Source organism: Jannaschia pagri (assembly GCF_019655435.1).
GTDB classification, from domain to species: domain Bacteria; phylum Pseudomonadota; class Alphaproteobacteria; order Rhodobacterales; family Rhodobacteraceae; genus Jannaschia; species Jannaschia pagri.
Window position 1 is genome coordinate 903,486 of sequence record NZ_BPFH01000001.1, and the last position, 100,823, is coordinate 1,004,308.

Here is a 100,823-nt window from a genome sequence, read left to right on the forward strand (position 1 = left end):
ACAATGGACCAAGGCGTATTCGCCCAGGTTTTCGATGAGGTCCGGCACCGCTTCGACCAGGGCGCTGCCCGCCTCCATGGGCCGAAGATGCTCCGGTCGGAGCCCCAGAACATGGCCGTCGTCAGGCAACAGAGCCGCCCCACCGGGCGTCAGATCCCCTTGGCCGAAGAAGTTCATCTTAGGGCTGCCGATGAAGCCCGCGACGAACATGTTTCGCGGATTGTGGTATAGGTCCATGGGTGTCCCGACCTGCTCGATATTGCCACCGCGCAGAACGACGATTTTGTCGGCCAGGGTCATGGCCTCCACCTGATCGTGGGTGACATAGATCATGGTCGTGCCGAGACGTTCATGCAGACGCGCGATCTCAATCCGGGTTTGCACGCGCAGGGCCGCATCAAGGTTGGACAGCGGCTCATCGAACAAGAACACGTCCGGTTCGCGCACGATGGCCCGCCCAATGGCCACGCGCTGGCGCTGACCGCCGGACAAAGCCCGCGGGGTCCGCTCCAAAAGCGGCGTGATGTCCAGGATCTCGGCGGCGGCGCGGACCTTTGCGTCGATCTCATCCGGGGGGGTTTTGGCCTGTTTCAAGCCAAACCCCATGTTCTTGTAGACCGTCATATGGGGGTAGAGCGCGTAGGTCTGGAACACCATGGCCACGCCGCGCTTGGCGGGCGCGACCTCATTGACCACCCGATCACCGATGGACAGCTCCCCGCCCGAAATCTCCTCAAGGCCAGCGATCATCCGCAAAAGCGTAGACTTCCCGCAGCCCGACGGGCCGACAAAGACCACGAACTCCCCGTCTTCAACGTCGAGATCGATGCTCTCGATCACTTGGGTCGCGCCATAGGATTTGGCGATATTGCGAAGCGTCAGTCCTGCCATTGGTCTTCCATTCTGTGAATTGCGGACAGGAGTGCGGGTGCAAAGGACGCATAGCGCTTGGGCAAAGCGCCCCAGAGCGTCGGCTCCGACACCAAATCCCCTTCTCGGTCTTTGTTGAGCAGCGGTTGGAGCCTATCCCAGAGCGGCTCCTGATAGGGGACCTTGGCGGTCCCGGCCTGCGCTTTGCGCGCGAACACCACCCAGGAGGCGATGCAATCATAGCCCGCGTTGGGTGTCCTGCCCTGGGCCAGACAGGCCTCGATGGTTGGGCAAATGTAGATCCCCATCTTGGCGTAGCCGTCCATGCAGATCCGCTCCAACTGATCGGCGATCCCTGGATTCTCGAACCGGCGCGCGATCTCGGCCAGATAGGCCGTGGTGTCAAAGGGGACATGACCGGCCAAACCGGGCAGCACATCCTGCTCCTCCCAAGCATCGAAATGCGCGCGCAAGGCGGGGTCGCCCATGGCCTGGTCAAAGGTTGAGTACCCCGCCAAAGCGCCCAAATACGCGAGACCGGTGTGGCCACCATTGAGGATACGGATCTTCGCCTCCTCGAAGGGGTCGACGGTATCGACAACCTGGACGCCGACCCGTGTCAAATCGGGCATCTCGCCGGCAAAATGATCCTGCAGCACCCATTGGGTGAAAGACTCCGAATGCACGGGGCTGTCGGCGTGGCGCGGGGCCACTTGGGCAACCTCCTGCGACAGGGCCGCCGTGGCGCGGGGCGTGATCCGATCCACCATGGAACAGGGAAACCTCACATTGGCACGGACCCATCCCGCCAAATCATCCTGTCCCGCGGCTTCCAGAAAGCTCAGGAGGGCTGCCTCCAGCACAGTCCCATTGCGGCGGATGTTGTCGCAACACAGCACGGTCAACGGAGCGTCCAAGACAGCGGCACGATGGGCCAAGGCCCGGGCCAGGAAACCGTAGATCGTCTGAGCGGTGCCCTGCGACAGGTCCCCGGCAACAGCGGGCGCGCCCAGGTCCAGGGTCCAATCATCGCGATAGGAATAGCCGCTCTCGGTGACCGTGACCGTGGCCGCCGTGACCTTCGGGTCCGCGAACAAATCCAGTGCCGCGCCGAGGTCCTGGGCGGCGTCCACAAAGGCGAGATGGGACCGGACGACCCGAAACTCCTGCGTGCCGTCCGGCGCGATGGTCTTGAGCGCATAGCCATCCTTCGACTGCGCCGCCTGACGGAAGGCCGCCGACTCCGAGGCGCGCAGGTTCACCGCCGCAATCCCCCAACGCAAATCTCCCGTCGCCTGCATGTAGTCGTCGAGGTAAACCGCCTGGTGCGCCCGGTGGAACGCGCCATAGCCGATGTGGACCAGACCAATGGAACAAGCCGCCCGGTCGTAGCCCGTCTTGAAGATCTTGGCGTCAGTCATTGGCATTGGGTCTCTGTGGAAGAAGTTCGGCCCGCGTCACATCGCGAAAGGCCGAAGGGGTCATGCCCTTCACCTTGAGGAAATGGCGGTTGAAGTTGGCCAAGTTGCGAAACCCGACCTCGTGACAGATCGTGGCGATCTTCTCGTCGGTTGCCTGGAGCATCGAACAGGCCTGTCCAATGCGCACCTTGGTCAGGAATTCGGTAAATCGCGTGCCTGTGCGCTTTTGAAAGTTCCGCGAAAAGGCCGCCGTGCTCATGTGGGCCATCGTCGCCGCCTGCTCCAGGCTCAGGTCCTCGGCGAAATGAGTGGTGATGTGATCCACAACATCGGCAATCCGCGTCCGGTTGGCCTGGAAGTTCGGGAAGGCCACATTGTGGTCGGACAGGCGTTTTTGCTGCGGGTGGGCATTCACCGTGAGCAAAAGGTTCAGGAACTTCAGGATGCGATCCGCCCCCTTGGCATCGCGCACCGCAGCGAAAAGCGTGTGGGCCGTGGACAAGTCGAAATCCACGAATTCCACCCCGCCAGCGGAGCGCGCCAGCATGTGGTCCAGCGCGCGAAACTCCGGGAAGGCCGCTTTCAGATGCTCAAGGCTGGCCCGGTCGAATTGCACCAACATATCGCGCAAAGGCACCGCCTGGGCTTTGCCGATTTCATCGGTCACCCAGTTATGGGGCAAGTTCGGCCCTGTCAGGAAGAGCGCGCCAGGCCGAAACGGACCGATGTAGTCGCCAACAAAGGCCTTGCCCTGCGTGGCGACGATCAGGTGGAGCTCGTATTCCTCATGGCTGTGCCATCGGCACAGGTCCGTCGGCCACCCATGCTCCAGGTAGCGGATCGACTCGGTCGCGCGGTCGACAAATTCGACCTCTGGGGTGAGCAAAGACATGGCCGCTACCTCAAGACGTTGCCGCCATCGACGCTCAGCGTCTGGGCGGTGACGTAGTCGGACTGCGCGCAGGCCAGGAACACGGCGACCCGGGCCACGTCCCGGGGGTGGCCCATGTACCCAAGGGGCACCGCCTCACCGACTTCGCGCTTTTTCTGGCCGGGGGCCTTGCCTTCGAACTTGGCGAACAGACCATCGACCGTGGCCCACATCGGCGTGTCGATGACACCTGGAGAAATCGCATTCACGCGGATCTTGTGGGGCGCCAGCGCCAGTGCGGCGGATTGGGTGTAGCTAATGACAGCCGCCTTAGTGGCGCAGTAATGGGCGACCAGCGCCTCGCCGCGATGAGCCGCCTGACTGGCCATGTTGATGATAGAGCCGGACTTGCCTGCCGCAACCATCGACGCCGCCGCCGCTTGCATCAGCGCATACATCGCGCGCACGTTCAGGCCGAACAGCCGGTCATATTGCGACAGATCTGCCTGCAACACATTTCCCATGTCGAAAAGCGCGGCGTTGTTGACGAAGACGTCCGGCTGAGCCGCATCAATCCAGTCGCGACAGTCTTGCAGCCCCTCGGACGATAGCAGGTCGAAGGCCCGATGCTCGGCTGGACACGCACCGGCGAAGGACTCGCCCACATCAGTAGTGAGGACGCGCGCGCCCAGTTGGGCGTAGTGTTCGGCAATCGCGATCCCAATGCCGCCATTGGCCCCTGTGACGATACAGGTCTTACCGGTCAAATCGGTGGGGGCTGCGCTCATTTTACGGCTCCGAAGGTGAGGCCCTGGACAAGCTGCTTTTGGCAGAACCACCCCAGGACAATGATCGGACCGACGGCTGCGGTGGACACGGCGGACAGGCGGCCGAAGAACAATCCTTCGGGCGCGCGGTTGCCCTCGATCAGCTTGGACAGGGTCGCAGCATCGGTGGTCGTCAGGCGCACGGTCCAATAGGCTTCGTTCCAGCAGAAGATGAAGCACAGCAGCGCGGTGGACGCGACGCCGCCCCAGGCCAGCGGGATCAGGATGTCCTTGATCTCGCCCCAGGTGGAGACGCCGTCCATCTGACCCGCCTCGATGATCTCCTTCGGGATCTCCTTGAAGTAGGTGAACAACATCCAGATCACGATGGGCAGGTTGATGAGGCTGAGCACCAGGATGATCAGGAAATGGGTGTCGAAGATCCCTAGGAAGTTCTTCGTAAGGAATGTCATCGGATAGAGAACCGCAGCCGCCGGCAGCATTTTGGTCGACAGCATCCACATCAGCACATCCTTGGTGTGACGGCTGGGGTTGAAGGCCATGGCGTAGGCGGCAGGCACGCCGACAACCAGCGTGAAAATCGTGGCGAAGACCGAGGTGATGACCGAGTTGATGGCAAAGCGCCAATAGTCGTAGTTCTCGGTCATGTTCAGATAGTTTTCCAACGTCGGCTGGAAGACGATCAGGTTCTCGGGCTTCACCGCATCGGCGTCGGTCTTGAAGCTGGTCAGGACCATCCAGAAGATCGGGAAGAAGAAGATCAGCGCCACGACCCAGGCCAAGACCGGCCACGCGATTTTGCTGAATTTGGAATGCTGTGCAACGGCGGCCATGGTCTCAGTCCATCAGGGTCTTGCCGATCATCCGCAGCAGGAAGATGGCAACGATGTTTGCAAGGATGACGGCGAAGATGCCCGTGGCGCTGGCGGCGCCGATGTTGTTGGTGGCGAATTCGCCGATCAGATAGGGCAGGTTCTTATTGCCATTGCCGCGACTGACGATCTCGATCTCGGCATAGAGCGACAGGTGGAAAATCGCTTGGATCATCACGACGATGGCGATGGGCCGCCCCAGGTGCGGCAGGGTCAGGTTGCGGAACTGGGACCAGGCGTTGGCGCCGTCGAGAATGGCGGCTTCTTTCTGCTGTTGGTCCTCGGATTGCAGCGAGGTCATGAAGATCAGGATCGCGAACGGCGTCCACTGCCAGGTCACCATGAGGATGACTGCATAGGCCGAGGTCTGCGTCGCGCGGAACGAGATCGGCGCGAGGTCGGGCCAGAGGGAAAAGAACGCCCCCAAGAACGGCAAATCCCGGAGCCCGGCAAGGATTTCGTTGATCCCCGCCACAGCCAAACCCTGGAGACCCAACACTGGGTCGAGGATCATGTTGATCCAAAGCACGGCATTCACCGCAGGCATGACGAAGAACGGCGAGATGAGCAGCACGCGGACGATCCCTCGTCCAGGAAAACTGCGATTGATCAGGACCGCGATGGCCAAACCCAGGGTCACCGTTAGGATGATGATCGAACAGACGATGAAGACCGAGTTGTAGATGGCCAGCCAGAAGCCATCGTTGTTCCACACGAACTGGTAGTTGCCAAAGCCCCGCCAGTTTTCCAGCGATGGCGTCGTCCATTCCGGGCGCCGCAAGCTGTTGAGAACGTAGCGGATGAACGAAAAGAACAGCGTCATCCCCAAGGGCACCAGCATCCAAACCAAAAGCAGCAGGACTGCGGGCGTTTGGAGCAGACGGGGCATCGTGCGGTTGGACATGGAAGGGGATCCTCGGACCGTCAGGATAAACGTCCTGACCCGATGCAGCTGGCACGGGCCTCAGCGAACGGACGGGGTTGCCGAGGGGAGCGTGCCCCCTCGGCGCTCAGCCGTACGGCTTAGTAGTAGCCCGCCTCGGACATGATGGCGTCCGCTGCGGATTGCGCGTCGGCCAGGGCCTCTTCCACGGTCTTGGCACCGGACAGGGCTGCGGCCATTTCCTGCGCGACGGCAGAGCCGACCTGCGGGAATTCCGGGATCGCGGCGAACTGGACACCCACATAGGGCTTCAGGTCGGTCGCTTCTGGCGCGGCGGATTCGATGGCGGCCATCTCGGCGTCAGCAAAGCCAGCGACGGCCTTGAACTCGTCATAGGCGTAGGTCGATGCGCGCGTGCCGGTGGGCACGGAGCCCCAGCCGAACTCAGGGTGGTTGGCGACGGCCTGGATGTAGTCCTTGGAGGTGGCCCATTCGATAAAGTCAGCCGCGGCCTCGGCGTTGGGGGACCCGGCAGGGATCGCCATGGCCCAAGCCCAGAGCCAGTTTGCCCCGACCGGGTTTCCGGCATTGGGCGATTGGGCATAGGCAACACCGTCAACCTCTAGGAAGGAGGCCGCAATGGTGGCGTCGATCCACATCCCGCACTTGCCTTCGTTATAGAGGGCGAGGATCTCGTTGAAGGAGTTCCCTTCCGATCCCGGGGGGCCGTAGGTGCCCAGCAGATCCACGTAGAACTCGATAGCGGCCTTCCATGCGTCACTGTCGAGTTGCGGGCGGAAATCCGCATCGAACCAGGCGCCGCCGAAGCTGTTCACCATGGTGGTGATAAAGGCCATGTTGTCGCCCCAGCCTGGCTTGCCGCGCAAGCACACGCCGTAGACCTCGTCAGGGTTGTGGATCGCAGCGGCGGCGGCCTTGATGTTGTCCCAGCTATCGTTGTCGGAGATGGTGACGCCGGCCGCGTCGGTCAGATCCTTGCGATACATCACCATCGAAGATTCGCCGTAGAAGGGCGCGGCATAGAGCGTGCCTTCGTGGGACAGGCCATTGCGGATCGCGGGCAGCATGTCATCGATGTCGTACTCGGCGCCGAACTCCAGCGCTTCGATCCAACCCGCAGCACCCCAGATCGGGGCTTCCTGCATACCGATGTTGATGATGTCGTACTCGCCGCCACCCGTTGCGGTGTCGGAGGTCACCTGTTCCCGCAGGACACCTTCTTCCAGGGATACCCAGTTCAGAGCGACGCCGGTTTCTGCGGTATAGGCCTCGGCGACGGTCTGCATGTTGATCATGTGGCCGTTGTTCACGATGGCGATGGTCAGCTCGGTCGCATGGCCGTCAGCCATCGCCCCAGAGGTCACACCAACGGCCGCCAGCGCGAGGGCTGACACAGTCATTTTCTTCATAATTTCCTCCCGGTTGGCAGGCGTTTGGCCTGCACATGCCGTCTAGAAAGCGATGAAATATTCATCTTCTCTAGTACGATCTTCGCTGGGAATAATACAAATTCGACGTCTTTTTCAGGCATTTTGCAAATTAGGCCCGGAAAAGTACATCTCTGTTGGATCAGGTTGTGTCCCCGACGACCAAGTCAGCCGCAAGGACGTGGGCCCTCTCAGGCCCTGCAACGGCCCCAGCCACGAACCGCGCAGCCTGGGCACCAATCTCGTACCGTGGGGTTCGGGTGGTGGTTATCTGCCGGGGCAGAGCATCTAGAAACGGCAGCCCGTTGAACCCCGCCAAGGCGACATCTTCGGGAACGGAGACACCGGCAGCCAGGCAGTGCATCAACCCTCCGGCAGCCAAATCATCGTTTGAGAAATAGATCGCATCGCACTCCGGCGCCTGGGTCAAACACGCCTCCGTCAAGGCACGGCCCAGCGGCATGGAGGAGGCCGCGTCCGCGATCCGCTCGTTCACAATGCGCGCCCCGCCCGCCTGGAGCGTTGCCTTCAAGGCGCCGTAGCGCTTGGCCGCCCGCAGATCCCCGCCGCCCTGGCTGCCCAGGTAGGCAATGTTGCGATATCCACGCGACAACAGGTGCTCGGCCATCTCCGTCCCTGCCGCTTGCTGAGAAATCCCGAAGGAGGCCGAGATCGCCGGTCCTTCCACGTCCATGATCTCGGCCACGCGCACCTCGGTCTGGGCCACGGCCCGGCGGACCGCGTCAGAGTGCTCCAAACCGGGTAAGATCAGACCACAGGTCTGCCAAGCCAGCATGTCGCGGACCAGCGTCTCTTCTTCGGCTTCCGAATACTCGGTCACGCCAAAGATGGGCCGCATGTTCAACTGCGCCAGCGCGTCGTTGATCCCGCCAAGGACGTCTGTGAACACGGTATTTTTCAAGGTCGGCAGGATGACCCCAACCATGTTGTTTTTCATACCGCGCTGGACCGACGCCAAGCGGTTGTGGATGTATCCCAGATCCGCGACGGCGTCGGCCACCCGCTTCTTAACGTCTTGGGACACATAGCCTTCGCCCCGCAAAACACGACTCACCGTCATCTGACTGACGCCCGCCGCGCCTGCCACGTCATGCATGGTTGGACGCGCTGGTTTGCCCCCCTGCGACGCGGCTTTGCTGGACGTCGATCTGGCCACCCGAACTCTCCATGTTGACTTCTGTTTACGTAACCACATATCCCCTTTGTACTACCTGTTTACGTAAACACATCTCGGGAAAGATGGACGCAGACAGGCCGGGACGGCGGGCCCCAAGCCCCGTCAGGTCAGGGAGGACCACATGAGAACACTGCTAGCAGGGACCGCGCTGGCGGCCATTACCGCGACCGCTGCCACCGCCGAAGACACCCACCGCGCCGAATGCTTCGCACCGGCCCCGGGGACATCCACCATTTCCTACGACGCCAAGGACGGCCCCTACAAAATCGCATTCGTGAACGGCTTTGCTGGAAACGACTGGCGCATCCAGGCCATCCAATCTGCCAAGGCCTGGGCCGCGCGTGCGGACAATGCCGCCAAGATTGATGAGTTTACCGTCGTGTCCGTCGGCAACGACAGCGCCGCACAGATCGCGGCCATCGATAACTTCATCGCTGCCGGATATGACGCGATCACCTTCATCGCCGTGAACCCCACCGCGTTCGAGCCGGTGATCCGCCGCGCCGACCGGGCCGGGACAATCCTGGTGCCCTTCGACAACGTGCTGGACACCGATAAGGTCGTGCAGATCAACGAAAGCCAGATGGCGCTGGGCGCGCTCAAGGCACAGACGGTGATGGATGAACTGGGGGGCGAGGCCTCGAAGATCCTCATGGTCAACGGCCTGCCTGGCAACGCCACGGATCGCGACCGCCGCCTGGGCATGATGAGCGTTCTGGAAAACGTCGAGGGGCTCGAGATTGTGGAGGTCGTCGGCAACTGGGACACCGGGACCAGCCAAAAGGTCGTGGCCGATGCCTTGGCCACCCACGGTCAGTTCGATGCCGTCGTCTCGCAGCACGGCTCTGCCGGGTCGATCAACGCCATGCAGGCCGCGGGTCATCCAATCGTGCCCATGGGTGTCGATGGGGAAAACGGCGTGCGCATATTGATGGATGAGTTGGACATCCCAGGCGTTTCGGCCAGCCAGGCGCCAGCCATGTCCGCCGTCGCACTGGAGGCAGCCGTCGCCTTGCTGGAAGGACATGCTTTGCCGCAGACCGTCTATCTGCCGATCCCACAGGTCGCGGCGGCCGATTTGGCACCGGGGGTGAACTACTTCCCGGACCTGCCCAAGTCGTTCAACACCGGCACCGGGTTTGAGGATTGCTTCGCCCCCTTCACGCCCGAGGAACTGCTGGGCCAATCGCCCGAAGACAGCTGATCCGCCCCTTCCCAGGTCGCATGCCCCCCTGGGCCTGCGACCGACGCCGCCGAGATTGACATGACAGACTTACCGACGCCGATCGTCTCGATTGAAGCGGTTACCAAGACATTTGGCGCCACCGTGGCGTTGAAGGATGTCGACTTCCAGTGCTTCCCCGGAGAGGTCCACGCAATCTTGGGGGAAAACGGCGCCGGAAAGTCGACGTTGATGAAGACCATATCCGGCGTGATCCGTCCCACGTCCGGCGTGCTGCGCGCCGGGGGCACGCCTGTGACCTTCAAGGGACCTGGCGATGCGCTGCGAGCAGGCTTTGTCTGCATGTACCAGGAACTGTCTTTGGTTCCCGATCTGAGCGTGCAGGAGAACCTCCTTCTGGGCGCACCGGGGTCCCGCCTAGGCCGCCTGGACCGCAGCCCACTGGCAACGGCCCGAGACCTGCTTGACCGAATTGACGGGCAGGACATCCGGCTTGGCGCGAAGGTCTCCGATCTGACCTTAGCCGAATGCCAGCAGGTCGAGATCGTAAAGGCCCTGATCCGAAAACCGAAGCTGTTGATCCTGGACGAAGCCACCTCGGCCCTGAATGCCTCGGTCGTGGAGAAAGTCTTCGACCTGATCCGCGCACAACGGGACGAAGGCGTTGCCGTCCTCTTCATTTCTCACCGGTTCCACGAAATCGAAGCCCTGGCCGACCGGATCTCGGTCTTCCGCAACGGTCAGCGGGTGGAGACTTTCCCCAATGGCGCCCATGACTACGCCGCAATCATCGACATGATGGTGGGCCAACGCATCGACGAACTGTTCCCGGCCAAGCGGTCCCTGCCCCAAGATGCCAAGACGGTTCTGGACGTGGCGGATTTTGCCTGGCAGCCCGAGGTCAAACCCACCTCCTTCACGGTCAAGGCAGGGCAAATCGTGGGCCTGGGCGGATTGGACGGACAGGGCCAGTCGCGCCTGTTGCAAGGTCTGTTTGGGTTGCTGAGAGGCACCGAAGGGACCCTGCGCATCAACGGCGCCCCGATCCCGACCACCGGCCCAAAAGCGGCCAAACAAGCCAACATCGGGCTGGCCTATATCCCCGAGGATCGAAAGGCCGACGGGCTGATCCAAGACCAGAGCATCATGGAAAACTTGGACCTGGCGGCCATGGGTCGGGCCGATCTCGCTGCCGGGGACGTGGCGCTCTATGCCGGGTCGCTGGATCGGTTGGAGTTGAAACATGGGGGGCTGGACCTGCCGGTCTCCTCCCTGTCTGGGGGAAATCAGCAAAAGGTCGTTCTGGCCAAATGGCTCGCGCTGGCGCCCAAGGTCCTCCTGCTCGCCGACCCGACACGCGGGATCGACGTCAAAACCAAAACCCAGATCTATACCCTCCTGCGCGAATTGGCCGATGCGGGCACGGCGATCCTGCTGCTGAGCACCGATTACGAAGAGCTGATCCATCTCTGCGATGAGACCCATATCTTCTACGATGGCGCGGTAACCCGGTCCTTGAGCGGGGACGATCTGTCGGCACAGAACATCATCGCGGCCTCCCTCAATATTCCGTCCGACGGAGGGGTTGCCCATGCGTGATTTCTTCTCCGCTTACCGGCGTGAATTGATCGCAAGCGGCGTCCTCGTGGTGCTGCTCTCGGTCTATCTCGGCACGCACCCGCGCGGCGCCTCGACATATGTGCTCACAATCTGGGCCAACCAATGCGTGATCCTGGGGCTGGTCGCGATTGCGCAGTTCTTTGCCGTGATTGTCCGGGGCATCGACCTGTCGGTGGGCGCGGTCATGGCCCTGACCAACACGCTGGCCTCGCATTTGTTGGATGGCAGCGCCGTAGCCATCGGGCTCGGCATCGTCGCGGTCCTGGTGGCGGGCGTGCTGTGCGGCTTGCTGAACGGCGCCTTGGTGGTTTTTGGCCGGATCCAACCCATCGTCGTGACCTTGGCCACGGCGTCGATCTTCGTCGGCATCGCCCTGATCCTGCGGCCGACACCGGGCGGTGCGGTGAATTACGACCTGGCCGATGCCATCACGCTCGACCTGTTTGGTGTTCCAACAGCGTTGGTGATCGTTGCAGTCCTGGTCTTTGCCTTTTGGTTGCCGTTTCGGCGCACGGGATTGGGATTGGGGCTCTATGCGGTGGGGTCTTCGGCCCAGGGCGCGTTCCAATCGGGTATGCCGGTGACCACCATTCGCCTCGCGGCCTTTAGCCTCGCCGGACTGTTCGGAGCCATCGCGGGCCTCTTCTATACCTTCGTGACAACCACGGGTGATGCGGGCATCGCGCCGAACTTCACCCTCAACTCCATCGCGGCAGTGGTGCTGGGCGGCGTCCTTCTGCGCGGCGGCACCGGCAGTCTGATCGGCGCACTGATCGGAGCCTTCATCCTCAAGACCATCGCAGCGCTGATGTTCTTTTCCGGCATCCCTTCACTGGCCCAGCCCTTGTTCGAGGGCATGATCCTCGCCGTGGCCATCGCCATCGGAGGCGCCGACATCCTGCGCGCCCGCAACCGGTTGGAGGCCTTCGGACGATGATGACCCTGACGCGGCCCCTGCCGTCCTGGATCAACCTGGAGGCCCTCCTGCCATATATCGGCACGCTGCTGCTGATCCTGGGGGCCAGCACAGCTTTTCCCCAGGTGCTGAGCCTCGACTACCTCACCCAGCAACTCCAGATCGCGGCGTTCCTGGGGGTCCTCGCCACCGGCGCGACCATCGTCATCCTGCTCGGTCATATCGACCTGTCCGTGCCTTGGACGTTGAACGGCGCGGCCATTGTGGCCACCGCCATGGCGGGGTCCGGGAACGCCGCCCTCATCGCCCTGGCCATTCCCGCCGCCATTCTGTTCGGCGCCGCCGTAGGCGCAGTCAACGGGCTGGGGGTGACGATCCTGCGCATTCCGTCGATGGTCTGGACCCTCGCCATCAACTCGATCCTGTTGGGGCTGGCTGTCCTCAATACCGGTGGCTTCAACCCCCGGGGCGAGAGCAGCGCCCTAATGTCCTGGTTGGCCACCGGATCTATCGCTGGCCTGCCGGTCTCCTTCCTGTTTTGGATGGCCGTCTCACTTGCCCTGGCCCTGGTGATGACGCGCAGCGGCTTTGGGCGATACCTAAGATCCATCGGCTATAACGAGAAGGCGGTCTACCTGTCCGGCGTTTCGACCCGCTCGGTGGTGGTGGGCGCCTTTGTGATCGCCGGTGTCTGCTCCGCCCTGGGCGGTGTGCTGCTCGCGGGCTATGCGAACCAAGCCTACCAATCCATGGGCGACCCGTTCCTGTTGCCGACCATCGCCGCCGTGGTCATCGGCGGCACCTCGATCCTGGGTGGGTGCGGCGGATTGTTTGGCACCATTGGCGGCGTGCTCTTCATCACGATCCTGAATTCGGTACTGTCCGTGGCGCAGATTTCGGACGCCTGGCGCAGCATTATCTTCGGCGCGATCATCCTGGCGATGCTGCTGTTTCAAACCCTGCGGCGCGGAGGCCGGACATGACCGACACACCAGGCTATGAGATCATCGATCCGCTGTTTGCGACCTTCCTCGACACCGACACCCCGCCCGAGGTCATCGCAGAGGGCTGCACCTGGACCGAAGGGCCCGTCTGGGTGAACGGCGGCCTCTACTTCAATGATATCCCCAACAAACGAATGATGCGCTGGACCGAGGCGGGCGGCGTCACGACGGCCTTGGCCAACAGCGAATTCGCCAACGGCAACACGCTCGACCTGTCGGGACAGATGGTCAGCTGCGAACACGGCGGGCGCCGCGTTGTGCGGCGCGCTACCCCCGAAGACTTGGACACCGCCCTGCCGCTCGCCACCCACCACGGTGGCTCACGCCTGAACTCCCCGAATGACGTAGTGGTGCGCAGCGACGGCTCGATCTGGTTCACCGACCCGCCCTACGGCATCAATTCCGACATCGAAGGCTACCCGGCAGAGCCGGAGCAGCCGGGGTGCCACGTCTACTGCCTGACGACCGACGGCACCCTGACCACAGTGGCAACGGACTTCGACAAACCCAACGGACTGGCCTTCTCGCCTGACGAAGCGAAGCTCTATGTGGCCGACTCCGGTGCGATCCGGGGGGCCAGCTTTCCGGGCATCGACTACAACCTGCCCCACCATATCCGCGTCTTCGACGTCGATGGCACGACCCTGACCGGCGGCGCCGTCTTCGCAGAGATCTACCCCGGCGTCCCCGACGGGTTGCGTGTGGATCACGAAGGCTACGTCTGGACCTCCGCCCTGGACGGCATCCACTGCCTGACGCCCGGGGGGCGCCTGATCGGTAAGATCACCCTGCCCGCCCAAACCTCGAACCTCTGCTTTGGCGGGGACGACGGCCAGACCCTGTTCATCACATCTTCCGACCGCGTCTATCGACTACGGTCCCACCGCCGCGACGCGGCCCACGTTCTGCGGCAGACCCGCAAGGAGCACCGGCAATGACCGACCAACCCCATAGCGCGCTCATCGGCCTCGGCTCCATGGGCTTTGGCATGGCGACCTCCCTCTTGCGGGGTCAGCACCGCACCCACGGCTATGACATCTCTCCAACACAGGTCGCGGCCTTCGCCGAGGCCGGGGGCGCACCTGGAGACTTGGCCGACGTGGCACCCGACGTGGACACCGTGGTGGTCGCCGTATTGAACGCGGCCCAGACCGAGGCGGTCCTGTTTGGCCCAGAGGGCGTCGTGCCCCACATGAAGGCCGGCGCTGTCGTCGTCTCCTGCGCTACGGTCGCACCTGACTTCGCCCGCACGATGGAGGCCCGCTGCGCGGAACATGGTGTACTCTACCTCGATGCGCCGATTTCGGGCGGCTCGGTCAAGGCCGCCAAGGGCCAACTCTCGATCATGGCCTCGGGCACACCGCAGGCGTTCGCCGCCGCCCGCCCCGCGCTCGACGCCATGGCCGAGACTGTCTTTGAACTGGGCGACAGCGCAGGTGCGGGATCGGCCATGAAAGCCGTGAACCAGCTTCTTGCGGGGGTCCATATCGCCGCAATGGCCGAGGCACTGACGTTCGGCATGACCCAGGGCGTTGCGCCCGACGCCTTCGTCGAGGTGATCTCCAAATGCGCGGGCACCAGTTGGATGCTGGAGAACCGCGCGCCCCATATCGTGGCAGGCGACTACACGCCCCATAGCTCGGTCAACATCTGGCCCAAGGACCTCGGGATCGTTCTCGATATCGCCAAATCGGCGCAGTTCAGCGCGCCCATCACGGCAGCCGCCATGCAGCAGTACCTGGCCGCCGCGGGCATGGGCTTGGGTGGTGAGGACGATGCCGCCGTGGCCAAGGTCTATGCCCGCAACGCAGGCCTGACCCTGCCCGGGGAGGGCTGAGCCATGGCCACCGTCCTGGGCTGCATCGCCGACGATTTCACGGGCGCGACCGATCTTGCCGGGCTGCTGGCGCGATCTGGCGTGCGGGTGTCCCTGCGCATCGGCGTGCCAGACACCCCACCCTCCGACACCGCGCCGTTCGAGGTCATAGCCCTCAAATCCCGCACAGCGCCCGTTGCCGAGGCCGTGGCCGAGACGGGCCGCGCGCTCGATTGGCTCCGCGCGGCGGGGGCGCAGCGGTTCTTCTGGAAGTATTGCTCTACCTTCGACAGCACCGCTGAGGGCAACATCGGCCCCGTGGCCGAGGCGCTCATGGCCGCGCTTGGCACGGACCAGACGATCTATTGCCCCGCCTTCCCGGAAAACGGGCGCTCGATCTACATGGGCAACCTCTTCGTCGGGGAGCAACCCCTGGCCGAAAGCCCCATGAAGGACCATCCCCTGACGCCCATGCGGGACAGCAACCTCATGCGTCTGCTGGAGCCGCAGGTGACCCGGCCCGTGGGCCTCGCCAATCACCTCACCGTGGCCCAGGGCGCCGGGGCCTTGGCGGCGCGGCTCGATGCCTTGGCCCGTGATGGTGTGGCCCATGTGGTCGTCGACGCCGTCGCCGATGCCGACCTCCACGTCATCGCCGAAGCCTGCCGCGACCTGCCCCTGATGACCGGCGGCAGCGCCGTGGCCATGCCCCTGCCCGGCCTCTACCTGCGCGACGGGCTGCTGGCCGCTGACGCCCCTGGCGTCACGGTGCCCGCCCTGGCCGACAAGGCGGTGGTCCTCTCTGGCAGCTGCTCCGCCATGACCCGCGCCCAAGTCGCGACCTATATGGCCACCGGCGCGCCCGCCCACCAACTGGACCCGCTACACCTGGCCGATCATGGGCCAGAAGCGGCTCTGGCCTGGCTCGGCGCCCAGGACCTGACCCGCGCGCCCCTGATCTACGCCAGCGCTGAGCCCGCCCAGGTGAAAGCCGCCCAGGACACCCTCGGCACCGCCCGCGCCGGTGAGGTCGTCGAGGCAGCCCTAGCCGCATGCGCCACCGCCGCCCGCGATGCGGGCGCGCGCCGCTTCGTGGTCGCGGGCGGCGAAACCTCTGGCGCCGTCACCCAGGCGCTGGCCGTGGATCGCCTCGACATCGGGGCAGAGATCGCGCCCGGCGTTCCCTGGACCTTTTGCCAATCGGGCGGCCACCCCATTGCGCTCACGCTCAAGTCGGGCAACTTCGGGGCCGAAGACTTCTTCGCCACGGCCCTTGCCAAACTGGACACCCCATGAGCCCCGAGACCGCCCTGCGCGAGCAGATCTGCCTGCTAGCCAAATCCATGTTCGACCGGGGACTGACCGGCGGCTCCACCGGCAATATCTCCGCCCGGACCGAGGATGGCGGCCTGCTGGTGTCACCCACGGGGACCAGCTTTGGGCGGCTCGATCCGGGCCGCCTGTCGCGTTTTGACGCTCAGGGAAGGCTCATCGGCGGCGACAAACCCACCAAGGAAATGCCGCTCCATTCCGCCTTCTACGACACGCGGTCCACGGCCGGGGCGGTGGTGCATCTGCATTCCTGCCATTCCGTCGCCCTGTCGATGATGCCCGATGCGGACGCAGACAACTTCCTGCCACCGCTGACACCCTACGGCATCATGAAGCTCGGGAAGGTCAAACTGCTGCCCTTCTTCCTGCCCGGCGATCCCGCCATGGGAGAGGCCGTGCGGGGACTGGCCGGTAAGCGCTCGGCGGTGATGCTGGCTAACCACGGCCCCGTGGTCGCTGGCAAGGACGTGGAGGCCGCCTGCAACGCCATCGAAGAACTCGAAGACACCGCCCGCCTGGCCATGATGTTGCGCGGGGTGACACCCAACATGCTGTCGCCCGCCGACGTCCAAGCCCTGGTGACCAAATTCAACGTGGAGTGGGACGTATGAGGTTTTCTGCCAACCTGGGCTTCCTGTGGACCGACCTGTCGTTGCCGGATGCGATCCGCGCCGCAAAGGCCGCGGGCTTCGCAGCCGTCGAATGCCACTGGCCCTACGACACCCCCGCTGCGGAGGTCCGCGCCGCCTTGGAGGAAACCGGGCTGCCGATGCTGGGCCTGAATACCTCGCGCGGCAATCCGGGCGAAAACGGCCTGTCGGCCCTGCCCGGTCGCGGCGCCAAGGCGCGGGCCGCCGTGGACCAGGCCCTGGACTATGCCGCCGCCACCGACACGGGCGCCGTGCACGTCATGGCCGGGTTCGCCCAAGGCCCCGAGGCCCATGCCGCCTTTGTCGAAACACTGACCTATGCCACCGCCCGCGCCGCCGAGGCTGGCCGGACCATCCTGATTGAACCGCTCAACCGCTATGACGCGCCGGGCTATTTCCTGACAACCACCGATCAGGCGACCTCGATCATCGCGGAGATCGGCGCGCCGAACCTCAAGCTGATGTTCGACTGCTACCACGTGCAACTGATGGAGGGCGATCTGTCCCACCGGCTAGAGGCGCTGCAGCCCCAGGTGGGTCACATCCAATTCGCGGGTGTCCCGGCGCGGGGGCGGCCTGACGTGGGTGAGGTGAACTATGCCCATGTCTTCGCCCACATCCGAGACCTGGGCTATACCATGCCCCTTGGGGCGGAGTACAAACCCGGCGGCCCGACCGAAGACACGCTCGGTTGGCTGGCGCCCTACCTCCGGTAGGGCAAACCGGGGGTCACCCCCCGGTAGCCACCGCCCAAAGCATCCGCAGCGCTGTGAGGAACAGGAACGCTGCGAAGACGAGCTTTAACCGGGTAGGGTTCAAGCTATGGGCCAGTTTGGACCCCAGTGGCGCGGTCAAAACGCTCATGGAAAAGATCAGCACCGCTGCGGGCAGGCTCACGTATCCCAGCGACAGGGGGGGTCGGTCCTCCACGCCTAGGCCAGCCCATATGAACCCGCAAACCGCCGGGACCGCGATGACGAGACCGAAGGCCGAGGCCGTTCCCACCGCCCGATGGACCGGGAATGAGAAGGCCCCCAAGACCGGCACCGACAGGGTTCCGCCCCCAATTCCCATGAGCGCTGAAAAGCCCCCTATCCCGAAGGGCAACACCCCCGCGCCCACCGGGCCGGACGGCAGCTGATCGGACACGACCAGCGTCTTTGGGATCGCCATGTTGATTGAGACGGCCAAGGCGATCACCCCAAAGATCAGCGTCAACGCGCTAGCGTCCAGGAACTTCGACAGGATGCCCCCGCCCAAGGCCCCGACAAAGATCACCGGCGCCCATCTGCGCAGCAGGTCCACGTCGATGGCGCCCCGTTTGTGATGGGACCGCGCCGACGAGATCGAGGTCGGAATGATCGTACAGAGCGACGTGCCCACGGCCAAATGCATTGCAACGGCAGGGGCGATACCCAGTGCGTCGAACAAGAGGAACAGGACGGGCACGATCACGATCCCGCCGCCCACGCCCAACAAACCTGCCAGGACACCGGCCAAGGCGCCGGTCACCAAAAGCCCAAGGGCGAGGACAATCAAAAGGGAGGGGTCGTAGACCATGTCGATACCTGCGGTCGGTTGTGCCTCACCCTTTGGGCGAGACGAAAGAAATGTCCAAGGAGAAAGCGCGTTGCGGATTAGCCCTGCGATGGGACCAGCGGAAGAACCTGCGGCAGCCACTCTGCCACGACCTGTGGCAAGACGTTCGCGTCACTGAACAGCACACCGTGCCCGGCGGTCCGCTCCCATAGGGTGGCGCGCGACAGGCGGGCCGCCATATTGCGCTGCGCCTCCAACGGGGCCTGGCCATCATGGATACCCGCGATCACCAAGGTCGGCACTTGGATCTCAGGCAGCCTTTCCCAAACGTCGTGGCGGGCGCGGGCCTCCAACAGACGCGCATATCCGCCGTGGGCGATGGACGACCGGGCAAACGCTGTCTCAAAGGTCACACGCGCGGCCAGGCGCGCGGCATAGGTGTCGGGCGCATCCATGGCTAAGTCGGTCACCCGTTTGTCCAAGATCGCCAGGGCATGGGCCGCAGCCTCCGCACGGCTCAGGCGCAGGAACTGCCGGATGTCATAGGACGCGCCGCCCGCACCGCCCGCTGTCGCCGAGGACATGACCAATGCCTGCACCCGGTCGGGCGCCGCCAGAGCCAGGTGCAGCGCCGTCATGCCGCCAAAGCTCTCCCCGACGACCACGGCCTTGTCCCAGCCCATCGCATCCAGAACCGCGATGGCATCTTGTGCGTAGTCTTCCATGGTCCAATCGCCGGGGGGGAGGTCCGACTTGCCGATCCCGCGCGGCTCGTAGGTTACAAACGGCCCAAGCTGTGTCAGGGGCGACGTACGGACCTCTGTCTTCAGGTCCAGATCGAAGTTCGACCCACCCAGAAACAACACATTGGGACCGGGTCCATTGGTTTGCTGCCACGACCGCACGGTCAGGCGCGCGGTCGGCAGAAATTCAGGCCCGCGATCCGTCATTGAGCCGCCCGCGACGCTAGGACAGCCCGCACCAACGGCAACGCCAGTGCCACCAAGGACACGATGGCCAGAACCAGGGCAATGGGGCTTTCGAAGAAGGCGAAGAAGTTTCCGTCCTTGAGGATCAACCCCTGTCGCAGGGTCAACTCCAACGTGGGGCCCAGGACCATCCCGATGACAAGGGGCGCCATGGGGATGCCCTGTCGGCGGAGGAGAAAGCCCACAACGCCCGCCACGCCCATCACGATCAGATCGAACGGGTTTCCGCGGACGAAATAGATGCCGAGCGCGCAGAGGATCACGATTGCGGTCATCATAAAGCCTTCGCGCATGCGCAGGATCGGCGCCGCGACCCGCGACAACAGCAATCCAAGCGGCAACAGCAGCAGGTTGATCAGGAAGAACCCCGCGAAGATGGCCGCAATCAGGGTCGGGTTTTCCTCGACCAGGCGTGGACCGGGGGTGATGCCATGCAGGGTAAGGGTGGCCAGCATGACCGCCGTGATCGCATCGCCGGGGATACCCAGCGCCATGGTCGGGACCAAGGCCCCGCCGGTGACAGCGTTATTTGCAGCCTCTGACGACACGATGCCATCGGGTTCTCCGGTTCCGAAGGCCTCCTTGTTAGGCGACGACCGCCGGCCCTCGGCATAGGAAATGAAGGCCGCCGTGGCCGCCCCTGTTCCGGGGAGCACGCCAATGACGTTCCCGATCACAACCGACTTGCCCAGGTTCCGCAGCCGCCCGCGCCAGGCCGAGAGCTTCGGCAGGATGACCCCGCGAAAATCGACCAGTTCCGACACGCCCGTTGGCTTGGCGCTGGCGCGGACGAAGACCTCGGACAGGGCGAAGACCCCGATAACCACGGCCAGGAGGTTGAACCCCGAATAGAGCTGCCAGATGTCGTAGGTAAAGCGGAACTCCCCGATGATTGGATCGCCTCCGACCGTGGACAGGAAGATCCCGATCATTCCCGCCAGCAGGCCCTTGATGACGGAGCCTGTCGAGACGGAGACGATGCAGGTCATGCCCAACAAGATCAGGGCAAAGGTCTCAATCGGTCCGAAGTTCAGCGCAAAAGCGGCCAGGTAGGGCGCGGCGAAAACCAGGACCACCGCTGATACCAGGCCCCCAATGACCGACGCCACCGTTGCCCAGCCCAGGGCCAGCCCCGCATCCCCCCGTTGTGCCATGGGATAGCCGTCTAGGCAGGTCGCGGCCGATTGGGGCGTGCCCGGTGTGTTGATCAGGATCGCCGAGATCGACCCGCCGTAGACAGACCCCGCATAGACCGCGAGCAGCAGCAAAATCGCCGAGGACTGCCCCATGGTCAGTGTGAAGGGCAGAACGATGGCCACGGCGACGGTGGACCCGATCCCCGGCATGGCGCCCAGGACGATCCCCAGGATGGTCCCGAAAATGAGAACCAGGATGCCCTCCAAACTGAACAGCAGCGCGAGGGCATCGGGCAGATGCGACAGCATGAGTCAGGTCCTCAGAACAGATAGGTGAAGGGCGAGGTCGGCAGCGGCATCCCCAGACCGTGATTGAATAGGGCCACGAGACTGCCGGGCACGGCCAAGGCATAGACACCGACGATCGCCGGATGGCGGATGCCGAAGATCGGCAGCACGACCAGGGCCAGCCCGACCGAGCACAGGAAAAACCCGTAGGTCGTGATCAAATTCGAATAGATCACCACGGCCAGGACCAGGATCGCCAGGCGCAGCAGACTATGGGGCCGTGACTGCCCGTCGGTGGTGCGTAAGGATTGGACCAGCGCGAGCCCCGCAAGACCGATCCACAGGGACAAGACAATCCGGGGGAAGAACATCGGGGAATGGGCGGAACCCACATCCGAGAAGGTCTGTCCCAGCGTCGAGAGATAGAGCGCGCAGCCGATGGCAAGCACACCAAGTTGTACGAGCACCGGCTCGCGGGTGAACGCGCCCATGACGACCCCTCCCCATGTGGTGGAGATGGCCCGACCGGCGGGCCATCCGTAGGCTGCGATCAGAGACCGGCAGCCTCGATCAAGGCGCCATTGGCCTCGTACTGGGCGCGGAAGAAGGCGTCGAACTCCTCCGGGCCGCGATGGTTGATCACGGTGCCGGAGTTGGCCGCGAACTCCTTGAAGCCGTCGGAGCCCACCGCCGTCTCGCAGGCCTCCGCCAGGGCGGCGACGGTTTCTTCGGGCACACCGGCAGGGGCAAACAGACCACCCCAGAGATACAGCTCGTTCAACGGGGGCTCGATCCCCACTTCGCTGGCCGTTGGCGTGTCGGGATAGCCCTCCAGACGCTCATCGTTGAACACCATCAGGGGACGGAAGTCGCCACGGCTCAGCAGGATTTCGGTGTCGCCGAAGAACTGGATGGTCCCTGCCGTAAGTTCCTTGACCGCGGGGCCGGAGCCTTGGAACGGCAGATGCCGGATCTTGTCCAGAACGCCCATACCCGCAAAGGCGGCGACGGTGGTCAGATGGGTCATCGCACCCGGACCGGAGGAGCCGAAGACGTATTCGCCCGGCGCGCCCTCGATGGCGGCGACGGCCTCTTCCATGGTTTGGAAGGGGCTGTCGTTGGGGACAATCAGCATGGTGGGTGAGGCCGCGACGGAACAGATCGGCGTCCAGCTATCCACGCCGTAGGGCACGTTCTTGATCTGCGGCTGGATGGTCGACACCGTGATCGAGAAATACCCAAGCTGGTAGCCATCGGGCCGCTGCCCTTGCAGCGCCGAGGCCGCCACGGTCCCGGATCCGCCCGCCATGTTCGACACGAAGACATCGCCACCGATGGCCTCCTCGAAGTGTGGGGCCAATCCGCGCAGCAGCAGATCGGTGCCCCCGCCGGCGTTAAACGGTGCGATCATATTGATGGGACGCTCGGGGAAGCTATCTGCGATGGCAGCGCCAGCGACACAGGTTGCGGCCACGGCCATGCCGAGGGTTGCTCTGATGTTCATTATTTCCTCCCAGATAGAACTCAGATTTTTTGTTTGGTAACGTTGTCATCTGAAAGACAACGTTGTCAATCCACTTTGGTAACGTTGTCATCCGGGTGGGTTTCGGTATCCTGCGGCGTAGGAGGCGACCCATGACATCACCAAAACGGACCGAGCGTGTGACCCTGAAAGACGTCGCACGTGTGGCTGGGGTTTCGGACATCTCGGTCTCACGCGTGATGCGGCGGGCGCCAAACATCTCGGACGGGCTGCGCGACAAGGTCATACAAGCGGCCAACGATCTGGGCTACACCCCGAACCGGTTGGCCGGGGCGCTCAAGACAGCCAATAGCAATCTTGTTGCCGTCGTAGTCCCATCGATGTCCAACGAGGTCTTTCCCGAAGTTCTGGATGGCATCGACAGCGTGCTCTCCGCCAACGGGCTCTCGGCGGTTTTGGGGATCTCGAAATACGACCCCGACCGCGAGGTAGAGGCCGTGCGCGAGTTGTTGGCCTGGTCCCCAATGGGTCTGATCCTGACGGGGCTGAATGCCAGCGCAGCGGTGACCCGCATGGTCGAGGCCCAGGGCATTCCGGTGGTGCAGATCATGGACACGGACGGAACCGCGATCCAATCGGCCGTCGGAATCTCCCATTCTGCTGCGGGGGCGGCTGCGGCGGACTTTCTGTTGGACAGGGGCTATGGCGCGCCGGGCTATGTCGGCGCTTGGGGCGAACGACCAGCGCGGTCGCGCATCCGACGGGAAGCCTTCGCCGCCCGCCTGGCAGAGCGCGGCGCACCGCTCCAAGGCTATAAGATCCTGCCGGGGCAATCCTCCGCACCTTTGGGCGCCGAGGCCCTGGCGAGCCTCTTGTCGGAGCATCCCGGCCTCGACAGCGTGTTTTTCGCCAATGACGACCTAGCGGTTGGCGCGTTGTTCCACTGCATGGCCAATGGCATTCGCGTGCCCCAGGACCTGGCGCTATTGGGCTTCAACGGTATTGCCATTGGCAGCGCGACGCCCACCAAACTGACCAGCATCTCAACCCAGCGGTTCCGCATGGGGGTCGAGGCGGCGAAACTGCTGATCGACAATGATCCCGACAGCCCAAAGACCGTGGACCTGGGCTTTTCCTTCACCGATGGCGCAAGCGTCTGACGGCGAGAGCCGTCAGCGCCACAACGCGGTCAGGTCGCCGCCCAGCTTGGAATACGACAGCGGGCGCAGCGGGGCGGCCACGGCGTCGGCCCTGGGATCGGCCCCAAGGGACAGCCAAGGTTCGATCCAAGCCAGCTGGAAGGGACGGACGCCCTTCCCTTGGACGGCGGTCTGAGGCTGGCCCGTGCGTTGCTGACTGCCCCGCCCGCCATTTTGAACCTCTGACAAGGTGAAGTCGACGACACGCCCCAGGGCACCGTCACATCGCCCGCGCAGGTCTATGCCGTGGGGCTTCAGGATAGCGGCCGTTGTCACCAGGGGCGCGACGGCGTGTAGTTGGTAGTGCATGGCCCGGTGCGCGCGGGACATCTCCTGCGGTAGGGCGCCTTCGGCGTCGGCGCTACACATCACATAGGCCGTGGACCAAGCGGCCCACCCCCGCGAGATCGGGTCATCCGCAACATCCGCTGTCGCGGCTGCGCCGAGCGCGGCCCAGGCCCGCAGGTTGCCACTGGCGGCGCCGTCGGAGGCGGTTTCCCAAAAGACCATCTGGTCCTCGACGCGGCGTGCCAACCAATCGGCCACCTCTTGCTTGTCCGCGCGGCGGCCCGCGTGGGGCCAGGCCTGCCGCGCAACAAGCGCCAAGCCGGACAGTCGCGACCCGAGGGTCAGAGCAGCCGTCTCGCTGTCGATGGACGCGAGCGCGTCGGCCCGGGCCCATTGCGCCAGTTGAGCCATGGCGCAATCGGCGCGGGCGGTGACCGTTGTGCGGTCCTTGTCGTGATCAACCAGCTTAACGAGCGCGCTGATGAAGTCGTCCACGGGGTCGAGCGCAGCCTCGGCTTCGGCCTCGGCCTCCGGGTTCAACTGCGCGCGCGTGGCGTCGCTGCCCGCATAGCGAGACGGGAAATCGAGACCAAGGACCGGCGGAACCTCGGCCAAGCAGTTCGGCCCCATGGCCTGGGCTTGCGTAGGGGAGCCAAGGGCCGCAGCCGCCATCACAGCCGCGACCGCCGCGTAATGGGTTGCCCGGCTCACAGGCCAGACCCCAAGCGCAGCATCTGAGCCAGCGACGGCGCCCGGGTTTCACCCAGGTCGGCGGCGCGATCCAGCCAGATCAGCGCCTGATCGGGATCCCGCAGCGCGGCAGGTCCCATGCCTTGCAACAGACCCAGTTCCACCATCGCACCCGGATGATCGGCCCGGGCGGCTTGGCTCAGCCAGTCGACCACCAACACCAGATCCGATGCCGTTTCGGCCTGATCGCGCAAGTGCAGCGCGTATTCGAACGCTGCCGAGGCCTCGCCCGTCCGCGCGGCTCGTTCCAGGACAGGCGTCATATCCAACTGCGCCGAGACCAGGGCCCGCACGGCGGGGGGGGACGCGCGCCAGGATTGCAGCACGGAGGTCGCATCGACGGTGCGCGCGTTCACCAACTCATCCAGATGCGCGACAGCGCGTTCGGGATCATAGGTTTCCAGATCCGGGTCAGAGGTCAGACGGAACAGCTCCAATGCCGCGCCGGGGTCGCCTTCGGCCTGGGCACGGGCGGCCACATCAGCGGGGTCCGGCGCCCGGCCAATCGCGTATTGCGCCATCTGACGGTCGCTCAGCCGCAGCTTGGACAGCACATGCCCACCCTCGATCTGCAAGCCGATTTGACGCCAGTGGTAGCTCATGGCCATGTCACCACGGATCGCATAGGCATCACCCAACTCTTCCGCGTCTTTGATCCCGCAATTCATCAGCGACACGGCCCGGTCGATGTAGTCGTCCAGTTTGGCCGCCGGGATGTAGGGGATGGCATACATCAAGGCCAGGAAGTCGCCACGCTTCTCGATGACGTCTGCAAACTGCGCATAGACATCCTCCCCGGGACGACCCGTCAGGCGCCACAGAAGCCGGATCGCGGCCCCTTCTCCCCGGTTTCCGGCCATGGTCAGCAAGGTGACGATCTCATCCGCGATATGGGGATCGCGGCTGTTGTGCTCGGTCAAGGCGATGGCCAGGTCGAGGGCCGTGGTCACCCCGTTGTTGAGGTAGACACGCCGGAACAACTCAACCGACAGGTCGCGCAATTCTGGACTGGTGGCCAGTTCGAACTCCAGTTCAGAAAAGGCCTCCAGCGCCTGATCGGACCCGTTAAGGCGCCCAGCCCAAAACCGCAGTGCGGCATCGGGCAGGTTCGACTCCTGTACCCGCTGCACATGGGCCGCCAGCATCGTCGTGCGCCCTTGCAGGGCTTGGCTCTGGATCTTGGCGATGGCCTCCGGCTCCCGATAGGGGTCGAGCGCCAGAAGATCCGTGGCCGAAATCGTCACCGACGCATAGTCGGAGGCGTGATAGGCTTCGGCCCAATGGCTGGCTTCGGCCATGCGCGGGGCGTCGTTCACCTGGCAGCGGTAATGTCCGTCCAGCAGGTGCATGGACGACGCCATGCCGTGGCGCGACACGGTTTCCATTAACAGGCTGACGGCGCGATCCGTGCGCCGCGGGTCATCACGGTACCGCATCAACATCCGGGCCAGCATGGCCATGCCGTCGCCATCGCCGCGGGCCACGGCCTTTTCCAGCAGTTCCATGGCCTCGGCTTCACCGGCCCAGCGGCCGCGGCGCACTTGAACCTCCTGGGCGAGGCGCGTGAACACGCTGCCGGGGGCCTCGGGCATCTCTGCAATTTCGCGCAAGTAATCCAGGTAGAGACCGTCTTCGTCCGCCTCCATCCCATCGACGTTGATGATGAGGTCGAGATAGGGCGCGACCGAGCGGCGGGGACCAGCCTTATCCTGGCTGTGGTTGAACCCGACGATGGTCAGCAAAACCTCTGGCGTAACCGCACCGCTTTCCAGCAGGGCCTCCGCCTCGCTGTCCGATGGACGGCGTCCAAGGTTCGCGGCCACGGTCAGGTAGTGGCGCAATTCTTCGTTGTCTTTGGCGGCGGCGGGGGCATTCAGGTGGTGTTCCACAATGCGCCAGGCGGCATCGGCATCGCCCATGTCGGCGGCAAACTTGCGCCAGGCAAAGGCCAGTTCCGCATCGGCGGCCACGACTTCGCCGCGCTCGTATTCCTGGGCAATGCGTTCGGCACGGCGGCAAATGCCGTTGTCCAACGCCCCCAAAACGCCGCCCATGGCCATGCTGATCGTCAGATCCAGCGGCGCGTCCCATTGGTCGATCATCTCGCCCCGGATTTCCATCCGGGCGATCTCTAGCAAGGCACCGGGACTACCGGCATAGGCCGTCTCACGGAGCAGCTCTTGTCCATAGGCCGGGTCCGGCGCGACCCCGATCCCGTCCAGGTAGAACTGAGCCAGAGCGATGCGTTGACGGTGGGCCAGGGCTTCGGCGCGCTCACGCAGGGAGGGAACCAGACCCGAGGCGACAAGCTCCTCGGGGCGACCAGCCGCCAAATGCAAGTCGATCAGCGCCAGGATACCGTCCGCATCCGAAAAGCGGCTGTCGACCTCGACCCGCCGCTCGATCAGGGCGGCGATAAAGGCGAACTCACCCACCGGGTCGGTGCGCAGCAGGTTGCGAATATCGCGCCGCAGATATCGCGCACGGTCCTCGTCGGTCAGCTCATCATCCAAACCCTCGACGTCCAGGTCATCCTCCCGCTCGGCGAGGCGCGGGAAACAGGCATCAGGGGCCAACGCGGCAGGTGGGGCAAAGCGCAGGACAGGCGGCGTGGATTGGGCCTGAGCGGTTGGCGCGAGGGTCATGGCGGCCAGAACGGTGCAGGCCAACAGGTTGAACCGGGTCTTCATCTCGCTCACCTCGCGATCGTGCAGGCGACCAGGCGCGGGCGCGCGCCAAAGCCGGCATCTGTTTCAATTTCCACTCCGGTTGCCCCTTCGGGCCAGAGACCGGACATGGGCAGATAGAACCGTCCGTTCAGGATGTGTCCGTCAGACCGGTGGATGGATTTGACACGCTGCGCCCCGTCGGAGGCGGCAAAGCGGAAGGCCACGCGGCTGGCGGGCGTCCCGCCGGTATCCAGCATCAGCACGGCGTTCTGCGGCTGCGACACGCGGGTCAGCCCCGCCTGCACCCGGTTCGGATTGGCGCCCGCCTGGACCGGCAGTTCGACCGAGCAGGCCCCGCCGGCACCCGCGATCAACTCGGCCATGGGCTGATCCCCGAACCGGCCCAAATCGGCCCAAATCGGGAATTCCCAGACCAGGACACCCGGACGGCTGGCTTGGAACGCGGCAGAGGTCACATAGGATGAGATCGCAGCAAAGGCATCTTCGCCCGGCGCATGGAGCGCTTGGGCCGGACGCCCGGTGGCTTGACTGATGAAACCTGCGAAATTGGTCCCCGGTGCGCCGGTCAGCCCGGTGCCCACGACGGCGACGTTATCGGTGGTGCCAACGGCTTGGACCGCCGCACCCAACCCCGCACCGGTGGCGTAGGTGACGGCCTCCACCTGCGGGAGGTCGTAATCGCAATGGCGCTGCAACCGCGTCCGCAAACCTGAGGGCACCAGGTGGCGCCCGGTTTGCTGGGTCTGGAACTCCTGCCGGGCGCGGGGGGCATGACCAGCGGCGGCCAGGACGGCCTCAACGCCGTTGGCCAAGGCTTGCGCACCTTCGGGCGTGGGGCGGGTGTCGAGCGCATGGAAAGGCGCCGTGCCCGCGTTTGCCAGCGACCGCATCGCGGCGCGTCCGTCGACGGCCATGACACCGCGTTCGCGCAACTGAAGGATCGACTCCCCATAGACCGAAGCCGCCAGATCCGGGTCATAGCCCGCATAGGTCGCCAGACGCGGCAGATGCTCCGGCATGGCCAGCGCCTTGGTGGGAACCGGCACCACAACCAGATGGGTCCCCTGGGCCGCGAGAACCTCGGACAGGGCCGCGATGTCATCGGCTGTCTGGTCCGTGATCCAATGGCTGTTCTGAAGGTTGGGGTGGATCCGGTAGAACACGCCGTTCTGCCCCTCGACCACGTCAATTCCAGGCCGCTCTATCCCGCGACAGGCATAGGTCGACGCCTCGGCCGCAGTGGCCAAAGCGCCAAACCCCAGGGTCGCCACCGCGACGCTCGCGGCCAGTCGCGCCATGCGGGAGGATGTGTTCGATATATCCATGCTCTGCCTCTGCGATCTGTTTTTTGATCGTCTGTTTTGGTGGGTGGGGTGGCTGTCTAACCGCCAGCCTCCAGGGTTGTGAGTAGACTGGCGGCCGTTGCAGCGACCCCCGGATGTGGTGACGCCGCCGCTTCTTGCAACAGGGCGCGCACGCGGCCCGCTTGGTCCCAATCGCCGCTGGGGTCCTTGGCGCGGTCCTCCAACAGACCGACGGCCATCCCAAGCTGTCCGCGCCCATCGCCCAGCGCGCGCATCTCGGTAAGCAGCCGGTCGCGCGTGCGCTCTGAGAGGGCTCCGAACAAGCGGCCCTCGCCATTGAACCGGGCCACAGCGTCCAGCGCGACGGCATTTCCCGCCCAGGCCTGGGGGTAGAGCGCCGCGATGTAGCGGTTCACCCGATCCCGTGGTTCGGTCGTCGGATCCAAGGAATCCATCGCGGTGAGCATCTGTTGCAGCAGCTTTCCGCGACCGGTCTGAACCGCCAAAGCGGAATAGAACGCAAGGTCCGACGCCGATGCCGTCGGATCCGCCTGCAAAACGCGGACGTAGCGTTGGGCCGCCAGACCATCGCCCCGTTCGGCCAGTTGGCGCAGCATGTCCGGCTCCACAAAGCCACCTTCATGCATGGCCTGACGTCCGGCCCGTTGGGCGCGGGTCAGACCGCGCATGGACCGGCGAGAGGGCACCGCCTCGACCGAGATGCGCGCGGTTTCGGCTGCGGGTGGAATGGTGAGGGGCACATGGTCTTCGAGCGCGCTGGCGGGCGGCGCCAGAAGTGCCGCGCTGAGAAAGAGGAAGCCGTAACGGGTCATGTGGCGTCGCCTCCGCAGGAAATGGGTGCCGGCGGAACGGCCTCGGCCCCGGTCAAGGTCAGCGGCGTCGCGCCTGTCAGGTCCCGCGCCAGAAGCAGAGCCGCCTCGGTCAGATCGCCATCGGAGAGGCGCGGCAGTTGTGCGGTCATGTCATTCCCGTCCAGGGCGACGGTCGCCGCCGTGGCACCCACAATCCCGGAGCCATTGCCCAGCAGCCGGTTGGACGTGACCTCGGTCAGGGCATCACGGGACTGGGCCGAGATCCAAACGCCCGCGCTCCGGTTGCCCGCAATGACATTGCTTCGAACGGTGGTCGCGGCGCTGGACCGGATCTCGACGCCCTTTTGGCGGCTATCGAGGACTTGGTTCCGCGCCACCAGGCTGCATTCCGTTTCTTGGAGTTTGACGCCCGCGCCATCGCGGCCCCAAACGACGTTCCCGCGAATGTCGGCAGCATTGCTGCGACGCACGACGATGCCGGCACGCTCACCAGCCAGCAAGACATTCCCCGACAGAACAGCCTCGTGGGACCGATCCAGAATGCGGATCGCATTAGTCGAGGCCGCACCGTAGAACAGATTGCCGGTTACATGGCTTTTGGGACTGTTGTATAGGCGGACCGCGCCTCCACGCATGTCGCCAAACCGGTTCCCGGACACCAGCGCCTCCCGCACGCCCGTGATGGCGAGGCTTGTAACGTCTGTGAACGTGTTGTCGGTGATCTCTGTCGGGTCCGACATGGGGCGCAAAACATGGCCCAGGACAGAGATGCCGCCGAACTTCGCTGTATCCCCGAAACCGAGCCCCTCGATGGTGGCCTGGCGCATCCGCAACGCGCCACTGCCCGCAACGGCCAAGAAGGGTGCGAAGCTTGTGATGATTTCGTTCTCTGGGCCGACGGAGCGGATCGTGGCGCCCTCGATCTCCACGCGCCCAAAGCTGAGCACGAAAGCACCATCTGGGCGCGACATTTCAAGCATGTCGCCCGGGTTGAGCGTCAGAACCGTATCTTCAGCCAGGATCACCGGGACACGCAGTGGCCCTTGGGGATCTTGCTGGAGACCCATGTTGGCCAATGCCTGCTGGATGACAGCCAGGGTGACCTGCCCGCCCGAGAGGGACAGCACTTGGTCACCTTTGTCGCCCTGGGCCAGGCGAATGCGTTCGTCATCTTGGCGGGGGCGTCCCTGGGACAGCATGGCCAACGCCAAGCGGAGGTTGAACATGGAGGGCCGCGCCAAAGGCAGCGGTTGGGACGGTGAAAACCCGGCGACCTTGGCCACAGGCTCCGGCAGACCAGCGGCTTGCCAGACTTCGGCGGTGGACGGGATCATATCCGCGCTGCCGCTGCCGAGGCGCGCGGCCATCTTTGCCAGCCGAGACGCCAGGGCGCGATCGTACTGAGGCACGGCCAAGGGATCTTCCACTGGCTGAGGATCGTCGGCTTCGGCCGCGACGGGCTCAGACGGCGTATCGAATGCCGGGGCGGTGACCGTTGCGCGGGTCGGACCACTCAGCAAGGGCGTCGCGGCGGGCGCAGGGGCCAGGGGCACCAGAGGCGCCGTTGCAGGCGCCTGAGTCAAAGGCGTCGGAATATCGAGCAGACTGCCCGTCATCCCGCCTTGGGGGGCCAGCGCCGCGGGGGCGTTGGCAGGATTGGCCGCGTTGGGCGCAGGGGCCGGTTGAGGAGGTGCCTGGAACACAGGACGATCGTCGAACGCAGGGGCCGACAGGAAGGAGAGCCCTCCATCAGCGCCAGCGCCGTTGCCGGAGGCGGCGACCAACATGGCCGCCACCATCGCCGTGACAATCGGCTGTCGTTCCAGAGCACGGTTAACCATAAGCCACCTTTTTGGGGGTGTCGCCGCCTCGGGCGGTCGCAGGGATATGCCGGGACTTTGGCGCGGGCGCCTCGGTCTCCAGCGTCACAAACAGAAGCTGAACCGGGTCGTCGCCCAGGTTGCGCAGCTCGATCTCGCCCAGCTCATCGCCATAGACGCGGCCACCGGCGGAGACATCCTTGATCCAGCCCATGCCCGTGGCGCGGACATCACCACCCACAACGATGGCCTGATGGTTCGCGGGACCGCGCGGCATGGTCATGGTCTGACCCACCGCGATTTCCGCGGTCCCGAGGCTGAAGTTGTCGGCCTCCATGCCAGCGGGCATGTGCGGCGCCACTTGGGGGCTGGCGACATCGACCATCTTGGGTTTGGGCGCATCGGCGTGGCGCTGTGCTTCGGGGCGGTCTTTCGCCTTCAAGCGCTCGACCACGTCCTTGATCTTTTGGCTTTCGTCGATGTGCGCCACCAGCAAGGCGTCGGCGGTCTCAACCACTACGACGTCGTCCAGGCCCACGATGCTGACCAAGCGGCTGTCTGCGCGCACCAGGGAGTTGCGGCTGTCGAGGGCAATGACGTCGCCTTGCAGGACGTTTCCATCCCGGTCGGCGGGCGCCACGGAGTGCATGGCTTTCCAAGACCCCACATCGTCCCACTTCACGTCCAGCGGTGCCAAGGCGATCCGCGCGGTCTTTTCGAAGATCAGGCCTTCGGTCGGCTCGGAGGCTGCCAGCGAGAAAGAGGCCCCCGCCAGGTTGAGCGTGTTGCCGTTACGGCTGCCGGAGCGGACCGCGTCGCGCACGTTCCGGGTGCTGTCGGGGTCGATCTGCTCATATTCGGCGATCAACGTGCGGGCCGAGAACATCGACAGGCCCGAGGCCCAGTAGGCCCCACCCGCATCAATCAGGCGCTGCGCCTCATCAACGGCGGGCTTCTCCACGAACCGACCGACCTCGCGCAGGGGTCCGTCAAAGCCAGGCAAACCGCCCTGGTCGATGATGTAGCCGAAGCCGCTTTCGGCGTAGCGCGGCGGGATACCAAAGGTGATGATCCGACCGGCCAGCGCGGCAGACACGCAAGCCCCCATGGGCGTCGCCATGTCGCCTTCGATCACGTGGTCGGCGGGGATAACCACAAAGACCGTGTCCGGATCTGTTTCGGCGGCCAGTTCGCAGGCGGCCAGGACGGCTGGGCCGGTGTTCCGCCCCATGGGTTCGCAGATGATCCGGGCGTTGACTTGCAGGTCGCGCAACTGGGCTCGGACCGTGCCCTCGTGCATCAGACCCGTCACGATGACCGGGTCATTATAAAGATCACCCCTGTGCCGCTGCACGGCAGACTGGAAGAACGTCATGCTTTCGGGTCCACCCACGCGCTGAAACTGCTTGGGGGCCTGGCGGCGGGACAGGGGCCAAAGCCGAGTTCCGTTGCCGCCACAGATGATCAAAGGGGTGATGCGAGTCATTAGGTTCCAAACTCCGGCAGGAGGCCGCCGAGCAGCGGCGTTGAGAGCCGCAAGCGTCCTGCCGTGCCCATGTCGGCATCGGTCAAAGCGCCCGCAGGCGCACGCACATCCACAGGTACGAAGAGATCCCCCCGGAGGGCAGCCGCGTTCGACGTGTCGTCTGCAATGACATCGACGGGAATGCTCCGTCCGTCCTGCATTTCCAATGTCGCGCGGTCTCCGGTCATAACTCTGGCGAGCCCTTCGATACTCATGAGCGTGCGTGCTCTGATCTCAGGGTTAATGTCTAAAATTGTCAGGATTTGGTCCGAAGGAAGGAGAGTTGCGCCCTCGTATGCGTTGGCGGACAGACGCACCTCACAGTCGCACGGCATCTGGAAATTCAGGATATCACCGGCGTTGGACGTGAGGGCGAACAGCACCTCACCTTGTTTCGCTTCTGGGTTCAAAAAGCTCAGTTGCCCGCCGATTGTTGCCTTCATCTGCCGACCCTGGGCTTCGACAAAGACCGGATGCAGCTCTGTGCCGGTCGTCCAGCGATTCACCAAAACGGTGCCTGCAGCCAGGATGACGCCGACGCAGGTGGCCATCACCCCATAGGTCCGCAGCCGATCCCGCCAGGTCAGTTTCTGGGCTGCCTTGGCCGCCTTGGGAACCGTGGGGCCGGAGTAGGTCATCAGCCCATCCATGCTGGCCAGCTCCCCCGCGATGGTGCTGTTGAGCACATAGCGAAGCTGCGGCAGGTGGGGGCCGGTCGGATCGACGAACGTCAGCTTGACCGTGCCGTCCGCGCTAACTTCGCGCACCAACACCTCGGGCGACAGGGTCAGCGAGAACTCCGGGAAATCGATGCGCAGCCGCGCAATCCCCTTGGTTCCGGTCACCGGGCCGTCGCGCTCGGCGCGGGTAACCATGGTCGTCATGGACAACCGTTCCCCCATCAGCGTGTGCCCATCCAGTGTCAGCGTGTACGCCACGGCCAAAAGGGGGTGCTCGTCTGCGTGGGCAAAGTCGCCAGGGATCGGGGTCATATCGTTCATAGCGGGGCCCTCACTCAATCGTGTTCACAAGCATGATCGCCATGATCAGCCAGGAGATGGCGATCGAATGCATGGCGAAAGATTCTAGGCGCTTGACCCGCTCTCCGGGGGCAAGCTTGGCCGCCGCGCCGCTGCCCTGACGGGTCCAGCGTTGGCGATCCAAACGGTAAAATACGAAGGTTTTGACCATCGCACCGACGACCTGACCGAAATACAGAACCGGCGGATGGGTCACCGGGAACCAATGCCCCCGGAACAGCGCGATGTAGGTGCAAAACACATATCGGGTCGACAGCACCCAAGCGATGTAAAGCGGAATGACTTCCGGGGCGCCCGCAAACGCCGTGATCAGGACCGACAGGGGCCCCACCAGCGTCGTGAACATGGACACCCGTTGGTCCAGCACGGACCACCAGGTAAAGAACCCCATCCGGCCCGGCCCGAGTTTGATGGCCCGGCCATTCGTGCGCATCATGTTTCCGAACCAGCGCACCATCAGGGTCTGCGCCGAGTCGAGGAACGTGTCGCGCGGCTGTTCTTCGTAGGACTGGGATTTGATGTCGGGCAGATAGGCCGTCTCATATCCGTTCGACAGCAACCAGAACCACGTGGATTTGTCGTCGCCCGTCAGGAAGTTCACGCGGCCCAGGCGCCAATGGTTCAGGTAGTCGGCCTCGACCGCCTGAATGAACCCTTGGTCGGTGGCGAGCGAGGCGCGGAAAACGCTCATTCTGCCCGTTAAAGTCAGAACGCGGTTGGCCAGCCCCATGGAACACATCATCACCTGACGCTGGTCGAAGCGCAGGTTGAACCAGTCCTTGTAGAGCCCGGGCTTGTCGATGATGGCCGCTTCGTCGGTCGTCATCGCGCCGACCTTCGGGTCGGTCAAAACGGGGGCGGACGCGGCCCAGATGTTCTCGGGCACGACCGTGTCGCCGTCGACAAACACCAAAACATCGCGGTGGCTGGGCGCCATCGACGCCAGGATGCGCAAGGCCTTGGCCATGGCATCCCGTTTCCCCTTCGATTCAATGCGGTCGATGACCAGCTTCACGCCGGTCATGTCGCAGGGCATGTTTTCAAAGATGTCGCGGATCAGCCGGGCGTCCTTGCCATCCACCACGGAGGCGACAACCGTCGCCCCGTCGCGCGCCGCAGAGGCCGCCCGAAAGATGGAGCGGTAGACCGTCAGCGTCACATCGATCTTCACCAGGTACGTCGTCACCATGAAGTAGCAGTGGGACGGCAGCTCTACGGCGTCGAACCGCGCCTGCCGCAGGCGTTTCCACTTGGGGTAGACGAAGCGGCGAAAGATGATCGCGCGGGTAAAGTTGATGGCGGCCCAGCTGTAACGCCAGGCCCCCAAGAACCCGACGACCAGAATGGTCGTCTGGGCGGCTCCGGGGTCGCCTAGGAAGCCGGCGGGAACCGTGCTGGCAAGCAGCGCGACCACACCGAAGTAGGCGAGATGTTGTAGAAAGTTCATCATCACAAAGTGTCCCCGGACCCCAAAGCCTGCCGTTACCAGCAAATGCCTTCGTAGCCGTCGGAGGTGACCAGATCGCGGCGCATCCGCGTCAGGTCGACCAGCGGACGGGTCCCGACGGCCTTCTCTAGGACGGGCGCGGCCTCACGGTAGAAGTTGCCGACCAGAACGGTGCCCGATTCCTCGATCAGAGCATCCAGGTCACCGACCATCCGCTCCTTCAGATCCGGCACACCGTCGTTGCCGCGACCGGCGCCGGGGGTCCCGGCATCAAAGGCTTCTTGCACGAAGGGGTCGTAGACCTTCACTTCGACACCCTTTTCGATCAGGCGCGCGGCCAGGGCGACCAGGGGGCTTTCGCGCAGGTCGTCGGTGCCGGGCTTGAACGAGATGCCAACGAAGCCGACCGTCTTGGCACCGGAGGCCAGAACCAGGTTCTCGGCGCGGGCGATCTGTTCGTCGTTCGATTCCAGCACCGCATTCAGCAGCTTGTGGGACCCACCGGTTTCACGGGCCAGGTGACGCAGGGCGCGCACGTCCTTGGGCAGGCAGGAGCCGCCGAAGGCAAAGCCCGGGCGCATGAAGTAGGGCGACATGGCCGCCTTCGTGTCGGAGCACAGGATCTCCATCACGGTCTGGCCGTCGATCCCCGAGGCTTTGGCGATGTTGCCGATCTCGTTGGCGAAGGTGACCTTCACGGCGCGCCAGGTGTTGGAGGTGTACTTGACCATCTCGGCGGTGCGGATGTCGGTCTTGTGGATCGGCCAATCCAGGTCCTTGTTCAGGTCGTGCAGGATGTCACCGGTGACCTTGTCCATGTGACCGAAGACGATCAGGCCGGGGTCAGCGTAGTCGGCGATGGCCGTGCTTTCGCGCAGGAACTCGGGGTAGTAGCCGACGCCGAAGCCTTCGCCCGCTTTCTTACCCGAGGTCTCTTCCAGAACAGGGATGCAGGCCGTCTCGGTCGAGCCGGGCACGATGGTGGAGCGGATGACGACCGAGTGGTACGCGTCTTTTTTGGCCAGCGCTTCGCCGATACCTTTGCAGACGTCGGTGACATAGACCAAGCCGACCGATCCGTCGGGGGCCGAAGGCGTGCCGACGCACACGAATGTCAGCTCAGAGTTCCCAATTGCGTCGTCATAGTCCTTGGTGGCGCGCAGGCGGCCTGCGGCGACGACTTCGCGCACAAGCTCGTCGATGCCTTCTTCGACGATGGGCGAGCGGCCCGCGTTAATCTCGTCGATCTTCCCTTGGTCCACGTCGACGGCGATAACCGAGTGGCCGTCCCGTGCCAGGCAAGCCGCCGCGACGACGCCCACATAACCGATACCGAAGATGCTGATGTTTGCCATAACAAGTGATCCGTAGCTGCTGTGGCGCGGGGTCTCGCGCCGGTCGACTACAGGGGTCACCGATGGGGTCCGCACCTCGCAAGCATGTCGGCGGACACTGCCCACACAGGGGGGGCAAGGCCGTTGTCGAAAGGTGACAATGCTCCCGATCAAGACCGGCCGCGCCCCATTTGAGACGCGTTTGGCCCAGATGTTGCCACATTCTGCGGGGTGGCCGCTTTACGGACAAATTTTCCAAGAACCATTGATTGTTGCGCCAACTTGCGCCCGCAGCATCGGCGGTTCCCTGCTGAATTTGAGTGTTGTTTTCGCAACTTACCGCCAGATACGCCGATCAGGGATGCTGCGGATCTTCCGACAATTCGAAGAAAAGTGATTCGGATTGTCGAGGTCTCTGGCGGGAAACGGTTCCGTGTTCGCTTGTCGGCTGTTTCCCTAGAGCGGCGACGTGGTGCTTGCGCGCACCACAAGACGGGATGGCAAAACCTCTGCCGCAACGTCCAGTGGCCGAGCTTCGGTCAGCGCGGACACCAACTGTTTGGCGGCCAGCAGACCCATCTGGCGACGAGGTTGATGCACGGTCGTCAGGGGGGGAATGAAACGGTCCGAAAACTCGATATCGTCAAACCCGACCACGCTTACGTCCCTTGGAACCGAGATCCCGAGCCGATCGCATTCTGAGATGAACCCAAGGGCGCTTTCGTCAGATGTGCAGAACACCGCCGTGGCTCTGTCAGTCTGGGCGGCCCAATCCCAGGCCGCGGCCACACCTCGCGCCATGGTGAAATCCCCCGCGATCAGGTCCTGGGGCCGTGGCGACACCCCCCGCGCCGACAGCGCTGCGCGCCATCCCTCTGCACGCGCCGCGCTCAGCACGTTGCCTTCGGGCCCGCCCAGACAGGCGATGCGCAGGTGCCCGAGATCCAACAGGTGATCCACGGCAAGACGCGCGCCCGCGACATTGTCCGTGGACACGCTGGGCAAGGTTGCATCCGGCATCCATTCGCAGACCATGACAATCGGCACGGACCAGCCCTTCACCATCGCCGGGTCCAGTTGGCCATCCAGCAAGAGGATCCCATCGGTCCGACCATCCGCGCCGAGACCGGCAAGGCGCATCCCTTCGACCTGGCTGTCCGAAATCTGAACCGTCAGACCAGCGGTGTCCGCCACCTCTTGGACGGCGGCAATGATGCTGGAAAAAAAGGTATTGGCCAGGTTCGGCGCCAGAAGCGTGATCGCCCGCGCCCGCCGTTGCCGCAGGTCGCGGGCCGCCGCATTGGCGCGATACCCGCTGGCGGCGACGGCCTCCAGAACGCGCGCACGTGTCGGGGCACCCACCCGCTCCGGGGTGCTGAGCGTCCGGCTGACAGTGGCGGTCGAGACGCCCGCGAGACGTGCCACATCCGCGATATTCGGTCTGCGTTCCATCCTTCACCCTCTGCCCCAGGACGATGGGGCTTGCCAGACATCTTGGCGTATGTAATCGATTACACAAGCTGGACGCGCAGTGGAGGGCGCCCCGGCAAGGGAGGAAAGACATGAAGACGATCAAGGGCCCTGGCCTGTTCCTTGCGCAATTCGCAGGGGACGAGGCACCGTTCAATTCGTGGGACAGCATCACCCAATGGGCCGCCGATTGCGGCTACTCTGGCGTGCAGGTGCCGTCTTGGGACGGGCGCCTCTTCGATTTGGATCAAGCCGCCAGCAGCAAAACCTACTGCGACGACATTGCCGGGATCGCCCGTGAAAACGGCGTCGAGGTCACGGATCTCTCGACCCACCTCCAGGGCCAATTGGTCGCCGTCCACCCAGCCTATGACGCCGCTTTCGATGGTTTTGCCGCCCCAGCCGTCCACGGCAATCCGAAGGCAAGACAGGCCTGGGCCGTGGATCAGGTCAATAAGGCGATCACCGCCTCCGCCAATCTGGGAATTGGGCAACACGTGACCTTTTCGGGCGCGCTGGCCTGGCCCTACGTCTACCCTTGGCCCCAGCGTCCCGCCGGATTGGTCGAGGCGGCCTTCGACGAACTCGCCGCCCGCTGGCGGCCCATCCTGGACCACGCGGACGAAAACGGCGTCGACGTCTGTTATGAGATCCACCCCGGCGAAGACCTGCACGACGGTGTCACCTTCGAGATGTTCCTGGAGCGCGTGGACAATCACGCCCGCGCCAACATGCTCTATGATCCCAGCCACTACGTGCTGCAATGCCTGGATTATCTCGACAACCTCGACATCTATGCGGACCGCATCAAGATGTTTCACGTCAAGGATGCGGAGTTCAATCCGACCGGGCGCCAGGGCGTCTATGGCGGCTATCAGCCCTGGGTGAACCGGGCCGGACGGTTCCGGTCGCTGGGCGATGGGCAGGTCGATTTCCGCGCCGTCTTCTCCAAGCTAGCGGCCATGGACTTCGACGGCTGGGCCGTGGTCGAATGGGAATGCGCGCTCAAACACCCCGAGGATGGCGCCCGCGAAGGGGCCGCCTTCGTGCGCGATCACATCATCCGGGTGACCGACAAGGCCTTTGACGATTTCGCCGACGGCGGGGCGGACGACGCGGGCAACCGCGCCATGCTGGGGTTGGACAGATGAGCCGCCGCATCCGACTGGGCATGGTCGGGGGCGGCAACGAGGCCTTTATCGGGGCCGTCCACCGGATCGCCGCCCGCCTAGACGACCGCTACGAGTTGGTCGCGGGGGCCCTGTCCTCAACGCCAGAGAGGGCACGCGCCAGCGGCGAAGCGCTCGGCCTCGACCCGGCACGCAGCTACGACACCTTCGCCGCCATGGCCCAGCGCGAAGCGCAGTTGGAGGATGGGATCGAAGCCGTTGCCATCGTCACGCCGAACCACGTCCACTATCCGGCCGCGCAAGCATTCCTGACACAGGGGATCCATGTCATCTGCGACAAGCCCCTGACCTCGACACTGGACGACGCCAAAAAGCTGGTCGCGGCGGCGGAAAAGTCAGACGCGCTGTTCGTGCTGACCCACAATTACACCGGCTATCCGATGATCCGGCAAGCGCGCGCCATGGTGGCCGATGGTGCCATCGGCAAGATCCGCGTCGTGCAGGTGGAATACCCCCAGGACTGGCTGACCACGCCGCTGGAACACGAGGGGCTGAAACAGGCCGAATGGCGCACCGACCCCGAACGCTCCGGCGCGGGGGGCTGTGTGGGGGACATTGGAACCCATGCCTACAACCTGGCGGGCTTCGTCACCGGTTTGAAGGGCGAATGCCTCGCCGCTGATCTCCATACCTTCGTTGAAGGGCGACGCGTCGACGACAACGTCCACGTCATGCTCCGCTATAAGGGTGGGGCGCGGGGAATGCTTTGGTCGTCGCAAGTCGCGCCCGGCAATGAAAACGCCCTGCGCCTGCGCGTCTATGGGGAGACCGGTGGCCTGGAGTGGGCGCAGGAGGACCCGAACTATCTGTGGCACACCCCCCATGGGGAGCCCAAACGCCTGCTGACCCGCAACGGTGCGGGCTTTACCCAGCCATCAACCGCGCGCATCCCGCCTGGCCACCCGGAGGGATACCTGGAAGGCTTCGCCAATCTCTACGCCGAGGCCGCCGACCTGATCGAGGCCAAGCGCGCGGGCCAAACACCCGATCACCTGCTGCCCACGGTCCAAGACGGGCTGGCCGGAGTGCAGTTCATCGATGCCTGCGTCCGGTCTTCCCGACGGAACGCGGCCTGGGTCGACCTGTGAAGCTTACCCTTCATCAGGTCGACCGCAGTTTCGGGGCTGTCCAGGTCCTGCACGGCATTTCGTTGGAGCTTCGCCCCGGCGAAGTCCACGCCCTGATCGGAGAGAACGGCGCGGGCAAATCCACGACCATGAAGATCATGTCCGGCTACCTGTCCCCTTCGGCGGGTGAGGTGCGATTGGATGATGCGCCCGTGGCCTTCGCCTCCTCCCAGGCGGCGGAGGCCCAGGGCGTCGTCCTCATCCATCAGGAGTTCAACCTGGCCGAGCAGTTGACGGTCGAGCAGAACATCTTCCTGGGCCACGAATTGAAGCACGGGATGTTCCTCGACAAACGCGCCATGGCGGAGCGGGCAAAGTCCCTGCTGAACCGGTTGAATTGTTCGGTCCCGCCCGGGGCCAGGGTCCGCGACATCTCGAACCCCGACAAGCAGATGGTCGAGATCGCCAAGGCGCTCAGCCGGAACGCCCGTGTCCTGATCATGGACGAACCCACCGCCGTCCTGACCGAGCGTGAGGCCGAGGTGCTGTTTCAACAGGTAGACCGGCTGCGGGCGGAGGGCGTGGCGATCCTGTTCACGTCGCACAAGCTGGACGAGGTCAAACGCATCTCGGACCGGGTCACCATCATGCGCGACGGGCACGTGGTGGCCCAGGCCGCCACTGCCGAAATGACCGAGGACGATATGGCCACCGCGATGGTCGGTCGGGACGTGTCGTCGTTATACCCCGCCCGCACGGCCCCGGTTGCCGACGACACGGTCCTGTCTGTGCGCGACCTGACGGTGCCCGGCCATGCGCAGGGCATCACGTTCGACCTGAAACGGGGTGAGATCCTGGGCGTTGCAGGCCTGATCGGCTCTGGCCGGACCGAGACGATGGAGGGCCTCGTCGGCCTGCGGCGAGCGACCGGCATGGTCAACGGCCGGGCCCCCTACCCCGCGCCCCGCGCCGCCCTGGACGCGGGGATCGCCTATCTGACCGAAGACCGGAAAGAGCGCGGCCTGCTGCTGACCAAGGGAATGCGCGAGAACCTGACGCTGCAAAGTCTCGCCGATTTCACCGGCCTGCTGATCGACGAGACCGCCGAGGATCAGGCCCTGACCCAGGCCATTTCCGATTTCGACATCCGTGCCCCGCATCGGGCCGTGGCGGTGGGCAACCTGTCGGGCGGCAACCAGCAAAAGCTGCTGCTGGCCAAGACAATGCTGGCCCAGCCCGAGATCGTCATCATCGACGAGCCGACGCGCGGCATCGACATCGGCACCAAGCAACAGATCTATGAATTCATCCACGCGCTCACCGCGCAGGGCAAATCCGTCATCGTGATCTCCTCCGAGATGCAAGAGGTCATCGGCCTGGCCGACCGCGTGCTGGTCATGCGGAGCGGTGGCGTCGCGGGCGAGTTGACGGGCACAGACATCACCGAAGACAAGATCGTCCGCCTCGCCATGGGGCTGGACGGCATCAAGGGCGCCGCATGACACTCGACCTCAAAGTCCTGGGACCGATCCTGGCCCTCATCGTGCTGATCGCCGTGGGCGCCTCGCTGAACGAGAACTTCCTAAGCGCGGGCAATATCACCAACGTGCTGTCCCGTTCGGCCTTTATCGGTATCATCGCCGTGGGCATGACATTCGTGATCACAGCGGGTGGGCTGGACCTGTCGGTCGGGTCCATGGCGGCCTTTATCGCGGGCCTGATGATCCTGGTGATGAACGGCCTGCTCGACACGTTGGGGCCGGGCCTGCCCCTTGTGCTGGCGGGCATGGTTACAGCCCTTGTCGTCGGCACGCTGGCCGGCGCGGTGAACGGCTTCCTGATCACCACCATGCGGATCGAGGCCTTCATCGTGACCCTGGGCACCATGGGCATCTACCGCAGCCTTGTGACCTGGCTGGCCGATGGCGGCACGCTGTCGCTGGACTTCGGGATGCGCACCGTGATCCGGCCCCTGTACTACGGCGGCATCCTGGGCATCGCCTGGCCGATCATCGTCTTCGCGTTGGTCGCGGTGATCGGCGAGGTCGTCATGCGCCGCGCCGCCTTTGGCCGCCATGCCGCCGCCGTCGGCTCCAACGATCAAGTCGCCCGCTACAGCAGCGTGAACGTCAACCGGGTGAGACTACTGACCTATGTCTTTCTCGGCATCCTCGTGGGCATCGCGACCATCATGTATGTGCCGCGCTTGGGCAGCGCGTCGTCGTCCACCGGCGTCCTGTGGGAGCTGGAGGCCATCGCCGCCGTCATCATCGGGGGCACCATGCTCAAGGGCGGGTTCGGGCGCGTCTGGAGCACCGTCATCGGCGTCCTGATCCTCAGCCTGATCGACAACATCCTGAACCTGACCGACGGGGTCAGCCCCTACCTGAACGGGGCGATCCAGGGGGTCATCATCATTCTCGCCGTGATCTTGCAGCGGGAACGGAAGGCCGAGGGCTGAGGAGACCTCGGACACCAAAACCAAGGGAGGAACAACCATGAAACATATCGCATTGGCGACCCTGATGGCAGCCACGGCCCTGCCCGCCCTGGCCGAAGACGTGAAGGTCATCGGCGTCTCGATCCCCGCCGCAACCCATGGCTGGGCGGGGGGTATGAACTTCCACGCGCAGGAGGCCGTGAACCGGTTGGAAGACGTCTATCCGGGCCTCGATTTCGTGTTGGCCACCGCGTCGGACCCGTCGAAACAGGTCAATGACATTGAGGACATGCTCGCCACCCGCAACATCAGCGCGCTTGTGGTCCTGCCCTTTGAATCCGAGCCGCTGACCGGCCCCGTGGCCGCCGTGGCCGACAGCGGCGCTTGGGTAACCGTCGTTGACCGGGGCCTGGCGCAGGAGGGGATCGAGGACCTCTATGTGGCGGGCGACAACCCGGGCTTTGGTCGGGTCTCCGGCGAGTACATGGTCGAGGCCATGCCCGACGGTGGCAAGATCGTCGCCCTGCGCGGCATCCCAACCACCATCGACAACGAGCGGGTCGAAGGTTTCCAAGCCGCCATCGAAGGCTCCGGCATTGAGATCGTGGGCATGGAGCACGGCAACTGGAACCGCGACGACAGCTTCACCGTGATGCAGGACTTCCTGTCCAAGCACCCGCAGTTGGACGCCGTCTGGGCCAGCGATGACGATATGGCCATCGGTGTCTTGGCGGCAATCGAGGCCGCCGGTCGCGATGACATCCAGTTCGTTTTGGGCGGCGCGGGCATGAAAGAGATGATCAAACGCACCGCAGACGGCGATGCGATGATCCCAGCCAATGTCACCTATCCGCCCTCGATGATCGCCACGGCGATTGAGATGACGGCGGTGGGCATGACCTCCACCGCGCCGGTGGCGGGGACCTTTACCATCGGGTCCGTCCTGGTCACCCAGGACAACGCCATGGACTTCTACTACCCGGACAGCCCGTTCTGAGCGAGACTCACAAGGCCGATGGGGCCGCCCCCGGGCGGCCCCTCACACACCGATGGATGCCCGTTGATGCGTCACATTGGGCGATGCGGACAGAGATTGCCCGAACTCTCCGCAGGGATTGAACCAAATGGTCAATTGTCTTGACTTAGGGTTAGGATGATCGAACCCTCGGGGCGATATCTGCCGGAGAAGCCAAATGCCCCACCCCACTCGTCGCCACCTCCTCTGCGGAGCAGCCGCCATCGCCTTGGTCGCTGCCCTTCCCGCCGTCGCTGACGGTCACGGGCCGCTCAAAGTCGCGGGGATCTACACCGTGCCGGTGGAACAACAATGGGTCAGCCGCATCCACAAGGCCGCCGAAGCCGCTGCCGCACGGGGCGACATCGAATACACCTTTACCGAAAATGTCGCGAACACCGACTACCCCCGCGTGATGCGCGAATACGCCGAGCAGGGCATGGACATGATCGTGGGTGAGGTGTTCGGCGCCGAAGCCGAGGCCCGCGAAGTGGCCGCCGACTATCCTGACACCGCGTTCCTGATGGGATCCTCGTTCAAAGAAGACGCCGCGCTGCCGAACTTTGCCGTCTTCGACAATTACATCCAGGACGCAGCCTATTTGTCCGGGATCATTGCGGGGTCCATGTCCGAGAGCGGCAACATCGGCATGGTCGGCGGCTTCCCCATCCCAGAAGTGAACCGCCTGATGCATGCCTTCATGGCGGGCGTGCGCGAAATGAAGCCAGAGGCGACCTTCCAGGTCAGCTTCATCGGCTCCTGGTTCGATCCGCCCAAGGCCAAGGAAACGGCCTTTGCCATGATCGAGAACGGCGCCGACGTGATGTATGCGGAACGCTTTGGCGTGTCGGACGCGGCCCAGGAGCGGGGCATTCTGGCCATCGGCAACGTCATCGACACCCAGGCCGATTATCCCGAAACGGTTGTCGCCTCGGCGATTTGGCATTTTGAACCGACCCTGGATGCGGCCATTGCCGCCGTGAAAGCGGGGGAGTTCACGGCCGCCGACTACGGTCGATACAGCTTCATGGATCGGGGCGGGTCGTCCCTGGCGCCGCTCGGGACGTTTGAAGGCAAGGTTCCCCAGGCGGCCCTCGACTTGGTTGCCGAGCGGGAAGCGGCGATCAAAGCGGGCGACTTCGCCGTGGACATCAACGACGATGAGCCGACGTCCTCTTAACGGGGCTGCCCCGGGTCTGCGGGCGCGGGATTCGTTCCCGCGCGCAGGCTGGGGCTCTGCCCCAGACCCCGGCATATTTTGGGAACATCGAACATAAGGGCCTGTCCCTTCCGTTAAGGGTAACGCCCGGAGAGTTTGTATGGCGGACGTGGTCCTGCGCCTGACTGGTGTGACGAAGCGCTTTGGCCCGGTGATCGCGAATGGGGATGTCTCGTTCGATGTGCACCGGGGCGAAGTGGTGGCGTTATTGGGCGAAAATGGCGCGGGCAAAACGACGCTGATGAACATCCTGTTCGGGCTCTATGCCGCAGACGCGGGATCGGTCGAATTGTTCGGTCGCGCCCTGCCCCCCGCTGCGCCGCGCGCCGCACTGGATGCCGGAGTCGGCATGGTGCACCAGCACTTCACCCTGGCAGAGAACCTTAGTGTCCTGGAGAACATCGTCTTGGGCACCCGAGCCCTGTGGTCCCCATCCCTTGGACGGCGCAGGGCCGTAGCGAAAATCGACGCGCTCATGGCGGACTACGGTCTGAGGGTCGATCACGGGGCCCGCGTCGCGGACTTGTCCGTTGGGGAGCGGCAACGCGTGGAAATTCTCAAGGCGCTATACCGGGACGCGCGCATCTTGATCTTGGACGAGCCGACCGCCGTCCTGACCCCTCAGGAGGCCGAAGACCTCTTCGCGACCCTGCGGACCGCCGTCGCGCGCGGGCTGTCGGTCATCTTCATCAGCCACAAGTTGCACGAGGTGGCGGCGATTTCGGACCGAGTCGTCGTGCTGCGCCATGGGCGCGTGGTGGCCCAGGCGGCAACCGCCGAGACGACGCCCCAGGACATGGCGCGCCTGATGGTGGGGGGCGATATTCCAGCACCCAAGCCCCGCCCGGCCAAGCCAGGGGCACCGCGCGTCGACCTGGTGGGCGTTTCGACGGACGGGTTGCGGAATGTGACCCTGACGCTGCCTGCCGGGCAGATTACGGGGCTTGCCGGGGTGTCGGGCAACGGACAGGGCGCCTTGGCAGATCTGTTGGCGGGACTCACCGCGCCGACAGCCGGTGAGATGCGCGTGGACGGTCAGGTGCCCACCGATTGGAGCCCGCGCGCGGCCATCGCCGCCGGGATCGCGCGCATCCCCGAAGATCGCCACGGCACCGGCACGATCGGAGACCTCTCACTGACCGAAAATAGCATGCTGGAGCGCTACGCCGAGGCCCCCATGTCGCATGCTGGCTGGTTTGACCACGGCGCGGCGCGGGCCTTCGCCTCGCGGATCATTGAGACCTATGACGTGCGCTGTCCTGGTCCGGAGACGCCCATTCGGTTGCTCTCCGGTGGTAATATGCAAAAGCTCATTTTGGGCCGGGTTATGGAGGGCGCGCCGAAGATCATCCTGGCGAACCAGCCCGTGCGTGGCCTCGACATCGGGGCGCTGACCTATGTGCATAGCCAACTGCTGGCCGCCCGGGATCGAGGCGCGGCGGTCCTTCTGATCTCTGAGGATTTGGACGAAGTGATCGCCCTGTCGGACGTGATCCATGTGATGTCGGAGGGCCGCGTGTCGCCCGGGTTTGCGCGGGGCGAGATGTCACCGGCGCAGTTGGGTCAATGGATGGCAGGAGAAGGGTTTGATCGTGCCGCCTGATCCCACTGTCTTGGGCGGGGCAAGACACGTGGGGGCGGCAAGCCGCCACCGCCTGGTAGGGTCCTTTCATGCGGCTTGAACCGATCCCCGCGCCGTCCTTGACCCGCCAAATCGGCCTGCCGGTCTTGGCCCTGGTGGCTACGGCGCTGTTTGCCATGGGGCTGGCCGCTTTGGCGGGGGCGGCCCCGGGGGAGGTCGCTTGGCTGGTCGTCAAAGGCGCCGTTGGGTCGAAATTCGCCTTGTTAGAGACGTTGAACCGCGCCACGCCCCTGATCTTCACCGGCCTCGCCGTCGCAGTCGCCTTTCGCGCCAAGCTTTGGAACATCGGGGCGGAGGCGCAGCTTTACATGGGGGCCGTTCTGACCGTGGTCCTGGGCACGGGCCTCCTGGGCTGGCCCGCCGCACTGCTGCTGCCAACCCTTGCCGTGGCCGCGATGATCGCTGGGGCCTGCGCCCTGTTGGTGCCGACGATCCTCAAGACGCGCTTCGGCGTGGATGAGGTCGTCACCACCCTCTTGCTGAATTTCGTGGCGCTCCTGTTCGTGTCCTACCTGTTGGAAGGTCCGTTGAAGGACCCCATGGGCATGGGCTGGCCCAAGTCGCCGCGCCTGATCCCCGAAGCGCGCCTGCCGCGCATTGCTGAGGGGCTGCGCCTGCATTGGGGGTTTGCCCTGGGGATCATCGCCGCCTGTCTGGTCTGGGTGCTACAAACGCGCACGATCTGGGGCTATGAGATGCGGGCGGTGGGGTTGAACATTAAAGCCGCGCGCTTTGCGGGGATGCCTGTGAACCGCGTCCTGCTGCGCACGGCGCTCTTGTCTGGGGGGTTGGCGGCGCTTGCGGGGTTTTCCGAGGTCGCGGGGGCCAAGGGATCGCTGACCTTGGATCTGTCGCCGGGCTTTGGCTACACCGGCATCATCGTCGCGATGCTGGCGCTGCTGCACCCCCTGGGTGTCGTTGTCGCGGCCCTGTTCGTGGCGGGCATCTTCGTAGGCGCCGACAGCATGAGCCGCGCAGCGAGTGTGCCCACCTACATCGCCGACATTGTCCTTGCGACGGCCCTGTTGGCCATGGTGCTGGCCATCGGCTTGACACGGCGGAGGGTGCGCTGGACATGACCGAGATCCTCGACATCCTGCTCAGCGCGTCCTTTTGGGCGGCGGCGATCCGCATCGCCTCCCCCCTGATCTTCGCCGCCATGGGCGAGCTGATCTGTGAGCGCGCGGGCGTGCTGAACCTCGGGATCGAGGGGATCATGGTCGTGGGGGCCTTCGCCGGCTGGATGGCAGTCTATGCGGGGGCCGGTCTCTGGATGGGGGTCGGCGTGGCGCTGGTGATGGGGATGGTCTTCGGGGCGGTGCATGCCACGCTGACCGTGCCCTTCGGCCTGTCCCAGCATGTGGTCGGTCTGGGGATCACGTTGCTCGCGACGGCGGCCACCTACTACGCCTATCGCATCGCCCTGCCCGAGGTGACGAGCCCGCCCAAGATCGACGCCTTCGAGCCTTACACAGTCCCTATCCTTGGCGATCTGCCCCTTTTGGGCGAGGCACTGTTCCAGCAAACTCCGCTCACCTACGCCGCCTTTGCAACCGCCGCTCTGACGGCCTTCGTGCTGTTCCGCACGCCCCTTGGCCTGGCCCTCCGCGCGGCGGGCGAGAACCCGGCCTCCGTGGCGGCCCAGGGCCTGTCGGTCACGGGTCTGCGGATGGGCGCCGTCATCGTTGGGTCCGGTTTGATGGCGGTGGGCGGCGCCTTCCTCACCATGTCCGCCTTCGACAGTTTCTTCTTTGAGATGGTGAACGGACGGGGCTGGATCTGTATCGCGCTGGTGGTCTTTGGCGCATGGAAGCCGGGCAAGACCCTGCTGGGCGCAATCCTTTTTGCCGCCTTCGATGCGCTGCAAATCCGCCTGCAACAGACACCCATCGGGGCGGATGCGCCCTATCAGGTCTTCCTGATGGCCCCCTATATCCTGTCCATCCTGGCGCTGGTCGTCATGTCCCGCCGCGCCTCGGTGCCCGCAGCCCTTATGGTGCCATTCAACAAGGGAGAGCGGTGATGTTCGATCTGATCGTGAAGGGCGGCACCCTGCCCGATGGGCGTGTGACCGACATCGGCATCCAAGGCAATACGATTACGGCTGTTGAGGACCTGGGCACCGCCCAAGCGCGCCATGTGATCGACGCCACCGGAGATCTGGTTTCGCCCCCCTTCGTCGACCCCCACTTCCACATGGACGCGACGCTCAGCTACGGCATTCCCCGCGTGAACGCTTCGGGCACGCTGCTGGAGGGCATCGGCCTTTGGGGAGAGCTCAAGCAAGTCGCCACCCAGGACGCAATCAAGGCCCGCGCGCTGGACTACTGCGATTGGGCGGTCTCCATGGGTCTGCTGGCCATCCGCAGCCACGTAGACACCTGCGACGACACGCTCAAGGGCGTCGAGGCCCTGCTGGACGTGCAAGAGGCGGTGCGCCCCTATCTCGACCTGCAACTGGTGGCCTTTCCGCAGGACGGTCTGCTGCGCGACCCGACGGCACTGGAAAACACCAAACGCGCGCTGGAGATGGGGGTGGATGTGGTCGGCGGCATCCCCCATTTCGAACGCACCATGGCAGACGGCGCGACCTCGATCCGTCTGCTGTGTGAGATGGCGGCCGAACTGGGCAAGCCCGTGGACATGCATTGCGACGAGACCGACGACCCCCTGTCGCGCCACATCGAAACCTTGGCTTATGAGACTCAGCGATTGGGCCTGCAGGGCCGCGTGGCGGGATCACATCTGACCTCCATGCATTCCATGGACAATTACTACGTCTCCAAGCTGATCCCTCTGATCGCCGAGGCCGAGATCGCGGCCATCCCCAACCCGCTGATCAACATCGTCCTCCAAGGCCGCCACGACACCTATCCTAAACGCCGGGGGCTGACCCGCGTGCGCGAGATGCTGGCTGCGGGCATTGAGGTCGGCTGGGGACAGGATTGCGTGCTGGATCCATGGTATTCGCTGGGGACAGCGGACATGCTCGACGTGGCCTTCATGGGCCTTCACGTGGCGCAGATGACCCACCCGGACGAGATGGCGAAGTGCTTTGACATGGTGACCGGGGCCAACGCCCGCATCCTTGGGTTGCCGGGGTATGGGTTGGAGCCGGGCTGCACCGCCTCCCTCGTCGTGCTGGATGCCGGCACACCGACCGAAGCCATCCGCCTCCGCCCCGCCCGCCTTTCGGTCATCTCCAAGGGCAAACTGGTCAGCACCCAACCACGGGGCAACGGAGCCCTGACCCTGCCCAACCGCCCCGATCATGTCACCAGGCGGCATTGACCACCTGCGCGCCTGAAGTAACGCATCGCTTTGCTTTTGCTTCGATTTGTCATTGCCGTTGAGGCGGTGTGGATAATCGACCGCGACTCAGGCGGGGGTCTGGAGCGAAGGAGATCGGCTGAGTTGGGCGCGGTTCTGCGGCCTCAGCATCTTTGACCCAATGCACAGGACCAAGCCACTGGAGTTCGCAATCCCGATCTCCGGCTACTGATCCCATATCAACATCAACCGGATGCACGAAGCATCCGCCACCAGACCATCACCAATGCCGCCCGGCACGACGGCGGACCGCCGCAAAAGGCCCGTCCAGGCCGCCAGTACCGCGCAGGACGTCTGGGCCGATAGCGCCTACGGATCAGCCGAGAACGAGAGCCCGCTGGCAGCCAACCGCCTGACGAGCCAAGTCCACCGTCAGAAACTACACGGCCGCCCGATGCCCAAGGGCGCGCCACGCCCCACATCGGCGGTTCGCGCCAAGGTCAAGCATATCGTCACCTAGCAGGAGGACCGAATTCACCTGAAGGTCCGGACAACCGGCCTAGCCCCTGCGACGACCAGGGTCACGCTGGCCAACGCCTTACGCGTCACCACCCCAGAAGCAGCGCCTCAGTTGGGCAGTGCAACCTGACGACAGATCTCAAGACCAGGCTAAGCTCACAGACAAACGCGGCCCACCAAAAATCCCCGGGCGAACGCGCCCTCCCCAAATCCAAAAAACCTGGCTACCAGCACAAATCAGAAGGTCCTCACACGGATCCACCCGCCAAGGAGGGGCACCGGCCCCCTTTCGATGTTCCAAAAATATGCCGTCGCAACCGCTCGACCGGGCACCCCGTGTCCCGAGCGCGCTACACCCGCACCGTAGACTCTGCTGCCGTCAACGCTGGCTCCACGGCCACGCGGCGCTCCGCGCCTGCGCCCGCCAAGAGTGCGACGATCATCCGCGCCGCCTCCTGCCCGATCCGGGCCGGGTGCGGGTCGATGGTGGTCAAGCGCGGCACGCAGATGTCGGCAATCTCATAGGCACCAAAGCCCGCAACGGCGATGTCCCCCGGCACCGACAGGCCGCGCCGCGCGCATTCCGTCAAGGCCCCAAAAGCCGACAGGTCTGAAACGCAAACCACCGCATCGGTGTCAGGATGCTCTTCCAACAGCCGTCCCATGGCCTCGGCCCCCTCGCGCATGGAGATCGGCGGCGTACCGGCCCCGATCAGACGGGACGTCTCCAACCCATGGGCCGCCATGGCCGCAAGAAACCCGCGCCGCCGGTCGGCCCCCCGCGTGTCGCCGTCGGTATCGCCACCGATGAAGGCGATCCGCTGGTGACCCTGGGCGACCAAATGATCCACCATCGTTCCCATGGTCTCGGCATTGGAAAACCCCACGACGCGGTCCACCGGGTCCTCGGGCAGGTCCCAGGTCTCCACCACTGGAATCCCCGCCGCGGTCAACAGCCGCCGCGTCCGATCCGTGTGCCGCCCTCCGGTCAGGACGATCGCCTCGGGTCGCCGCTTGAGCAGTTGCTCGACCAGGTATTCCTCTTCGTGGATGTCGTAGTTCGTGTAGCCCAGCAGGATCTGCAACCCATGCTCCGACAAGACCGGTGTCATGGCCCCCACGGTATCGGCAAAGTTCGCGTTGTTGAGCGAGGGGATCAGGACCGCGACGAAGTCCGTCTTTTGCGAGCGTAGGTTGGCTGCCGTGCTGTCGTAGACATAGCCCAGCTCATCCGCGACCTTTATGATTGCCGCGCGGGTCGCGGGCTTGACCGAGGCATCCTTTTTGAAGGCGCGGCTGACGGTCATCACGGACACGCCCGCCGCCTGGGCCACATCTTTCATTCGTGCATTGCGCTGCATGGTCGCTCGTCTTCGCTCCGGTCTGGTTGCCTTACGTTAACGATACCTTTGGCGCGATGCAAAAGGGGCCGGACGCGACGGTCCGGCCCCTCTTTCGGTGCGCCAAGGGGGAGAGGCTTAGCGCTCCAAGGCACCCACACCCGAGAAGCGGAAGGCTTCGGTCTGGAGCGCGTCCAGCTCTTCGGCGCTCATCTGATCGTGGGCGATCTGAATGCGGCCCAGGAAGACGAAGGGCAGTTCTTCGGCGCGGCCTTCCAGGTGATACTTGATGGCCTCGGCGGTCGCCGCGCCGACGTCGTCGCCCATGCGCATGGGCGTGGCGTCCAGCTCGCCGCGGCGGATGGCGTCCAGCTCCAGGCCGGTGCCGCCCCAACCGGTCGAGAAGACCTCGCCCGCCTTATCGACGGCCAGCTGCGCCTCGACCGAGCCCATGGACATGGCGGTGTTGGCGTTGTGGATGACCTTGGCCTCCGGGTAGGCCTGCAGCATCAGCTGCGTGCCCTCGAACCCACCCTCGCGGGTGTATTCGCCATAGTGTTCGTAGGCGAGGTTCCAGTTGCCCTTTTCGTTCACGCAGTCGGCCCAATCGCCCGACCGCTGGTTGTCGGTGATGCCTGGGATACCGCGGTTCATGGCGTAGGTGACGTCGGTGCCCAGACGTTCGACCATGTAGTCGCAGATGATCAGCGCACCGGCCGCCGATGAGAAGTCGAACCAATTGGCAGGCTGGTTTTCCAGGTACTTCAGCGGCGTGTGGAAGGCCCAGACGAAGGTCGTCAGATCCTCGTTCCCCGACAGCTTGTCGATGTTGTCGGCCTGGGTCGCCAGTTCCGACGGCCCAAAGATGACGAAGTCATAGAGGTCGGCGTCCTGCTCCACCTGGCTGGCGTAGGTGGCCTGCAGCGAGTGCTCCACTTGACGGCTGGCGAACTCGGTCGTCTCGAAGGGAATGCCCAGCTCTTCCAGACGCTTGGTCAGCGCCAGGTAGTTGCGCGCCCAGAAGTCCGAGGTATCGGCGGACGGGTAGATCAGGGCGATCTGTACCGGCTCCTCCAGGGTGCCGGAGAAGGGCACGGCGGCCTCCCCGGTCACGGCCTGCAGGGCTTCCAGCGTGCCGTCCACGTTCACCTGGCCCGGCACCCAGTAGTCGCGCTCGCCGTCGTCGGGAAGCGTCTTGAGCGGCAGGTGGCCGTCAGCGGCGGCAAGCCCGGCGGTCAGGGCCAAGGCACTGGCCGCCGTGATGATGGTCTTGATGGTCATGGTTCGTTTCCTCCCTAGAACCGTTTCCTTGTTATGGGTCAGCCCGAGGCGCCCGGCGTCGTTGCGAAGAGCGCGCCGATAGCCAGTAGGGCAATGAGACCGCCGATGAGCAGGCCGCCCATGCGAATGGTCTTTTGCGTGTCGGGGTTGGCGAGGGCTTCGCGGAAGCTGCCCGCGCCATCACGGTCCTTCTTCTGCAGCCAGGCATAGGCCGCGACCGACAGGATGATGACCGCGCCCGAGGCGACCGACTGCCAGAAGAACTCGATCCGCAGGGTGACCAGCGCGTTGATCATCATCGACAGCAGCAGGACACCGGCCAGCGAGCCGACGATGGACGGGCGCCCACCGAACAGGGACGTGCCGCCAACAACCACCGCCGCGATGACGTGCAGGTTGAAATAAGGCGCGCTGGTGGCCTGGATGGCGTTCAGCTTGCCCATCAGCATGATGCCGGCCAGCGCCGCCATGGTGCCCATGAAGACATAGGCGTAGATCTTGTGGCGATCGACGCTGACGCCCGTCATCTCGGAGGCTTCGGGGTTCGACCCGATCGCGATGGTGTAGCGGCCAAAATGCGTCCGGGTCAGCAGGAACCAGCCCAGCACGACGGTCAGCAGGCCGATGACGACCGGTGTCGGCAGGAAGATCAGGCTCTGCCCGCGACCAACCTCGGTCACCAGTTCGGGGAAGCGTGCCAGCACCAGGCCCTTGGCCAACACCAGGGCAAAGCCGCGATAGACCAGGTCCATGGCCAGCGTGCCGATCAGATCGGGCACGTTCAGCCGCGTGATGATCAACCCATTGATAAACCCCATCAGCGCGCCCAGGATCAGGGCAATGCCCCCCGCGACCCAGGCCGAGAAGCCGTATTGTTTGATCAGGAAGGCCATGATGATCGCGGTCAGCGCCGCGACCGAGCCGATGGACAGGTCAATACCCCGCTGCGTGATGACGAAGGTCATCGCCACGGCCATGGGCATATACAGCGCCGCATCGAGCAGGATTTGGTTCATGTTCGACAGGCGGAAGTACCGCGCAGGCTCGAACACGCCCATGAAGGCGGCAATCAGCACGATCATCACAAGGGGGCCAAGAACCCCCATGATCGGTTCCAGTTTCGCCAGCGGAGAGCGGGTGTCGGTGGTCATCATCGTCATCCTTTACGCCGCCGTCTTCGCGCCGGTGATCAGACCCAGCAGGTCCTCTGGCGTTACATCTTTGGTCATCACGACCCCCTCACAGCGTCCGCGCCGCTGCACATGCACGCGGTCGGAAATCTCGAACACGTCATCCAGCGCGTGGCTGATGACGATCACGGCCAGCCCCTGATCGCGGAGCGTCTTGATCAATTGCAGGGTGCGGGCCGTTTCCTGGGGCCCGAGTGCGGCGGTCGGCTCGTCCATCACCAGCACGCGCAGGTCGCTGTGACGCACGGCGCGGGCGATGGCGACGGCCTGGCGTTGGCCGCCCGACAGGCTTTCGGCGGCGACGTTCATGTCGCGCAGTTCGACGCCCAGGCGGGATTTCAGCACCTCGGTCGCTTCTTGCAGCATCCGCTCATTGTCGAGGACTGGGATGCCGAAAATGTTCCGCGTCAGTTCGGAGCCGAGGAACAGGTTCTGGGCAGGCGTCAGGTGATCAGCCAGGGCCAGGTTTTGGTAGACGGCGTCGATCCCGTTGGCGATGGCCTCGGAATGGTCGGCCATGGCGAAGCGCTTGCCGTCGAGTTCGACGTGACCCTCGGTCGGCTGATAGACGCCCGTCAGGATCTTGATCAGCGTGGATTTGCCCGCGCCATTGTCCCCGACAATCGCCAGCACCTCGCCGGCATAGGCGTCCAGGTCGACGCCATTGAGCGCCACCACACCGCCAAATCGTTTCGTGATGCCCCGCATGGAGATCACGGGCTGCTGCCCCGTCATCGCGTATCCTCCCATGTAATCCGTGCGTCGAGCCTCCCAGCTCGCACGAATGGTATCGTTATCACCGAGGATAGTTACCGGTAACGTAATGTCCAGAGGATTTCGCAATAAAAATGCGCGCCCGAGGGCGCGCACGAAAAGATCAGTCTTTCAGGGGATTTATGCGACCCACTCGCGGGCTTCGGTCACATGGTGGTGGATGCGACCGTCGAAAAACTCGGCCACGATCTCACCCGTCACGTCCCGTGATTCCGCCCGGAAGGGGCTGGCCAGGGCGCTCTCCATACCCGCGACATCGGCATAGGTTATGGCCAGAATCAGCGGAAACTCCGGCGCGCCTTCGTCGCGGTCTTCGCTGAACATGACGCGCACATCGGTGTTGCCGGGGAACTGCCGCCAGAGGGGCACAAGACGCTCCAACACGGCGGCGCGGAAGGCTTCGGTCTTGCCGTCTTTGACGCTGCCTTCAAACAGGGCGTAGCGGGTGATCATTGGAAGTGCTCCTTGTTGGGTCCTTTGAAGAATTCCATCAGCGCGGCCTGGTCTTCGCCGCCCAGACCGGCGGCGGTCAGCATGCGGTGCACCTCGGCCGCCAGAGCCGTCAGCGGCATGGAGGTATGGGTCCGGCGCGCCAGATCCTGGGCGCCGTTCAGGTCCTTGACCATGTTGTCGATGCGGCCCGTGCGCCGATAATCCTTGGTGGCAAAGCGTGGCATGTATTCCTGCAGGATCGCACTGTCGGCGCGCCCCCCTTTGAGCGCGGTGGGGATCTTCTCGGCATCAACGCCTGCGTCCAGGGCCAGCTGCGTTGCCTCGGCCACGGCCATGAAGTTCAACCCGCAGAGGACCTGATTGATCAGCTTCGTCGTCTGCCCCGCGCCCACGTCGCCCATGCGGGTGATGTTACTCGCCACATGTGAGAGGACGGTCTTGGCGTCCTCCACATCGGCCTCGGCGCCCCCACACATCAGGGTGAGTTCCCCGATCAGCGCCTTGGGTGCCCCGCCCGACAGGGGCGAGTCGACCCAGCGGAGTCCCTTCTCGGCGGCCTGCGCGGCCAGATCCTTCGTGGCGTCCGGGTCGATTGAGGACATGTCGATGATCAACGTGCCGGGCGCCGCACCCTCGGCCACGCCACCGGGGCCGAAGACCGCGCGTTCGACGATGCCCGGGCTGTTGAGGCTGGTGATGACATTGGGACTGGCCGCGCCCGCAGCGGCCCCACTTTCGGCGGCGGTGGCCCCTTCGGCGACCAGGGCGGCGACCTTGTCCGCGTCCAGGTCGAACACGGTCAGCGCTTGCCCCGTCTGCGCCAGACGCGTCCCGATGGCCCCGCCCATGGCCCCGGCCCCGATCAGGGAAACTGTTACGGTCATCGCGGACCCCTCCTCCTTGTCAGCAGTTGGGACCGTTGATGTTACCGATAACAAATAATGTCAAGCAGAGAGCGCCGCCAAGGCTGCCTTCGCCACCGCGATGTCCTGATCGCCTGAGCCGGAGCCGATGCCGATGCCGCCAATGACCGCGCCATCCACGACAATGGGCAAGCCGCCGGGCAAGCCGGTCACCGCCCCACCGGTTGCCAGGCCGATCCCGGTGCGCACCGCTTCGGGGATGTTTACTGTCTCAGCCCCGATGCTGGCCGCCGTCTGCGCCTTGGCGCGCGCGGAGTTGATGCTGAGCGGTTTGGACCCGGTCATGCGGAACTCTACGAGCGGCACGCAGGAGGCATCGACGATGACGATGCACTGGGGTTGGCCCATCCGTACGGCCTCGGCCACGGCGGCGGCCAACATGGCCATGGCGCCCGTATGGGTCAGCATCGGGGTTTGGGTGACATGCATGGGAAACCTCTAGATGGTGGAGCCTGGAACCAGCCGCGTCTGCACGACGGTCACATCTTGAACGGGGGCATCGCGAAGGCGGGACACCAGGGCTTCGGCGGCCACTTTGCCCAGCCGGGTGGTCGGCACCATGGTGGTCGTCAGACGGCGCGGCAGGATCGACGCCGCCTCCATCCCGCCCCAGCCAGCGATCCCGATATCATCGGGCACACGGATACCGCGTGCGGTCAGATAGGCCTGTCCGCCAATCGCCATCTCGTCGTCTTGGTAGTAAATCGCATCCAGCTTAGGCGCACGGGCCAGCAGCATCTCGGTCGCGTAGTAGCCCGAGTAGAAACCAGGTCGGTCGGTCAAACGCTCTTCGGCGAAGACGGACAGTCCGGCCTCATCCAAGCCCTTGCGGAAGCCATTGAGACGCACCGCCCCCATAGTCTGCCGCTCGGCCAGGCCACCGATATAGCCTATGCGCTGCCGCCCCGCGTTGGCAATGGTGCGCGCCATCTCCCAGCCGTTGTCGTAGTGAGAGAACCCCACCGACAGGTCGATCGGCGCGGTGCGCAGGTCCCACATCTCCAGCACGGGGACGGACATATCGCGCAGGGTCGACAGGGTGCGGGCGGAGTGCTCCCGACTTGTCAGCACGACCGCGGCGGGCTTCCACGCAGCCAGCGCGCGGATCCAGGCCTCCTCTTCCGAGGGCAGATGGTCATGCGCGCCGATCATGGTGTCATAGCCTAAGCGGGCGAGCGTAGCGTTAAGTGACTCCAGCACCGACCCGAACAGGGCCGAGTTCAGACGTGGCACGCAGACACCCACCAACGTCGAAGTACCCGACCGCCCAAAGGCCGCCGCCAGACGATTCGGAACGTAGCCCAGGGCATCCGCCGCCTCGCGCACCTTGGCCTCGGTTTCCGCAGAAAACCCACCCCCGCCGCGCAGCACACGGCTGACGGTCATCTTGCTGACACCCACACGGTCCGCGATGGCCTGGAGGCCGGGGTTCGGTCGTTTTGCCATATCCTCAGGGATGTAGCGCGTCGGAAACCGCCTGTCTTCCCCAAATTGTTATCGGTATCTTTTCTAGCTTGACAGAGTTCCGATCCAGTCCAATGCTACGTCACGTTACCGGTAACCCATGCCGCTGGTGACCCAGGGAGGAGGGCGCATGACCACACAGGACGGCCTATTTTTCGATTCGGTCGAAAAGACATTCGGGGGCACGCACGCCCTGCGCGGTGTCTCGCTGCACATCAATCGGGGCGAGATCGTCGCCCTGTTGGGTGAGAACGGCGCAGGCAAATCGACCCTCATCAAAACGCTGGGTGGTATCCATACGCCCGACACTGGGGACGTTCTGGTGGACGGGGTTCCCTATCGCCATGTGTCGGGCCAATCCTCGGTCCGACAGGCTGTGGCCTTCATTCACCAGGACCTGGGTCTGATCGAGTGGATGTCCGTCGCAGAGAATATCGCCATGGCGGTTGGCTACCCTAAGAAGATGGGCCGCATCGACTGGCCCGCGACCGAAGACCTGGCGCGCCGCGCCCTGGCCCATGTGGATGCGGAGTTTGAGCCGACCGCCCGCGTGTCATCGCTCACTCGCACGGAAAAGAGCCTTGTGGCCATCGCCCGCGCCCTGGCCGTGGACTGCGATTTCCTGGTGCTGGACGAACCAACAGCTTCCCTGCCCGCCGATGAAGTAGAACGCCTGTTTGCGGCGCTCCGCCCGCTCAAGGACAAGGGCGTGGGCATGATCTACGTCAGCCACCGCTTGGACGAAGTCTTCCAGATCTCTGACCGGGTTGCGGTGCTTCGTGACGGGAAAATGGTTGGGATGCGCGACATCGACCACACCAACCCCGAGGAATTGGTGAGCCTGATCGTTGGGCGCAAAGCGCGCGAGATTGCCCGCCCCGAGGTGCAGGAGGGCGCGGCCCTGCTGACAGCGACGGCCCTGCGGACGGCAAACGCCGGCCCCATCGACCTGGAGATCAAGCGCGGTGAGATGATCGGTCTCGTCGGTCTGCGCGGTGCGGGGCACGAGGACATCGGGCGCGCGCTCTATGGGCTGGAGGCGCATGAGGGCGAAGTGCTGCTGGACGGCAATGCGCCGGACCTGTCGTCACCACGCGCTGCCATGGGCTCGGGCATCGGGTTTGTCGCCCGCGACCGCGTGGTCGAAAGCATCGCGCCCGCGCTGACCATCCGGGAAAATGCCTTCCTCAATCCGGCGGCCACGGGGCGCCCCATGATGTCCATGACCTCGGTCGCGACCGAGGATGCCATGGCGCGTGACCTGGGCGAGAAGGTCGGCCTCTCGCCAAACGACCCGACCTTGGCCATCGAGGCCCTGTCCGGGGGTAACCAGCAAAAGGTCGTCGTCGGACGTTGGCTCGACACCGGGCGCCGCCTGCTGATCGCCGAAGATCCGACGGCGGGCGTCGATGTCGGTGCCAAGGCCGAAATCTATCATCTACTGTTCGAGGCGTTGGCCTCGGGCATGGGCGTCCTCGTCGTCTCCACCGATTTCGAGGAAATCGCCAACATCTGTCACCGTGCCGTGGTCTTCAGCCGCGGGCGCGTCGTGGGTGAGCTTTCTGGTGTCACCCTCTCCACCGAAACCCTGATCCAGGCCGCCTCGGCCGGTGACGAAGCCGCTTGAGGACCTTGCCCCATGAATTCCGTTGAATCCGACGCGCTGGAACCCACCCGCGATGAGTTGGCCCGCATGGGCCTGGCCGACAAACTGATCCGATTGGCCCCAGTCTATGGGCTGGTGATCCTGACGGCGCTGCTGATCGTGCTGTTCTCGATCCTACTGCCGAACACCTTCCCGACGCTTTTGAACCTGCGGGCGATCATCGCCGATAAGTCGATCATCGCCTTGCTGGCCCTGGCGGCAATGATCCCCATGGTCGCTGGGCGCATCGACCTGACCGTGGGCTATGGGATCGCGCTCTGGCACATCCTCGCGATTTCCCTGCAAACCATGTACGGCCTGCCTTGGCCCGTCGCCGTGGGGATCGTGCTGATCCTGGGGGCCGTCACCGGCGTCTTCAACGGCTTCCTTGTGGAGGTCGCCAAGATCGACGCCTTCATCGCGACGCTGGGCACGGGCACTGTCCTTTATGCGCTTGCGTTGTGGCACACGGGCGGGCGGCAGATGGTCGGCGTCCTGCCCGAGGGGTTCTTTGACCTGACGGGGTTTGCCTTTGGGCTGCCGGTGACCGGGTTCTACGTCCTGGCGATTACCATCGTGATGTGGCTGATCCTCGAATACACACCCGTTGGCCGGTACCTTTACGCCATTGGCGCGAACCCCAAGGCGGCGCAGCTGAACGGGATCCCGACGCGTAAATATGTGGTGGGGGCCTTCGTGACCTCTGGGACGCTGACGGCGCTGGCCGGTGTCCTGCTGGCGTCGAAACTGCGGATTGGCCAGGCCTCCGTCGGGCTCGAATACCTGCTGCCCGCGCTGGTGGGGGCCTTCCTCGGCTCGACCACGATCAAACCGGGCCGCGTCAATGTCTGGGGCACGATCACCGGTGTGGTCATCCTGGCCGTGGGCATCTCCGGCATCCAGCAATTCGGCGGCTCCTTCTGGGTAGAGCCCCTGTTCAACGGCATGACCCTGCTGATCGCCATCGGCATCGCAGGCTATGCGCAGCGCAAAAAAGGTGCTGCGCGCAAGTAACCATCAGCATTCCATGGGAGGAACAACTATGCTGAAGAGAACCCTACTGACCGGCGTCGCGGCGATGATCGCCCTGCCCGCCTTTGCGGACGGCCACGCCGCCAAGATCGAAGCAGCGATGGAGAGCGTCGCGAAATACGCAGGCCCCAAGACCGAATGGGATGGCCCCACCGAAGGCCCCGCCGCCATGGAAAACGCCCGCATCGTGGTGCTGGCCGGTGACCTGAAGAACGGCGGCATCCTGGGCGTGACCAAGGGCGTCGAAGAGGCCGCCGCCGCCGCGGGTTGGTCCGTCAACGTGCTCGACGGCGCCGGATCGGTGCAGAGCCGCGCCGCCGCCTTTGGTCAGGCCTTTGCCCTGCAACCCGATGGGATCATCATCAACGGCTTCGACTCGACCGAACAGCAGGCCGCCATCGAACAAGCCGCCGAGGCGGGGATCCCCATGGTGGCCTGGCACTCCGGCCCGGTCATCGGCTGCGATCCGGGCAACGGCATCTTCGCCAATGTCTCGACCGACGCGATGGAGGTCTCGGCGGCCTCGGCACAATGGGCCTTCGCCGATGCCGATGGCGAGCCCGGGGTGGTGATCTTCACCGACTCGACCTTCCAGATCGCCATCGCCAAAGCAGACCGCATCAAGGAAGAGATCGAGGCCCTGGGCGGCACCGTGCTGGAGTATGTGGACACGCCGATTGCCGACACGTCCAACCGGATGCCCACGCTGACCACGGCCCTGTTGCAGCGCCATGGCGCGGCCTGGACCCACAGCCTGGCGATCAACGACATTTACTTCGATTTCATGGGGCCGTCCCTGGCCTCCGCCGGGATCGCGGGGGATGCGCGCCCCTTGGCGGTTGCCGCCGGGGACGGGTCGGAAAGCGCCTATCAGCGGATCCGCGCGGGCCAGTACCAGGCCGTGACCGTGGCCGAGCCGCTGAACCTGCAGGGCTGGCAGCTGGTGGATGAGTTGAACCGTGCGATGCAGGGCGCCGAATGCTCCGGCTACCTCTCGCCCCTGCATGTTGTGACGGCTGAAAACATCGCGCTTGATGGCGGCGATGACAACATCTTCGATCCCGGCAACGGCTACCGCGATGTCTACAAAGGCATCTGGGGCGTCGAATAAGGCGCCCCCTGCCCCGGCCCCAGCGCCGGGGCCCCGGCGCGAGGGCCGGGGCAGGGTCACTTGCGAGCGGCGGCCATTGGGTCGCCGTTTTTATCCCTGGCTGACCGCCGACAGTTTATGACTTGTGCTTACCGCCTTGGGCGGCGCGAGCCTTATTCTTCTTGCTGTTCGGCTTCCCCTCGGGCGGGCGTGGCCCCTTCGGCTTGAACCGGGGCTTACCGAACTTAGCGCCGCCCGGCCTGCCCTTGCCACCGGGACGCGGCCCGCGATCATCGGGCGGGGGGCCGTCGGACGGACGCAGGTTCAGCCCACCCTCGATCCCATCGCGCGCCGCCTCAAAGAAGGCGTCTGCCTCGCCCTCGGCGATCTGCACGAAACTCTGGGTGTCGCGGATGCGGATGGCGCCCACGGCATCACGGGTCACGTCACCCGCTTTGCACAGGATCGGCAGCAGACGCTTGGGATCCAGGCGCTTATCGCGACCGCCAGAGATCTCAAACCAACGGCTGGCCCCAAACTCCCGCTTAGGACGGGGGGCGTCGTGCGTGACCTCGGTCAGTTCCTCGGGCGCGGTACGGTGGCGGGACATCAGGCGCAGATAGGCCGTGGCCAACTGCTCGGGCGAGAACCGCGCGGCCAGTTCCACGACCGAGGGCGACTCGCTCTCGGTGGTTTCCTCGAACCAGGCGGGATCCTCCAGCATCCGCTCCCGGTCCTTGGCGCGGACCTCATCGGCGGAGGGCGCGGCCTGCCACTCCGCCTTGAGCTTGGCCCAGCCCAGCAGGCGGTGAGCCTTCTTCACGGCGGCGGGCGGCACGATCAAAGCGCTGACCCCCTTGCGCCCGGCCCGGCCCGTCCGGCCCGAACGGTGCAACAAGGTGTCGGACCCGGTGGGCAGCTCCGCATGGACCACCAGATCCAAGTTCGGCAGGTCGATCCCCCGCGCCGCCACATCGGTCGCCACGCAGACCCGCGCGCGCCCGTCGCGCATGGCTTGCAGTGCGTTGGTCCGCTCCTGTTGGCTCAACTCCCCCGACAGGGCCACAACGGGAAACCCCCGGTTCGACAGGCGCGTGGTCAGCCGCGCGACCATGGCGCGGGTGTTGGCGAAGACGATGGCGTTGGGTGCCTCGTGGTAGCGCAGCACGTTGATCACGGCGGCCTCGGTGTCGCGGGGCGAAACGGTCAGCGCCTGGTAGGTGATGTCGCTATGCTGCGTCTGTTGCGAGACAGTGGCCACGCGCACGGCGTCCTGCTGATAGCTTTCCGCCAGTTTGGCGATGGCCGCGGGCACCGTGGCCGAAAACAGCAGGGTCTGCCGCGCATCGGGGCATTCGGACAGGATGAACTCCAGATCCTCGCGGAACCCGAGGTCCAACATCTCATCGGCCTCGTCCAGCACCACGGCTCGGACAGAACCCAGGTCGATGGAGCCCCGCTGAATATGATCGCGCAGCCGGCCCGGCGTCGCGACGACCACATGGGCGCCACGGGCCAGCGCCCGCCGCTCGTCGCGCATGTCCATGCCGCCCACGGTCGAGGCGATGACAGCCCCCGCCTTGGCATAAAGCCACGCCAACTCCCGTTTGACCTGCATAGCCAATTCGCGCGTTGGGGCCACGATCAGGGCCAAGGGGGCCGCCGCCCCATCGAAGGTCTCGGACACGCCAAGGATCGTCGGCGCGATGGCGAGGCCGAACCCCAGGGTCTTGCCCGACCCGGTTTGGGCCGAAACCAGCATATCGACCCCATCCAACTCGGGCGCCAGAACCGCCTGCTGGACCGGTGTCAGGGTGTCATAGCCACGCTCGGCCAGGGCATCGGCAAGTGTCTGTTTCATCGCATTCCATCCCGCGCCGCCCCGGATCAGGCGGCCAAGGGGCGCTGCTACGCGGCCCAGCGCGAAATGTATAGGGGTTACCGCTGCAGGCTTTCCACATAAGCGGTCAGGGCCAACAGATCGGCGGGGACCGGCGTACCAAAGCCGTCATGCTCGATGATGACGGTTTCGCCCAGGCCCTCTGCGCCGAACTCGGGCATAACGGCATCGGCGTCGCCGTGCCGGTCCAGGCCATCGATTGTGCCCATCACGAATTCATCTGGGAAGGTGCCACCATTGCGGGCGGACAATTGGGTCAGGTCAGGCCCCAAGCCGCCGGTACCATCGGCCCCATGGCAGGACGCGCACATGCGATCATAGAGGCGGGCACCGCGCTCGGCGCTGATGTCCCACTCCGAGGGACCGTAGGAGACACAACCGGCGAGCAAGAGAAACAGGACGGACACGCGCATGGGAGGGACCTTTCGCATGGAAGTTGAGGGCAACGCCTAGATCGCGTGCCCATCGCAGGCATTGATCCGCGTCAAGGGGGAGTGTCTTTGCGCCAGCCAAAGGTGATGACGGGCCACAATCCCCAAGGCAATCGCACGAAATCAGAGGGACGGGACCGCGCGACGAATGGCCGATCCGCCAATCCTCATCACAGACCGTCTGCGCCTGCGCGGGTTAGGGGCGGGCGACCGGACGGGTTTTCTCCGACTGACGGGCGATCCGCGGGTGCGTCGGTTTCTCGGAGGCGTGCAACCCTATGACGTGCGGCAGGCACGCTTTGCGGCCCTGACGGCGCCGCCCATCAGCGGCTGGTCTTGGGCCGTCACAAAACCTGAGAGCGACACCATGCTGGGGGTCATCGAACTTAGCCGCCATAAGGACGGGGAAGACCACGAGGTGTCCTATCAATTCGATCCTGACCAATGGGGGAACGGCTTCGCATCGGAGGCCGCGCGTCGGGTTCGGGTCTTTGCGATCACCGACTTGGGGCTGCCTAGGATCATCGCCGAGACACAGACGGCGAACCATCGGTCCCGTGCCGTGCTGGACCGGCTGGGCATGGTGGAAATCGCGCGGATCCGGCGCTTTGGTGCGGACCAGGTCCTCTATGGGACAGGCAGCAGCTGACCCCTTGCGCGCAAAGGGGCGGCCGGGCGGAGTGCACGCGCAAGGTTCTTGCGCCCCAAGTCATGACGGCGCGACCCAGGACGCAGCGGGCGGCGCGGTTACCCCTCTACCCCAAGGCCCTGCCAACCAAGCAACACCTCCTAATGCGCCACCGCATCTTGAGCTACAACGCGCTTTACCGAGACATCGACCGCCTGAGGATATGGCATGCACGCCCCTCCTTTCGCAGGGCCAACGGGTCCGCCCCGAAGCAAGACGTCGGGCGTCACAGCACAGCGCGTCATGCCTGCAAGATAGCGACGGCAAACCGGTCCTGCTCGTCCGTGAGCAGCTCCGCCAAACCCCACCCTGCGGCCTCGGCAAGCTGTCCCAGGGTGTCTGGCGTGTACTTGCGACAACTTTCGGTATGGATGCTCTCTCCATTCGCGAAATGGATCACCTCCGGGCCAAGCGTCACCTGCATCGCGCGGGTGGCCACCAGGTGCATTTCGATGCGGGCCGGGTCGTCGCACCAGCGGGCCTCGTGGGCAAAGGCCGCCACGTCGAAATTGGCCCCCGCCTCGCGGTTGAGACGGTGCAAAACGTTGCGATTGAAGGCAGCCGTCACACCGGCTGCATCGTCATAGGCCGCCACCAGGGTCGGAACCTCTTTGACCAAATCCGCACCCAGGATGAAATGCCGCGCATCCGGCCAAGCGCGCGCCCGCGCCAGTAGGTCGATGGCCGCCTCTGGATCGAGGTTGCCGATGGTTGAGCCGGGGAAAAACCCTACCTTTGACGCCCCCGCGACCGCATCCGGCAAATCCACCGGTCCAGTGAAGTCCCCCACGACCGGATGAATGGACAGGTCGGGATACCGGCGCATCAAATCGCCCGCCGTGTCCAGCAAGAAGCCTTCGGAGATGTCGATGGGCACGTAGGCCCCAAAATGCGACCCCGCATCCAGCAGGGTCCTTGTCTTGACCGAAGCCCCCGAGCCAAGCTCTACCAAAGCGCCACCACCCGGCACGAGCGCCGCCAAGGCCGCGGCATGATCGCGCAAAATCGCGGCCTCGGTCCGGGTGGGATAATACTCCGGCAGATCGGTGATCTGCTCGAATATGGCACTGCCCGCGTCGTCATAGAACCACTTGGGCGAGAGCCACTTTTGCGGCGCGCGTAGGCCATCCAGGGCGTCGGTCACAAGGTCGGTGTTCGTTTGGTCCAGCATCACAGGTCCCTCGCCAAACGCAGGCCCATCATCTGCCAGCGCTGATGGGGATAGAAGAACGTCCGGTAGCTTGTCCGCATTTGGTCGCGTGGCGTCGCACAGGATCCGCCGCGCAGCACCATCTGGTTGACCATGAATTTGCCGTTGTATTCGCCCAGGGCCCCCTCGGGGGCCCGGAAACCGGGATAGGGCGTGAAGGGCGAGGCCGTCCATTCCCACACGTCGCCCCAGATTGCCCGACCCGGTAGGGGGCGCAACGGGCCATCATCCAGAAAATTGCCTTGGATCGGGTCTGTCTCAAAGGCGATCTCGTGCTCCGCCTCCGTGGGCAAACGCGCATCGGCCCAGCGGGCATAGGCCTCGGCCTCATAGTAGCTGACGTGAACCACCGGGGCATCCAGCGCCACGGGTTGCGGCCCGCGGAGGGTATAGGTCCACCAGGTGTCGTCTTGTTGCCACCAATAGAGCGGATGCGCCCACCCCTCGCGCAAGGCCACGGCATGGCCTTCCATCAGCCAATGCCGCGCATCCCCGTAGCCACCGTCTTCCATGAAGGCGATCCATTCGCGGTTGGTGACCGGGCGGTCGGCAATCTCATAGGGGGTGAGATAGGTCCGGTGGCGCGGCCCCTCACAGTCATAGGCAAACCCGCCGCCATCATGACCGATCTCCACGAGGCCCTCGTCGTGTTTGGTCCAAGTCAGGGGCACCTCGGAGGTCACGGGCAAAGGCTCCGGCTCTCGGTAGACGGGCAGAAGCGGATTATGGGACAATCCGTGCAGCAGGTCGGTGACCAACAACTCCTGATGCTGCATCTCATGGTGGCAGCCCAACTCTACCAACCCCGCGATCTCATCGGCGTCATCGCGCGACGCCGACATCAGATCGGCCAGCGCGTCCTCCACATGGGTACGGTAGGCGCGCACCGCCTCGCCGCCCGGGCGCGACACCAATCCACGCTTGTCCCGCGCATGCCGCGGCCCGGCTTGGACGTAGTAGCTGTTGAAGAGGAAGGCGAAGCGGTCATCGGGGCTGACGTACGTCGGCAGACGCGGGCGTAGGATGAACTCTTCAAAGAACCACGTGGTATGGGCCAGATGCCATTTCGCGGGCGAGGCATCCTCCATGCTTTGCAGCATCATATCTTCGGGACTGAGCGGCGCGGCCAGCCGGTCGGTGCGGGCCCGCGTCCTTTCAAACAACAGTAGCGCGTCGGAGGGGGCGAGCGGGGCGAGGCGAGGCTGCATCTGCGTCTCCTGGTGGTTGGACCTCCAGACCTAGCAGGCGCGCGCCATACAGAAAGAGGCGAGGCATCAATCTGTTGTGTTCGGCGGACACCTGACCTGTCCAGTGGCCACATCACATCCGCGCGACAGGGGGCAGCGCACCGATGACGCGGAGGGTTGCCTTGCGGCTATCCTTCCAGTTTCAGGATACGGGCGTGCTTCTGCGCCTCCGCCCGGACGGCGCCATAGGTCCCGAGGCCCCGCGCCTCCAACACAGGCAGCATCGCCGCGAACGCCTGGGCCGTGGCGATGGCGTCCCCCATGGCCGTGTGACGCAAATCGGCGCGCACCTCGATGTCGAGACGATCACAGATCGCATCCAGCGTGTGTTCCGCCGCGCCACCGAACACGATGGCGGACAAATGGACCGTATCCAACACCGCATGGTCGAACCGCAGCCCCGCCGCATCGCCAGCACGCCGCAAGAACGCCATGTCAAAGGGTGCGTTATGGGCCAGCAGAACCGCGCCGTCGGCAAAGCCATGGAACGCCGCGCAGACCTCCAACAGGGCCGGGGCATCCGCGACCATGGTGTCGTCGATGCCGTGGACCTTGGTCGAGGCAGCCGGGATGGATCGCCCCGGGTTGACGAGGGTCTCAAAGCGCTCCGACGGGATCACGCGGCCGTTCACGACGCGCACCGCTCCCAGTTGCACGACCTCGTCCCGGGCTGGGTCCAAACCCGTCGTTTCGCTGTCGAACACCACAAAGGTCAGATCCCGCAGGGCCGTCGCCTCCACCGCGTCGGAGGGTGCGCGATCAAACAGATCGAAGTCATAGACCAAGGGACGGGCCGCCGACGGCGCCAGCGGTGTCAACATCAGCGCATAGCCCGCCGGGGCATCAAACCGCCGGAGGTGCCCGGTATAAAGGTGCCCCGCGCGGGAGGTGATTGAGATTGCGCAGAGCCCCTCCCGCGCCGTGGGCACGCGGTCCAGCGCCGCGTCCAACGTTTGGGGCTCAAAGTAGTCATAGAGCGACGCCATCAGCCTGGGCGGGCTCACCCGTTCCAGGATATCGGCGGCCTGCCCATCGTAGAGAACCAGTTGGTGGGAAGGCGTCGCGATCATCACGGCGACGGGAATATCCGACAGGATTCGCAGAAACTGCGCACGTTGGCGCTCCAACCCGTCGATCCGGTCCGCGGTCGCCTCGTCCTGGGCCTCCGCCTGGCTGGAACGGTGTAGCGCAGCGGCCGCCGGGCCCAGATCCCCCAAATAGCGCGCGGCGCCCGCGTCAATGCTCCGTGCGCTGGCGGCCTGCGCCCGCAGGCGAAAGTCTGCGGCCAGCCCGTCGATAGGCCGTCCGATGTGTTCATCGAACAGGCGCCAGATGAAGGTCACCAGGGCGAGCCCCCCGAACACGCCGACGAGGCCTGAGGTCACGAAGGCGGAGAAGGCCTCGGGCGTGCCTGCCTGGCGATAGCCAAGGATCGCCGCGCCCCCGGACACCACGACGAAGCCAAGCCCAACGACGCAAAAGAACAGAAAGATCCGCAGCCTCAACCCGACCCCGCCCATGGCTCAGACCTCGGCGCAGGCGGCGGCAAAGACCGGATCGCCCTCGGGCGCGGCGCGCCAATCCGCGCCTTCGACCGCACCGTCTGGGGCAAAGGCGACGCCATCGGCGATGTCCGCGCGCCGCCCCTCGGCGCAGTCGAACAGCATGGGGATCTTGGCCGTCCTGGCCCAGCGGCCATAGAACACAAGGTCCACGATGCGCTGTCCCGGCTGATCCGGGTGGGTCCGCTTGGCCGCAACGTCCACGGCGACGAAGCGCGTCACATAGGGTGCGGCATAGGTCCACGGACGGTAAAAGGATCGCTCCTCAATGGTTTGCGCGACGACCATCCCCTCCGGCATCCGTTCCCGCGTGCGGTCGTACCAGCCGTATTCGCTGCTGATGGCGGCCAGCAACATGGCCGCCCCAGCCGCCACCGGCATCAGCCAGCGGGGCAGGCGCCCTTTCAGCGGGCGGTTGATCGCCCAGACCAACAGCGCCGCTGCGACCCCGGCCACAATCGTGCCGATCAATTCAAAGAACATGGTCTCTCCCCTCCCCCGGGTCCGTTCTGCGGCCTGCCTACCCCAACAGGCCGCGCCCCTGCATCAGGGCGGATTGCATGCGTTTTACCACCACAAAGGCATCGCGTAGATGACTTCGCTCAAATTCTGACAGGCTGCTGGGCGCTAAAAAGTTGTCCGGCGCATGGCCCATGCGAATCTGGCGCGCCTGATGCGCCAGACGTGTGTCCGCGATCAGATCATAGGCATCAAGCAGATCCCGCCCGCCAGAGGCGCTGACGGCACCCGCATCAATGGCGGCCGTCAGACGGTCACGCGTCGCCACCGCTTCGCCCGCCGATTGTAGCGCGTACATCCGGGCCAAATCGACCACGGGCACCACACCGGACAGCTTGAGGTCAATGGTCTTGCGATGCTCGCCAGAGCGGATGGTCGCAAAGCCCCGCAGCATACCCAAGGGCGGCGCATGGGACAGGGCGTTCGTCGCCATATGGGCCGTAAAGATCGAATTCCCCGAGGCTTGAGCCAACGTCTCGGCGTGGAGCCCGTCGAACAACCCCATGTCACCGCCAATGGGGCGGAGGTCGAACATGACCGAGGCGAGCATCTGCGCCTCTTTCGATGGGGTGGCAATCCAAGCGGCGAAGGTATCGCGCCACGCACTGACAGGCATGGTCCATCGGGGATTTGTCGCCATCATATCGCCGGGGCAATAGATGTATCCGCAGGCGTTCAGCCCGTCGCTGACGAAGCGAGCAAGGGCATCGAACCAGGGCAAAGCCTCGTCCGGCAACCCGTCTTCCAGGATCAACACATTGTCCTGGTCTGACACGCCGGTCTGTTCCCGGCGCCCCTGGCTGCCACAGGCCAACCAGAGGTATCGGCCCGGCGCCGGGCCCAGCTGCGCCTCGCCCAGGGCCAGCAAGCGGCGGGTGACCACATCGGCCACATCCGTGACCGCGCGGGTGACGGTGTCGTGTCGATGCCCCGCTGCAACCAGCTGCGCCAACATCTGAGGCAAGCGCGCCGTGGCCGCGGCCAGGCCCTCCACATCCGTGGCTTGGGCGGCTTCGGCCACCAAACCGGCAGAGGTCGCCGATTGGAACCGGGTCAGATCCGTCTGGGTCACGATCCCCAGCAAGCGATCGCGGGCCACAATGGGCACGTGACCCATATGCCGCTCCGCCATGAGGTGGAGGACATCGGTCCCCGTCGCCTCGGGCGGCAAGGTGATCGGGTCCCGCGTCATGATCTGGGACAGGGGCGTGTCACCGGCGATGCCTTCGGCCAGCGCCCGTCCGACGAGATCTCGCAAGGTCACGAGACCGATCAGGCGCGTGCCCTCGGTGATGCAAAGGCAGGAAATCTTGCGCGCCTGCATCATCTGTGCGGCGGCAATCACCGTCACATCGCCCGCCACGGCAATGGGGTCGCGCACCATAAGGTCGGCCACACGGGTTGCAGACAGATCGCTGGGACGGGGCGCCTCGGGCGCAGAACGACCCCGGGCAAAGAAAGCCCGAAAGGTCGCGTCCTCGCCGTGCAAGCGGTGGAACAGGTCCGCGGGCAGATGCAGCAGGCGGGTGGGGTCTTGGGTAACGGCGGTCGTCGCGGCGCGCCCATCGCGCAGCAGACCCCGTTCCCCGAAACTGTTGCCAGAGGCCAGCAGTGACAAGATCGTGCCATCACCGTCGGTGATCCGCACCTGGCCACTGGCAATGACGTAAAGACCTGTCAGGTTGGTGCCAAGCGCATAGACCGGCGCGTCAGCGTCCAGGTCGATCCAGGTGGAGGCAGCCGCCACCTCGGCGCGCGTGGCCTCGGACAAGGCATCATAGGGATGCTGTCGGGCCAGGAATGTCAGGATCTCGTCAGTCATGGGTCAACCCCCGGACGAAAGAGGCTCCGCCCCCAAAGCTGGGAGGCGAAGCCAAGAGAGGACCGGCAGGGGGAGAGGTCCGCCGGTCCAGAGTGCGATCAGTGATCGACAGCCGCACCGGCACCGGCAGGCACGCGGACGCTTTCGACCAGGTCCTTGATCTCCTGCGGGGTGTCGGCCGTGGCCAGGGACACACCGTAGGCAACGGCGAAGTTGATGATCGCGCCGATGGCACCGATGGCCGTGGACTGGATCCCGAACAGCGAGCCGTCGACGGTGTCGGGGAAGCTGTTGGTGCCGGCCACGAAGAACCAACCCTTGTGCAGGAAGATGTAGATCAGCGTGAAGATCAGACCGGAGAGCATCCCCGCGACTGCGCCGACGTTGTTCACCCGCTTGGAGAAGATCCCCATCATCAGGGCCGGGAAGATCGACGCTGCCGCCAGACCGAAGGCCAGGGCCACTGTCTGCGCCGCAAAGCCCGGAGGATTGAGGCCCAGGTAGGTGGCCACCGCGATGGCAATCGCCATGGCGCCCCGTGCGGACATCAGCTCAGCCTTCTCGGACATGTTCGGCGTCAGCTGACCCTTCAGCAGGTCGTGGGACACCGCCGAGGAGATCGCCAGCAGCAGGCCAGCCGCCGTGGACAGAGCCGCCGCAAGGCCACCAGCCGCCACCAGACCGATCACCCAACCCGGCAGGTTGGCAATCTCGGGGTTGGCCAGAACCAGGATGTCGCGGTTGAACTTGGTCAGCTCGTTGCCTTCCCAGCCGTTCGCGGCAGCCGTGGCAGCCATGGCTTCGGACTTGTCGTTGTAGTACTGGATCTTGCCGTCGCCGTTCTTGTCTTCCCAGTCCAGCAGACCGGTTTTCTGCCAGGTCAGCATCCAGGCGTATTCGTCCTGGGTCTCGATCTGTTCGACAGACACGGCCTCACCGGAGGTACCATTCGGCCACATCAGGTCGGTGATGTTCAGGCGAGCCATGGCGCCAACAGCCGGGGCCGTCAGGTACAGCAGGGCGATGAACACCAGCGTCCAACCAGCGGACCAACGGGCGTCGGAGACCTTGGGCACGGTGAAGAAGCGCATGATCACGTGGGGCAGACCCGCGGTACCGATCATCAGCGACAGCGTGAACAGAACCATGTTCAGGTTGTCTTTGTGGGCTTCGGTATAGCTGGCAAAGCCCAGATCGGTGACGATCTCGTCCAGCTTGGTCAGCAGATAGACCGAGCCTTCGCCGCCAGAGGCTTCGACCGAGCTAAACAGACCCAGAGCCGGGATCGGCGTGCCGGTCAGTTGCAGCGAGATGAAGACGGCCGGGATCGTGTAAGCCAGGATCAGCACGCAGTACTGAGCAACCTGGGTGTAGGTCACGCCCTTCATGCCGCCGAACACGGCGTAGGCGAACACGACACAGGCCCCGATCAGCAGACCGGCGGTGTTCGAGATCTCTAGGAAGCGACCGAAGGCCACGCCAACACCGGTCATCTGACCGATCACGTAGGTCACCGAGGCGACGATCAGGCAGATCACGGCCACAAGGCGCGCGGTCGGGCTGTAGAAGCGGTCACCGATAAACTCGGACACGGTGAACTTGCCGAACTTACGCAGGTAAGGCGCCAGCAGCAGGGCCAAGAGCACGTAGCCGCCCGTCCAACCCATCAGGAAGGACGAATTGTCGTAGCCGGTGAAGGCAATCAGGCCCGCCATGGAGATGAACGAGGCCGCCGACATCCAGTCAGCCGCCGTGGCCATGCCGTTGGTGACAGGGTGAACACCGCGACCGGCGGCGTAGAATTCGCTGGTGGAGCCGGCACGGGCCCAGACCGCGATGCCGATGTAGAGCGCGAAGGAGGCGCCCACAAACAGCAGGTTTAGTGTAAACTGGTCCATGGATCAGTCCTCCTCAACGCCGTATTGCTTATCGAGTTTGTTCATGCGCCAGGCGTAGAAGAAGATCAGGCCCAGGAAGACCAGGATCGACCCCTGTTGCGCGAACCAGAAACCGAGGTCGGTGCCGCCGACTTCGATGCCCTTCAGCAACGGGCGCAGCAGAATGCCGAACCCAAAGGAAACCGTCGCCCAGATGGCGAGGCTCCAATAGATCATGCGGACGTTGGCGGCCCAATAGCCCGCCTCGTCCTGTGCCGCTTTCTTAGCTTGCGGCACATCCTTTAAGTTTGTGGTGTTGTCCGCCATCCGGCGTCCTCCTCTTGGTTGGCGTTCGCTGGCGTTGGTGGGGACCGGACCTCCCTTTGGTCCGCGGCCCCCGCCAGCCCGGTTTTAGGCCGTCTCGGTGGCCAGAAGATCGGCGAGGGACCCGCCGACTGTCTCGATGTCCTGCATGGCGTCCACACCGCTCAGCAGTCCCAGCGCGTGGTAGTAGCCAGTCAGCGGGGCGGTCTTTTTGTAGTATTCCATCAGGCGCAGCTTCAGGCTCTCGGCGTTGTCGTCGGCGCGCACGGGTTGACCGGCGGCACGGGCCGCTTCGGCACGACCAACGATGCGGTCCACCAGGATGGCGTCATCGACCTGAAGTTCGATCACGGCGTCGAGCGACTGACCCGTCTTCTCCAGAAGCTCCGCCAGGGCGTCGGCCTGGGCCAACGTCCGGGGGAAGCCATCAAAGATGAAGCCCTTGGCCGACACGGTGGTCAGCTTTTCCTCGATCAGACCGATGACAATCTCATCGGTGACCAATTCGCCCCGCGCCATAACGTCGGCCACGCGGTTGCCCATTTCGGTCCCGCTGGACTTGGCCTCGCGCAGCATATCGCCGGTGGACAGCTGAACCATGCCCTGGCTTTCAACCAGGATCTCGGCCTGGGTGCCCTTGCCTGCGCCCGGAGGCCCAAGCAAGATCACGTTGACCGTCTTCGTCGGTTGGGTCGTCCCGTCCATCACGCGTCCTTCCGGTTCATGCGATTTTCGATGAGGTCGTCGACAACGCTAGGATCGGCCAAAGTCGAGGTGTCGCCAAGGCTACCAAAGTCGTCCTCGGCGATCTTGCGGAGGATGCGGCGCATGATCTTGCCGGAGCGGGTCTTGGGCAGACCGGGCGCCCACTGGATCAGGTCCGGCTTGGCGATCGGGCCGATTTCGGCGCGGACCCAAGTCTCCAACTGCTTGCGCAGCTCTGGCGTCGGCTCCACGCCGCCCATCAGGGTGACATAGGCGTAGATACCCTGACCCTTGATGTCGTGGGGGTAGCCCACCACGGCGGCCTCGGCCACGGTTTCATGGGCGACGAGCGCGCTTTCGACCTCGGCGGTGCCCATACGGTGGCCCGAGACGTTGATGACGTCGTCCACACGACCGGTGATCCAGTAATCGCCATCGGCGTCACGGCGGCAGCCGTCACCGGTGAAGTAGTAGCCGGGATACTGGCTGAAGTAGGTCTGCTCAAACCGCTCATGGTCGCCCCAAACGGTGCGCATCTGGGCGGGCCAACTGTCGGCGATGCACAGGACACCCTCGACATCGTTGCCCTCGACCACTTCGGCGGACTGCGGGTCCAGCACGACGGGCTTGATGCCAAAGAACGGCTGCTGGGCCGAGCCGGGCTTCAGCTTGGTGCCGAACGGCATGGGCGTCATCAGGTGACCGCCGGTCTCGGTCTGCCACCAGGTGTCGACGATGGGGCAGTTCTTTTTGCCCACGACTTCGTTGTACCAGTTCCAGGCCTCGGGGTTGATCGGCTCACCCACGGTGCCCAGGACGGTCAGAGTGCTGAGGTCGTACTTTTCAACGAACTCCGGCCCCTTGCCCATCAGCGCGCGGATGGCGGTGGGGGCGGTGTAGAACTGATTGACCTTGTGCTTTTCACAGACCTGCCAGAACCGGCCCGCATCGGGATAGGTCGGCACGCCCTCGAACATCACCGTGGTCGCGCCGTTGGCGAGGGGGCCATAGACGATGTAGCTGTGGCCGGTGACCCAGCCCACATCCGCCGTACACCAGAACACGTCGCCTTCGTGGTAGTCGAAGACGACCTCATGGGTCAGCGAGGCATAGGTGAGGTAGCCGCCCGTGGTGTGCACGACGCCCTTGGGCTGGCCGGTGGAGCCGGAGGTATAGAGGATGAACAGCGGATCCTCGGCGCCCATTTCCACGGGCGTGTTCTGATCCGAGGCCGCCGCACAGAGCGCGGTCAGATCGTGGTCCCGGTCGGTCCAAGTCGTCTCTCCACCGGTGCGCTTGACCACCAGGCACTGAACATCGTCGGAGCAATGCAGCAGCGCCTTATCGGCGTTGGTCTTGAGCGGGGTCACGCGACCGCCGCGGGGCGCCTCGTCGGCGGTGATGATGACTTTCGCCTCACAGCCGTTGACCCGCTGGGCTAGGGCCTCGGGCGAGAAACCTGCGAAAACGATAGAATGGATGGCGCCGATGCGGGCACAGGCCAGCATCGCGTAGGCGGCCTCGGGGATCATGGGCAAATACAGGATCACCCGGTCGCCCTTGGTGACGCCCTGGTCGGTCAGGACGTTGGCCATACGGCAGACCTGGGCGTGCAGTTCGCCATAGGTGATGTGCTGGGCTTCGTCCTCGGGGCTATCGGGTTCCCAGATGATCGCGGTTTGGTTGGCACGGGTGGCCAAGTGACGGTCGATGCAGTTGGCGGCGACGTTCAGCGTGCCGTCCTCGTACCACTTGATCGAGACCTGCCCGAGGGTGAAGTCCACGTCCTTCACCTTGGTGTAAGGCTTGATCCAGTCCAGGCGCTTGCCCTGTTCGGCCCAATAGGCCTCCGGGTCGGCGGCCGAGGCGGCATAGGTCGTCAGGTATCCGGCGGCATCCACATGGGGGGCGGGTCTGGCGGCAGAGCCCTCCGCAGTGGCGGTCCGGGGTTCGTCGATGGTGTCCATTATAGCCTCCTCGCACTGTGATCCGTGGGAGCGCCAGCCGTCCTTTGCGGTCGATCTCCCACGGCTCCCTAGGGCAAAGGCGTACCGGGACCAGAGTAAAAGTGTGACTATACTGTTGCATACCAACAATAATCTTGTGAACAAATTTTCTACGACGTCCGGTTTTTGTAAATAATCGGTAAACTAAGTAGAATTTGGTATGTGTTTACGCGCCATGCCCTGTAAACGTAGGTTGACGCTGGGACAGTGTTAGCGTCGGACATCTGTCAATCTCGTCAGATTGCCCGCCTCGGGCCCCTTACCCACCGACCAAATGCGTGATCGTTCACATAAGTCTGATCGGCGAAAACCCGCGCTCGCCATGGCCTGGAAACAGCCTCAAAACTGATCCGATTCGGTCCCAATTGGGGGCGGTGGCACGGGCTGTCGGCTTAGGGTGAGCCTTGCGCGGTCAACTGGCCGAGAGGCGGGGGAAAGCCCGTAACTTCGAGGCGACCCGCAAGCCGAAACGCGCCAGCGCCGCACGCTCCTACGCGCATCACATGCGTCTAGACGGATCGCCCACGAGGGCGCGACGCGCCAACCCGCACGCATGACTTAGCTGCGCGCGTAGACGTCTTCGTAGCGAATGATGTCGTCTTCGCCGAGGTAGCTGCCGGTCTGGACCTCGATCAGGACCATGTCGACTTTGCCGGGGTTTTCCATTCGGTGGACGGCGCCCAGGGGGATGTAGACCGATTGGTTTTCCGTCACCAGGCGCACCTCATCGTCCACGGTGACCTTGGCCGTGCCCTGGACCACGATCCAATGCTCGGACCTGTGGTGGTGGCTCTGCAGGCTGAGGGCCGCGCCGGGGTGGACGTGGATCCGCTTGACCTGGAAGCGGTCGCCGACGACCAGGCTTTCGAACCACCCCCAGGGGCGGTGGTCGCGGGGAAATTCGGTCGCCTGTTGGGCCGACTTGGCCTTGAGCGCGGTGACGGCCTCTTTGACTCGCTGCGCCTGGGATTTGGGCGCCACCAGCACGGCGTCGCGGGTGGCCACGGCGACCATGTCGGTCAGGCCGATGCCCACGACCTCCAGGCCTTCGGTTTCCGAGCGCAGCAGCGTGTCGGTGCAATCGATGGCCGTGGCCCTCTCCGAGGTGACGTTGCCCGCGCCGTCGGGGCCCATCTCGCGCCAGACGGCATCCCAACCGCCCAGGTCGGACCAGCCTGCGTCGAGCGGCATGACCTCCAGGGCGGAGGCTTTCTCCATGATGGCATAGTCGATCGAGATATCCTCGACCCCCGCCCAAGCGGCTGGGTCCAGGCGGACGAAGCCCAGGTCCCGCGTGGCGCCCGACAGCGCGGCCGAGACGGCCTCGACCATGGCGGGCGCATGTGTGCGGTAGGCGTGCAGGATGGCGCGGACGGAGAACAGGAACAGACCCGCATTCCACAGGAAACCACCATCGGCCAGCATCTCGGCAGCGCGGTCCCCATCGGGTTTCTCGACGAAGCCACGCAGGGGATGTGGGGCGGCGCCGCTGGTGTCTGCCAGTTCGAGATATCCGTACCCGGTTTCGGGCCGGTCAGGGGTGATCCCAAACAGAACAAGCTGCCCGGCTTCGGCGCGGGGCAAAGCCCCCGCAACCGCCGCGTGGAAGGCCTCTGTGTCCGGGATCACATGATCCGAGGGCGCCACAAGCATCAGCCGGTCGGGGTCCTGATTTTCCAACCAAAGCGCGGCGGCCAGCACGGCGGGGGCGGTGTTTCGGCCCTCGGGTTCGATCACGATGGCGGCTGGGTCGCGCTGGATGGCAGCCAACTGCTCGGTCACGATGAAGCGGAACGGGTCGCCGGTCAGGATGACAGGCGCGGCAAATCCCTCACCCGAAAGGCGACGGGCCGAGATCTGGAAAAGGCTCTCGTCGCCGGTCAGTTGGGCGAACTGCTTGGGGTACGACTTGCGCGACAAAGGCCACAAACGCGTGCCAGACCCACCGCAGAGGATCACGGGAGAAATAAGGGACATGGAAACCGATCCTGCCAAGACGGAAATGCTTTGACCCCTGTATGCCCAGGACACGGGGGCGAAACCAAGACGAAAGCGTGGAAACGCGTCCGGGCAGATTGCGTCACAGCCGCTTTACCTTTGCCGAGAGCGCCCCACATCCCCGGATCGACAGGAGGCTATCATGACAGCAGACACCATGCCGATCTCTCGCGTTGTGGCCGATCCCGCCACCGTCCGCACCGCCGCCGCGCAGGAGGGAGTCGTTGCCGTCCATGATGGCCCCACGGACCCAAAGGCGTTCACCGCCTTCCTCGAGGCGATGGGTCCGTTGATGTTCACCGAGGGCGAAACGCCCGTGGCAGAGGCCCCTGACCTGAATATCGTGACCAACGCGGGTCGCAGCCGACCGCCCCGCAGCGTTTTCCATTCGGACACGACCTATGTGGCGGAGCCGCCATGGCTGTCGGGCCTCATGGCGGTAGAGGTGCCGACGTCCGGCGGGGCCACGCTCTTTACGGATCAATATGCCGTCCTGGACCGGCTAGACCCGGATCTGCGAACACGGTTGGAGGGCGCGCGGATGCTCCATGGTCCCACCGATGTGCCCGAGACGGAGGCCACCTGGCATCCCCTGTTGCCCCGCAATCCCGTCACGAATCGACCCGCGCTTTACTTGACGGCGCGCGCCCGCTGCCGTCGGCTGGAACTGGCCGATGGAACAGATGCCAGCGACCTTATCGATATGCTGTTGGCCGTCTCCACCGACCCGAACCATCTGCGCCGACACGCCTGGGCGCCCGGTGACGTGGTGGTTTGGGACAACCGATGCACCCTGCACGCCGCCGATCACAGCGCCGTGGTGGGGACGCGCACGCTCTACCGTGGGTTGGTGCGTGGTTCGGCCCCCGTGGCTTAAGCGCGGGTTAGGTACAGACGTCGCGCCCCAGAATGCGCACGAGGCCCGTGGCCGGGCTGCAGGCTGGCTCAGGCTCCGGCGGCAGCAGACGACCTTGGTCATCGATGGGCGGCATCTCGGCCTCACCCCGATCGTAGCGCTGCCAAAGCTCCCCGCGCAGGCCGGTTTCGCGCAGCAGCCCCCTGCGCTTTGCTTCGAAGTAGAAACCGCGCGCGTACCACATCATCGCTTCGTGTTCATCGCCATCAGCCACCATCCACGCCCCGCGCAGGTAACGCGTCGAGTATTTCAGGGCCGTATCCGCATCCAGCAACTGGCGTGGGTGACCGACCATGCCCATGTTACGGGCGGTCGCGGGCAAGATCTGCATCATCCCCCAATAGGGACCGTTCCGCGCACCCGGTCTGTAGTCGCTTTCCCGCTGGATCACGCGATGGAGCAAGCTCCGCGGGATATCGTAGTGATCGGCCCACTTATTGACCAAACTGCGGACTTCCGCCGTCTCACCGGGGTAGAGCGCCGGTTCCGCCGAGGCGGGCGGTGCCACAGGCTGCGGGTCGGAGCCGCAAGCGGCCAGCAAAAAGACCAGTGGCAAAAGGAAACGCAACATCGGGCACCTCTCGGATTCGGACGCACCTGCCTACCCGGAATTGGGGCCGGGCGCCAAGTCCCCCGGGCTGTCGCACCAAGCCCCTTGCAACGTCGCGCCGGTTAGGTCACCCACGACCCCCGTGAGACCTGTCTTTTATTGGATCCAAGCCGTCGCCCTGCGCGCGCTGCTGATGGGCGTCGCGCTCTTTCCGCTGTCGGTTAGGCGACGGGTCGTGGGAACCGTGACCGAATGGATCGTCCGGATCAGCCCCCTCAGGCGGCGCGCCGAGTCGAACCTATCCTTGATCTGGCCGGACATGGCGCCAGCGGATCGCGCGCGGCTCACCGGGCAGGTCGCGCGCAACGCGGGGCGCACCTTGACCGGTATCTGGTTCAACCGTGACCTGGCGCGCGAAGCCCAGGCCTTAACGCCAGAGGGCTCGGGGCTGGCCGCATTGACAGCGGCCAAAGCCGCCGGACGCGGCGCGATCATCGTCAGTGGCCATTTCGGCCAATGGGAAATGATCCGCCATGTGTTGAAGCGTGAGGGGTTGGAGACGGGTGCGCTCTATCGGCCAAACAACAACCCGTATTATGAGCCGATCTTTCGAGCAGGAATCGAATTGGGCGGACAGCCGATCATTCCCAAAGGCGCGCCGGGGATGCGCGCCATGCTCAAGCACCTGAAGTCTGGCGGCTTTGTCGCGCTGCTGCCCGATCAATATGTGGGCGATGGGCCATTCATCGACTTCCTGGGCGCGCCGGCGGCGACGTCGCTGTCGCCAGCCGAACTGGCCCTGCGCTACGACGTCCCCTTGGTACCGGCCTTCGCCCCGTGGGAGGACGGCGCCCCACGGATCGTGATCGAAGCCCCGATCCCGCCGAGTGACCCGCTCACCATGATGACCGCCTTCAATGCGCGCCTGGCGTCGTGGGTCGAACGTCATCCGTCGCAATGGCACTGGCTGCACAAACGGTGGAAGTACTACCCTGAAAACGCGGCGGCACGGGATGCGGCCCTGCATCGATGAGGCGCCCTTGTTTCTGAGCATCTTCGACATCTTCAAACCGGGGATTGGTCCCTCTTCCTCCCATACGATGGGTCCCATGGTCGCTGCTGTGCGGTTCCTGGATGCGCTGCGCGGTGGGGCGGAGCCGGAGCCTGGCGCGGGGCCGCCCGCGCGTCTGGAGGTGACGCTGCACGGCTCCCTGGCCTTCACCGGCAAGGGACACGCGACGGATCGGGCCGTCTGCTTGGGCCTGTTGGGCTTCCATCCGGCAACCATCGACATCGACGCGGGCGAGGCCGCCCTGCTGCGGCTACAGACCGAGGCGCGCGTGACACCAGAGGGTTTGCCGCCAATGGCGTTCTCCCCAGAGGCGGGTGTTCGGTTTGACTACGACACCCCCTTGCCCGGCCATGCCAATGGAATGGTGCTTCGGGCGTTCGATGGGGCGGACAATCTGCATATGCAGGAGACCTATTACTCCGTCGGCGGTGGCTTCGTCGTCACCGCGCGCGAGCTTCAAGACCCCCCGCCGCTCCACGATGCAAAGGAGGCCCGAGGCTTCCCCTTTCCCTTCGGCAGTGCCCAGGAAATGCTTGAGATGGGGGCCGCGTCCGGACTGAGCATCGCCCAGATGAAATGGCGCAACGAATGCCAGCTGACGCCGGAACGAGATCTCGGCGCGCGGATCGACGGGATCTGGTCCGCCATGGACGGCTGCATTGATCGGGGGCTGTCGCAGGACGGCATTTTGCCAGGCGGTTTGTCCGTCAAGCGGCGCGCCCGGCACATCCACGATCAGTTGAAGGCGGAATCCGGTCTGAACCTCGCACAGCCCCACGTTGTGAACGATTGGCTGTCGGTCTACGCCATGGCCGTCAACGAAGAGAACGCAGCCGGTGGGCGCGTGGTCACATCGCCCACCAATGGCGCCGCTGGTGTCGTCCCCGCGGTCATCCGGTACTACCGCGACCACTGCGTTGGGGCGACCCCGGACGGGATCCGCACCTTCCTGCTGACGGCAGCGGCTGTCGGCGGGTTGATCAAGCACAATGCCTCGATCTCGGGCGCGGAAGTCGGCTGCCAGGGGGAGGTCGGGTCGGCCTCAGCCATGGCAGCCGCCGGACTCTGCGCGGCCTTGGGGGGCACCAATGCGCAAATAGAGAACGCTGCTGAGATCGCATTGGAGCATCATCTCGGCATGACCTGCGACCCCGCCGGTGGCCTCGTGCAAGTCCCTTGCATCGAGCGGAACGGGCTTGGGGCGATCAAGGCAGTGTCGGCGGCCTCCTTGTCGCTGCGGGGGGATGGGACGCACTTCATGCCCTTGGATAACTGTATCGAGGCCATGCGCCAAACGGGTCGCGACATGTCGGACAAATACAAGGAAACCTCCCTCGGGGGGCTTGCGGTGAACTTGCCGGAGTGCTGACGGGCGCCTCCTTTGGTGTAGAGGGGGCTCTGCCCCCGCCCTGCGGGCCCCCCGGAGTATTTTTGCCGAGAAGAAGCTGGGGCGGGGTGGTTGTTGCTCGGGGTGGGGGGCGGCTGGGGTGCGGGTTTCGTGTCGGATTTTAGGGGAATTGTCGCGGTTTGGTGAGCTGCCGTCGCGCGCCCGTGAGGGCCGTGCGGTTGGGGGATATGTCTGTGCGTGGGTGCACGTTTATCGCGCCATCCTCACGCGTCCGTTTGTTGAATGTCAGGCCACGCTCCCGCATATCCATCCCATCAGCAGGGCAACAGCCCAGCACACCGCAACCCACGCAGGCCCGCCGCAACGCTAACTGGGCCACTCACATAAGGACTAACACTATGAAAACGCTCATCCTCTCCGCCATCGTCGCCGCCGCTTCCATCGCCGGAGCCGCCTCCGCCCAAGTGCCCGCAGGCGCCGCCGGGGCCATCGCTCACTTCAACCAGGACATCGACCGCGCCAACGAACGCTCGCGGCTGCCCAGCGGCGATGCGACCGTCACCGTCTCGACCCGGTCCGGCTCGCTCGGTGAGGCCTTCGCGATCTTCAACGCGACCGAGGACAACGCCAACGACCGGCGCGGGCTGAACGGCGCCACCGTCGTCGGCAAGAACGCCATCGCGACGGACATCTTCGCCCGCTTCGCCGAGGAGAGCCGCGACGACGACTGATCCGCAGCTCGCCATCACTCACAGTCCCAAGCCGTCCCAATCCATTTGGGGCGGCTTTTGCGTGTCAGCGACCGGGACAGAAGGCTCCCTAGGCTTGCAGGCGAATGATGTATTGCTGACCCATCACTTCCAGCGTGGCCCCGTCGCCCAGCTTTTCGACCGTCTTGGCCACCGCCGCTTTGACGGGCGTCCCCTCCCCATCGCTCCAGTGGTAATCGTCGCCTGCGATCACCCCACCTGGCCTGACCTTTTTGGTGGCCAAGGCAAGGTCCATGCCGACAAAAGGCTCATTGTGGTTGCCGTCGATATAGATCCAATCAAGTGACCCATCTTCCATCTCGACCAGGGCCTCGGCAGAGGTGGCGCGGTGCAGGTGCACGCGATCATCAGCCGCAAATTTCTCGGCGACCATCTCATGCATGGCAGGCATCCGCTCGGCGTTCTTTTTACGACCGAAGCCGGTGTTGTTGAAACGCGGATCGTATTCCCAGGGGTCGATCAAATGGAGGGCCTTGGGGGTGCAGACCTCCAGGATGACCTCGGAAAACCGGCCTTCCCAGACCCCGACCTCGGCGCCGACGCCGTTCTTGGGCAGGGCGTCCAGCATCTTGCGGCGGGTCTCGTCTCTCTTTCCGGCCATCTCGTCTCCTTCACGCGGCGGAGGCGCCACGATTGTCTTGGCTCAGCGCATCCCAAAGGGCGCGGTAGCGGTCATCTTCCATCAGTTTGGCGAATTGGTCCCGATGCCAAGCGACACCCTGTTTGTGCAGTTGACGCGTGCGCCTATCGGCGCGCAGGGCGGCAAGCGCCTGCGGGAAACCCGGCGCACCTTCGACCAAAGAGCGGTCGTTACCGCCTGCCATGTTCCACTTGTCCCAATAGTCCTGCCCCAGGTCCTCACCAATATGGTTGGCGCGACCACGGTTCTTTTTGAGAATATACGCCTCCAGGGAGCGGAGCGGGTAATGGTGCATATAGGCGGCGTCCCCGCAGCCATCCCAGCGCATGGTCCAGCGCTGGCCTGTGTTCATCTCAGACGAAATATCCTCGCCCGAAGGGCTCCGCCAGACGACCCTGTCTTGCCACTCTTCGCGTACGCGGGGGCGATGCAGTCCGAAGTGGTACATGGCCTCGGGCCGGCGGAACAGGGTCTTCACGTCCCGATGCCGGCGCCCGCCGCGTCGGGGCGCGGGCTCGCAGGACGTGAATTGCTGCGTCAGGGGGCGATCCTCGAAGGACTGGACGCCTCCGTTACCGAAGACCTTCCAAGGAAAGCTGACCACATCGGTGTCTGGGCCAAGCTGCGCGATCAGCCCCTGGATCGTGCCATCGGCGGCGGGGATGTTGATGAACTCATCCACATCGGCGATTAGCATATAGTTGGCCTTGTGCCGCAACACGTGGTCCCGCGCCCATTTCAGCGCCGATTTATGGGGCCCGCGCTTCAGCACGGTATTCACCTGGTGGGTTAACAGCCCCCGCTCGGCGAGCCGATCCAACAGCGGGTCGGTCGTATCGTCACAATCGTTCGTATAGATCAGAAAGTCGGTGAACCCGATGGCCTGGTGATGGGCGAGCCATTCCAGAATGTAGGGCGCCTCGTTCTTCATCGTGGAGATGATGAGGTAGCGCGTGTCGTCCGGGCGCGGGGCAAGAGTCACGTGGTCCGGCAAGGTCACCGCCCAAAATTGACCGGCGCGCGTGACCTCGGCGCCCGGCAGGCGTGCGGCGAGGTCGGCAACGGCGGCCTGTACCGGATGGCCAAGTTCCGTGCCCCAGAACCAGCCTGCTCCGGCGATCACGCCACCGGGACGCACCACGCGGGCGGCCTGCTCCAGATCGGCGAGGATCATGTCGTAGTGCTTGTTGCCGTCCAGAAAGATCCAGTCGAGCGCCCCAGACGACAGGCCGGGCAACACCGTGCCGGAGGGGTGGCGCAGGATATGGGCGTCGGGATAGGCAGCGCGGATGGCGTCGGCGTCGGCGTCCCGCTCAGATTGTGGCGCTTGATACGCGAAGGGACGACGGTCCTGTTCCGCATCCTCGGCCCAGGGGTCGATCAGCACCAAGGCCGAAGGCGCCGCGACCTCGACCAGACCCGCTGTCCACTGGCCCGCATGGGTCCCGACCTCGGCGCCGCGCGCGCCCTTGGGCAAGCGGTCAAAGATCTTGCGGGCATTTTCGCGCATCAGGTTTTCACCAGCGTGGCCAGACGCTCTACCTGGGCCCGGATGGCCGCCTCCGCCTCTGGGTGGCGGGCGATCTTGCGTTTGGAGAGGATGCGCTGCAGCGCTTGCAGGCTGTCGTCGCGCACGGCCCCCTCCAGGCGATCGGACACCATGCCAGCGGCGGATAGCGCGGCGATCCAATGGCGCAACATCTCCTCGTCGGTGGGCTGCTTTTCGCACCAGACCTGTTCGAACAGCATCATGATGAAGTCGAGTACGGCACGCGGCAGATGCCTGCGGTCCTGCTTGAAGGGCGAATGGAAAACGTCCGTGACGATCTCATAGCTGGGCCAGTAGTGGAGGTAGCCTTCGTCTCCCAATTCACGCATCAGCTCATCCAAAGCGACGCGCAGCACGGCCTTGGACACCGAGTTGGCACTGATACAGGACACGGGCCGGAAGGTCGCAATCAGGGGCACGGGCGAGAGGGTCGTGATGATCTTGGCATCGGGGCGATGCTTGCGGATCAGGTCATAGATCGCGCGGATATTGTCCTTGTTCTCCTCGACCGTGGTGACGCGGAACTTGTGGCGGCTGGGGTCATAGGCGTCCTGGGGGATGGACCGCCAGAACACGCCGCCCGTGACCTCGTCGTACCAGACCTCCGACAGGCCGAAGGTCAGGATGAACAAATCCGTCTTAGAGAAGATGTCCAGGGTCTGGCGTCGGATGTCTTCGTCGTAGCCATAGCTTTCGGCCTGATAGCCGTGCCACAGGTCTTCCTCGAACTTCTTGCCCTCAAAAGCCCATTCGAATTGCTGGCGGATGACGTAGCTGTTGACCATCCCCTCGCCGCATTTAACGACGTATGCATTCGACCCCTGGTCCCGCGTCAGGATGTTGTAGTTCCGACCCGCCAGCCAGTTGGAGATATTAGCCGCAAAGCAAGACCCAAACGCCGTGATCTTGGTGTCGGGCGTGACGATCCGCTGAGCCGGGTGCCAGCCCTCGGTCACCCATTTCAGCGCGGCGTCGCATTCGGCCATCTTCTCGAAGTCGGGATTGAAGTTGGTATGCTCACCCCGGAACCACGTGCGGAACACCCCCTCGCGGCGGGTGTGCTGAAAATTGAAGGTCTGGGCCGAGGGCTTGTTCATCGGAGCATCCTTTCACGTCGGCGTCAGAGGTCGCGCGCAATCATGTCGAATCGAGGGCTGTCGGCGGGAACAAACAGGACATCGGACATGCGCGGCGCCCGCGTCAGCCCGCTGAGGAAGGAATGCACCTCAAACCCTTGCGAAGCCATGAATGCGATGACCTCCGAAAACCGATAGCCGCCCGCGAACCGCTTTTTGATCGAGACCTCTGCGATCACAAAGGCGCAGCGGGTCAGGGTCTCGGTCGCGCCTTTCAGAACCTCCAACTCATGCCCCTCCGTATCGATCTTCAGGCCCAGCGGTCCGGCGAGATCCGATGTGACCGTGTCCAGGGTCACGCAGTCGACCTCCACGGCGCGGGTGCCCTCGGCCACGTCCAACCGCGTGTTCACGGACCCGAGGTTCGGATGATCGTCCATCACATTCATCATAATACTGCCGGCCTGGGACGAAACGGCGGCGACCCGCGCGTCATAGCGGAGCCGGTCCCCCCACATGGCCGAGATGCGCGCCGGAAAGGTGGGATCCGGGTCCAACAACAGGAAGTGAGCCTGCGGAAACGCCTCATACAGAAACGGCGTGCCCGACTGGACACCGACGTCGATCACGGTCGCCACGTCAAAGCGGTACTTGCGAAAGTACTTGGCGGTCAGTTTGTCGGGCAAGGCCATCGGCGGCATCCCTCTTGGAAATGCCGCCAAGGCTACCTTAGGTCACTTGATCCGTCGACCTTGGGCGCATCGTCTCTCCGGGCAAGAACGTTGGGACCAATTCGATGCGGCGATCTTCCGTCTCGAAGGTCTGCTCGCCCGTGATGATCCGCGCGGCCAGTTGCCCAGCCTCGCGCCGCCGACTGTCCACGGTGGCCAGTTTGCGCGGCAAGCCGTCAAGCAGGCTGAAGGCGTTGAAACCGGCCAGCCCCAGGTCACCGCCCACATCCAACCCTTGCTCGAGGCAGTAGAGCAACCCACCCGCGCCCGTCAGGTCATTGGTGTAGAATAGAAAGTCCAAATCCGAGACGCGCTTCAACGCATCCGCCGTCATCTCGCGCCCCTTGGCAAAGCCCGACCAGCCAGAATAGGCCATTTGATCGACGATGCCGGTGCCGGATTCGCTGAGCGCCCGTTCCAGCCCCTCGATCCGTTTGCGTGCCCGGTGGTCGCCGTCCATCTTGGTGCCCAGCACGCAGACGCGCTTATAGCCGCGCGCCGCGATCTCGGTGCCAACCTGATAGCCCGCGCGCCAGTGGCTAATACCGACGGCGGCGTCCACCGGGTCCCCGTCCACATCCATGACCTCGATCACCGGCACACCGCAGTTCGCCAGCATGGCACGGCTGGCATCGGTGTGTTCAAGGCCTGCGATGATCACCCCGGAGGGGCGCCAGGACAGCATCTCGAACAGGGTCTTTTCTTCTTTTGCCGGATCGTAGTTCGTGGCGCCGACAACGGGTTGCAGGTCGGTGGCATCCAAGACCTCGGACACACCGGCCAGCATCTCGGGAAAGACCAAGTTCGACAGGCTTGGCACAATCACGGCCACGAGGTTCACCCGGTTCGACGCCAAAGCCCCCGCGATCTTGTTGGGGACGTATCCCAGCATCCGCGCCGCTTCGAGCACCTTTTCGCGCGTCTTCGGCGAGACGTCGCCCCGGTTACGCAGCACCCGACTGACGGTCATTTCGCTGACGCCTGAGGCTTCGGAGACATCGCGAAGGGTCAGGTGCTGATTGCGTCGGGTCAAGGCTGTCTCCGAGTTGTGATGAACGGTCTTAGCGCGCGTGGGCGACCTGAGACAAGCGGCCTCATGATGCGGCGGCCCCCGGAACCGGGGACCCCACGACCGTGGACAGGAACGCGGCGACTTCCTCTGCGGAGAGTGGCTTTTGGATCAGGCGCACCTGGGCCGCCTCGCAGGCCCGTTGCAGGGCAGAGGACCGATCCGCCGAGATCAACCGCGCGGCGACGGGCCCGAATTGCGCCCTCAGATGGTCGATCATTTCCAGACCGTCCATCCCGTCGCCCAACTGATAGTCCACAAGGAAAACATCGGGCGCGATGCCCAGGTCCTCCAGCAACTGCAGCCCAGCCTCCGCATCGGGCGCGTGGATCAGGTCGGCGCCCCAGCCTTCCACCATTAAGGTGATCCCCCGGGCCACCTCCGCATCGTTCTCGACCAAAAACACCACAAGACCCGACAGCGCCGGGCGGGACGCATGGGTTGCCGCGTCGCTGTTGGGCGTGGCGGCGGGACCGGGGCCGCTGACAATCGGGACCGTCACGCCAAATCGGCTGCCGCGCCCCAACTCGGACCGCAGCATCAATCCGTGGCCCAGACTGTCTGCCGCCCGCTCGACAATCGCCAACCCGAGGCCCAGCCCCCCTGCCCCGGATCGGTGGGGCACCAATTGGTGGAATTCGCGGAAGATATCCTTTTGATGCTCCGCCGGGATCCCTGGCCCCTTGTCCACAACCTCGATCCGCGCCTGGCCGTCTTCGCGACGGACACCCACGAGAACGCGGTCGCCATCGGTGTGGCGGATGGCATTCGCCACAAGGTTCTGGATCATCCGCCGCAGCAACACAGGGTCGCTGCAGACGCTCAGAGTGGTGGGCACGAAGGTGAGCGTGATCCCCTTAGTCGCGGCTAGGGGGGTCATTTCCAACGCGAGGCTGCCCAGAATGGCGGACAGCGGCGTGTCTTCGACCGAAAGTTCGACCCGACCCGAGTCCAGTTTGGAGATGTCGAGCAGCGCCTCGATAAACGTCTCGACCGACGCCAGGGCTGCGATAGCCTTGCCCGCGACCTCTCCGATCTCGGCCTCTTCGGTGCGGTCCTCAATGGCCGAGACAAACAGCTTGGCCGCCGACAACGGTTGGAGCAGGTCATGGCTCGCCGCGGCCATGAACCGGGTTTTGGACGCATTGGCACGGCGGGCCTCGTCCAAGGCCGCGCCCAATTCATCGGTGCGGGCCGCCACACGCCGTTCCAGGGTTTCGTTCAAATCCCGCAGGGCGCGCGCGCTGTCCCGCTCCGACGTGACGTCCGTAAAGCTGATGACAAAGCCACCATCGGGCATCTGCTGGGCCGAGACGGTATAGATCCGGTGCGTCCCAGTCTCGGCCCCTTGGAGCACCTCAAACTGCAGATCGCGTCGATGGCCCCGCCGTGCAGCCCAGGCCTTGAGACCCGTCCGGTCCATGTGCCCCGTGAAGGTGAACATATCCGCAAGCCGGTCCAGCAATTGATCGAACCGAGACCCGATTTGCCGCGCGCCCAAGGGCCGCGCAAGGATCGCTTCCATCTGGGCGTTCCAACCCACCAGCTTGCCGTCCCGATCAAAGGTACAGACGCCTTGGGCCAGATGGTCCAGCGTCGCCCGCTCGATCCTGGCGCGCCGGTCAATCAGACGGTCCCGTTCGCGCCGCTCCGACCGGATCACGCGGGTAACGTCCGTCTGCAAGATCACCGTCCCGCCGGAGGTCGTGCGATGTTCCGACACTTGGATCCAGCGGTCCAGAGACAGGCGCACGTTAAAGGTCGTATGGCTGTCGGCATGGCGCAACAACCGACGCGCGCGCCATTCGTTGCGCGTTTGTCCGTCGGGCAATTCCAAAGACTGGCTGCGGCTGACCAAATCAACATAGTCCGCGAACAACAGCCCAGGGCGCAAGCGCCCAGCCACGTCACCCAGATCCGTACAGAACCGGCTGTTGTTCAGCACGAGCCTGTCGTCGGCATCGAACAGCGCGAACCCTTCCTCGACCGTTTCGATGGCCTCGGCCAAGTTCGACTGGGCGGCCTGGGCCTCTTCGATGCTTTCGGCCAAGCGCGCGTTGGACTCGTGCAGCAGATCCAGCGTCCGCTCCAGGTCGGCGGTCCGTTGGCGAACCTCCCCCTCAAGTCGGGCGGCGCGCTCAAACTGGGCGTAGGCCAGGTTGGAGTGATCGGGGCTCTGTTCCACCCGACGCATCAGGGATTCTGCAATGCGCAACAGCTTCGCTGTCTGACGCTCCGGCGTGTCGGACGGGTCGATCAGGGTCATCAGATCAGGTCAATCCCCCGGCGGGAAGAGAACGACGCCCGTCATCGTCTGATTGAGGTGGAGCGGACCGATCTGTTCGCCGTAAGTCGAAAAGCCCGTCACGCCATACCGTGATAGCACGTCCGAGATGTCGCGCCCATACTGACCCTGCTCGGCGGCAACACGTCGCAACAGGCAATCGCAGGCCAAGATCCCGGTCGCCGCCCCACCATTGGTCAACCGATCCAGCGCTCGGTCCAGGTGGTCCACCATATTGTCCGCTTCTGCGACGGTGAGGACCATGCCCTCCTCAATGGCGGAAAAGAACACCAGTTCACCGTCGCGATTGACCCGTTGGATGGCGCGGACATGGTGGGTTTCGCCCAGACGGACGGTCACGGGATGGGCGGCAAAGATGAACTCATCCAGCTGGTCGGGGTCTTTGCCGATGATGCGGGCGTATTCTCGGCCCGCGACCTCTGCATTGATCTCTTTCACGATGCGGCGATCTGGATCGGCGGCGGTGACGACCATCCGCGTGTCCGTGGGGCGCAGATTGTCCAGGCTGAACACCTTCACGGCATGGTCCGTCTGCACCAGGGTCACGATGGCGGCGTCTGACAAGACCCGCCCATCAAGCGCCACGCAGGTCCGCTCAAACGCGGTCCCGTCCCCCGCAGACCCGCCAAAAAGCGGGGTTTGCCCCAAGGCGGGGCCCAGGGCACCCACCAAGACGTCTTCGCGCAGGCTCAGCCCATCGACCATAAGAAACGCAAAACTATTGGGCTTGCCCGGATTGCGCTCTGCCAGGGCGATGCGGGCGGCGATCACCTGGTCCGCGATCTGCTGCTGATCCAATTGATCCAGACCCTCGATCAGAACGGATGTGCTGGCAAAGCTACGCTCTGGCAGGGCCGCGACAATCAGGCGGCCTTCGGTATAGCCAGCCACGCCGATCTCACCGGCGGTGCTGCATCCGGCGATGGGCACCGAGGGCATGCGCCGCGTCAGATCGTCGATCAAAGGCTGCAATGGGATGGAGGGCGCGGCGAACAGAAACACCTGCGCCCAGGTTTGCGTTTTCAACCGGGCTGCCACTTGCGGCGCGAGGGGACCGTCCAGGGCCGACAGGTCTAACGTGACAAAGGCAGGCTCAGGCGCACCCGACACAGCCGTCGAATGCACCGACAGATCCGCTGCCGCGTGCAAGGTTCCCATTGCAATCCTCCCAGCCGAAAGGATTGCAGGCAGCGGACAGGTGATGCAAGTCCGACGGAGGTCGGAGGACCTTAGGTCGCGTTCGGCGGAAAGCGCGCGTCCTTAGCCACAAGGACCGCCTGGGTCCGGCTGCGCACGCCCAGCTTGCGCATGATGGCCGTGACATGGGCCTTTACCGTCGTCTCAGCGATCGACAGCTCATAGGCGATTTGCTTGTTGAGCTTCCCGTCACAGATCAGATCCAGGATCCGCCCCTGTTGCGGCGTGAGGGTGGCCAGGCGGCTGACGGCATCATGCCGGTCCTCGCTCGCGTCACCGGCGCTTTCGACGAAGGTGCCCGGCAGATAGGTCGCGCCCGACTCGATCGCTTCCAGTGCAGCCTTAAAGACCGCACGTGGGGAGTGTTTCGGCACGTAGCCGGAGGCACCGGCCTGCAACGCGCCAGACACCACCTTGTTGTCCGTCATTGACGACACCACGATCACGGGCGCCCCGCCGGCCATCTGCTTAGCGCGCATCAACCCGTCGAACCCGGTGACATCCGGTAGGTTCAGATCAAGGACAACCAGCGCAGGCGCGCTGTCGGCATTGTCCAGCCGGTCCAGGCCATCCTGCAACGTCGATGCCGTCGTCACGTCCCAATCGGGGGCGACGGACCGCAGGGTCATCTCCAGCGCTTCGCAGAACAAGGGGTGATCATCGACCACCAACGCCCAGCCCTTCGCGGTGCGAACCGAGGTTTCAGATTCCGCCGCAAGCGACTGTTGATCAAGATCTGCTGACATAAAATGGATCATAGGCGGGCCACCCAAAGACAACACTTGTCAAAAGGTCTTAGGTCGCCCCAACCCGAAGAAAAGGGCGCGACCGAAGCCGCGCCCCCTATACTTTAGGCGTAGGTCAGACGTGCTTAGTAAGACGTCTTGATGATCGGATTTCCGTCACCATCGATATTGGCCAGCGCCTTCGGCAGTTTGAACGTCCAGAGGGTGCCACCTTGGTTCAGGTAGTTCACCTTGCTGGCGACTTCCCCACCCCAGAGCGGGACAGCCCCGCCCCAACCGGAGATGATCGACACGAACTGTTCGCCGCCCTGTTCCCAGGTGATCGGCTGGCCGACGATGCCGGAGCCGGTCTGGAAGCTCCAGAGCTCTTCGCCGGTCTCGTCGTCATAGGCCACGAACTTGCCCTCAGGCGTGCCCGTGAACACCAGGCCACCGGCGGTGGTCATCACACCACCCCACAGCGGGGCGTCGTTCTTGACTTCCCACACCGTCTCACCGGTGTCGGGGTTGATCGCCTTGAGGCTACCGATGTGGTCTTCGTAGTTGGGCTTGATGGTAAAGCCTGCACCCAAGTAGGCCGCGCCCTGCTTGTAGGTGATCGGCTCGTTCCAGATGTCCATGCCCCATTCGTTGGATGGCACATAGAAGTTGCCGGTCCGCTGCGAGAACGCCATGGGCATCCAGTTCTTGCCACCCAGGAAGGACGGCGAGGCAAAGATCACTTCGCCCTTGTTGCCGTCGGCGGCCGCCGCCGGGTCACCGGGGCGGTTTTCCTCGACAAAGATCGGGCGACCGTTTTCGTCGATTCCTTCGGCCCAGCTGATGTCCTTGACGAAGGGCGTCGCGCTCACGAAGCCGCCATCTTCCGCGTCCAGCACGTAGAAGAAACCGTTCCGGTCCGCCGTAGCGAGGCGCGCGTTGCCGTCGCGGTCATCATAGGCGACGACCTCGTTCACACCATCATAGTCCCAGCCTTCGCGCGGCGTGGTTTGGAAGTGCCACTTGATTTCACCCGTTGCCGGATCCAGGCCGATACGGCTGGCGGCATACAGGTTGTCACCGGCATTGCCCTCAACGGGCGTGCCAGCGTTGCGCAGGTGGCTGTTCCAAGGCGCCGGGTTGCCAGCTCCCATGATGATGGTATCGGTCCGCGCGTCGTATGACCCGCCGAGCCAGGTCGCACCGCCGCCGGTCTTCCACATGTCGCCCGGCCAGGTGGCGTTCAGCGTGCCGGTCATCGTGCTTTCTTCGCCGTTCAGCATCCCCATGTGACCTTCGATCACAGGGCGGTGCCAGACGAGGTCACCGGTGTTTACATCGCGCGCCTGCACGGCACCGACGATCCCGAATTCACCGCCGGAGTTGCCGGTGATGACGAGGCCGTTCACGATCATTGGCGCGGCGGTGTAAGAATACCCAGCCTTGTAGTCGGCGATCTTGTCGCGCCAGACCACATCGCCGGTGTCCTTGTTCAGGGCCACGATCCGCGCGTCCAGCGTGCCGAAGATGACCATGTCGCCGTAGATGGCGGCGCCGCGGTTGACCACGTCACAGCAGGGCAGGATCCCTTCGGGCAAGCGCGCGTCGTACTGCCAAAGCTCTTCGCCCGTTTCCACGTCGATGGCATACATCCGGCTGTAGGAGCCCGTGATGTACATCACGCCATCATGGACGAGGGGCTGAGTCTCTTGACCGCGCTGCTTTTCGCCACCGAGCGAGAAGGCCCATGCCGGCACCAAGTTCGCGACATTGTCCCGGTTGAGCGTGTCCAGGGGCGAATAGCGCTGGAGATGACGGCCCATGCCGTTGGTCAGAACGTCGCCGGTGGTGGCCTGGTCGTTGGCCAGCATCTCATCGGTGACCTCCGCATATGCGAAGCTTGAGGCCATGACCAAAGCGGTCGTGGCAAGAATAAAGCGTTTCATGTGATCCTCCCGTACGATCGTCACCGACGGCGTCCCAGGCACGTCAGGTCGCGGCCACTATCGTGTGAGAGGGCAGGCGGAAGGTATCGGACATTGGTCGTAAGACCCTTGTCCTAAGAGGTTTGCGGCCCGGAAGGTCAATCTACACAGGGTTTTTGGACGACTTGCTCTTGCGATGCCGGTCCTTGCCCTTGGGGAAACTGAACGCCGCTTTAACGGCGCAGCCTCGCTCGTCTATCCACCTCGAATCGAAGGCGATCTCGTGTGTTCCGCGCGGGGACGTATGTCGCTGGGACGCTTCGCGTGACCCGACTGCACCCATGTCCACAGGACGACATGTCAACGGCTCGGCGTCGCCTTTGACGAACCACCTCAGGCGGTCGCCAAAGCGTCGCAACAAACATCCGGCGCCCGGATCCCAGCCTACCGTGCGCGCGTCATGCCCCTAGCGGGATCGTAGCCCCACACGGCCAGCGCGCCAAAGACAGCCAGTGCCAGAAGCGTCCAAAGCAACGCCATCCCATTGAAGTCGCCATAGGCTGCGAAGCGGATCAGCTCCACCGCATGGGTAAACGGATTGAACGCGCAGATGTCATGCAACAGCCGCGATGACTCCGCCATCTTCCACAGCGGGTAGAGCGCGGAGGACAAAAAGAACATCGGAAAGATGACGAAGTTCATAACGCCTGCAAAGTTCTCCAACTGTTTGATAAAGGACGACAAGGCCAGCCCGAGCGCCCCCAGCATCAATCCGGCCAGCACAAGCGCAGGCAGCATCGCAACATAGCCCACAGCAAGCAGTCTTATCCCAAAAACCGCCGCGACCGCGAGAAACACATAGGCTTGCAAAATAGAGATCGCTGTCGACCCGAGCAGCTTTGCGAACAACAACCACCAGCGTGGCAGGGGCGCGGTCAGCAGCACCTTCATGGACCCCATTTCCCGGTCGTAGACCAGGCTGAGCGAGGATTGCATCCCATTGAACAGCAGGATCATCCCCAGAAGACCGGGCACGATGTAGGTCTCATAGGTGATGTAGGTCTGATAGGGCGGCGTGATCGACAGGCCCAGGGCCGCGCGAAAGCCTGCCGCAAAGACCAAAAGCCAGACCAGGGGCCGGACCAGCGCGGCCACGAACCGTTCCCGCTGATGGACGAAGCGCAGGGCTTCGCGGGCGATGATCGCAAACAAGGCCGTTAGCGCGCCGGTCATGCGGGCGTGCTCGTCATGGTGAGGAAGGTTTCGGCGAGTGGCCGGTTGCCGGTCACATCGGTCGCCGGGCCGTCGGCCAGGACCCGCCCCCGGTGCAGCACCAGCAGATGATCGTCAGCCGCAACCTCATCGGTCAGATGGGTGGCCCAAAGGACGGCCATGCCATCGCGGGCCAAATCGTGGACGTGATCGGTGATGCCCCGCCGCGCGGCGGCGTCCAAACCCACGGTCGGCTCATCCAGCAACAGAACTTGGGGGTTGTGCAACAATGCGCGGGCAATCTCGGTCCGTCTCCGGTGGCCGCCGTTCAGGGCGCGGACCTTCTCACCCGCCCGCTCCGCCATGTTGAGCCGCTCCAACGCGGCGTCGATCCGGGGGCCTGCCGCGCGACCCGAAAGGCCGCGGAGCGCCGCGAAATAGCGCAGGTTCTGGCGCACTGTCAGATCCAGATCCAGCGTCGTTTGTTGGAACACAATCCCCATGGCCGCCAGCGCCGCGCGGGGGGCCCGCGCCATGTCGTGCCCCGCCACTTCGATCCGCCCAGAGCGCGTGGTCAACAGGCCAGAGAGCAACCCGAACAGGGTCGATTTGCCCGCACCATTAGGGCCAAGGAGCGCGGTGAACCTCCCCCGCTCCGCACGAAAGCCGACCCCATCAAGGGCCGGCTTCGCGCCATAGGCATAGGAGACCCCGTCAACATGCAGGGTCATCGCGTGGGCCTATTCAATCGTGATCTCCACCCGCTGGGTTTCACCGGTCGATCCGGGGATCTTCAGATAATAGCTGCCGGGTTTGATCGCGACAAAGCCGATTTCCATCTCACCGGCCTCGTCGAATTCGATGGAATCGACGCCCAGGGGACGAATTTCCAGCCCCTCAACGACAATTTCATCGATCCAGATGGCACGGAAGAACTCGGGCCCGACCAGCGCCAATTCCTGGCTGCCGTCGCCTTGGATTTCGAACTCATAGTATTTGCCCGACTCCAGAACCCAAGGGGCGGTCGTCAAGGGGATGCCGGCGCCCAGTTGGATCGGCTCCAGGTCTTCTTTGTTCGAGGCCGACAGGATGCCCGCAAGGCCGAAGCCGTCGTCATCATCGTCGTCGTCATCCGCCATGGCGGGAAGGGCGAGCGCGGCCATGGCGGCAATGGTGGCAAGGGTTCTGATCATCGTTGTCTCCGGTCTGGTTGAATGAATGCGGGGGGATCCCCGGCTTGAAAGATGGCGGCACTGGCACCCGGACGGGGATCCCCCCGCCCGGGACCAGGCGTCAGTTGGTCGGGCGGAAGGCCGCGCCCCAAGGGAAGCGTCCGACCTTGATCGTTTTGATGGCTTCGCGCTTGGCCACATCAATGACCGTCACGTCCCCCGACACCCCATTCGTGGTGAAGAGGAGCGAGCGATCCCGGTTGAAATCCATGTGCCAAACGCGGCGACCAACCAGGATGTAGTCCTCGACCTCATAGGTTTCGGCATTGACCACGGCGACGTGGTTCGATGGCCCGAGCGCGACGAAGGCATGGGTGTCGCCCGCCGTGAACTCAAAACCCACGGGCTGCACCCGGTCGGGGTGAACGCCCTGGACCTCGAAGTCGATCTTCGACTTTTCGGCCTGGGTCGCGGCATCAAAGACGGTGATCGTCCCGCCGATCTCTGACGAGACCCACATCTCGGAGCCTTCTTTGACGAACTCCGCATGGCGCGGGCGGCTGTCGACCAGGGTATTAGCGAACAGCTTCTGGCTTTCGGTGTCGATCCAATGGGCCATGTTCGTCGTCTCGGAGGTGGTGATCGCCACCTTGCCGTCGGGCGAAATGGCCATCCCCTCCGGCTCGATCCCCACGTCGATCTGGGCGACGACGGTCCGGGATTCCGTATCCACCACGGTCGTGATCGCGTCGTCTTCGTTCGCGATATAAAGATGCCGGTCGTCGGGGGCCAAAACGAACTGCTCCGGGTCCTCGCCTGATGGCAGGTCATGGAGAACACGACCGGTCTCGGGGTCGATCACCTGCACGCTGTCGTCGTCGGACGCGCAGACATAGAGGACAGAGTAGTCCTTGCTGAAGGTGATCCCACGGGGCCGTTCGCCCACGTCGATGGTTCGGACCACTTCCAGCGTTTCGACATCGATCACGCTGATGGTGTCGTCCTTTTCATTGGACACCCAGATTTCATCGGCGGCAGCAGGCAGTGCGGCGCAGAGCGCCAGCAGGGATGCGCGGAGCATCATGGTCGTCTCCTCAATTGAAAGCGGTACAGGTGGACTCGGGTTCGTCGATCCCGAGAGTGTCGAGTTCCGTCCGCTGGTGCAGGAACCCCTCCAGCGGAGCGAGCGCAACCAAGGCCCTGGGGTGCACCAGCGGGATCGGCTGCCGCAATTGCCCGTTCCAGGCCCGGAAGGTCAGCGGGCGCCCCTTGAATCCGGCCAGTTCAAAGCCATCGCTCAGCAGGAAGTCGCGCAAGACCGCTGGATCGGCGGAGTTGGTGCGCGTGACAGCCTCGCCGATGGCGCGGACGGCGGCCCAGGCGCCGTAGTCCTCGGGCGCCATCTCGCGGCCCGCCGCCTCCTCGAACCGGTTCTGAAGCTGGACGGCGCCCCATTGCTCCACCACGGGCGCCCAAGTGACGGCGGACAGCCCTTCGGATCCCGCGATGGGACGGGCTTCCCAGGTGTTATACAGGATATACCGCCCGAAATCGCCCAACTCGTCGGCCACCAGCAGGGCGTCATAGTCCCCCAAGTCCTGGGTAAACAGCGGCACCTCCTGCGAGGCATTGCGGCGCATATCGGCGTCGAAGACCCAGTCCTTGCGGTCGCCGACGGACAGACCAAACTTGGTCAAAGACCGCTCCAACGCTGACGCATAGGCCATGTCCTGCGGATGGGCACCCGCAATGAGCGGCAGGTCATCCCACCGCTTTTTGACCAGGAACTGGGCCAGGGCATCCGTCCGCATGGCTGTTGAGGGAATCGTGTGCAGCACGTTTGCGCGACACGCATCGCCCCTCAGGGCAACATCGCCCTCGGTTGCATTGAAGATCAGCGCGCCGTCGGCCTCTGGCAGGTCGGCAATGGCCAACAATGCCTCGGTCGGGCCGTCCACGACCAACAAAGGCGTTTCCGCCAAAGCGGCGCGGGCCGCTTCCACGACATCGTCGCCTAAGGGCACGACGGTCTCGGACAAGGTATAGGTCTGTCCCATAAACCGCCCGGTCGTTGCATTGTCATCCAGCGCAACCGCGGCCCCGTCGAGACCCAACCGCTCGGGGCGTGGATCGAGGTTCGACAAGGTTGGCGGCAACTCGCGCTCCACGGCCAAATAGTGCACGGAAACCGTCACTTCGGCAGCGGCTGGCAAAGATAGAAATAGGGCAGCCGTAGCCGCCGCGATGGTGCATCGCATGATCTGATTGTCCTCCCAAAACCGACCTTAAAAGTCGGATTCAAAAAGGGGACCACGACCTTTGTCGCACTCTACCAAGGTTGCGGTCGACCAAGGTCCAATACCCCAAAAGTGACAGCCGCGATTATCTGCCGCCAACACTTGGGAGGAATTTGCGATGACCATTCGGATCGCCACTTTTGCAGCCGTGCTCGCCACCGCCGTCACCGGACAAGCCTTTGGACACGGTGACGTCGCGCCCCAGGCGATGGACGTCTCGACCCTGCCCGCCATTGAAGGCGATTGGCTGACGGAGAACCCCTACCGCGTTGCAGCCGTGGGCGAAGAGGTCTGGGCCGAGGCGGTGCGCATCGGCGCCTCCGGCTACAACCAGAACTGCGCACGGTGCCACGGGCTTGAGTCCATCTCGGGCGGGCTCGCCCCTGACCTTCGGTTCCTCGAAGCCGAGGAATACGGCGACGAGTGGTACGTTGAGCGGTTCCGCGAGGGCTACACCCAGAACGGCATCACCAAGATGCCCGCGTTTGGGGACCTGCTGGGGCAGGAGGCCGCTTGGGCCATCCGCACATACATCGAAACCCGCCCCGACGATCAGGCCATCGAAGAGATCACGCCCGAACTGGCCGCCCTACGTGACGGCCTGTCCGATGGCTCCGCCGATGGATCGGACGCCGCCGCGCGCCTGGCCGAAATCGCCGCTGGCATCGAAACCCTCTCCGGCGCCCCGCTGGCCGACAGCGTCGCGTTCCGCGCAGCCAACGCCTTGACCGCCGACCCGACGGCCACCGCCAAGGCCGCCGAGATCCTGACCATCGGCCTGTCCGCCGCCAAGTGAGCGGACGGCCCCTCCCCCGCCCGCATCCTATCGCGGGCCTCGTCCTGGGCATCGCGCTCGCCTTCACCCTCTCCCCGGGGGCGGCGCTGGCCCAGGACCCATGCGCGGACCACATCCCGCAACCCAAACCCCAAAACGCCAGCCGAGACATCGTGGGCCAGGATCTGGACACGATCATCGACCGTGGTTTCCTGACGATTGCGGTCTACGAAGACTTCCGCCCCTATTCTTGGGAAGAGGCGGGCAAACCCCGTGGCATCGACGTCGATATCGGTAAACTGATCGCCGAAAGCCTGGGCGTTGCGCCCCGGTTCAAGTTCGTCGATGCTGGCGAAACCCTGGACGCGGACCTGCGCAACAACGTCTGGAAGGGCGCGATTGTCGGCGGCGCGGTGTCGAACGTGATGATGCGCGTGCCCTATGATGCACGCTTCGCCTGCAGGGTGGAGCAGGTGGTCTTCACCGGCCAATACACCACCGAGCGGATCGCCATCGGCTTTGACAAGGCCGAGTATCCCGAGGACCCGCCGACACCCCCCTATTTCCGGTTCGATACGGTGGCGGTCGAAAACGACTCCATCGCCGATTTTTACCTATCGTCCTTTCCGGGCGGCCAACTGGTCCAGAACGTGCGTCGCCATCCAAGCATGTACCAAGCGATGCAGGCCCTCGCCGGCGGCGAGACGAAAGCCGCCATGGGCCCGCTGTCCCAGATAGAACATAGCCTCACCGAGGATCTGGACGTCCATACACCCCCCCTGCCCGGTTTCGCGGCAGGGCAATGGACCATCGGGCTGGGCGTCAATTTCCGCTATCGGCCCCTGGCCTATTCGGTGGATGATGCCATCTGGGCTGCCCTGGCCGATGGCCGAATCGCAGACATACACGCCGCCTACGGCGTCACCTTCCACCCGCCGGAGCGCTAGGGCCAAAGGCACGCGCTTCGGCTCCGCTATTCGGAGGAGATAGACCATGGAAATGACCGGAACCCGCACCATCGCGGCCCCGCCCCAGCAGGTGTGGGACGCGCTGCTGAATGCTGAAACGCTGAAGGCCTGCGTGCCCGGCTGCACCGAAATGGCTGGCAATGCCGACGAAGGCTTCACGGCCACCGTCGTGCAAAAGGTCGGGCCGGTGAAGGCCACCTTCAAAGGCGCCGTAACCCTGTCGGACCGCAAACCCGTCGAGAGCCTGACCCTGACCGGTGAAGGCAAGGGTGGGGCCGCGGGCTTCGCCAAGGGCGGGGCCAATGTGACGCTGACGCCCGTCGCAGGTGGCACCGAGTTGTCCTACGAAGTCGACGCCCGTGTGGGCGGCAAGCTGGCCCAGCTCGGCAGCCGCATCGTCGATGCCTTCGCCGCCAAAATGGCCGACCAATTCTTCGAGCGGTTCCAACAAGAAGTCGCCCCCGAAGGCGCCGCCGAACCAGAGGCCGTTGCTGCCGCGCCTGCCGCCGTGGAACCCGCGCCGGATCCGGTGGAGACGCCGAAGAAAAAGGGCTGGTTCCGCCGCCTGTTGGCCGCTGATTGATCGAAACAGGTTTGGGAGGACCGCATGTCTAAAATTTCGCTTACGGTGAATGGAGTTGAGCGTTTTGGCTTGTCGGAGGGTCGGACGTTATTG

General features: G+C 64.5%; 90 protein-coding genes (1 of these 90 only partly in view). 32 read left to right on the top strand and 58 right to left on the bottom strand.

The genetic code is table 11. The annotated features are described in order from the left end of the window. The 8 genes from K5R33_RS04405 to K5R33_RS04440 all read right to left on the bottom strand — a co-directional run. On the bottom strand, positions 1-891 hold the 5' portion of the coding sequence (locus K5R33_RS04405; protein WP_220747741.1) for an ABC transporter ATP-binding protein. 144 nt of this gene lie to the left of the window's left edge; 891 of the gene's 1,035 nt are visible here — the first part of the coding sequence; its start codon is at positions 889-891; its stop codon lies off the left edge, out of view. Further along, positions 879-2,291: a mannitol dehydrogenase family protein gene (locus K5R33_RS04410; RefSeq protein WP_220747742.1), complete on the bottom strand. Its 1,413-nt coding sequence runs from the start codon at positions 2,289-2,291 to the stop codon at positions 879-881. The genes K5R33_RS04405 and K5R33_RS04410 overlap by 13 nt, the downstream gene beginning before the upstream one ends. Further along, positions 2,284-3,183 carry a helix-turn-helix domain-containing protein gene (locus K5R33_RS04415; RefSeq protein ID WP_220747743.1) on the bottom strand — a complete coding sequence of 300 codons (900 nt, stop codon included), beginning with the start codon at positions 3,181-3,183 and terminating at the stop codon, positions 2,284-2,286. Before K5R33_RS04415 ends, K5R33_RS04410 begins: the two co-directional genes overlap by 8 nt. 5 nt (positions 3,184-3,188) lie before the next feature. Then, positions 3,189-3,950: an SDR family oxidoreductase gene (locus K5R33_RS04420; RefSeq protein ID WP_220747744.1), complete on the bottom strand. Its 762-nt coding sequence runs from the start codon at positions 3,948-3,950 to the stop codon at positions 3,189-3,191. Then, a complete protein-coding gene (locus tag K5R33_RS04425) occupies positions 3,947-4,783 on the bottom strand; it encodes a carbohydrate ABC transporter permease (RefSeq protein ID WP_220747745.1) in 837 nt (278 codons plus the stop codon). Before K5R33_RS04425 ends, K5R33_RS04420 begins: the two co-directional genes overlap by 4 nt. A gap of 4 nt (positions 4,784-4,787) precedes the next feature. Further along, positions 4,788-5,726 (bottom strand): carbohydrate ABC transporter permease, encoded by a 939-nt coding sequence (locus tag K5R33_RS04430; protein ID WP_220747746.1) that lies wholly within the window; start codon positions 5,724-5,726, stop codon positions 4,788-4,790. Positions 5,727-5,845: 119 nt separating this feature from the next. Beyond that, complete coding sequence (locus K5R33_RS04435; protein WP_220747747.1) at positions 5,846-7,135, bottom strand: ABC transporter substrate-binding protein; 1,290 nt, start codon at positions 7,133-7,135, stop codon at positions 5,846-5,848. 160 nt (positions 7,136-7,295) lie between these two features. Then, the gene (locus K5R33_RS04440) at positions 7,296-8,270 is read right to left on the bottom strand and encodes a LacI family DNA-binding transcriptional regulator (RefSeq protein ID WP_220747748.1); all 975 of its coding nucleotides are present in this window, start codon (positions 8,268-8,270) and stop codon (positions 7,296-7,298) included. A gap of 202 nt (positions 8,271-8,472) precedes the next feature. On the opposite strand from K5R33_RS04440, the gene K5R33_RS04445 reads away from it, so the two are divergent. The 9 genes from K5R33_RS04445 to K5R33_RS04485 are packed head-to-tail and all read left to right on the top strand — an operon-like array spanning position 8,473 to position 17,588. Then, complete coding sequence (locus tag K5R33_RS04445; protein WP_220747749.1) at positions 8,473-9,555, top strand: sugar ABC transporter substrate-binding protein; 1,083 nt, start codon at positions 8,473-8,475, stop codon at positions 9,553-9,555. Between the two features lie 60 nt (positions 9,556-9,615). Continuing rightward, a complete protein-coding gene (locus K5R33_RS04450; protein ID WP_220747750.1) occupies positions 9,616-11,133 on the top strand; it encodes a sugar ABC transporter ATP-binding protein in 1,518 nt (505 codons plus the stop codon). Continuing rightward, positions 11,126-12,091, top strand: coding sequence for an ABC transporter permease (locus K5R33_RS04455; protein ID WP_220747751.1), 966 nt, complete (start codon positions 11,126-11,128; stop codon positions 12,089-12,091). The genes K5R33_RS04450 and K5R33_RS04455 overlap by 8 nt, the downstream gene beginning before the upstream one ends. After that, positions 12,088-13,053 (top strand): ABC transporter permease, encoded by a 966-nt coding sequence (locus K5R33_RS04460; RefSeq protein ID WP_220747752.1) that lies wholly within the window; start codon positions 12,088-12,090, stop codon positions 13,051-13,053. Before K5R33_RS04455 ends, K5R33_RS04460 begins: the two co-directional genes overlap by 4 nt. Next, positions 13,050-14,012, top strand: a complete 963-nt coding sequence (locus K5R33_RS04465; RefSeq protein ID WP_220747753.1) for an SMP-30/gluconolactonase/LRE family protein — start codon at positions 13,050-13,052, stop codon at positions 14,010-14,012. The genes K5R33_RS04460 and K5R33_RS04465 overlap by 4 nt, the downstream gene beginning before the upstream one ends. Next, positions 14,009-14,911, top strand: coding sequence for an L-threonate dehydrogenase (gene ltnD, locus K5R33_RS04470; protein ID WP_220747754.1), 903 nt, complete (start codon positions 14,009-14,011; stop codon positions 14,909-14,911). The genes K5R33_RS04465 and ltnD overlap by 4 nt, the downstream gene beginning before the upstream one ends. A 3-nt stretch (positions 14,912-14,914) precedes the next feature. Beyond that, positions 14,915-16,186, top strand: a complete 1,272-nt coding sequence (otnK, locus tag K5R33_RS04475; RefSeq protein WP_220747755.1) for a 3-oxo-tetronate kinase — start codon at positions 14,915-14,917, stop codon at positions 16,184-16,186. Continuing rightward, a complete protein-coding gene (otnC, locus tag K5R33_RS04480) occupies positions 16,183-16,833 on the top strand; it encodes a 3-oxo-tetronate 4-phosphate decarboxylase (RefSeq protein WP_220747756.1) in 651 nt (216 codons plus the stop codon). The genes otnK and otnC overlap by 4 nt, the downstream gene beginning before the upstream one ends. After that, positions 16,830-17,588 carry a hydroxypyruvate isomerase family protein gene (locus K5R33_RS04485; protein ID WP_220747757.1) on the top strand — a complete coding sequence of 253 codons (759 nt, stop codon included), beginning with the start codon at positions 16,830-16,832 and terminating at the stop codon, positions 17,586-17,588. The genes otnC and K5R33_RS04485 overlap by 4 nt, the downstream gene beginning before the upstream one ends. Before the next feature lie 13 nt (positions 17,589-17,601). Here K5R33_RS04485 and K5R33_RS04490 read toward each other — a convergent pair whose 3' ends face one another. From K5R33_RS04490 to K5R33_RS04510, 5 genes are all read right to left on the bottom strand, one after another. Continuing rightward, on the bottom strand, positions 17,602-18,432 hold the full coding sequence (locus K5R33_RS04490) for a sulfite exporter TauE/SafE family protein (RefSeq protein ID WP_220747758.1): 831 nt from the start codon (positions 18,430-18,432) through the stop codon (positions 17,602-17,604). Positions 18,433-18,509: 77 nt separating this feature from the next. After that, complete coding sequence (locus K5R33_RS04495; protein WP_220747759.1) at positions 18,510-19,361, bottom strand: alpha/beta fold hydrolase; 852 nt, start codon at positions 19,359-19,361, stop codon at positions 18,510-18,512. Then, a complete protein-coding gene (locus K5R33_RS04500) occupies positions 19,358-20,845 on the bottom strand; it encodes a tripartite tricarboxylate transporter permease (RefSeq protein WP_220747760.1) in 1,488 nt (495 codons plus the stop codon). The genes K5R33_RS04495 and K5R33_RS04500 overlap by 4 nt, the downstream gene beginning before the upstream one ends. A gap of 11 nt (positions 20,846-20,856) precedes the next feature. Continuing rightward, positions 20,857-21,315: a tripartite tricarboxylate transporter TctB family protein gene (locus K5R33_RS04505; protein WP_220747761.1), complete on the bottom strand. Its 459-nt coding sequence runs from the start codon at positions 21,313-21,315 to the stop codon at positions 20,857-20,859. 59 nt (positions 21,316-21,374) lie between these two features. Next, positions 21,375-22,328 (bottom strand): Bug family tripartite tricarboxylate transporter substrate binding protein, encoded by a 954-nt coding sequence (locus K5R33_RS04510; RefSeq protein WP_220747762.1) that lies wholly within the window; start codon positions 22,326-22,328, stop codon positions 21,375-21,377. A 131-nt stretch (positions 22,329-22,459) separates the two neighbouring features. Here K5R33_RS04510 and K5R33_RS04515 point away from each other — a divergent pair, with 131 nt between their 5' ends. After that, complete coding sequence (locus tag K5R33_RS04515; RefSeq protein WP_220747763.1) at positions 22,460-23,467, top strand: LacI family DNA-binding transcriptional regulator; 1,008 nt, start codon at positions 22,460-22,462, stop codon at positions 23,465-23,467. Positions 23,468-23,479: 12 nt separating this feature from the next. Here K5R33_RS04515 and K5R33_RS04520 read toward each other — a convergent pair whose 3' ends face one another. The 10 genes from K5R33_RS04520 to K5R33_RS04565 all read right to left on the bottom strand — a co-directional run bounded on the left by K5R33_RS04520 (position 23,480) and on the right by K5R33_RS04565 (position 37,989). Next, positions 23,480-24,505 carry an alginate lyase family protein gene (locus K5R33_RS04520; protein ID WP_220747764.1) on the bottom strand — a complete coding sequence of 342 codons (1,026 nt, stop codon included), beginning with the start codon at positions 24,503-24,505 and terminating at the stop codon, positions 23,480-23,482. Next, positions 24,502-27,234, bottom strand: coding sequence for a tetratricopeptide repeat protein (locus K5R33_RS04525; RefSeq protein WP_220747765.1), 2,733 nt, complete (start codon positions 27,232-27,234; stop codon positions 24,502-24,504). Before K5R33_RS04525 ends, K5R33_RS04520 begins: the two co-directional genes overlap by 4 nt. 5 nt (positions 27,235-27,239) lie before the next feature. Beyond that, entirely contained in the window at positions 27,240-28,559 is a 1,320-nt protein-coding gene (locus tag K5R33_RS04530; RefSeq protein ID WP_220747766.1) for an alginate O-acetyltransferase AlgX-related protein, read from the bottom strand. 56 nt (positions 28,560-28,615) lie between these two features. Next, entirely contained in the window at positions 28,616-29,371 is a 756-nt protein-coding gene (locus K5R33_RS04535; RefSeq protein WP_220747767.1) for a hypothetical protein, read from the bottom strand. Next, the gene (locus tag K5R33_RS04540; protein WP_220747768.1) at positions 29,368-31,212 is read right to left on the bottom strand and encodes a NosD domain-containing protein; all 1,845 of its coding nucleotides are present in this window, start codon (positions 31,210-31,212) and stop codon (positions 29,368-29,370) included. The genes K5R33_RS04535 and K5R33_RS04540 overlap by 4 nt, the downstream gene beginning before the upstream one ends. Then, positions 31,205-32,677: a mannose-1-phosphate guanylyltransferase gene (locus tag K5R33_RS04545; RefSeq protein WP_220747769.1), complete on the bottom strand. Its 1,473-nt coding sequence runs from the start codon at positions 32,675-32,677 to the stop codon at positions 31,205-31,207. Before K5R33_RS04545 ends, K5R33_RS04540 begins: the two co-directional genes overlap by 8 nt. Next, complete coding sequence (locus K5R33_RS04550; RefSeq protein WP_220747770.1) at positions 32,677-33,717, bottom strand: hypothetical protein; 1,041 nt, start codon at positions 33,715-33,717, stop codon at positions 32,677-32,679. The genes K5R33_RS04545 and K5R33_RS04550 overlap by 1 nt, the downstream gene beginning before the upstream one ends. 10 nt (positions 33,718-33,727) lie before the next feature. Continuing rightward, positions 33,728-35,206 (bottom strand): glycosyltransferase, encoded by a 1,479-nt coding sequence (locus tag K5R33_RS04555; protein WP_255576023.1) that lies wholly within the window; start codon positions 35,204-35,206, stop codon positions 33,728-33,730. A 32-nt stretch (positions 35,207-35,238) separates the two neighbouring features. Then, positions 35,239-36,558 carry a nucleotide sugar dehydrogenase gene (locus tag K5R33_RS04560; RefSeq protein WP_220747771.1) on the bottom strand — a complete coding sequence of 440 codons (1,320 nt, stop codon included), beginning with the start codon at positions 36,556-36,558 and terminating at the stop codon, positions 35,239-35,241. Between the two features lie 435 nt (positions 36,559-36,993). After that, the gene (locus K5R33_RS04565; protein ID WP_220747772.1) at positions 36,994-37,989 is read right to left on the bottom strand and encodes a LacI family DNA-binding transcriptional regulator; all 996 of its coding nucleotides are present in this window, start codon (positions 37,987-37,989) and stop codon (positions 36,994-36,996) included. 110 nt (positions 37,990-38,099) lie between these two features. Here K5R33_RS04565 and K5R33_RS04570 point away from each other — a divergent pair, with 110 nt between their 5' ends. From K5R33_RS04570 to K5R33_RS04620, 11 genes are all read left to right on the top strand, one after another. Beyond that, a complete protein-coding gene (locus tag K5R33_RS04570) occupies positions 38,100-39,158 on the top strand; it encodes a sugar phosphate isomerase/epimerase family protein (protein WP_220747773.1) in 1,059 nt (352 codons plus the stop codon). Then, positions 39,155-40,285, top strand: coding sequence for a Gfo/Idh/MocA family protein (locus K5R33_RS04575; RefSeq protein WP_255576022.1), 1,131 nt, complete (start codon positions 39,155-39,157; stop codon positions 40,283-40,285). Before K5R33_RS04570 ends, K5R33_RS04575 begins: the two co-directional genes overlap by 4 nt. Next, a complete protein-coding gene (locus tag K5R33_RS04580; protein WP_220747887.1) occupies positions 40,270-41,766 on the top strand; it encodes a sugar ABC transporter ATP-binding protein in 1,497 nt (498 codons plus the stop codon). Before K5R33_RS04575 ends, K5R33_RS04580 begins: the two co-directional genes overlap by 16 nt. Further along, positions 41,763-42,725 (top strand): ABC transporter permease, encoded by a 963-nt coding sequence (locus K5R33_RS04585; protein WP_220747774.1) that lies wholly within the window; start codon positions 41,763-41,765, stop codon positions 42,723-42,725. Before K5R33_RS04580 ends, K5R33_RS04585 begins: the two co-directional genes overlap by 4 nt. 37 nt (positions 42,726-42,762) lie before the next feature. Further along, positions 42,763-43,701 carry an ABC transporter substrate-binding protein gene (locus K5R33_RS04590; protein WP_220747775.1) on the top strand — a complete coding sequence of 313 codons (939 nt, stop codon included), beginning with the start codon at positions 42,763-42,765 and terminating at the stop codon, positions 43,699-43,701. 196 nt (positions 43,702-43,897) lie between these two features. Beyond that, positions 43,898-44,899, top strand: a complete 1,002-nt coding sequence (locus tag K5R33_RS04595; protein ID WP_220747776.1) for a BMP family protein — start codon at positions 43,898-43,900, stop codon at positions 44,897-44,899. Positions 44,900-45,038: 139 nt separating this feature from the next. Then, complete coding sequence (locus K5R33_RS04600; protein ID WP_220747777.1) at positions 45,039-46,541, top strand: ABC transporter ATP-binding protein; 1,503 nt, start codon at positions 45,039-45,041, stop codon at positions 46,539-46,541. 68 nt (positions 46,542-46,609) lie between these two features. Then, a complete protein-coding gene (locus K5R33_RS04605; RefSeq protein WP_220747778.1) occupies positions 46,610-47,659 on the top strand; it encodes an ABC transporter permease in 1,050 nt (349 codons plus the stop codon). Next, entirely contained in the window at positions 47,656-48,603 is a 948-nt protein-coding gene (locus tag K5R33_RS04610) for an ABC transporter permease (protein WP_220747779.1), read from the top strand. Before K5R33_RS04605 ends, K5R33_RS04610 begins: the two co-directional genes overlap by 4 nt. Then, a complete protein-coding gene (locus tag K5R33_RS04615) occupies positions 48,603-49,871 on the top strand; it encodes an amidohydrolase family protein (RefSeq protein WP_220747780.1) in 1,269 nt (422 codons plus the stop codon). Before K5R33_RS04610 ends, K5R33_RS04615 begins: the two co-directional genes overlap by 1 nt. Before the next feature lie 265 nt (positions 49,872-50,136). After that, positions 50,137-50,370 carry a hypothetical protein gene (locus K5R33_RS04620; protein WP_220747781.1) on the top strand — a complete coding sequence of 78 codons (234 nt, stop codon included), beginning with the start codon at positions 50,137-50,139 and terminating at the stop codon, positions 50,368-50,370. A gap of 349 nt (positions 50,371-50,719) precedes the next feature. On the opposite strand, the gene K5R33_RS04625 is transcribed toward K5R33_RS04620, so the two are convergent. The 8 genes from K5R33_RS04625 to K5R33_RS04660 form a co-directional block, all read right to left on the bottom strand. Further along, positions 50,720-51,730 (bottom strand): LacI family DNA-binding transcriptional regulator, encoded by a 1,011-nt coding sequence (locus tag K5R33_RS04625; protein WP_255576021.1) that lies wholly within the window; start codon positions 51,728-51,730, stop codon positions 50,720-50,722. Positions 51,731-51,847: 117 nt separating this feature from the next. Next, positions 51,848-52,990: a substrate-binding domain-containing protein gene (locus K5R33_RS04630; protein WP_220747782.1), complete on the bottom strand. Its 1,143-nt coding sequence runs from the start codon at positions 52,988-52,990 to the stop codon at positions 51,848-51,850. Between the two features lie 38 nt (positions 52,991-53,028). Next, positions 53,029-54,141: an ABC transporter permease gene (locus tag K5R33_RS04635; RefSeq protein WP_255576020.1), complete on the bottom strand. Its 1,113-nt coding sequence runs from the start codon at positions 54,139-54,141 to the stop codon at positions 53,029-53,031. 12 nt (positions 54,142-54,153) lie between these two features. Beyond that, entirely contained in the window at positions 54,154-54,915 is a 762-nt protein-coding gene (locus K5R33_RS04640) for an ATP-binding cassette domain-containing protein (RefSeq protein ID WP_255576019.1), read from the bottom strand. A gap of 159 nt (positions 54,916-55,074) precedes the next feature. Further along, positions 55,075-55,407: an NIPSNAP family protein gene (locus K5R33_RS04645; RefSeq protein ID WP_220747785.1), complete on the bottom strand. Its 333-nt coding sequence runs from the start codon at positions 55,405-55,407 to the stop codon at positions 55,075-55,077. Further along, positions 55,404-56,291, bottom strand: a complete 888-nt coding sequence (locus K5R33_RS04650) for an NAD(P)-dependent oxidoreductase (protein WP_220747786.1) — start codon at positions 56,289-56,291, stop codon at positions 55,404-55,406. Before K5R33_RS04650 ends, K5R33_RS04645 begins: the two co-directional genes overlap by 4 nt. A gap of 60 nt (positions 56,292-56,351) precedes the next feature. Further along, positions 56,352-56,759, bottom strand: a complete 408-nt coding sequence (locus K5R33_RS04655; protein ID WP_220747787.1) for a GlcG/HbpS family heme-binding protein — start codon at positions 56,757-56,759, stop codon at positions 56,352-56,354. A gap of 9 nt (positions 56,760-56,768) precedes the next feature. After that, positions 56,769-57,776 carry a LacI family DNA-binding transcriptional regulator gene (locus K5R33_RS04660; protein WP_220747788.1) on the bottom strand — a complete coding sequence of 336 codons (1,008 nt, stop codon included), beginning with the start codon at positions 57,774-57,776 and terminating at the stop codon, positions 56,769-56,771. Positions 57,777-57,924: 148 nt separating this feature from the next. Here K5R33_RS04660 and K5R33_RS04665 point away from each other — a divergent pair, with 148 nt between their 5' ends. The 3 genes from K5R33_RS04665 to K5R33_RS04675 are packed head-to-tail and all read left to right on the top strand — an operon-like array spanning position 57,925 to position 61,582. Continuing rightward, a complete protein-coding gene (locus K5R33_RS04665; RefSeq protein WP_220747789.1) occupies positions 57,925-59,421 on the top strand; it encodes a sugar ABC transporter ATP-binding protein in 1,497 nt (498 codons plus the stop codon). Between the two features lie 12 nt (positions 59,422-59,433). Further along, positions 59,434-60,453 carry an ABC transporter permease gene (locus tag K5R33_RS04670; protein WP_220747790.1) on the top strand — a complete coding sequence of 340 codons (1,020 nt, stop codon included), beginning with the start codon at positions 59,434-59,436 and terminating at the stop codon, positions 60,451-60,453. Positions 60,454-60,481: 28 nt separating this feature from the next. Next, positions 60,482-61,582, top strand: coding sequence for a substrate-binding domain-containing protein (locus K5R33_RS04675; protein ID WP_255576018.1), 1,101 nt, complete (start codon positions 60,482-60,484; stop codon positions 61,580-61,582). A gap of 115 nt (positions 61,583-61,697) precedes the next feature. On the opposite strand, the gene K5R33_RS04680 is transcribed toward K5R33_RS04675, so the two are convergent. Together K5R33_RS04680 and K5R33_RS04685 are read right to left on the bottom strand one after the other, a co-directional pair. Continuing rightward, entirely contained in the window at positions 61,698-63,422 is a 1,725-nt protein-coding gene (locus tag K5R33_RS04680) for a DEAD/DEAH box helicase (protein ID WP_220747791.1), read from the bottom strand. Positions 63,423-63,499: 77 nt separating this feature from the next. Continuing rightward, on the bottom strand, positions 63,500-63,874 hold the full coding sequence (locus K5R33_RS04685; RefSeq protein WP_220747792.1) for a c-type cytochrome: 375 nt from the start codon (positions 63,872-63,874) through the stop codon (positions 63,500-63,502). Positions 63,875-64,040: 166 nt separating this feature from the next. Here K5R33_RS04685 and K5R33_RS04690 point away from each other — a divergent pair, with 166 nt between their 5' ends. Continuing rightward, positions 64,041-64,541 (top strand): GNAT family N-acetyltransferase, encoded by a 501-nt coding sequence (locus K5R33_RS04690; protein WP_220747793.1) that lies wholly within the window; start codon positions 64,041-64,043, stop codon positions 64,539-64,541. Positions 64,542-64,821: 280 nt separating this feature from the next. On the opposite strand, the gene egtD is transcribed toward K5R33_RS04690, so the two are convergent. The 10 genes from egtD to K5R33_RS04740 all read right to left on the bottom strand — a co-directional run bounded on the left by egtD (position 64,822) and on the right by K5R33_RS04740 (position 77,829). Beyond that, entirely contained in the window at positions 64,822-65,751 is a 930-nt protein-coding gene (gene egtD / locus K5R33_RS04695) for an L-histidine N(alpha)-methyltransferase (protein ID WP_220747794.1), read from the bottom strand. After that, positions 65,751-66,998: an ergothioneine biosynthesis protein EgtB gene (egtB, locus tag K5R33_RS04700; RefSeq protein WP_220747795.1), complete on the bottom strand. Its 1,248-nt coding sequence runs from the start codon at positions 66,996-66,998 to the stop codon at positions 65,751-65,753. Before egtB ends, egtD begins: the two co-directional genes overlap by 1 nt. Before the next feature lie 167 nt (positions 66,999-67,165). Beyond that, on the bottom strand, positions 67,166-68,542 hold the full coding sequence (locus tag K5R33_RS04705) for a 3'-5' exonuclease (protein WP_255588413.1): 1,377 nt from the start codon (positions 68,540-68,542) through the stop codon (positions 67,166-67,168). Positions 68,543-68,560: 18 nt separating this feature from the next. After that, positions 68,561-69,082, bottom strand: coding sequence for a hypothetical protein (locus K5R33_RS04710; protein WP_220747797.1), 522 nt, complete (start codon positions 69,080-69,082; stop codon positions 68,561-68,563). A 37-nt stretch (positions 69,083-69,119) separates the two neighbouring features. Further along, positions 69,120-70,940, bottom strand: a complete 1,821-nt coding sequence (locus tag K5R33_RS04715) for a putative nucleotidyltransferase substrate binding domain-containing protein (protein WP_220747798.1) — start codon at positions 70,938-70,940, stop codon at positions 69,120-69,122. 98 nt (positions 70,941-71,038) lie between these two features. Continuing rightward, on the bottom strand, positions 71,039-72,838 hold the full coding sequence (locus K5R33_RS04720) for a sodium:solute symporter family protein (RefSeq protein WP_220747799.1): 1,800 nt from the start codon (positions 72,836-72,838) through the stop codon (positions 71,039-71,041). Between the two features lie 3 nt (positions 72,839-72,841). Then, positions 72,842-73,144, bottom strand: a complete 303-nt coding sequence (locus K5R33_RS04725; protein ID WP_220747800.1) for a DUF4212 domain-containing protein — start codon at positions 73,142-73,144, stop codon at positions 72,842-72,844. An 84-nt stretch (positions 73,145-73,228) separates the two neighbouring features. Next, a complete protein-coding gene (locus tag K5R33_RS04730; protein WP_220747801.1) occupies positions 73,229-73,846 on the bottom strand; it encodes an adenylate kinase in 618 nt (205 codons plus the stop codon). Further along, complete coding sequence (gene acs, locus K5R33_RS04735) at positions 73,846-75,813, bottom strand: acetate--CoA ligase (RefSeq protein ID WP_220747802.1); 1,968 nt, start codon at positions 75,811-75,813, stop codon at positions 73,846-73,848. Before acs ends, K5R33_RS04730 begins: the two co-directional genes overlap by 1 nt. 597 nt (positions 75,814-76,410) lie before the next feature. Continuing rightward, positions 76,411-77,829 carry a mannose-1-phosphate guanylyltransferase/mannose-6-phosphate isomerase gene (locus K5R33_RS04740; protein WP_220747803.1) on the bottom strand — a complete coding sequence of 473 codons (1,419 nt, stop codon included), beginning with the start codon at positions 77,827-77,829 and terminating at the stop codon, positions 76,411-76,413. Between the two features lie 163 nt (positions 77,830-77,992). Here K5R33_RS04740 and K5R33_RS04745 point away from each other — a divergent pair, with 163 nt between their 5' ends. Then, on the top strand, positions 77,993-78,727 hold the full coding sequence (locus K5R33_RS04745) for a TauD/TfdA dioxygenase family protein (RefSeq protein ID WP_220747804.1): 735 nt from the start codon (positions 77,993-77,995) through the stop codon (positions 78,725-78,727). Positions 78,728-78,734: 7 nt separating this feature from the next. On the opposite strand, the gene K5R33_RS04750 is transcribed toward K5R33_RS04745, so the two are convergent. Then, on the bottom strand, positions 78,735-79,337 hold the full coding sequence (locus tag K5R33_RS04750) for a lytic transglycosylase domain-containing protein (RefSeq protein WP_220747805.1): 603 nt from the start codon (positions 79,335-79,337) through the stop codon (positions 78,735-78,737). Between the two features lie 121 nt (positions 79,338-79,458). Between K5R33_RS04750 and K5R33_RS04755 the strand changes: the two genes are divergently transcribed. The 3 genes from K5R33_RS04755 to K5R33_RS04765 all read left to right on the top strand — a co-directional run bounded on the left by K5R33_RS04755 (position 79,459) and on the right by K5R33_RS04765 (position 82,467). Then, positions 79,459-80,349: a lysophospholipid acyltransferase family protein gene (locus K5R33_RS04755; protein WP_220747806.1), complete on the top strand. Its 891-nt coding sequence runs from the start codon at positions 79,459-79,461 to the stop codon at positions 80,347-80,349. Between the two features lie 7 nt (positions 80,350-80,356). Further along, positions 80,357-81,757: an L-serine ammonia-lyase gene (locus K5R33_RS04760; protein WP_220747807.1), complete on the top strand. Its 1,401-nt coding sequence runs from the start codon at positions 80,357-80,359 to the stop codon at positions 81,755-81,757. 377 nt (positions 81,758-82,134) lie between these two features. Beyond that, positions 82,135-82,467: a hypothetical protein gene (locus K5R33_RS04765; protein ID WP_220747808.1), complete on the top strand. Its 333-nt coding sequence runs from the start codon at positions 82,135-82,137 to the stop codon at positions 82,465-82,467. An 88-nt stretch (positions 82,468-82,555) separates the two neighbouring features. Here K5R33_RS04765 and K5R33_RS04770 read toward each other — a convergent pair whose 3' ends face one another. From K5R33_RS04770 to pedA1, 14 genes are all read right to left on the bottom strand, one after another. After that, positions 82,556-83,107: a class I SAM-dependent methyltransferase gene (locus tag K5R33_RS04770; protein WP_220747809.1), complete on the bottom strand. Its 552-nt coding sequence runs from the start codon at positions 83,105-83,107 to the stop codon at positions 82,556-82,558. Positions 83,108-83,117: 10 nt separating this feature from the next. Next, positions 83,118-84,656, bottom strand: a complete 1,539-nt coding sequence (locus K5R33_RS04775) for a class I SAM-dependent methyltransferase (protein WP_220747810.1) — start codon at positions 84,654-84,656, stop codon at positions 83,118-83,120. Next, complete coding sequence (locus K5R33_RS04780) at positions 84,656-85,792, bottom strand: GSCFA domain-containing protein (protein ID WP_220747811.1); 1,137 nt, start codon at positions 85,790-85,792, stop codon at positions 84,656-84,658. Before K5R33_RS04780 ends, K5R33_RS04775 begins: the two co-directional genes overlap by 1 nt. A gap of 23 nt (positions 85,793-85,815) precedes the next feature. Then, positions 85,816-86,463 (bottom strand): FkbM family methyltransferase, encoded by a 648-nt coding sequence (locus K5R33_RS04785; protein ID WP_220747812.1) that lies wholly within the window; start codon positions 86,461-86,463, stop codon positions 85,816-85,818. Between the two features lie 37 nt (positions 86,464-86,500). Then, positions 86,501-87,535, bottom strand: coding sequence for a LacI family DNA-binding transcriptional regulator (locus K5R33_RS04790; RefSeq protein ID WP_255576015.1), 1,035 nt, complete (start codon positions 87,533-87,535; stop codon positions 86,501-86,503). Positions 87,536-87,596: 61 nt separating this feature from the next. Continuing rightward, entirely contained in the window at positions 87,597-89,837 is a 2,241-nt protein-coding gene (locus tag K5R33_RS04795) for a hybrid sensor histidine kinase/response regulator (RefSeq protein WP_220747813.1), read from the bottom strand. Positions 89,838-89,846: 9 nt separating this feature from the next. Then, complete coding sequence (locus K5R33_RS04800) at positions 89,847-91,034, bottom strand: FIST N-terminal domain-containing protein (protein WP_220747814.1); 1,188 nt, start codon at positions 91,032-91,034, stop codon at positions 89,847-89,849. Between the two features lie 71 nt (positions 91,035-91,105). Then, positions 91,106-91,819 (bottom strand): response regulator transcription factor, encoded by a 714-nt coding sequence (locus K5R33_RS04805; protein WP_220747815.1) that lies wholly within the window; start codon positions 91,817-91,819, stop codon positions 91,106-91,108. 125 nt (positions 91,820-91,944) lie between these two features. Beyond that, complete coding sequence (locus K5R33_RS04810) at positions 91,945-93,744, bottom strand: PQQ-dependent methanol/ethanol family dehydrogenase (RefSeq protein ID WP_220747816.1); 1,800 nt, start codon at positions 93,742-93,744, stop codon at positions 91,945-91,947. Positions 93,745-94,167: 423 nt separating this feature from the next. Continuing rightward, positions 94,168-94,956: a lanthanide ABC transporter permease protein PedC gene (gene pedC / locus K5R33_RS04815; RefSeq protein WP_220747817.1), complete on the bottom strand. Its 789-nt coding sequence runs from the start codon at positions 94,954-94,956 to the stop codon at positions 94,168-94,170. After that, positions 94,953-95,666 (bottom strand): lanthanide ABC transporter ATP-binding protein PedB/LutE, encoded by a 714-nt coding sequence (pedB, locus tag K5R33_RS04820; RefSeq protein ID WP_220747818.1) that lies wholly within the window; start codon positions 95,664-95,666, stop codon positions 94,953-94,955. The genes pedC and pedB overlap by 4 nt, the downstream gene beginning before the upstream one ends. 9 nt (positions 95,667-95,675) lie before the next feature. Further along, positions 95,676-96,128, bottom strand: a complete 453-nt coding sequence (locus K5R33_RS04825; RefSeq protein WP_220747819.1) for a cupredoxin domain-containing protein — start codon at positions 96,126-96,128, stop codon at positions 95,676-95,678. A gap of 100 nt (positions 96,129-96,228) precedes the next feature. Beyond that, the gene (locus tag K5R33_RS04830) at positions 96,229-97,188 is read right to left on the bottom strand and encodes a YVTN family beta-propeller repeat protein (protein ID WP_220747891.1); all 960 of its coding nucleotides are present in this window, start codon (positions 97,186-97,188) and stop codon (positions 96,229-96,231) included. Positions 97,189-97,201: 13 nt separating this feature from the next. Then, the gene (pedA1, locus tag K5R33_RS04835) at positions 97,202-98,365 is read right to left on the bottom strand and encodes a lanthanide ABC transporter ABC transporter substrate-binding protein PedA1 (protein ID WP_220747820.1); all 1,164 of its coding nucleotides are present in this window, start codon (positions 98,363-98,365) and stop codon (positions 97,202-97,204) included. Positions 98,366-98,522: 157 nt separating this feature from the next. Here pedA1 and pedF point away from each other — a divergent pair, with 157 nt between their 5' ends. The 3 genes from pedF to K5R33_RS04850 are packed head-to-tail and all read left to right on the top strand — an operon-like array spanning position 98,523 to position 100,730. Continuing rightward, positions 98,523-99,200 (top strand): cytochrome c-550 PedF, encoded by a 678-nt coding sequence (gene pedF / locus K5R33_RS04840; protein ID WP_220747821.1) that lies wholly within the window; start codon positions 98,523-98,525, stop codon positions 99,198-99,200. Continuing rightward, positions 99,197-100,126, top strand: coding sequence for a substrate-binding periplasmic protein (locus K5R33_RS04845; protein WP_373314130.1), 930 nt, complete (start codon positions 99,197-99,199; stop codon positions 100,124-100,126). The genes pedF and K5R33_RS04845 overlap by 4 nt, the downstream gene beginning before the upstream one ends. A 46-nt stretch (positions 100,127-100,172) precedes the next feature. Beyond that, entirely contained in the window at positions 100,173-100,730 is a 558-nt protein-coding gene (locus K5R33_RS04850; RefSeq protein ID WP_220747822.1) for an SRPBCC family protein, read from the top strand. The last annotated feature ends 93 nt before the right edge of the window (positions 100,731-100,823 follow it).

Excerpts from the sequence above, each read along its gene's own strand:
- K5R33_RS04530 (WP_220747766.1), bottom strand. The coding sequence starts at position 28,559 with ATGGATATATCGAACACATCCTCCCGCATGGCGCGACTGGCCGCGAGC.
- K5R33_RS04585 (WP_220747774.1), top strand. The coding sequence starts at position 41,763 with ATGACACTCGACCTCAAAGTCCTGGGACCGATCCTGGCCCTCATCGTG.
- K5R33_RS04775 (WP_220747810.1), bottom strand. The coding sequence starts at position 84,656 with ATGCGCGAAAATGCCCGCAAGATCTTTGACCGCTTGCCCAAGGGCGCG.
- K5R33_RS04545 (WP_220747769.1), bottom strand. The coding sequence starts at position 32,677 with ATGACTCGCATCACCCCTTTGATCATCTGTGGCGGCAACGGAACTCGG.
- K5R33_RS04665 (WP_220747789.1), top strand. The coding sequence starts at position 57,925 with ATGACCACACAGGACGGCCTATTTTTCGATTCGGTCGAAAAGACATTC.
- K5R33_RS04560 (WP_220747771.1), bottom strand. The coding sequence starts at position 36,558 with ATGGCAAACATCAGCATCTTCGGTATCGGTTATGTGGGCGTCGTCGCG.
- K5R33_RS04500 (WP_220747760.1), bottom strand. The coding sequence starts at position 20,845 with ATGCTGTCGCATCTGCCCGATGCCCTCGCGCTGCTGTTCAGTTTGGAG.
- K5R33_RS04670 (WP_220747790.1), top strand. The coding sequence starts at position 59,434 with ATGAATTCCGTTGAATCCGACGCGCTGGAACCCACCCGCGATGAGTTG.
- otnC (WP_220747756.1), top strand. The coding sequence starts at position 16,183 with ATGAGCCCCGAGACCGCCCTGCGCGAGCAGATCTGCCTGCTAGCCAAA.
- K5R33_RS04450 (WP_220747750.1), top strand. The coding sequence starts at position 9,616 with ATGACAGACTTACCGACGCCGATCGTCTCGATTGAAGCGGTTACCAAG.
- K5R33_RS04620 (WP_220747781.1), top strand. The coding sequence starts at position 50,137 with ATGCCGCCCGGCACGACGGCGGACCGCCGCAAAAGGCCCGTCCAGGCC.
- egtB (WP_220747795.1), bottom strand. The coding sequence starts at position 66,998 with ATGCAGCCTCGCCTCGCCCCGCTCGCCCCCTCCGACGCGCTACTGTTG.
- K5R33_RS04660 (WP_220747788.1), bottom strand. The coding sequence starts at position 57,776 with ATGGCAAAACGACCGAACCCCGGCCTCCAGGCCATCGCGGACCGTGTG.
- K5R33_RS04525 (WP_220747765.1), bottom strand. The coding sequence starts at position 27,234 with ATGAAGACCCGGTTCAACCTGTTGGCCTGCACCGTTCTGGCCGCCATG.
- K5R33_RS04430 (WP_220747746.1), bottom strand. The coding sequence starts at position 5,726 with ATGTCCAACCGCACGATGCCCCGTCTGCTCCAAACGCCCGCAGTCCTG.
- K5R33_RS04770 (WP_220747809.1), bottom strand. The coding sequence starts at position 83,107 with ATGGCCGGAAAGAGAGACGAGACCCGCCGCAAGATGCTGGACGCCCTG.
- K5R33_RS04765 (WP_220747808.1), top strand. The coding sequence starts at position 82,135 with ATGAAAACGCTCATCCTCTCCGCCATCGTCGCCGCCGCTTCCATCGCC.
- K5R33_RS04825 (WP_220747819.1), bottom strand. The coding sequence starts at position 96,128 with ATGATCAGAACCCTTGCCACCATTGCCGCCATGGCCGCGCTCGCCCTT.
- K5R33_RS04415 (WP_220747743.1), bottom strand. The coding sequence starts at position 3,183 with ATGTCTTTGCTCACCCCAGAGGTCGAATTTGTCGACCGCGCGACCGAG.
- K5R33_RS04715 (WP_220747798.1), bottom strand. The coding sequence starts at position 70,940 with ATGACTGACGAGATCCTGACATTCCTGGCCCGACAGCATCCCTATGAT.
- K5R33_RS04780 (WP_220747811.1), bottom strand. The coding sequence starts at position 85,792 with ATGAACAAGCCCTCGGCCCAGACCTTCAATTTTCAGCACACCCGCCGC.
- K5R33_RS04555 (WP_255576023.1), bottom strand. The coding sequence starts at position 35,206 with ATGATGAACTTTCTACAACATCTCGCCTACTTCGGTGTGGTCGCGCTG.
- K5R33_RS04445 (WP_220747749.1), top strand. The coding sequence starts at position 8,473 with ATGAGAACACTGCTAGCAGGGACCGCGCTGGCGGCCATTACCGCGACC.
- K5R33_RS04590 (WP_220747775.1), top strand. The coding sequence starts at position 42,763 with ATGAAACATATCGCATTGGCGACCCTGATGGCAGCCACGGCCCTGCCC.
- K5R33_RS04690 (WP_220747793.1), top strand. The coding sequence starts at position 64,041 with ATGGCCGATCCGCCAATCCTCATCACAGACCGTCTGCGCCTGCGCGGG.
- K5R33_RS04615 (WP_220747780.1), top strand. The coding sequence starts at position 48,603 with ATGTTCGATCTGATCGTGAAGGGCGGCACCCTGCCCGATGGGCGTGTG.
- K5R33_RS04745 (WP_220747804.1), top strand. The coding sequence starts at position 77,993 with ATGACAGCAGACACCATGCCGATCTCTCGCGTTGTGGCCGATCCCGCC.
- pedC (WP_220747817.1), bottom strand. The coding sequence starts at position 94,956 with ATGACCGGCGCGCTAACGGCCTTGTTTGCGATCATCGCCCGCGAAGCC.
- K5R33_RS04575 (WP_255576022.1), top strand. The coding sequence starts at position 39,155 with ATGAGCCGCCGCATCCGACTGGGCATGGTCGGGGGCGGCAACGAGGCC.
- K5R33_RS04685 (WP_220747792.1), bottom strand. The coding sequence starts at position 63,874 with ATGCGCGTGTCCGTCCTGTTTCTCTTGCTCGCCGGTTGTGTCTCCTAC.
- K5R33_RS04800 (WP_220747814.1), bottom strand. The coding sequence starts at position 91,034 with ATGGGAACCTTGCACGCGGCAGCGGATCTGTCGGTGCATTCGACGGCT.
- K5R33_RS04605 (WP_220747778.1), top strand. The coding sequence starts at position 46,610 with ATGCGGCTTGAACCGATCCCCGCGCCGTCCTTGACCCGCCAAATCGGC.
- K5R33_RS04425 (WP_220747745.1), bottom strand. The coding sequence starts at position 4,783 with ATGGCCGCCGTTGCACAGCATTCCAAATTCAGCAAAATCGCGTGGCCG.
- K5R33_RS04510 (WP_220747762.1), bottom strand. The coding sequence starts at position 22,328 with ATGAACATCAGAGCAACCCTCGGCATGGCCGTGGCCGCAACCTGTGTC.
- K5R33_RS04725 (WP_220747800.1), bottom strand. The coding sequence starts at position 73,144 with ATGGCGGACAACACCACAAACTTAAAGGATGTGCCGCAAGCTAAGAAA.
- K5R33_RS04645 (WP_220747785.1), bottom strand. The coding sequence starts at position 55,407 with ATGATCACCCGCTACGCCCTGTTTGAAGGCAGCGTCAAAGACGGCAAG.
- K5R33_RS04460 (WP_220747752.1), top strand. The coding sequence starts at position 12,088 with ATGATGACCCTGACGCGGCCCCTGCCGTCCTGGATCAACCTGGAGGCC.
- K5R33_RS04595 (WP_220747776.1), top strand. The coding sequence starts at position 43,898 with ATGCCCCACCCCACTCGTCGCCACCTCCTCTGCGGAGCAGCCGCCATC.
- pedA1 (WP_220747820.1), bottom strand. The coding sequence starts at position 98,365 with ATGCGATGCACCATCGCGGCGGCTACGGCTGCCCTATTTCTATCTTTG.
- pedB (WP_220747818.1), bottom strand. The coding sequence starts at position 95,666 with ATGACCCTGCATGTTGACGGGGTCTCCTATGCCTATGGCGCGAAGCCG.
- K5R33_RS04720 (WP_220747799.1), bottom strand. The coding sequence starts at position 72,838 with ATGGACCAGTTTACACTAAACCTGCTGTTTGTGGGCGCCTCCTTCGCG.
- K5R33_RS04505 (WP_220747761.1), bottom strand. The coding sequence starts at position 21,315 with ATGGGCGCGTTCACCCGCGAGCCGGTGCTCGTACAACTTGGTGTGCTT.
- K5R33_RS04490 (WP_220747758.1), bottom strand. The coding sequence starts at position 18,432 with ATGGTCTACGACCCCTCCCTTTTGATTGTCCTCGCCCTTGGGCTTTTG.
- ltnD (WP_220747754.1), top strand. The coding sequence starts at position 14,009 with ATGACCGACCAACCCCATAGCGCGCTCATCGGCCTCGGCTCCATGGGC.
- K5R33_RS04850 (WP_220747822.1), top strand. The coding sequence starts at position 100,173 with ATGGAAATGACCGGAACCCGCACCATCGCGGCCCCGCCCCAGCAGGTG.
- K5R33_RS04420 (WP_220747744.1), bottom strand. The coding sequence starts at position 3,950 with ATGAGCGCAGCCCCCACCGATTTGACCGGTAAGACCTGTATCGTCACA.
- K5R33_RS04515 (WP_220747763.1), top strand. The coding sequence starts at position 22,460 with ATGACATCACCAAAACGGACCGAGCGTGTGACCCTGAAAGACGTCGCA.
- K5R33_RS04455 (WP_220747751.1), top strand. The coding sequence starts at position 11,126 with ATGCGTGATTTCTTCTCCGCTTACCGGCGTGAATTGATCGCAAGCGGC.
- K5R33_RS04810 (WP_220747816.1), bottom strand. The coding sequence starts at position 93,744 with ATGAAACGCTTTATTCTTGCCACGACCGCTTTGGTCATGGCCTCAAGC.
- K5R33_RS04495 (WP_220747759.1), bottom strand. The coding sequence starts at position 19,361 with ATGACGGATCGCGGGCCTGAATTTCTGCCGACCGCGCGCCTGACCGTG.
- K5R33_RS04635 (WP_255576020.1), bottom strand. The coding sequence starts at position 54,141 with ATGACCACCGACACCCGCTCTCCGCTGGCGAAACTGGAACCGATCATG.
- K5R33_RS04680 (WP_220747791.1), bottom strand. The coding sequence starts at position 63,422 with ATGAAACAGACACTTGCCGATGCCCTGGCCGAGCGTGGCTATGACACC.
- K5R33_RS04435 (WP_220747747.1), bottom strand. The coding sequence starts at position 7,135 with ATGAAGAAAATGACTGTGTCAGCCCTCGCGCTGGCGGCCGTTGGTGTG.
- K5R33_RS04535 (WP_220747767.1), bottom strand. The coding sequence starts at position 29,371 with ATGACCCGTTACGGCTTCCTCTTTCTCAGCGCGGCACTTCTGGCGCCG.
- K5R33_RS04565 (WP_220747772.1), bottom strand. The coding sequence starts at position 37,989 with ATGGAACGCAGACCGAATATCGCGGATGTGGCACGTCTCGCGGGCGTC.
- K5R33_RS04630 (WP_220747782.1), bottom strand. The coding sequence starts at position 52,990 with ATGACCATCAAGACCATCATCACGGCGGCCAGTGCCTTGGCCCTGACC.
- pedF (WP_220747821.1), top strand. The coding sequence starts at position 98,523 with ATGACCATTCGGATCGCCACTTTTGCAGCCGTGCTCGCCACCGCCGTC.
- egtD (WP_220747794.1), bottom strand. The coding sequence starts at position 65,751 with ATGCTGGACCAAACGAACACCGACCTTGTGACCGACGCCCTGGATGGC.
- K5R33_RS04730 (WP_220747801.1), bottom strand. The coding sequence starts at position 73,846 with ATGGACGGGACGACCCAACCGACGAAGACGGTCAACGTGATCTTGCTT.
- K5R33_RS04485 (WP_220747757.1), top strand. The coding sequence starts at position 16,830 with ATGAGGTTTTCTGCCAACCTGGGCTTCCTGTGGACCGACCTGTCGTTG.
- K5R33_RS04710 (WP_220747797.1), bottom strand. The coding sequence starts at position 69,082 with ATGTTCTTTGAATTGATCGGCACGATTGTGGCCGGGGTCGCAGCGGCG.
- K5R33_RS04650 (WP_220747786.1), bottom strand. The coding sequence starts at position 56,291 with ATGACCGTAACAGTTTCCCTGATCGGGGCCGGGGCCATGGGCGGGGCC.
- K5R33_RS04610 (WP_220747779.1), top strand. The coding sequence starts at position 47,656 with ATGACCGAGATCCTCGACATCCTGCTCAGCGCGTCCTTTTGGGCGGCG.
- K5R33_RS04600 (WP_220747777.1), top strand. The coding sequence starts at position 45,039 with ATGGCGGACGTGGTCCTGCGCCTGACTGGTGTGACGAAGCGCTTTGGC.
- K5R33_RS04795 (WP_220747813.1), bottom strand. The coding sequence starts at position 89,837 with ATGACCCTGATCGACCCGTCCGACACGCCGGAGCGTCAGACAGCGAAG.
- K5R33_RS04410 (WP_220747742.1), bottom strand. The coding sequence starts at position 2,291 with ATGACTGACGCCAAGATCTTCAAGACGGGCTACGACCGGGCGGCTTGT.
- K5R33_RS04740 (WP_220747803.1), bottom strand. The coding sequence starts at position 77,829 with ATGTCCCTTATTTCTCCCGTGATCCTCTGCGGTGGGTCTGGCACGCGT.
- K5R33_RS04830 (WP_220747891.1), bottom strand. The coding sequence starts at position 97,188 with ATGCTCCGCGCATCCCTGCTGGCGCTCTGCGCCGCACTGCCTGCTGCC.
- K5R33_RS04805 (WP_220747815.1), bottom strand. The coding sequence starts at position 91,819 with ATGTCAGCAGATCTTGATCAACAGTCGCTTGCGGCGGAATCTGAAACC.
- otnK (WP_220747755.1), top strand. The coding sequence starts at position 14,915 with ATGGCCACCGTCCTGGGCTGCATCGCCGACGATTTCACGGGCGCGACC.
- K5R33_RS04750 (WP_220747805.1), bottom strand. The coding sequence starts at position 79,337 with ATGTTGCGTTTCCTTTTGCCACTGGTCTTTTTGCTGGCCGCTTGCGGC.
- K5R33_RS04550 (WP_220747770.1), bottom strand. The coding sequence starts at position 33,717 with ATGAACGATATGACCCCGATCCCTGGCGACTTTGCCCACGCAGACGAG.
- K5R33_RS04785 (WP_220747812.1), bottom strand. The coding sequence starts at position 86,463 with ATGGCCTTGCCCGACAAACTGACCGCCAAGTACTTTCGCAAGTACCGC.
- K5R33_RS04625 (WP_255576021.1), bottom strand. The coding sequence starts at position 51,730 with ATGCAGCGCAATGCACGAATGAAAGATGTGGCCCAGGCGGCGGGCGTG.
- K5R33_RS04570 (WP_220747773.1), top strand. The coding sequence starts at position 38,100 with ATGAAGACGATCAAGGGCCCTGGCCTGTTCCTTGCGCAATTCGCAGGG.
- K5R33_RS04675 (WP_255576018.1), top strand. The coding sequence starts at position 60,482 with ATGCTGAAGAGAACCCTACTGACCGGCGTCGCGGCGATGATCGCCCTG.
- K5R33_RS04540 (WP_220747768.1), bottom strand. The coding sequence starts at position 31,212 with ATGGTTAACCGTGCTCTGGAACGACAGCCGATTGTCACGGCGATGGTG.
- K5R33_RS04640 (WP_255576019.1), bottom strand. The coding sequence starts at position 54,915 with ATGACGGGGCAGCAGCCCGTGATCTCCATGCGGGGCATCACGAAACGA.
- K5R33_RS04465 (WP_220747753.1), top strand. The coding sequence starts at position 13,050 with ATGACCGACACACCAGGCTATGAGATCATCGATCCGCTGTTTGCGACC.
- K5R33_RS04655 (WP_220747787.1), bottom strand. The coding sequence starts at position 56,759 with ATGCATGTCACCCAAACCCCGATGCTGACCCATACGGGCGCCATGGCC.
- acs (WP_220747802.1), bottom strand. The coding sequence starts at position 75,813 with ATGGACACCATCGACGAACCCCGGACCGCCACTGCGGAGGGCTCTGCC.
- K5R33_RS04440 (WP_220747748.1), bottom strand. The coding sequence starts at position 8,270 with ATGCATGACGTGGCAGGCGCGGCGGGCGTCAGTCAGATGACGGTGAGT.